The organism is Nostoc sp. (genome assembly GCF_036917465.1).
In the GTDB taxonomy this organism is placed as follows: Bacteria; Cyanobacteriota; Cyanobacteriia; order Cyanobacteriales; family Nostocaceae; genus Nostoc.
On sequence record NZ_JBALDL010000024.1, the window covers coordinates 1 to 84,583 of the forward strand.

57 protein-coding genes, 1 tRNA gene and 2 pseudogenes are annotated in these 84,583 nt (G+C 41.6%); 29 read left to right on the forward strand and 31 right to left on the reverse strand.

The window, feature by feature from the left end; translation table 11 throughout:
* Window positions 1-113: 113 nt before the first annotated feature.
* From V7K38_RS05020 to V7K38_RS05040, 5 genes are all read right to left on the reverse strand, one after another.
* Entirely contained in the window at window positions 114-1,520 is a 1,407-nt protein-coding gene (locus V7K38_RS05020) for a family 2B encapsulin nanocompartment shell protein (protein ID WP_334855941.1), read from the reverse strand.
* Window positions 1,521-1,750: 230 nt separating this feature from the next.
* Window positions 1,751-3,160, reverse strand: a complete 1,410-nt coding sequence (locus V7K38_RS05025) for a family 2B encapsulin nanocompartment shell protein (RefSeq protein ID WP_334855942.1) — start codon at window positions 3,158-3,160, stop codon at window positions 1,751-1,753.
* Window positions 3,161-3,185: 25 nt separating this feature from the next.
* Window positions 3,186-5,507, reverse strand: a complete 2,322-nt coding sequence (locus tag V7K38_RS05030; RefSeq protein WP_334855944.1) for a family 2 encapsulin nanocompartment cargo protein terpene cyclase — start codon at window positions 5,505-5,507, stop codon at window positions 3,186-3,188.
* Between the two features lie 1,059 nt (window positions 5,508-6,566).
* Complete coding sequence (locus V7K38_RS05035; RefSeq protein ID WP_334855945.1) at window positions 6,567-8,705, reverse strand: serine/threonine-protein kinase; 2,139 nt, start codon at window positions 8,703-8,705, stop codon at window positions 6,567-6,569.
* 99 nt (window positions 8,706-8,804) lie between these two features.
* Window positions 8,805-10,505: a serine/threonine-protein kinase gene (locus V7K38_RS05040; protein ID WP_334855946.1), complete on the reverse strand. Its 1,701-nt coding sequence runs from the start codon at window positions 10,503-10,505 to the stop codon at window positions 8,805-8,807.
* A gap of 162 nt (window positions 10,506-10,667) precedes the next feature.
* Here V7K38_RS05040 and V7K38_RS05045 point away from each other — a divergent pair, with 162 nt between their 5' ends.
* Together V7K38_RS05045 and V7K38_RS05050 are read left to right on the forward strand one after the other, a co-directional pair.
* On the forward strand, window positions 10,668-12,182 hold the full coding sequence (locus V7K38_RS05045) for a phenylacetate--CoA ligase family protein (RefSeq protein ID WP_334855947.1): 1,515 nt from the start codon (window positions 10,668-10,670) through the stop codon (window positions 12,180-12,182).
* A gap of 434 nt (window positions 12,183-12,616) precedes the next feature.
* Entirely contained in the window at window positions 12,617-14,824 is a 2,208-nt protein-coding gene (locus tag V7K38_RS05050) for a caspase, EACC1-associated type (protein ID WP_334855948.1), read from the forward strand.
* A 64-nt stretch (window positions 14,825-14,888) separates the two neighbouring features.
* Here the strand turns inward: V7K38_RS05050 and V7K38_RS05055 are convergent, their stop codons facing one another.
* Entirely contained in the window at window positions 14,889-15,476 is a 588-nt protein-coding gene (locus V7K38_RS05055; RefSeq protein WP_334855949.1) for a Uma2 family endonuclease, read from the reverse strand.
* A 150-nt stretch (window positions 15,477-15,626) separates the two neighbouring features.
* On the opposite strand from V7K38_RS05055, the gene fni reads away from it, so the two are divergent.
* From fni to V7K38_RS05080, 5 genes are all read left to right on the forward strand, one after another.
* Window positions 15,627-16,697 carry a type 2 isopentenyl-diphosphate Delta-isomerase gene (gene fni / locus V7K38_RS05060; RefSeq protein WP_334855950.1) on the forward strand — a complete coding sequence of 357 codons (1,071 nt, stop codon included), beginning with the start codon at window positions 15,627-15,629 and terminating at the stop codon, window positions 16,695-16,697.
* Window positions 16,698-16,787: 90 nt separating this feature from the next.
* Window positions 16,788-18,623, forward strand: a complete 1,836-nt coding sequence (sppA, locus tag V7K38_RS05065; RefSeq protein ID WP_334855951.1) for a signal peptide peptidase SppA — start codon at window positions 16,788-16,790, stop codon at window positions 18,621-18,623.
* A 470-nt stretch (window positions 18,624-19,093) separates the two neighbouring features.
* Window positions 19,094-21,541, forward strand: a complete 2,448-nt coding sequence (locus tag V7K38_RS05070; protein WP_334855952.1) for a dynamin-like GTPase family protein — start codon at window positions 19,094-19,096, stop codon at window positions 21,539-21,541.
* Between the two features lie 107 nt (window positions 21,542-21,648).
* Entirely contained in the window at window positions 21,649-22,041 is a 393-nt protein-coding gene (locus tag V7K38_RS05075) for a KGK domain-containing protein (RefSeq protein ID WP_334855953.1), read from the forward strand.
* Between the two features lie 372 nt (window positions 22,042-22,413).
* A complete protein-coding gene (locus V7K38_RS05080; protein WP_334855954.1) occupies window positions 22,414-23,439 on the forward strand; it encodes a S66 peptidase family protein in 1,026 nt (341 codons plus the stop codon).
* 88 nt (window positions 23,440-23,527) lie between these two features.
* Here V7K38_RS05080 and V7K38_RS05085 read toward each other — a convergent pair whose 3' ends face one another.
* Both V7K38_RS05085 and V7K38_RS05090 read right to left on the reverse strand, forming a co-directional pair.
* The gene (locus V7K38_RS05085; RefSeq protein ID WP_334855955.1) at window positions 23,528-23,830 is read right to left on the reverse strand and encodes a hypothetical protein; all 303 of its coding nucleotides are present in this window, start codon (window positions 23,828-23,830) and stop codon (window positions 23,528-23,530) included.
* 128 nt (window positions 23,831-23,958) lie between these two features.
* Window positions 23,959-24,822 (reverse strand): DUF2382 domain-containing protein, encoded by an 864-nt coding sequence (locus V7K38_RS05090; RefSeq protein WP_334855956.1) that lies wholly within the window; start codon window positions 24,820-24,822, stop codon window positions 23,959-23,961.
* A gap of 680 nt (window positions 24,823-25,502) precedes the next feature.
* Here V7K38_RS05090 and V7K38_RS05095 point away from each other — a divergent pair.
* The 5 genes from V7K38_RS05095 (at window position 25,503) to V7K38_RS05115 (ending at window position 31,192) form a co-directional block, all read left to right on the forward strand.
* Entirely contained in the window at window positions 25,503-25,958 is a 456-nt protein-coding gene (locus tag V7K38_RS05095) for a CAAD domain-containing protein (RefSeq protein WP_334855957.1), read from the forward strand.
* A 129-nt stretch (window positions 25,959-26,087) separates the two neighbouring features.
* Window positions 26,088-26,570: a hypothetical protein gene (locus V7K38_RS05100; protein WP_334855958.1), complete on the forward strand. Its 483-nt coding sequence runs from the start codon at window positions 26,088-26,090 to the stop codon at window positions 26,568-26,570.
* Window positions 26,571-26,837: 267 nt separating this feature from the next.
* Complete coding sequence (locus tag V7K38_RS05105; protein ID WP_334855959.1) at window positions 26,838-28,322, forward strand: helix-turn-helix domain-containing protein; 1,485 nt, start codon at window positions 26,838-26,840, stop codon at window positions 28,320-28,322.
* A gap of 133 nt (window positions 28,323-28,455) precedes the next feature.
* Complete coding sequence (locus V7K38_RS05110) at window positions 28,456-30,069, forward strand: NAD(P)/FAD-dependent oxidoreductase (RefSeq protein WP_334855960.1); 1,614 nt, start codon at window positions 28,456-28,458, stop codon at window positions 30,067-30,069.
* Window positions 30,070-30,247: 178 nt separating this feature from the next.
* The gene (locus tag V7K38_RS05115) at window positions 30,248-31,192 is read left to right on the forward strand and encodes a GUN4 domain-containing protein (protein WP_334855961.1); all 945 of its coding nucleotides are present in this window, start codon (window positions 30,248-30,250) and stop codon (window positions 31,190-31,192) included.
* A 240-nt stretch (window positions 31,193-31,432) separates the two neighbouring features.
* Here the strand turns inward: V7K38_RS05115 and V7K38_RS05120 are convergent, their stop codons facing one another.
* From V7K38_RS05120 to V7K38_RS05135, 4 genes and pseudogenes are all read right to left on the reverse strand, one after another.
* Complete coding sequence (locus V7K38_RS05120; protein ID WP_334855962.1) at window positions 31,433-33,322, reverse strand: iron uptake porin; 1,890 nt, start codon at window positions 33,320-33,322, stop codon at window positions 31,433-31,435.
* 866 nt (window positions 33,323-34,188) lie between these two features.
* Window positions 34,189-34,658: pseudogene (locus V7K38_RS05125) on the reverse strand (undecaprenyl diphosphate synthase family protein).
* 111 nt (window positions 34,659-34,769) lie between these two features.
* Window positions 34,770-35,711 carry a ferritin-like domain-containing protein gene (locus tag V7K38_RS05130; protein WP_334855963.1) on the reverse strand — a complete coding sequence of 314 codons (942 nt, stop codon included), beginning with the start codon at window positions 35,709-35,711 and terminating at the stop codon, window positions 34,770-34,772.
* 519 nt (window positions 35,712-36,230) lie between these two features.
* On the reverse strand, window positions 36,231-37,445 hold the full coding sequence (locus tag V7K38_RS05135; protein WP_334855964.1) for a pyridoxal phosphate-dependent aminotransferase: 1,215 nt from the start codon (window positions 37,443-37,445) through the stop codon (window positions 36,231-36,233).
* 163 nt (window positions 37,446-37,608) lie between these two features.
* Here V7K38_RS05135 and V7K38_RS05140 point away from each other — a divergent pair, with 163 nt between their 5' ends.
* Window positions 37,609-38,208 (forward strand): MBL fold metallo-hydrolase, encoded by a 600-nt coding sequence (locus tag V7K38_RS05140; protein WP_334855965.1) that lies wholly within the window; start codon window positions 37,609-37,611, stop codon window positions 38,206-38,208.
* A 47-nt stretch (window positions 38,209-38,255) separates the two neighbouring features.
* Here the strand turns inward: V7K38_RS05140 and V7K38_RS05145 are convergent, their stop codons facing one another.
* Together V7K38_RS05145 and V7K38_RS05150 are read right to left on the reverse strand one after the other, a co-directional pair.
* Entirely contained in the window at window positions 38,256-44,312 is a 6,057-nt protein-coding gene (locus tag V7K38_RS05145) for an nSTAND1 domain-containing NTPase (RefSeq protein WP_334855966.1), read from the reverse strand.
* Window positions 44,309-45,613 (reverse strand): ATP-binding protein, encoded by a 1,305-nt coding sequence (locus V7K38_RS05150; RefSeq protein WP_334855967.1) that lies wholly within the window; start codon window positions 45,611-45,613, stop codon window positions 44,309-44,311. The genes V7K38_RS05145 and V7K38_RS05150 overlap by 4 nt, the downstream gene beginning before the upstream one ends.
* A gap of 406 nt (window positions 45,614-46,019) precedes the next feature.
* Here V7K38_RS05150 and ribD point away from each other — a divergent pair, with 406 nt between their 5' ends.
* Window positions 46,020-47,222 (forward strand): bifunctional diaminohydroxyphosphoribosylaminopyrimidine deaminase/5-amino-6-(5-phosphoribosylamino)uracil reductase RibD, encoded by a 1,203-nt coding sequence (gene ribD, locus V7K38_RS05155; RefSeq protein ID WP_334855968.1) that lies wholly within the window; start codon window positions 46,020-46,022, stop codon window positions 47,220-47,222.
* A 29-nt stretch (window positions 47,223-47,251) separates the two neighbouring features.
* On the opposite strand, the gene V7K38_RS05160 is transcribed toward ribD, so the two are convergent.
* The gene (locus V7K38_RS05160) at window positions 47,252-47,470 is read right to left on the reverse strand and encodes a hypothetical protein (protein WP_334856005.1); all 219 of its coding nucleotides are present in this window, start codon (window positions 47,468-47,470) and stop codon (window positions 47,252-47,254) included.
* A 265-nt stretch (window positions 47,471-47,735) separates the two neighbouring features.
* Between V7K38_RS05160 and V7K38_RS05165 the strand changes: the two genes are divergently transcribed.
* The gene (locus V7K38_RS05165; protein ID WP_334855969.1) at window positions 47,736-48,479 is read left to right on the forward strand and encodes a GNAT family N-acetyltransferase; all 744 of its coding nucleotides are present in this window, start codon (window positions 47,736-47,738) and stop codon (window positions 48,477-48,479) included.
* On the opposite strand, the gene V7K38_RS05170 is transcribed toward V7K38_RS05165, so the two are convergent.
* A complete protein-coding gene (locus tag V7K38_RS05170) occupies window positions 48,372-50,207 on the reverse strand; it encodes a protein kinase domain-containing protein (RefSeq protein WP_334855970.1) in 1,836 nt (611 codons plus the stop codon). The genes V7K38_RS05165 and V7K38_RS05170 overlap by 108 nt on opposite strands.
* Before the next feature lie 218 nt (window positions 50,208-50,425).
* On the reverse strand, window positions 50,426-51,475 hold the full coding sequence (locus V7K38_RS05175) for a hypothetical protein (protein ID WP_334855971.1): 1,050 nt from the start codon (window positions 51,473-51,475) through the stop codon (window positions 50,426-50,428).
* Between the two features lie 549 nt (window positions 51,476-52,024).
* On the opposite strand from V7K38_RS05175, the gene V7K38_RS05180 reads away from it, so the two are divergent.
* Both V7K38_RS05180 and V7K38_RS05185 read left to right on the forward strand, forming a co-directional pair.
* Window positions 52,025-53,953 (forward strand): alpha-amylase family glycosyl hydrolase, encoded by a 1,929-nt coding sequence (locus V7K38_RS05180; protein WP_334855972.1) that lies wholly within the window; start codon window positions 52,025-52,027, stop codon window positions 53,951-53,953.
* Window positions 53,954-54,337: 384 nt separating this feature from the next.
* A complete protein-coding gene (locus V7K38_RS05185; RefSeq protein ID WP_334855973.1) occupies window positions 54,338-55,078 on the forward strand; it encodes a hypothetical protein in 741 nt (246 codons plus the stop codon).
* Window positions 55,079-55,345: 267 nt separating this feature from the next.
* On the opposite strand, the gene V7K38_RS05190 is transcribed toward V7K38_RS05185, so the two are convergent.
* Window positions 55,346-55,747 (reverse strand): hypothetical protein, encoded by a 402-nt coding sequence (locus V7K38_RS05190; RefSeq protein ID WP_334856007.1) that lies wholly within the window; start codon window positions 55,745-55,747, stop codon window positions 55,346-55,348.
* A 170-nt stretch (window positions 55,748-55,917) separates the two neighbouring features.
* Here V7K38_RS05190 and ppsA point away from each other — a divergent pair, with 170 nt between their 5' ends.
* The 4 genes from ppsA (at window position 55,918) to V7K38_RS05210 (ending at window position 61,016) form a co-directional block, all read left to right on the forward strand.
* Window positions 55,918-58,419: a phosphoenolpyruvate synthase gene (gene ppsA / locus V7K38_RS05195; protein WP_334855974.1), complete on the forward strand. Its 2,502-nt coding sequence runs from the start codon at window positions 55,918-55,920 to the stop codon at window positions 58,417-58,419.
* Window positions 58,420-58,438: 19 nt separating this feature from the next.
* Window positions 58,439-58,819 carry a XisH family protein gene (locus tag V7K38_RS05200; protein WP_334855976.1) on the forward strand — a complete coding sequence of 127 codons (381 nt, stop codon included), beginning with the start codon at window positions 58,439-58,441 and terminating at the stop codon, window positions 58,817-58,819.
* Between the two features lie 116 nt (window positions 58,820-58,935).
* Window positions 58,936-59,295 carry a XisI protein gene (locus V7K38_RS05205; RefSeq protein ID WP_334855977.1) on the forward strand — a complete coding sequence of 120 codons (360 nt, stop codon included), beginning with the start codon at window positions 58,936-58,938 and terminating at the stop codon, window positions 59,293-59,295.
* A gap of 140 nt (window positions 59,296-59,435) precedes the next feature.
* A complete protein-coding gene (locus V7K38_RS05210) occupies window positions 59,436-61,016 on the forward strand; it encodes a dolichyl-phosphate-mannose--protein mannosyltransferase (protein ID WP_334856009.1) in 1,581 nt (526 codons plus the stop codon).
* Between the two features lie 524 nt (window positions 61,017-61,540).
* Here the strand turns inward: V7K38_RS05210 and trmB are convergent.
* A complete protein-coding gene (gene trmB, locus V7K38_RS05215; RefSeq protein ID WP_334855979.1) occupies window positions 61,541-62,188 on the reverse strand; it encodes a tRNA (guanosine(46)-N7)-methyltransferase TrmB in 648 nt (215 codons plus the stop codon).
* A gap of 493 nt (window positions 62,189-62,681) precedes the next feature.
* Here trmB and gyrA point away from each other — a divergent pair, with 493 nt between their 5' ends.
* From gyrA to V7K38_RS05235, 4 genes are all read left to right on the forward strand, one after another.
* The gene (gene gyrA, locus V7K38_RS05220) at window positions 62,682-65,327 is read left to right on the forward strand and encodes a DNA topoisomerase (ATP-hydrolyzing) subunit A (RefSeq protein WP_334855980.1); all 2,646 of its coding nucleotides are present in this window, start codon (window positions 62,682-62,684) and stop codon (window positions 65,325-65,327) included.
* Window positions 65,308-66,975 carry an apolipoprotein N-acyltransferase gene (gene lnt / locus V7K38_RS05225; protein ID WP_334855981.1) on the forward strand — a complete coding sequence of 556 codons (1,668 nt, stop codon included), beginning with the start codon at window positions 65,308-65,310 and terminating at the stop codon, window positions 66,973-66,975. Before gyrA ends, lnt begins: the two co-directional genes overlap by 20 nt.
* A 60-nt stretch (window positions 66,976-67,035) precedes the next feature.
* Entirely contained in the window at window positions 67,036-67,371 is a 336-nt protein-coding gene (locus V7K38_RS05230) for a DUF4870 domain-containing protein (protein WP_334855982.1), read from the forward strand.
* Window positions 67,372-67,761: 390 nt separating this feature from the next.
* Complete coding sequence (locus V7K38_RS05235; protein ID WP_334855983.1) at window positions 67,762-68,139, forward strand: hypothetical protein; 378 nt, start codon at window positions 67,762-67,764, stop codon at window positions 68,137-68,139.
* A 72-nt stretch (window positions 68,140-68,211) separates the two neighbouring features.
* Here the strand turns inward: V7K38_RS05235 and V7K38_RS05240 are convergent, their stop codons facing one another.
* The 8 genes from V7K38_RS05240 to V7K38_RS05275 form a co-directional block, all read right to left on the reverse strand.
* Complete coding sequence (locus tag V7K38_RS05240) at window positions 68,212-69,216, reverse strand: transaldolase (RefSeq protein WP_334855985.1); 1,005 nt, start codon at window positions 69,214-69,216, stop codon at window positions 68,212-68,214.
* A gap of 271 nt (window positions 69,217-69,487) precedes the next feature.
* The gene (gene pyk, locus V7K38_RS05245; RefSeq protein WP_334855987.1) at window positions 69,488-70,918 is read right to left on the reverse strand and encodes a pyruvate kinase; all 1,431 of its coding nucleotides are present in this window, start codon (window positions 70,916-70,918) and stop codon (window positions 69,488-69,490) included.
* A 268-nt stretch (window positions 70,919-71,186) separates the two neighbouring features.
* A complete protein-coding gene (gene gap, locus V7K38_RS05250) occupies window positions 71,187-72,230 on the reverse strand; it encodes a type I glyceraldehyde-3-phosphate dehydrogenase (RefSeq protein ID WP_334855989.1) in 1,044 nt (347 codons plus the stop codon).
* Between the two features lie 560 nt (window positions 72,231-72,790).
* Entirely contained in the window at window positions 72,791-73,834 is a 1,044-nt protein-coding gene (locus tag V7K38_RS05255) for a DUF2891 domain-containing protein (RefSeq protein ID WP_334855991.1), read from the reverse strand.
* Window positions 73,835-73,851: 17 nt separating this feature from the next.
* On the reverse strand, window positions 73,852-74,043 hold the full coding sequence (locus V7K38_RS05260) for a hypothetical protein (protein WP_334855992.1): 192 nt from the start codon (window positions 74,041-74,043) through the stop codon (window positions 73,852-73,854).
* A 26-nt stretch (window positions 74,044-74,069) separates the two neighbouring features.
* The gene (locus V7K38_RS05265) at window positions 74,070-75,656 is read right to left on the reverse strand and encodes a B12-binding domain-containing radical SAM protein (RefSeq protein ID WP_334855994.1); all 1,587 of its coding nucleotides are present in this window, start codon (window positions 75,654-75,656) and stop codon (window positions 74,070-74,072) included.
* A 1,280-nt stretch (window positions 75,657-76,936) separates the two neighbouring features.
* On the reverse strand, window positions 76,937-77,920 hold the full coding sequence (locus V7K38_RS05270; RefSeq protein ID WP_334855995.1) for a CHAD domain-containing protein: 984 nt from the start codon (window positions 77,918-77,920) through the stop codon (window positions 76,937-76,939).
* Window positions 77,921-78,617: 697 nt separating this feature from the next.
* On the reverse strand, window positions 78,618-79,022 hold the full coding sequence (locus V7K38_RS05275) for an NIL domain-containing protein (protein ID WP_334855997.1): 405 nt from the start codon (window positions 79,020-79,022) through the stop codon (window positions 78,618-78,620).
* A 262-nt stretch (window positions 79,023-79,284) separates the two neighbouring features.
* Here V7K38_RS05275 and V7K38_RS05280 point away from each other — a divergent pair.
* The 3 genes and pseudogenes from V7K38_RS05280 to V7K38_RS05290 all read left to right on the forward strand — a co-directional run.
* A pseudogene (locus tag V7K38_RS05280) lies at window positions 79,285-79,456 on the forward strand (response regulator); the annotation flags it as partial.
* A gap of 349 nt (window positions 79,457-79,805) precedes the next feature.
* Window positions 79,806-80,021, forward strand: a complete 216-nt coding sequence (locus V7K38_RS05285; protein ID WP_334855998.1) for a hypothetical protein — start codon at window positions 79,806-79,808, stop codon at window positions 80,019-80,021.
* Window positions 80,022-80,142: 121 nt separating this feature from the next.
* Window positions 80,143-81,105 carry an extracellular catalytic domain type 1 short-chain-length polyhydroxyalkanoate depolymerase gene (locus tag V7K38_RS05290; RefSeq protein ID WP_334855999.1) on the forward strand — a complete coding sequence of 321 codons (963 nt, stop codon included), beginning with the start codon at window positions 80,143-80,145 and terminating at the stop codon, window positions 81,103-81,105.
* A 23-nt stretch (window positions 81,106-81,128) separates the two neighbouring features.
* Here V7K38_RS05290 and V7K38_RS05295 read toward each other — a convergent pair whose 3' ends face one another.
* Both V7K38_RS05295 and V7K38_RS05300 read right to left on the reverse strand, forming a co-directional pair.
* Window positions 81,129-81,866, reverse strand: a complete 738-nt coding sequence (locus V7K38_RS05295; protein WP_334856012.1) for a cobalt-precorrin-6A reductase — start codon at window positions 81,864-81,866, stop codon at window positions 81,129-81,131.
* On the reverse strand, window positions 81,866-82,285 hold the full coding sequence (locus V7K38_RS05300; protein ID WP_334856000.1) for a DUF1636 domain-containing protein: 420 nt from the start codon (window positions 82,283-82,285) through the stop codon (window positions 81,866-81,868). Before V7K38_RS05300 ends, V7K38_RS05295 begins: the two co-directional genes overlap by 1 nt.
* 383 nt (window positions 82,286-82,668) lie before the next feature.
* On the opposite strand from V7K38_RS05300, the gene V7K38_RS05305 reads away from it, so the two are divergent.
* Window positions 82,669-82,742, forward strand: a tRNA-Val gene (locus V7K38_RS05305).
* 161 nt (window positions 82,743-82,903) lie between these two features.
* On the opposite strand, the gene V7K38_RS05310 is transcribed toward V7K38_RS05305, so the two are convergent.
* Together V7K38_RS05310 and V7K38_RS05315 are read right to left on the reverse strand one after the other, a co-directional pair.
* Window positions 82,904-83,962 carry a TniQ family protein gene (locus tag V7K38_RS05310; protein ID WP_334856001.1) on the reverse strand — a complete coding sequence of 353 codons (1,059 nt, stop codon included), beginning with the start codon at window positions 83,960-83,962 and terminating at the stop codon, window positions 82,904-82,906.
* Between the two features lie 14 nt (window positions 83,963-83,976).
* Window positions 83,977-84,393 (reverse strand): AAA family ATPase, encoded by a 417-nt coding sequence (locus V7K38_RS05315; protein WP_334856003.1) that lies wholly within the window; start codon window positions 84,391-84,393, stop codon window positions 83,977-83,979.
* Between the last annotated feature and the right edge of the window lie 190 nt (window positions 84,394-84,583).

Below are 84,583 nucleotides of genomic sequence, written 5' to 3' on the forward strand. Positions count from 1 at the left end.
ATAGTGTTAAATTAGGGGGCATCGAACCCCCTAATTTAACCGTGCTTACATCCCCGCCCACGAGGGGACGGGGTTTTACACACGTTCAATAAAAAGTCAGGTTTACCCTTACCTCAGCGCCCAATTTCAACATCTTCGAGAATGCCGAGTGCGTCGGGGACGAGGACGGCTGCTGAATAGTAAGCGGTAACGAGGTAAGAGATGATGGCCTTTTCGCTGATGCCCATGAATCGGACAGACAAGCTGGGTTGATATTCGTCGGGGATACCAGTTTGATGTAAGCCGATAACGCCCTGGTCATCCTCGCCAGTGCGGAGTACAAGGATGGAGCTAGTCTGGGTATTGCTGATGGGGATTTTATTACAGGGAAGAATGGGTACGCCCCGCCAAGCGGACACCATATTGCCGTCCAAATCAATGTTTTCTGAATAGATGCCGAGGCGATTGCACTCCCGACTGAAAGCCGCAATGGTACGGGGGTGAGCCAGGAAGAATTTCGACTTCCTCCGCCGAGTCAGCAGTTCGTCGAGGTCGTCGGGGGTGGGTGGCCCGGTACGGGTGTAGATGCGCTGTTTAAGGTCGGCGTTGTGTAACAAACCGAATTGACGGTTGTTGATTAATTCGTGTTCTTGGCGTTCCCGCAATGCCTCAATAGTCAGCCGCAGTTGTTGTTCGGTCTGGTTCATCGGTTGATTATACAGATCCGCCACTCGAGTACTTACTCGCAAGACAGTTTGGGCGACGCTCAACTCATATTCGCGGGGTGAGAGTTCGTAATCTACGAAGGTTCCCGGCAACTCAGTTTCTCCGAGATGCCCCGATGTCACCTCAATGGAGGCTTCTCCATACTTGTTCTGTGGTGCTTGTGGGCGGGTTCTGAAGCGATCGACATGAGCCTGTAGCGCCTCGGACTGGTTGAGCAGATCCCGAAATGCCTGTTGTGGTAGCGCCAATACTGTGGTTCGAGTCAAAGCTTGGATTGTAAACTGCCAACTGCTCTGGGACTCTAGCAACACCTGACCACCAAAATAATCGCCATCGGCTAACACACCCAACACAGGCTGCTCACCATACTTGCCAACAGCAATCTTGTTCACCTTCCCATGTGCGATCAGAAAAAGCTGATTTGCTGCTTGACCTGACTGCACTATGATGTCACCAGGTGCAAATTCCTGCTGAACAAACCGACCCGCCAACGCATTCAACACTTCAACATTGTCAAATCCTCGCAGCAACGGCAACTCACCAAGTTCCTGGGGAATCACCTGCACCTCGGCTCCGGTGTTAGAGAAACTCAACCGCCCATCACCCACGGTATAGGTCAACCGACGGTTTACCCGATAAGTGCCACCCTTAGTCTGCACCCACGGCAACATCTTTAACAACCAGCGCGAGGTAATACCTTGCATCTGTGGTGCAGATTTAGTTGTCGTAGATAAATTACGGGCAGCAGCCGTACTCAAACTCAGCCGGGAATGCTCATTTTCAACATCTAAATTCGATTCAATAGAATCCGTCATCACCTCATCCTCTAGTTAATAACAAAAGTGTCCGACCCAATAGGTTAGAGGTTAAGGTTATAAGACTTTTGTCAAAAAGTAATCTTGCTGAAAAATATTCCCAAATTTGTAGGAAGGAGCGAATCTCCTCAGAAAAACTGAAAAGTCAGTACAAAACAGATTTTAATCCTCGTTTTTCAGCGTAATTTCTTATTGACAAAGGTCATTTTTCCTTCACCTCTGATGAATGTTTAGAGGCCGATTTGTACGTCTTCTAAGATACCGAGTGCATCAGGGACGAGGACGGCTGCTGAATAGTAAGCGGTAACGAGATAAGAGATGATCGCCTTTTCGCTGATGCCCATGAATCGGACAGACAGACTGGGTTGGTATTCGTCAGGGATACCAGTTTGATGTAAGCCAATCACTCCTTGCTTTTCTACACCAGTGCGGAGCAACAGGATGGAACTAGTGCGGGCATTGCTAATGGGGATCTTGTTGCAGGGAAAGATGGGTACGCCCCGCCAAGCAGGTATCCGGTTGCCACCCAGGTCGATGCTTTGTGGATAGAGACCGAGGCGGTTGGCCTCCCGACCGAAAGCAGCGATCGTGCGAGGGTGAGCCAGGAAGAATGCCGGCTCTTTCCATACCGTGGCCAGCAGTTCGTCAAGGTCGTCGGGGGTAGGTGGGCCACTGCGGGTGTAGATGCGTTGTTTGAGGTCGGCGTTGTGTAACAAGCCGAATTGACGGTTGTTGATCAATTCATGTTCTTGACGTTCCCGCAACGCCTCAATGGTCAGCCGTAATTGTTGTTCGGTCTGATTCATCGGTTCGTTGTAAAGATCCGCTACCCGAGTACTCACTCGTAATACGGTTTGGGCAACGCTCAATTCATATTCGCGGGGTAAAAGTTCGTAATCTACAAAGGTTCCGGGCAATTCAGTTTCCCCAAGATGTCCTGAACTCACCTCAATGGAAGCTTCACCGTACTCGTTCTGTTCTCCTTCTGGGCGAGTTCTGAAGCCATCGACGTGAGCTTGTAGGGCTTCAGACTGGTTGAGAAGTTCCCGAAATGCCTGTTGTGGCAGGACTAATACCGTGGTTCGGGTAACTGCTTTGGCTGTGAATTCCCAATTGCTCTGCGACTCTAGCAACACCTGACCACCAAAATAGTCACCGTCAGCCAACACACCCAGCACGGTCTGTTCGTCATACTTGCCAACACCAATCTTGTCCACCTTGCCATGAGCGATCAGAAAAAGCTGATTGGCTGGTTGCCCTAACTCCACGATCGTGTCACCGGGGGCAAACTCCTGCTGAACAAACCGACCCGCCAACGCATTCAACACTTCAACGTTGTCAAACCCTCGCAGCAATGGCAGTTCACCAAGTTCTTGGGGTATTACCTGTACATCGGCTCCAGTGTTGGAGAAACTCAACCGCCCATCACCTACGGTATAGGTTAGCCGACGGTTTACCCGATAAGTACCACCCTTGGTTTGTACCCAAGGTAACAGTTTCAATAACCACCGTGAGGTAATGCCCTGCATCTGCGGTGCAGATTTGGTCGTCGTCGCCAAGTTACGCGCAGCAGATGTACTCAAACTCAGCCGGGGATGCTCATTCTCAACATCCAAATTTGACTCAATAGATTCTGTCATAATCTAACCCTCTATTCTATAGTTACTAAAAAAACCGATCTGACTCGATCGAATACCGATCTTGGACTAAAGAACCCGACCCGACTTGACCGAAGACTGAACTTAAACCCCCTGCACCGATCAACGATCTGATCCGCGCAGCCGAAGTGCCCAGACCTGTGGGGCCATTGAGTAGCCGCCCTTCTGGCGAACTATTACGCAATTCAAATTCCTTATAGCGGTCTACCGTCACATGCCACTTGAGGACACCGCACATCCACTGCTGTAGTTTCTTGACGTATCCGTACAGTTTCTCGCGGGTACTTGCGTCTAAGTCGAAATCGTCGAACAGGGCTGGCAGTTCGGTGGCAACGATGTGTTCAAACTGACGAGCGCGAGAGGTCATCAGATTGTTAACCACCTCGACAGCCTGCGGCAGATCGCAGTTGAGGAATTGCTGAACGACCAGCACGCCGTTATTGAGTTCGCCCTCGAATTCTATTTCTTTCTGGTAAGAGAAGATATCGTTGGTCAAACAGGCAAAGTCGGCGGCTGAATTATCCAGTTGGCGCATCGATCGCGTCCGGTAGATTTCCTGCGGGATCTCGTCGCCCTGAGCTAGTCGAGATAAGCTCATCGTCAGATCCGAGCCAAAGGTCTTACGGCGCATCTCAACATAATCAATCGGGTCTGGAATCCGGTTTTGGATTTGGTTGGCGAGTTCCCATAACCAGCTTTCGGTCATATCCGCGATCGCACTGCGGAACTGACCCCGCGCGTTTTGGGACATGGGGCCAGCTGTGCGAGACCACAGATCGGCCAAGCCACGTTCTACTGGATTGGTCGGTAAGGGAATGGGGCTGGAATCAAGAGGCATAAACGCCAACAGTCGAGCGTTAAATACTTTTGCACCCGCCATATTGCGGCTGTGTCCGTAGAGTGCTGGAAAGTAATCGTCAGCATAAGTTCCCCAGACAAGCCAGCCCGCCGTCAGATTCAACTCAGCACCGGATGCATTGGGATGGATCAACGCACCGCATAAGGCTACGTCAGCAACATCAAACTTGTGGTCATCCCAGATGACGGCTTCAGGAATGCCAGGTAGTGAGTCCAGCATCCCCATCTGGCGGGCCCATTCTTTGGAATGCTGCCGCGCGGCATCCAAATGAGAATTCAAACTTGTAGCGAACGGCATGTAAAACTTCGGCAGCGTTACCGGCCCCACAGCTTGGTATGGAACATGAGTGAAGTTCTTGAATCTTCCCAAACCCAAGGTGCTGTATAACGATCCAATCCGTGCAGCCGATGTGCCCAGCCCAGTGGGTCCACCAAGAAGTGGGGTGGATGCCGAAGAATTGTCCCCTCCCTTGTTCATGTAGCGGCTCGATCGCATGTGCCACTCATGACCGCCTGACTGCCAATCCTGTAGTCCTTTGATGTATAACAGAACGTTCACACGAGCCACCGGGTCTAGTCCGTATTCTTCAAAGAGGGACGACAGTTCTGTAATGGCGGTGTTGTCAAACTGCTGTAACCGCGAAGTCAGCAGTTCATTTGTGAGGTTGGCTGCCTCCTGCGTACTCACATTTAGGAAGCGCTCAAAGACCAACACGCAGTTGGCATTTTCGCCTTCATCTTCGACTTCTCTCTGGTAGGAGAACAGGTCGTTACGAAGATGCACTCCATCAGCAAATGTGTCTTTCAGTACACGCATCGGTCGAGTTGTGGCGATTTCGGCTGGAATCTCAACAAACACAGCGTGTTCGACGAGATCGGCTGACCACGGAGCGCCACCAACCTTGCGGCGCATCTCGATGTATTCGATTGGGTTAGCAATCCGATCTTGGCTGATATTGGAGAGTTCCCACAAAGACTCTTCTAGGAGGTTCTTGGTACTCTGGGAAAACCTGCGCCGCCAGTCCGCAGACTTGGTGAATGCGGTACGAGACCATAGGTCGCCTAGACCACGTTCTACCGGGTTGGTGGGAACTGGGGGGGTGTCGGTGGGGTAAACTGGCATGAATGCTGGTAGTCGGTTAAGATACTCCTTCGCACCAGCCATATCTTGGGTGCGCTTATAGATTTCAAGGAAGTGATCGTCAAAGAAGAACACCCAAACATACCAATCGGTCACTAGGTTAAGCTCCGCCCCTGGTGCATCTGGATGAGTATAGGCACAAAGCAAGGCGTAGTCGTGGGCATCGAATGTCCGCTCGTCCCAAATAGGGGAGCTTTCCGCTTCCTCTTGTGAGCCAAGTATCCCCATTTGGTAGGCCCACGCTTTGGAATGCACTCGTGCCGCTTCTAGATTTGGGTTGAGCCGCGCGGGCCAAGGCATGTAAAATTCTGGCAGTTCAAAGGGTTGCATGATCTGCGTGTAACCTCCTCTGGGGTCTTTTTGCTGTCTTTATTTCGTGGACGATCTAAGCACCGTTGCAGTTTACAAGTATTCTCGACAACCGGGCTAAGTCCCCACATTTGGTTTCCTCGTAGTGGCTTGTATCCAGGCGATAAGACAAGATGTTATTAATCCGAATAACAAGCGATGTACGTTTTTTTGAAGTTGTCTATAACGAAAAATAAGGCATTTGAAAAAGCTATTTAGGTCATTACTTATTTCCGATGCTGGTAAATGAATTTTTAGTGATTTATGATGATGCCTCCATAACTTTTCATAGTTTTAGAAAAAAAGCAATCCGTAGACTAAAGCAATTAAACGATAGTTAAATCAAAAACTTAATAATTAGAAGACAGTTAAGACAGTTAAGCAGATAGTTAAATCAAAAACTTAATAATAGAAGACAGTTAAGACAGTTAAGCAGATAGCCAAAAGATTTAAGACAGTTATTAAACAATAATTACTAGTTATAAATTTTTTGTAACTAATATTGATTAACAAATAATTTCTTGTCGTTAAGAGGTATAATAAAGGGCTAGTTAAAAATTATGCCATTTGGCGTGAAATGCCTATCCTAAATAGCATTTCACTTATAAAAGGTTGCGGGTGGGGCCAAAAGCGATCGCAGCCAATAGTCTGTTTCTTTGAGAGAGTTAATAAAGTAAAAATAAAATTATCCTATGGTGGGTTCGGCGCATATTTTCAGATGATTTGTCACAAAAAATTTCATCAAAGCGCCTAACGCCTCAATACTTCTCGGATAAGGATTGAGTCGTCCTAAATTCAGATCCCCCCGCCTACGGCGACCCCCTTAAAAAGGGGGTAAAAGAGGATTAGAAGCCCCCCTTTTTAAGGGGGGTTGGGGGGATCTGCAACGACTAATTGCGCTAACCGAGAAGTATTGCCTAACGCCTAGCCGCGCAAACAAGTCGGGAAACCTGCCCAACGCGCTGGTTCACCGTAACACTCCCTAACTTTTGATTTACTTTATAAATAGTTTCTGAAGTAGATGAGTAATATTTTTAATTTTTAATTACTTTGAGGTGTCACCTCAGCACTAGGTGTCGGTGTAGGTTCAGGTGTGGGGGTTTCTGTGGGAGTTGGCGTAGAAGTTGGTGTTGGTGTTTCTGTGGAAGTTGGTGTTGGTGTTGGTGTTGGTGTTGGCGCGGGATTTTCCGCCGTGACGGTGAGTCGATAGTCTTCTGGTTTCGATGCTGTGGAAACCACGACAAACTCGTAAAAACCTTTTTCTGGTAATTTTTTTGATAAACTGCGCTGGGGAGAATCTTCTAAAAATTGGATTTTGCCAGATGGTGAATATATTGATAACAAAACTTGGGAATTTGCCTGTAGTTTCAATTCTAAATATTGATCTTTCGCCAGTCCGGCAATAAATACTTTACCATCACCAGGTTGAAGAATACCGTTGACTGTTTTGCCAGTTGCACCCGGATCAAAAACAAGCTTCTGGAAAGCGCTACCGTTGAGGATCGCACTAAGTTTATCGCTTACAAAACCGTACCAAACTTGTCCAATGGGCTGATCTCGAAAATCTTTACCACGCTGTTCAGGAAATACACTTAAAAAAGCTGCGTCTCCCAAATCATACAAAGAACGACTACCAACGTTAATTTTGTTGACTTCTACTTTCCAGCGATCGCGTTCAGCACTTGTATAAGTTCCCAATTGTCGGCGGGCATTTGAACTCAGTGGCGCTAATTTTTCCAGCAATTCTGAGGCTGTTTTATCCCATTCTGCCCGCAAACCCTCATCTTCAGGGCCATCGCTAAGAGTGCGTCCTTTTAAACTGGGGTTTTTGTCCCAAAAAACTTGATTCACCAAGTTTACGTAGAAGTTAGAGTTAATTCCCAACTGTTGACGGCGATCGCTTAATTTTTCTTTGCGTTGCCGTTCTGCTGGTGAATATTGCGCTAAAGGATCGGTTGGTTGGTTATTGGTTGGAATTGGGCTAGCTGTAGGATTAGGTTGAACTTCGCCAACATCACGACGGCTATTCACTCCCCACAAAATTAATCCAGCACTGCCAACTACGGCTGCCGCGACTAGAAAGGTTTTTGTTGGTGTCCACCAGCTTGTGGGTTGAGGCGATGGGGGAGATGAGGAAAATGAAGGGGATGGGGGAGAGATGGCGACAGTGGCGGATGTAGGTTGTGGTGGGGTGGGATATTGAGTTGGAGGAAAGTTAGCTGGGGGTGGGTTGAGGGCTTCGAGTACTTGACGAACTGATTGATAGCGATCGCTTGGCCTAGCAGATAGCATTTTATCTAATACCTGTGCCAAAATCGGACTCACGTTTACTTCCCGTCGCCACTGCCAAGTAAGATTATAGGTATCAATTAATTCTTGTGGTTGCTTCCCTGTCAGTAAAACCAACATCGATGCAGCCAAAGCGTATAAGTCGCTATGAGGAGATACTAACCCAGTTTGCATCTGTTCTGGGGGGGCAAATCCGATCTTACCTAATAGGGTTGGTGATGGGGAAGATGCAACCATGCCGGGTTGGTAATATTGAGAAGCTACAGTTGCTACTACTTGTTTGACACCGCCAAAATCAATTAAAACTGGCAGTTTGTCAACAGTGCGAAGCATTAAGTTATCTGGAGAAATATCTCGATGAATTACTCCCAATGAATGGATATATTCCAGCACTGGCAAAATTTGCTGCAACAATTGGCGTATTTCCGCTTCTGTAAAGCGCAAACCTTGCTGTAACCGATCATTTAACAAAGAATTATAAGTTTCCCCTTCTACATAATCTTGCACCAAAAACAGATATTCTTTGCCCCCTAAGTTCAACCGAAGCAGTTCCCGGAAGCGGGGAATTTGGGGATGTTGCAGTTTATAGAGAACACTGGCTTCTCTCTCAAACAGTTCTTCTGCTTTTTGGACTACGTAAGCGGTTTGAACTTGGGGAGAAAATTCTTTTAAAACACAAAGTTCGCGGAATCGGTTGACATCCTCAGCTAAATAAGTGCGTCCGAAACCACCCTGGCCAATTTGACGCACAATTAGATAGCGATCGCCTAAAGTTAGTCCTGGTTGGATACTATAACTCGTGGGCGTACCCAACAAACTTTCACCACACTGGAGACAAAAGCGACTACCTGGGGAATTTTCATGTCCTTTAGAGCAATATATTTTTGTCATTTGTCATTTGTGATTTGTCATTTGTGATTTGTCATTTGTCATTACTAACTTTTCCCCAGTCCCCAATCCCCAGTCCCCAGTCCCCAATCCCCAGTCCCCCTAATTGCCAGATTCTACTTTACTGACTCGATCGGCTGCGATCGCATACCAAATTTGACCGAAAGTTTGCTGATTCAGTTTCCCACGCTCTTGATCGGGAAACAACCGATCAAATTTTTCATTTGTGTCTTTGGTCAACTGATTAATTGTATAATCCCTAAATTGACCCGATCGCGCTTGTTGTCTCCATGTATCGTAATCTTTTTGACTATACTTACCTAATTTTCGACGAGCTTCTGTACTGAGGTTAGCCTGTTCTATTTTATTTAATAAATCGTTAGCAATACCAGACCATTCATCTCGTAAACCAGCATCTTCAGGTTTAGATGTTAGGCTACGTCCCTTTAATTCTGGTTTTTTTGTATAAAATAAATTATCGACGAAAGGAATAAAAAATCCTTCAGTAATTTCTAGCTGTTGGCGACGACTGTTAATTTCTTGGAGATTGCTATTTTTTCCTTTGTCGCTAGCTGGTTTACCACTCGGATTTGGGAAGTGGGGAATTTGCGGTAATGAAATTGATGGAATAGTGATTGAAGTTACACCCCGAATGACTGCATTTACCACCGCCAAAGTTCCTGCGCCAGTTAAGACAACTAAAGCTGTCCCGCCGAGACTGATTACAAAAGGGCGAATCCAAATAGGTAAAGTTCTCGGTTTTGCAATCGCTTGTGTTTTGTTCTGGAATCTACTCACAATCGCACTGGCGCGTTGTCTTCCCGGAGCAACTACCATCGTTTTAATCTTGCTGGTAATATAATTGCCAGGTGATTTAGTTGTAGTTGATGATGGTAAATCTCTGAGGACTTGCTCGGCTCGTTGGTAGCGATCGCTCGGTTTATAAGCTACCATCTTTTTTAGCACCGCTTCCAATTGGGGACTAACTCGGATTTGCTTTCCCCATCCCCAAATTCCCTGATAGCTATCGTATAATTTTTGCGGTTCTTCCCCTGTGAGCAACACCAGCGATGTAACTGCCAAAGAATATAAATCACTACTAAAAAATGCTTTACCCTGCCGTAGTTGTTCTTCTGGTGCGTAGCCTTTTTTACCTAGTAATGTGTTGTCTCCAACCAACTTAGTCCGCCAAAAACCTTGAGAAGCAGGTAATTGTTTGACACCACCAAAATCAATCAGCACTGGTAGATTATCAGAACGCCGCCAAATCAAATTGTCGGGAGAGATATCACGGTGAACTACATCTTGCGAGTGGATGTAAGATAATACAGGTAAAATCTGTTGCAGTAGGGTGATTACTTCCTCTTCGCTGAAAGTCTTTCCTTGGCTCTCGCGTTGTTCTAATAATTGGTAGTAATTGTCACCATCCACATAATCTTGCACTAGAAAGAAAAAATCTTTAGTGCCTATCTTCACTTGTAGCGAAGCGTGAAAACGCGGAATCTGTGGATGATAGAGTTTTTTCAGAACATTGGCTTCTCGCTCAAATAACTCTTTAGCTTTTTGTAAATCTTGTTGTTCTTGTACTTGGGGTGCAAATTCCTTCAGCACACAGGTTTGATGGGATTGACTTATATCCTCCGCCAAATAAGTGCGTCCAAAGCCGCCCTGTCCTAAATGACGGATAATTTGATAGCGATTATCCACAACCTGTCCCACAGCAAGAGGTAATGGTTCACCACAATGGGTACAAAAGCGGCTACTACCATTATTTGTGTGTTGTTTACTGCAATAGAGTTGCATGGTGCTGAAGGATAAATTAAGGTTTTATTGAATAATTACAACGCGCATACCCTCATTTTCGGATATCCTACGAATTACGTTAGCGTCTCGTAGAGAGCGTCATTACGAATTACGAATTATTTTAACGGTGTTGATTCTACTTCAGGATAAATAACAAGCGTCATGAACCCGAAATCAAGACAGCAGGAAGTAATTAAAGCATTTGAAGATTTCTTGTCTACCCCCCTAGAAACGATACTGCAACGGCATCTCAACACCCAAACTTCGGCAGCTTTAACTTTATTTCATGATGTGGCAGCTAGTGTACCTGCCTACAAGAAATTTTTAGTAGAAAGAGAAATTAATCCCGCGACTATTCAAACCTTAGAGGAGTTTCAAAAACTCCCAGCGATCGCTAAACAAAATTATATACTGCGTTATCCTTTAGCTGACTTGTGCCGCAACGGGCAATTAGAAGCGTGCGACATGATAGCTGCTTCATCAGGTTCTAGTGGTAAACCGACATTTTGGCCTCGTTTTTTCACAGATGAACTCCAAATAGCCACACGCTTTGAACAGATTTTTCACGATGGTTTCTATGCAGATACCAGACGTACCCTCGCTGTAATTTGTTTCGCTTTGGGTACTTGGGTGGGTGGAATGTTTACTACTAATTGTTGTCGTTATCTTGCTAGCAAAGGTTATCCCATCACTGTAATTACTCCTGGTAACAACAAAGAAGAAATCTTGCGAGTTGTCCAAGAATTAGGTTCAGCATTTGAGCAAGTGGTGTTGTTGGGATACCCGCCATTTTTAAAAGATGTCATTGATACTGGTATCGCTCGTGGTGTAGAGTGGCAGCAATATCAGATTAAATTAGTGATGGCGGGAGAAGTATTTAGTGAAGAATGGCGGAGTTTAGTTGCCCAAAGAGTTGGTTCACAAAATCCTTGTTATGATTTTGCATCGCTTTATGGCACTGCGGATGCGGGAGTTTTGGGGAATGAAACACCTTTGAGTATCTATATTCGTCGTTTTTTGGCAGAAAATCCCGATGCAGCTAGAGCTTTATTTGGGGAATCGCGTTTACCTACGCTGCTACAATACGATCCCTTCACTCGCTTTTTTGAAGTTCACAATGGCGGATTGCTGTTTTCGGGAGATAACGGTATTCCCTTAGTGCGTTATGACATTTTAGATACTGGCGGGATAATTAGTTATGATACGATGCTGAAATTTTTAGCAGAATGGGGATTTAATCCGCTTGAAAATCTGCGTTCTGACACTCAACAATCACCTAGAGGTATTCATCAGCTACCTTTTGTTTATGTATTCGGCCGTTCTAACTTTACAGTTTCCTACTTTGGTGCAAATATCTATCCCGAAAATGTGACGGTGGGATTAGAACAACCAGGAATTCAAGAATGGGTGACGGGTAAGTTTGTATTACAGGTGAAGGAAGATGCAGATAAGAATCGATTTTTATCTGTGGTTGTGGAGTTAGCACCAGGGGTAGAGGGTAGTGAAGATCGAAGAGAAGCGATCGCATCTTCTATTCTTTCACAACTGCTACGCCTAAATAGCGAGTTTGCTAATTATGTCCCCTCAGAATATCAAACACCACAGGTTGCATTAGCCCTAATGGGTGATTCCGAATATTTCCCGATTGGGGTGAAACATCGTTATACTCGTCAATAGTAAGTATGTTAGTAAAAATTACGTAGTATAATTCATTAATTGTGCCTAATAAGCTTGGCAGACAAAGCATAATTAATTTCTGGAGATGTCTTTAAGACAAACACGCTCCTTGTATATTTTCCTTCTATCTTATGCTTTTTGAGAGTTGAGAGAACCTAAAAATTGCTTTTGCTCTGGTTGTATTGAGGGATTTTTTAGCTGGGTGTTTACTTAACTGGTTAGAAAAACCTATACAATTTATTAAAGATAGAAAGACTGTCGAAACTACTGAGATGTAAATCGGCTTGTCAGTTGAACATCGCCTTTTTGGAAAAACCATCAAACTGGATATAAAAGCTAATGGTAAAAAACCAAAGTTAAAGCCAGGAATTAAGCAGAGTTGGTAGCAGCGATTGAGGCAGCACAGAAATTTGTAGGGGGGTAGTTAGGCAAAGATGGTGAATAAAGTAGCATTGCTGATTGGAGTCAGTGAGTATGAACCTGATTTGAACCCTTTACCTGGATCTGTTAAAGATGTGGATGCGATGCAGCGAGTATTGGTCAATCCAGAAATGGGTGGCTTTGCCGAGATTAATATCACAGTTCTAAAAAATCCTCAACGGCAAGAGATGGAAAATGCCATTTATCGGTTGTATGCCGATCGTCAGAGAGATGATCTGGTATTATTTTACTTTTCTGGTCATGGCATTAAAGATGAAAGGGGTAATCTTTACCTCTCAACCCGGATCACTCGTAAAGAGAATGGGAAACTGGTAAAGCCTTCGGCAGTAGCAGCTAGTTTTCTGCACGAATGTATTAACGATTGTCGTTCCCAAAGACAGGTGATAATTTTAGACTGTTGCTTTAGCGGAGCGATCGCTCAAGGCATGAGTGTCAGAGATGGTGGTATTGTCAATGTGCAGGAACAGTTAGGAGGCAAAGGACGGGCAATTCTGACATCTTCCACATCTACCCAATATTCTTTTGCTGAAGAAGGAGCCGAACTTTCAATATATACACGTTACCTAGTAGAGGGTATTGAAACTGGAGCTGCCGATCACGATGCAGACGGCTGGATTTCGGTAGATGGATTGCATGATTATGCTAGTACTAAGGTGCAAAAAGCATCTCCAGCGATGACACCAAAGTTCTATCCGGTTGAGGAAGGATACAAGATAAATCTGGCAAGAGCGCCTGTTGGCGATCACAAGCTAATGTATCGAAGAAAGGTTGAAGAAATGGCTCTTAATAAGCAAGGAAAAATTTCTTTGATCAACCGTACAGCTTTAGAAGTATTGCGTCACAGCTTGAACTTATCATCGGAAGAAGCGGATGCGATTGAGGCTGATGTTTTGCAGCCTTACGCGATCCGCGAACAAAAATTACAGCGTTATCAGCAGGCTTTATCAGAAGAAATTGAGCGGCAGAATCCACTTAGTGAAGATAATTGGAATGATCTAGAAGGTTTGCAACAAGCTTTGAAGCTTAGAGATGAAGATGTAGCACCGATTAAAGAGCTTTTTCAGAATAAAAATCCAGCATCAATAGAACCAGAGGTTTTTCCAGAAAACGAAAATTTCCCGATTGAGCCAACGTCTCATAGCGCAGCTACAGTCCTTCAGGGAAATCCGTCTGAAAGTCCTTATTCTCGTTGGAAATTGATGGCATTTGGCTTAGTATCTGTAGCTTTGGGGATAGCGATAAACCAAATATGGTTAAATCAATCCCAATTTCCAGAAAGTATATATACTATTAATTCGGCTCGTGACTCTAAGGATAGTTTTACTGATGAAGTACCAGAAAAAGATGTCCCTTCTGGCACATTTAAGTATGGTCTTAGTACAACTTGGGCAACAATTCGTGGCACTGTAGATACGGAAATTCAAAAAGCCTTTCCTAAATTCATACTAAAATATGTAGATTTTCCTCTTGACAAGACAGGTTCATTCACAAGTATCGAAAAGTTATCAGATAACTCAATTGCTTTTGCACAATACTCTTATCCACTCACAGAGCAACAACAAAAGAAGTTTAAAGAAATTCCGATAGCGAACGATGGTGTGGCGATCGCAGTTAACCCTGAATTAAATGTTACTAAGTTGACCTTAGAGCAGTTAAAGGGTATTTACACAGGTCAAATCATCAACTGGATTCAAGTAGGGGGCCCTGACTTGAAAATTAAGCCTTTGTCTCGCAATGAGGCTGGTGGTACTGTCAAGTTTTTTAAAGAAAAGGTTTTGGGCGATCGTGAATATTCATTTTCTCCTCAGCTGGTTAAAAAAGTCCAAACCACCACTCTGGGACTACGAGAAGTGTATAAACAAAAAGGCAGCATTTATTTTGCCTCAGCGCCAGAGATACTTGGTCAGTGTGATGTCAAGCCTTTGTGGGTAGGTAAGGACGCAAATTATCTAGTTCCTCCCTATCAAAAATCAAATGAAGAGAAAATTTCTAAATGTCCAGAAAATCCAAATAGCTTTTATAAAGCTAATGTTGACGCTTTTAGCGACCAAAGCTATCCACTAACTCGGAAGCTATATGTAGTTGTTAAGCTGGATGGTTCAAAAGACCAAAAAGCAGGTGAAGCATACGCCAAGTTACTGCTAACCCGTAAGGGTCAAAACCTAATTGAAGCAGCTGGCTTTGGTAGAATTGGCAAATAGATTTAATCTTTGAATTTTCACTAATCTCAGACGAGCATAATTATAAAGATGTTTGTCTAGTGTTCTATTCCTCAATCAACTCAAAATCAACCCGCTCATAAATATCACGCAAGGCAATTTGAAAATCGATAGAATCTAAGACTAAAACTGCCTCTTCACCTTCATATTCTTTAAATATCCATTGACCTTCTGCTTGTTTTACAAATTGTTCCACAGCAAAACTATACTGGTCAATCATTATATATTCCTGAAAACCAGGAATTGAACGATAATATTTAAATTTATCTGTTTTGTCATAATTTTTAGTTGAATTTGATAAGACTTCAACAATTAGCAAGGGATTAGTAATAATTGTTGTACCTGTTCCCTCGTAAATAGGCTTACCCTTGATTACTATGACATCAGGATAAGTATAAAGGCGATAACGGGGTATCGATACTTTAACATCGCCTATATATATGTCATAAGCTTGACCTTGCACTGTCGTGGGAAATTTTTTATAAAAATTACCTGCAATTTTATTGTGGTTGGTTGTTCCCCCTGTCATCTGTATAATTTCTCCGTCTTTATATTCATTTTTATATTCAGCTTTCTCTTCTAATTCCAAATATTCTTCTGGGGTGTAGTAGTGCTTTTCTGTTTGTAAAACCATATTAATTAACTCACAAAAAGGGAATGGTTCTGTTATCAATAGCGTAACGTACCCTCAATATAGGCACAATAAATATTTTGTTGTAAAAAGATGGTTACAGACAATGTAACAATAGCGATCGCAAGCAAGTCCTTTTAGTTATATTCACCAGTGAACGCCCCTACCAACATCTCTGCACAAACTCAGAATCGCAAAGCCGATCACATTCGGATCTGTTTAGAAGAAGATGTTCAGTCTCATCAAATCACCAATGGACTGGAACGTTATCGCTTTACCCATTCTTGCTTACCCGAACTGAACTACAACGATATTGATATCAGTACAGCTTTCCTGGGAAAACACCTTGGCGCACCCTTGTTAATTTCTTCCATGACTGGCGGAACAGAACAAGCCGCAATCATTAACCAACGTTTAGCCCAAGTCGCGCAACGCTACAAAATTGCAATGGGTGTTGGTTCTCAACGGGTAGCAGTAGAAAAACCCCAGGTGGCTGATACTTTTGCTGTCCGCAAGTATGCACCCGATGTTTTGCTATTTGCGAACTTAGGGGCTGTGCAACTTAATTATAAATACGGCTTAGATGAATGTCTGCGGGTAGTTGATATCTTAGAAGCTGATGCTCTGATTTTACACATTAACCCTCTACAAGAGTGCATTCAATCGAAAGGTGATACTAATTTTCGGGGTTTACTTGACAAAATATCTGATTTGTGCTGCAAACTGCCAGTGCCAGTGATTGCAAAGGAAGTTGGTAACGGAATTTCAGCAGCGATCGCCAGCAAACTCATTGCGGCCGGAGTAGCTGCAATTGATGTCGCTGGTGCAGGGGGAACTTCTTGGGCCAAAGTAGAAAGCGAACGGGCTGAAAATCCCTTACAACATCGCTTAGGGAGGACGTTTGCCGATTGGGGTTTACCAACGGCAGAGTGTATTACAACAATTAGAGCGATGTCTACGACGGGCTACGCCTACGCAAAAGATGTGCCTTTAATTGCTTCGGGAGGTTTGCGTCATGGATTGGATATTGCCACAGCGATCGCCTTGGGAGCAGATATAGCTGGTTTAGCAATGCCTTTTTTGCAAGCAGCAGCAACATCAGAGACAGCAGTAGCAGAACTTGCTGAAGTATTAATCGCCGAAATCACCACAGTCTTATTCTGCACTGGCAACACCAGCTTGTATCAGTTAAAGCACTCTGGCAGTTTACAGCGCATAGAATAAATTAAGTAGGTCATTTGTCATTAGTCAATGCCCAATGCCCAATGCCCCATGCCCAATTCCCAATGCCCAATTCCCAATAAATAATAAATAATGCGTAATTTTATCAAACAAACTTTTGCTAGTTTAGTTGGCACATTATTAGGACTAATTATTTTCGGTGGACTAGGAACCACTGGACTGTTCTTGCTAATATTAGCTGCTAGCTCCTCTAAAGATACTGGGCCAAACGTGAAAGATAAGTCAGTGTTGGTCTTTGACTTGTCGATGAAAATTACTGATAGCGAACCTAGTTCTGACGATCTGTTTCAAAAGACACTATCAGGTGTGGATGACGAAAGGATGGCACTCCGCAAAGTTATAGAAACTTTGGAAAAAGCCCGACGCGATCCGCGAATTGTTGGGATCTACCTCGATTCAACTAGCGCTAGTCAAGCTGGTAACGTCGGCTATGCCTCCCTTAAAGAAATTCGGAAAGCGCTGGAAGAGTTTCGCGCTTCTGGGAAAAAGATTGTGGCTTATGGCAGTGATTGGAGTGAAAAGGAATATTACCTGAGTTCAGTGGCAGATTCTATCGTACTCAATCCTTTGGGAATGATGGAAGTCAATGGTTTGAGTTCACAACCGATGTTCTTAGCGGGTGCATTACAGAAGTACGGTATTGGCGTGCAAGTCGTGCGGGTGGGTAAATTTAAAGGTGCTGTAGAACCGTTTATCCTCAAAAAATTGAGTCCAGAAAACCGCGAACAAACTCAGAAGTTGTTAGATGATGTTTGGGGAGAGTGGCGCACTACTGTGGGTGCAAGTCGGAAAATTGAACCTAACCAGTTACAAGCGATCGCAGATAATCAGGCGCTACTGGAAGCCGCACAAGCCAAAACCAACGGTTTGGTCGATCGAGTAGCATACCCCGATGAAGTAGTAACTGACCTGAAAAAGTTGACAAATAGCGATAAAAACGACAAAACATTCCGACAAATTAGCTTAAATAACTACGCGGAAGTTTCTGGCAAATCTTTGGGTGTAGAACGTAGCTCAAAAAATCAAATTGCCGTTGTTTATGCTGAGGGCGAGATTGTCGATGGCAAAGGGGGTGATGGACAAGTAGGAGGCGATCGCTTTGCCAAAATCTTTAACAAAATCCGACAAGATAAGGATGTGAAGGCTGTTGTATTACGGATTAATAGTCCTGGTGGAAGCGCTACCGCAGCCGAAGTTATGCAGCGAGAAGTGAAATTAACCCGTGAGGTCAAACCTGTTGTAGTCTCAATGGGCGATGTCGCCGCCTCTGGTGGTTATTGGATTGCTAGCGACTCAAACCGCATTTTTGCCGAACCAAATACCATTACAGGTTCAATAGGTGTGTTTGGGTTGCTATTTAATGGTGAAAAGCTGGCCAATGATAACGGTATCACTTGGGATTCGGTGAAAACCGCACGCTATGCTGATAATCAAACAGTTTCGCGCCCGAAATCGCCCCAAGAGTTAGCACTTTATCAACGCAGTGTTAACCGCATTTATAATATGTTTCTGAATAAAGTTTCTCAAGGTCGGAAACTCCCAGAACAGAAAGTTGCAGAAATTGCCCAAGGACGGGTTTGGTCAGGTGTAGCGGCTAAGGAAATTGGTTTGGTGGATGAAATTGGCGGTTTGAATAGTGCGATCGCATACACTGTCAAAGAGGCGAAACTAGGAGAAGACTGGGAAGTGCAAGAATATCCTCGCACTAACACTTTCGGAGAACGCTTTTTTGGACGTGCAACTGAAGAAGCGCGGACTGCTTTAGGAATTGAGGCGGCGCAAGTTAAACCATCTAACCCTCTCACCAATGAATTTCAGAAATTGCAACAGGAAGTAGAGATTCTGCAAAAAATGAACGATCCGCAGGGGATTTATGCCCGTTTACCTTTCAACTTGAAGATTGAGTAGATGCTTTTTTAGGCGTTGCTCAATTCAGGTGTGAAAATGATTTTGCGTGATTTCAGAACCCTTGTAGAGACGCGACATTTCGCGTCTCTTCTCTTCGCATCAGCCTAAGAGGATGTTTTAAAAGTCTTATTGTAGGTATCAAAACGTTCTAGATCCCCCTAAATCCCCCTTAAAAAGGGGGACTTTAAGAGACTTTTGCCCCCCTTAAAAAGGGGGGTTGGGGGGATCAAAAAGCTCTGGGGCAACTCTATAAGACTTGTGTGTACACCGTAGCCCTTTTGAAGGGGGGTTAGGGGGCATCAACAAGTGCCTAAAATCACAGCTAAATACTTTTAAAACATCCTCTAAACAATAAATTTTTAAGTGGACATGATGCAGCCAAATCACATCAAATATCTCAGAAATATTACTGAACCATCAGGACAATAAATGTAACTAAGATATACATAAATATTGTCAGGATGCTGAATATGTCAGATTTACCGCTTCAGTGCAAAAATTTGAAAGAGCAAGTTGAGTCTATATTACAACTTTTACAACAAGAACCAACGCTACATTCTCAAGATATTACACCTGTACAAACTTCCCTAACTAAGGCGATTTCTCCCAAGTTTGAGATTGTCTTTGCAGGTGCATTTAGTGCTGGAAAATCAATGCTAATCAATGCAATATTGGAGAGAGAATTACTGTACAGTGCAGAAGGACATGCTACAGGTACAGAATGCAAAATCGAGTATGCAGATGTAGAAAAAGAGCGTGTTGTTTTAACGTTTTTAAGTGAAGTAGAAATTCGGGAACAAGCAGTTTCTTTGTGTCAGCAACTAGGATTTAAGACAGTAACTAATATTAATCAAACTGATGTAATTGACTTGCTAAATCAAGGTTGTGAAGCGATTATTGAGCAGGAGGGTGGTGAGAGTAAATCAGAACGTGCAAAACAGGCGAAGGCGTTAATGTTATTACTAGAGGGATATATAGCAAACCGCGATCGCATCAACACGGTTAATAATGCTACATACTCAATGGAGCAATTTAACTTTTCTAACCTCAAGCAAGCTGCGGGATATGCCCGCCGTGGTAGTAATAGTGCAGTATTGAAGCGAATAGAATATTACTGCAATCATCCTCTGCTAGAAGATGGCAATGTAATTATAGACACACCTGGTATAGATGCCCCAGTAGAGAAAGACGCACAACTAACTTATGCTAAAATTCAACATCCTGATACTTCGGCGGTGGTGTGTGTGCTAAAACCTGCTTCGGCGGGTGACATGACAAAAGAAGAAACAGAACTTTTGGAATTAATGCGGCAAAATGGGGGAGTCCGCGATCGCGTTTTCTATGTTTTCAATCGCATCGATGAAACTTGGTACAATACCCAATTACGACAAAGATTAGATGATTTAATTAGTGGACAGTTTGGTAATTCAAACAAGGTTTATAAAACCAGTGGATTATTAGGATTTTACGGCAGTCAAATTAAACAGACGAGTCAACGAGATAGATTTGGTTTAGATTCTGTTTTCGCAGAAAGTATTAAAGGTTTAGATGGTAAAGAAGAAACACCACAATTTGTCTATGCCTTTAATAACTACTGCGTCAATTCAGGAAAGCTATCTACAACTAAATTTCGTGTTTCTGTTAACGGCTATGAAACCCCAAATCAAAATTATGTACGGATTTTAGGAGATTGGGGAAATGAACTGATAGAAAAGCTAATTCAAGATAGTGGTACTGATGAATTTCGCACAGCTATTACTCGCTATCTTACAGAAGAAAAGCGTCCGCAATTATTTAAAAACCTTGCTGATGATTTGGAAGATGTTTGTATTAAACTGAAAAAACATTATCAGAGTGTACAACGTAATTTAGATAGTCAACCTCAAGAAATTGAGACTATGAAGGCGCAAGAGTTGCAACGGTTAAATCAGCAACTCCAGCAAATTGGCAGAGAATTTAGTGAGCATATCACAGATGAAGTTAACCTAATAATTAATAATTCTTGTGATGCATTTGAAGCAGATTTTAAGCAATTGCAATCACGAATGATTCGCCGTCTAGATGAATTACTAGATAGTTTTTCTGTAGCTTCTGCTTATCAACGTGCAACTATCAGCCATCCTCGCAACGCTACCGCACCTTTGATTGCTATTTTAGTAGAGGCATTTTATTATTTAGCAAATCAATTAGAAGATATATTGGTTGAATCTTCCCAGCAAGTAATTGCAAATTATTTCCAGCGATTGATTGACAAGATTCGCAAGTCAGAATATTATCGCCAGTTATATCGTTTATTAGATAATGATGGCGGCATTGAACAAGAGATTAAAATTTTAGAAAAAATGGTTACTCAAGCATTAGTGAGTGCAGCTAGTGTAGAGTGCGATCGCTTCGTGCGAGAAAGTCCAAGATTTTATGATGAAGGTACTTTTTCTATCTATCAATTTCGCCAAACTTTATCACAAACTTCTCAAGGTTACGACGCTGAAAGTATTGTAGAAGCAGAACCAGCAATTAGGCAATTATTAAAGTTAGATTTTGAACCAAAAGTCTCTCACACTATTCGTAAATCTTTCCGTCAAACTATTAACCAAACGCTCAAAACTCAGTTGTTACCAATGGCAGAACAGCAAGCAGATGAGATTTTGCAGCAATATCCACAGGCGCGGGCTTATTTAGAGAAAACACTGCAACAAGAAGCTGAAGAAAAAATTGTCAATAATCGGCGATTATTGAGTGTTGTTGAGGTAAATATTGCAGCATACAATTCAGCAGCTTCTAATATCAATAATTGTTTGCAGTCGATGAAATTATATGACCATTTCTTGCCTGTAATTGGTGATTCCTTTGATACTGATGGGAAGTTTGCTAATAATGGATTTGTGAATTCAGACGTACTACAAGAGGTTGAATATTAATCTCAATATTTGAGATAATTGTAGCTTTTAGTGAGTGCTAAAGCACTCACTAACTACATACAGCTTTGCATAAGGTAGAAAGGTTTCAAAAATTGAGGTTGGTTGATATGGAAGATGGATTCAAGCCAATAGAGTGTAACGATGGTGATGTTTTGGACTTTGGAGACAATACATATAAAGTTGCTAAATTTAAACAAGCAATGGATACCTCATCTAACTCCAGGCTAAAAGATACATTGAATCAAGAATTAAATCAAGAATTAAATAGGCAACGAATCAGGATAAAACAGCCTCCAAATGTGAATTGGTTTCAGAATGGTATGGATTGCGAAATTTTAACAGTAGGTTCTCAAAGCTGGAAAAAGGGGAAAGTGAAAATTAAAATAAGCGTTGAATTTTATGTTGAAGAGGAAGATGTAGAAATAATTAACAGCAACAATTTAGAAATTACTGAACCAAAATCTCCTCTTGACGATCTTCGCCGCATGATTCATGAGTAAAATTAGTCAATCAAAATTTACATATAGCAATCTTATTTGATTTGTGAAAATTCGCGGTGTCCAGATCCCCGACTTCTTTAAGAAGTCGGGGATCTAACTTTTTATGAATGACTTAGAGGTTGAATGAACAAGTATTTCACTGTGATTTTAGGGACTTTTAGATCCCCCCTAACCCCCCTTAAAAAGGGGGGAACCGGAATCAAAGTCCCCGTTTTTAAGGGGAGCCACTGCGTTGGGCGGCTCTGCCGACTTGAAGCACGTGGCGTGGATTTAGGGGGATCTAAAACTTTTGATACCGATAAGAGGACTTGTTCATTCATCCTCTTAGGCGTTGGTATAACCTATTAAAATTCGTCACTATCCTAAATACTTATGCTTATCAAACGTCGGCAATTTCTTACAAGCTGTGGACTAGCTACCATAGCTACCCAGATACCAGCATTTACTGCTGAAGGTAAACTATCTTCAAATACCATCCGCAAGCCGTTACGTCTGCAAGCTGGCGATACTGTAGGATTAATTTCCCCTGCGGGTATTGTTGACGCTAAAGATATCGAAGCCGCACAGCAATCATTTTCACAATTAGGGTTAAAAGTCAAGCAAGGAAAGCATATTTTAGATCGTTATGGCTATTTAGCGGGTAAAGATGCCGATCGCGCCGAGGATGTAAACTTGATGTTTAGCGATCGCACCATCAAAGCAATTATTCCTATGCGTGGAGGTTGGGGTTGTAATCGCATTTTACCTTTACTCAACTACTCGCTAATCCGCTCCCATCCGAAAATTATCATCGGTTACAGCGATATTACGACGCTGTTGTTAGCAATTAATGCCCGTAGTCAAATGATTACTTATCATGGGCCAGTTGCTACGTCTACCTGGAATCAATTTACAGTCGATTACTTCAAGCGCATCCTATTTAATGCTGAAACTGTGACTATGCAAAATCTCAACCTTAGCGAAGTGCGGATGGAGATAATAGCACCGGGAAAGGCGAGGGGTAAACTTGTGGGTGGAAACTTATCAGTGCTATCAGCAATGGTAGGTTCACCTTACCTACCTTCTTGGAATAAAAGCATTCTGTTTGTGGAAGAAGTTGGCGAGGATGTTTATCGTATAGATAGGATGCTGACGCAGTTAAAAACTGCTGGAATACTTAATCAAATTGCTGGTTTTATCTTTGGGCAATGCACTAATTGTAAACTTGGAGATGAACCGTCATTCACATTAATGCAAGTATTGCAACAACACATACTTCCTTTAGGTATTCCTGCTTGGTATGGTTCAATGATTGGTCATATTAAGGATAAATTTACCTTGCCAATCGGTGTAGAAGTGGAAATAAATGCTGAACTTGGGACAATACGAATGTTAGAGGCAGCTGTTAGCCTTGTGTGAAGAATGCAGGAGGTTAGAATATAAAAATAGTGACTCACATTTTATCTAATATGTAGGGGCAATACCCTGCGGGAAGCCGATGCAGCGTCTACATGAATTGCTCCGTCGGACGAACTTGAGGCGCAATCACGACACCTAACTTATTCTTGTCACGTACATAAGCATCTTGGACAATTCCTTTAGCTGTGCTGACAACCCAGTTCCCAAAATCTTGACCCTGTACACTGTTACCGCGTGACAACAAGTCATAGTCAGCACTATGACTGATTCCAGACGGTAATTGAGTTGGTTGTTTAGCTTGAACAGTACCACTACAGGCGGCAGTGGTTGTTAATACTAATACCAAGACTAAAGCTGTTAAAACCCGACGAAACTGTTGAATTATTTTCAATTTAACCACCTCATCTAAACTAATGACTCTTTTGCAATATCAATCTACTTAAAGTAATTTTGAGTAGAAGTAGGTAGAAAACCCACTCCTACTAACTCAAATGCAATCACCTTTGTAGTTTAAGTAGGTTAACCCCGGTCAGTTTTATTCTCTATTCGAGTTCCATCAGCATCAACATTTAATTCTTCGCGTCGAATGGTTTCTTCAACTTCAACGGTTTCTTTGTCTACAACTTTCTGCACTTTGACTTCTTCTCGCAAAAAAGCTTCCTTCTGGATGTCTGCAACTTCTTCATAGAGGTTTATATGCGCTATCTCGCCCTCGGAAAAGTCAGTCGCTTCAGCAGACACAACTTTGCCTGTGTCTTGAGAAGTCACTCGCTCAATCACGACTCGCTCTTTTTCCACCGGAACAGCAACTCTTGCAGTTTCGGTTTCAACACGCTTACTAATCGCTACTTCTCCGCTTTTTCGGCGCTGTTTATTAGCAACTAGCCTTTCTTGGTAAAGTTTGAAGGTTTGATCTTCGTGAGCGCTGACATCATACAAATCCGCGTCGTTTGCGTAGGTGTAGTTGTCAGGACTTGGAGTAGTGCGGCCAACTGTCGATCCTAGCGCAGCTGAACTTTCTACAGACGGTGTACGATATCCTCCACGCACCTGTTCTTCATAGTTGTAGTCAAGCGTTGTATGCTCTTGATATTCAGGTAAATTTTCCGCTTGCTCTCTTGTTATACCAACGATATATACACGGTTTGCTGTAGAGTCAATACGCGATTTTCCTACTGGTAGTAAGACTTTCTTGCCAAAAATCCAAAAGCCGATGTCAACAATTAAATAGCGGAATGCTCCTTGATCGTCTAGTACAGCATCATTTACTGTACCAATCTTCTCATCAGTTCCTTGAACATACACACCCATTCCTTTGATGTCGTTACCTTCAATAATATTATGGTAGTCTGCATCAAATTCACTTATTTTCTGGAGTGGCATTATTTTATCCCTTAAAATCTTGCTGTGTCTTTTTTATAAATTACACAATTTAGTTTATGTAAATCTTCTCTCCGAGGATTGACTTCAATCATCTTGATATTTCATCAATCGAAGTAATTAAATATATTTTTATAACCCAAAAGTATGAGACGGAATAAGGCTTTTAGTATTGATGTATTACTCTAAATGAGATTGATTATAACTAAATTTTTATAACTTTTGTGACTAGTTTCTAGCATTTGTGTGACTACTTACTAGCAGTAGATTTCAAGTCTGAATTTAGCTAAATCGATACATACCATCAAACCTAGCTAGTTTAATATGTTTATTAATACCTTACACTTAAATCAAATATCCTCACATTCTTAAAGATTTCTTGCCTTAAGTTGTAATGCTTGCTCTATCATTCTTGTTGAAGACAGAATTTATTCCAAAAGATTGATGATAAGTAAATCTAAAAATGCCTAAATATTATTAAAGTCCTAATAAATTCGCAAACCAATATTTACCTGTGCTGCTAAGGAGCAATAAGGAGAAATAATGGACTTAAGTGTACATCACCGTGATATAGGCGTGTTTACTCATCATCGGTATGCAGAACAAGCGCTGCATAAGTTGAGAACTTGTGCCTAAGTGTAAACTTTAAAACTGCTCTCATTGCAGAAAATCAGGAGATAATTATGGATACAGAATTACAGGAACAGCAGTATGTCGATGCTGCCTCCCAAAACCAGATAGAAGCACTTAAAGGTTCAGAGTCTGGAAACCTGGCAATGTTACCATCCGCCTCGGAAAATGAAGAACAATGGCAAAAAACTGGTAGACAGATTTCTATATTTTTGGCAAAACTACCTGAGTACATAGGTAGATTCTACCAAGAATACAAACTACCGATTATCAGCTTTGCTTTGCTTGTGATAACGGTTACGGCACTAAGAATTTCTCTAGCGGTACTCAACGCAATAAATGATATTCCACTAGTTTCTCCATTTCTCCAATTAATTGGACTTGGTTACACAATTTGGTTTACTTTCCGCTATTTGCTCAAAGATTCCACTCGGCAAGAATTAACAGCAGAAACTCGCTTGCTTAAAAAACAAATTCTAGGCAGCAAAGAATCACAGACTTTAAGCTAACTAAAGTATAGTGGCGAATACAGTGTATTTGAACTTTCGGTCAAGTAAAAAGCCGAGTTTTACTTGACCATTGTATAGAACTGTAGACTCTTATACCACGTTACCTAAATTAGCAGGAAAAGAAAATGTATGTTCGAGACAAATAGATTAGCTTCGCTAACAACAACAGTATTTCTTTCAACATTGCTAACAGTCCCGTTGCTTAATAGCTGCGGCGGAGGTTCCCAACATGCTGCGCCACCTCCAATTGACGATAGTGTTGGTAGAAATTTAAATAATCGCGCCCCCGTAAATCAACCCCAAGCTAGCAGGGGATTGAGTACAGGGCAGAAAGTGGCAATCTTGGCAGGAGCCGCTGGACTTTTCTACCTCTACAATCAGCGAAAGAATGCCCAAGGAACAGGAGCGCAGGGGAAATACTACCTTTCTAAGAATGGGCGTGTTTACTATCGAGATGCTCAACGTCGCCCTATCTGGGTAACAGTGCCACAAGAGGGCATTCGGGTTCCACAGGAGGAGGCACAACAATACCGGGACTTTCAAGGATATAATAACAGTCCCACAGGGCGAGACTTGAGGGGTTTGGGTGAAGGTACTGTTCCAACAAATTAATTTTTGTACATATTATAAATAGATGGCGTTTAACCGTCATTCTATTTTTTAATAGAAACTTTTTCCGTATTTAAACTTAATAATGTTCCTAATACCAATTCTATTAAGACTTACGCAAAAAGGCAGTGAAAGCCTTGATTTTCCGTAGGGGCAATTCATGTAGACTCAAAGCGGCTGAGAATTATATTCTAGCAAGGTGAAGTAGAAGAAACTCAGCTTTATTTCATAATTGTAAATTACCTACGTGAGCAGCGCATTTGTAGAAAAATGAAACAGTTAGCAAAAACATTATATAGTAAACTTCTGCATCTATTTCACCAGGTGATGGGAATTACCATTTCCCGTAATCGAAATTCAAAGGAAACTAATGTTGTTGATGAAGAATCTCTAAAAGACCCAACTACTCAATTATCAAAGCAAATTCCTATTCAAGACAGAATTAATATAAATGAGCAAAAGTTACTATTAAATTACCAGTATTCAGCAAAACCTCGGCAATTCAAAAAAGCTTCTTTATTTCCTGATAGTAAGACTAATCTTGCTGCCTTGTCGCTAGTTTTGTCTGGAGTTGCTGAAGTCTTATCTCAAAAAATGAATCTGTCATGGAATCAAGTAAATAATACTTTTAGTTACGAAAAAGAAGCTGAAACTGGAAAAGGAAAAATTTTTTACTATGTAACAGATAATCCCGAAACTCCACAACCAGAAACTCTGGCAGAAGAGGCAGCTTTAGTTGTTATAGACCAATTTGATCCAAGGGCGTGTGCTATTCACCTGATTTACTGTGCCTTAGTAGCTAGTCTAGATAAACCTTGGTCAGGCAATTTTGTAATTGATGATAAGCAACTACTTGAATACACAGGGCTTGTTAAACGCAGGGACTTATGCAAGCATGAAAAATTGAGTATTTTGTACGACTTGTTACGCCAACCTGCTCAGGTACTAGCTTGTATTGCATCCCCTAAACAGGGGAAAGTAGGAGCTTTTACTGTTGCTGATTTAAAGATTTGGGACATCAGCATAATACGAGATTTTGAAACAGATAAAGTTGGCAATAACAAGCTAGTGGGTTTAAAAGTGATAGTTCAAGCTGGAGTATGGACAAAATACTTCCTCAACAAATCTAAATACGACTACCACACTGGAATTATTACCAAGAAAACCGTACAGAAACTATTTAGCATTGGTAAACAAAATGCTGGCGCGGCTAGAATGCTAGTTTGGCTAACCTTCCAAATCCAACCGGAATTTCAGGATTGTGTAATGGGCAAGACTCTGATGGAGATTGCCTACGGTGCAAACAAAGTGTCAACAGCAGAGCAAGACAGACAGCTTAGACGGCAAATGGCTGATGATTTGGAAACTGACTTGAAAGTTGTCAAAGAAGCTGGATGGCAAGCAGAACTGGAAACAGGCCCAGCTTGGTTAACAAGCAGCAAAAGCGCTAAAAGACCTATAGGTTACTGGAATCAAATACTCAATTCTAGATGGCGTTTTCATTTACCAGCAGAAGTACAAGAACGCTTGACCCTGGACTCGAATCAGCTAAGTGCAAACAATATCCAGCCTCTATCAGGTAATGTCATTAGAGAAGCGAGAAAAGCAAAAGGCTGGTCTAGAGCATTTTTTGCTACAACGATGCGGAAAAGCGTTTCCTGGGTTGATGCAGTCGAGACGGGTACACGTCAGGTTTCTCAAAAGGACTTGCCCAAGTTGCTCAATACACTGGAACTACACCTTAACAGGCATTGATTTGAACTAAACTTTTCTTTTTTCTCTGAGATAATTTTTGCTACTTGGTAAGGTTTCGGGAGAAGGCAGTATTCGTCCTGCCTACTGCCTCTGTTGTTAATATTTTGATAGATAGTATGAATTTCTCCTCACCATGTTACGACTAACAGAAGTAAAGCTTCCACTCGATCATCCTGAAGATGAGATCAAAACTGCCATCCTCAAAAAGCTGCAAATTACGGATGAAGAATTGATCGGTTATTCCATCTTCAAGCGTAGCTATGATGCCCGTAAGAAAGGAGAGATTAACCTTGTTTATATTCTGGATGTAGAAACAACTCAGGAGACTCATCTACTCAAGCGCCTGAAAAAAGATCCTCATTTGATGGTTACGCCAGACATGAGTTATCGCCCAGTGGCGCAAGCACCTAGTAATTTGGCGATTCGCCCCATCGTCATTGGTACTGGGCCTTGTGGCTTATTTGCGGGTTTGATGCTGGCACAAATGGGTTTTTGTCCAATCATTTTAGAGCGTGGGAAAAAAGTTCGCGATCGCACCGTTGATACTTTTGGCTTTTGGAAGAAAAAATCCGACTTCAACCCAGAATCCAATGCCCAATTTGGCGAAGGTGGGGCGGGTACATTTTCCGATGGCAAACTCTACAGTCAAGTCAAAGATCCTCAGCATTATGGGCGAAAGGTATTAATCGAACTCGTCAATGCCGGAGCCTCACCAGAAATTCTCTATATCAACAAACCGCACATCGGCACATTCAAACTGGTGGGAATCGTCCAAAGTATGCGGGCTAAAATCGAATCCCTCGGCGGTGAAATTCGCTTTGAAAGTCGGGTAGAAGATATCACCATCGAAAATGGACAGGTGCGGGGAGTCACCCTTGCCAGTGGGGAATATATCGCCAGCGATTATGTAGTTTTGGCAGTAGGACACAGCGCCCGCGATACCTTCCAAATGCTATCCGATCGCGGGGTTTACATCGAGCCTAAACCTTTTTCCATCGGCTTTCGCGTCGAACATCCCCAGACTCTCATCGATAAATGTCGTTTTGGCGCTCAGGCGGGACATAAGCTTTTAGGTGCTGCCGATTACAAACTAGTTCATCACTGCCAAAATGGTCGTTCTGTGTATAGTTTCTGTATGTGTCCAGGGGGTTTGGTGGTTGCAGCCGCATCAGAACCGGGGCGACTTGTCACCAATGGGATGAGCCAATATTCTCGCAATGAGCGCAATGCCAATAGTGCGATCGTTGTGGGCATCACACCTGAAGATTATCCAGATAATGCCTTAGCGGGAATTGACTTTCAACGACGCTTAGAAGAAAAGGCTTTTGAATTGGGCGGTGGAACTTATGAAGCTCCAGGGCAGTTAGTAGGAGACTTTCTCAACCATCGCCCATCTACAGCATTGGGAACGGTTAAACCGTCTTATACACCGGGGGTACATTTGGGTGATTTGAGTCAGAGTTTACCAGATTATGCGATCGCAGCCATCCGTGAAGCACTGACCGCTTTTGACAAACAAATCAAGGGATTTGCGATGGATGATGCCGTTTTAACTGGGGTAGAAACCCGCACCTCATCACCAATTCGGATTAAACGCAAAGAGGATTATCAGAGTTTAAATACAGTCGGTCTTTATCCGGCTGGTGAGGGTGCAGGATATGCAGGGGGAATCCTCTCGGCGGGTATCGATGGTATTAAGGTGGCGGAGGCAGTGGCTTTAAGTATTTTGAAGAATTGCGTAGTCTAGCGCTGTAGGCATTGCACTAGTTTTGCACAATAGATTTTGGGCAAAATGGTAATATTATTATTCGATAATTGTCCACCGAGTTTCTACTTTTTTTTTAGTCATTATTTTATCCTCGACACTCTTTTTCAAGAGTGTTATTTTTAGGAGGATATCTGCTTGCTAGTTATGGTGTGGATAAATGATGGGATGGCTATTTGGAGGTCTTGTTAAACAATTTGAGGGTGCAGCAAAGGAGGTTGTCAGAGAGGGTAGCAAAGAAATAGCTAACTTGTTTGATGACAAACTTTACCCTTTGGCTAACAAGCTTGATTATATTGCTCAAGAAAGTATTAATCATGCAATAGAAAAAACTGAGGAACTAAAATCTGAGATTCAGACTATGCAGGAGAGATTGGCAAATACTGAAGAAACGGCAATAGAAGCTCAGATCACTTTAGCAGAGACTCAAAAAGCCTCACTAGCTGCTCAAACTGAACTACAAGCTTTGAAAGAAATTATGAGTGAGGAACAAAAGTCAAATTATAAAATTCTCGAAGAATTAGGGGAAATAAAAAAGCAAATATCTCAATTGCCATCCCACTCTTTAGAAACAGATTCGGAAATCTCAATTCTTAAATCTTTATCAGATGTGCAGTTACATTTGTCTCAATTGGCAGCAGAATTAACTCTTGTATCTCATACTTCTGGTATAGATTATAGAAAATTACAGGAACTATTAGCACAACAAAAATGGCAGGATGCTGATAAAGAAACTTACTCTACTATGCTGAAAATATGTGAGCGTGAAGTAGAAGGTTTTTTAGATGATGGAGAAATTAAAAAATTTCCTCGTCATGACCTCTATATTATTAATAAGCTTTGGCTTCAATATAGCGAAGCCAGATTTGGTTTCAGCGTCCAACAACGTATTTGGCAAGTCAAAAAAGATTGTAAGCGCTTTGCTTATAAAGTTGGATGGCTAGCAAGTCTTACCAATAATGAATGGATTAAATATGAGGAATATACTTTCAGCTTAGATGCACCTAAAGGACACTTTCCATCTATATCTCGGTTAGTGGGTTTAGATTCTAGAAATCTTCGTGAGGTTGAGCATCGAGTAAAGATTTTTCTGTCACAATACTAACACTTTACCACTGAAGATAGTCTAAATATCAGCTTTAAAGTAGGCGTAACACCAGTTTTGCGCAAGATATTTTGAGCAAAATGATGATATTACTATTCGATAATCATCCAACGAGTTTCTACTTATTTATTAGTCATTATTTTATCCTCAACACTCCTGAGAAGGAGTGTTATTTTTAGGAGGATATTCGCTTGCTAATTATGGCATGGAAAATAATGGCATGGCTATTTAGAGGTTTGGTTAGAACGTAAAAGTAGTCCGAAGTACACCTACAGTCGTAGTTTCATTGTTGCTATTACCTTCTGGGTTAAAGAGAACAAATGCACCAGGAGTAATGCTGATATTATCGCTAACTCGAAAGCGATAATAGCCTTCTAAATGGTAAGGAGTCGCCCGATTGTCGCCTGTGGGGGAAAGTTGAGCAGAACCACCAGCATCACTACGATAAAGCGGCTGACCAAAAATAATCCCGGCATTATTCCCTGACTTGAATAAATCTTTGAAGTGAAGTCCCACCATCCAACTTGTAAAGGTGGTGGAAGCATTCACACTATTAGAAGAAGCATCAACAAATAATGCTGCACCGTAGCCAGATAAGGCTATCTTGGGAGAAAATCGCCATGTTACTGTACCCCCAAAGGAATTGAGTTTGACTGGTGTCCCAGCGTCAACACCAGCTAAAGCACCAACATCACCACTAATTAATCCAGTACCTAAAATATTGATTTCGTGATAACTATTAGCATAGTTTAGACCAATATCTAAGTCAGGACTAGGCTTGAAGGTTAACTGTGCAGCAACAATACTGCTTCCACTAAATACACCACCCCCCAAAGGTGTGGTAGAAACTCCTGGTAGTGCCTCATCAGCAGATTTTTGAGGTAAATTGGCATTGACACTACCGTATAAAGCTCGTAAATCCAAATTCGGGGAAATACTATAAATAAATCCCGCCGCCGATGCTAAACCAGTACCCGAAGTCCCACCAGAAACCCGTAACACAGGGTTTAAGCCTGCAAAACGAGAAATTGACTCTTGTCCTTCGCCATAAAAAGGTGTAATTGTTGGGAAAGCATCTGATGTTTCTGCCGCAGTTCCGGCAAACAAGGTTAATTTATTAGCGACGGGAAAGATATACAGCAATTTGTAAAGCTGAACATCGTTCGCGCCAACACTTGATAAAGTATTGACATTTAACCCTGGAAATTGCGGCTCAAAACTGGTACGAGCGCTACTAGCACTTAAAAGAGGTGCAGCTAATCCTAAACTTTGTTGGAGGCTACCTTGTCCATTGGCTCCACCCAAAAAGTTATAAGCTTGCAATCCAGTAATTAATAAATCTTTACCAGTAAAGCTAGTGGTGAGATTTAAGCGCACTCTATTGACTAGAATGATATTCGAGTCGCTGTTATTACGAGCGCCGCCGGTAGCACCAACACCAGCAATAATTACCTCTCCATTAAGTTTAGTAGTTGTAGAAAATTGATTTGCATCTAGTTTTGCGGTACGAACTTCTACAGCATCTACTCGACTTCGCAATGTTGTCAATTCCGCCGCAAATTGTTCTTGTAGTTTCTGCAACGTGGCTAAATCTTCTTTCTTAACCAAGTCAGCAGTTGCAGTGGCAATCAGTTCGTTGATTCGGTCTAAACAAGCATTTAAGCCAGCAGCAAATTCATAGCGAGTCATCGCCCGATTACCGCGATAGGTTTGATTGGGATAACCTGCAATGCAACCATATCGCTCCACCAAAGACTGGAGTGCCTGAAAAGCCCAATCGGTAGGTTGTACATCAGATAATTGGGATACGGATGTTACTTGTGCAAGTTTGTCTGAGGATGGAGATGCATTTGCAGATTGTGGTGTCAGATGCTGCTGAAACTTAACAGCAGAATCTACTCCTGAATCTTGATTTGTTTGATTCTCATTAACTATCAGCAACTCACTGGAGATATTATTTGTCAAGTGGCTTTGATGAGAATCATTTTTTTGATAGTTGCCATTATTTTGATTAACAACTACGTTTTTATCTGCAATTTCTAAATTAGGAAGGGCTTGCACAGGTGATAACCCGACAATTAAGCATAAAAATCCCATCCCACTAGCAGAAGCTAGTAGATATTTTGCCATGAGAACTCCCAACACATATAATATGGTAAAAATTAATTGCGATTTTGAAATTGATTGATAAGTAAATTTAAAGTAGATTTAGCCAGAGAATCTTGCTAACTTTAAATTTTTGATATCAGGATTTTTTCTGAGTTTGCTTACCGCAAAATCAGCTTATATCGCAAGTATTAAATTATAGTAAATACTATTTTGGGAAAGAATTAACAAATAATCATATTGAGAGTTTTGATAATTACTATTGGCAAAATAATAATTACATCCGTCTGATTTTATGATAAAGAATATAGGTATTTAGCCGAGATTAGAGGCTGAATACGTAGCAAAGAATAATTTACCCAAAAAATTAATTTTGAGTGTAGGGAAGCTCGGCATGAAAACGGCGGAAATCATTTACAGCAGATTGCAACTTGGTGAGGTACAGATCATCGTAGGGACACAACATGTTGTACCCCTACCCGTGTACTTCATTTACCCGCAATACGCTGTATCTTGGGATTGTTAACCAGTTTCATCCCAGAGAAGCTTCATAGCGATCGCATAAAGAAAATTTTTAGAGTACATTTGCTACCACACTTTAGAATAATAAGCAACATTTTACAGTAAGTAATATTTTTAACAAAACATTTGTAACTACCCTTGCAGTTTATTTACCCACCGCCTGCTATTCTTATAGTTACTTCGGTCTGTCATAGCAGATAGATTATCCTCAATAATGTTTAAATTTCTTAGCGCTCATATACCATCCGGGTAATGTGGGTGCTTTTACTTTATGCCTCATCGCAGCAAAAAACCTAACCCCTTTCCGCGTTGGGAAAAGGGGAAATTTCAAGTATCTCTCATTTTAGGAGAAAGGTTTTCCAGATAGCTTAAGCTGACAGTGAAACTTTAACTTGACCAAAACGGCGATCGCAACTTTGGTAGCTCAACAAAGCCTGATAAAATGCTTCTCGATTAAAATCTGGCCAAAGAATATCGGTGAAATACATCTCTGTATACGCCATTTGCCACAAGAGTAAATTACTCAATCGCATCTCACCGCTAGTCCGAATCAGCAAATCGGGTTCTGGAGTGTCTGCTGTGTAGAGGTGTTGTTCTACAAGACTTTCATTCACTTGTTCTGCACTGCCAATTATGTTGAGAAAGCATAAGCTGTCAACGCTTTGACTCCCCAATCCTTGCAGCAACGCAATAGTTCTTTGAGCGTTTTTGCTCCTTGGCGATGTCCAGCAATGCGCGGTAATCCTCGACTAGTTGCCCATCGGCCGTTATCATCCATGATAACGGCAATATGTTGGGGTATTTTTTGGGGGTTTAAATCGGTGGGTAATTTTGTCATTTGTCGTTTGTTATTAGGACTTACGCAAAATTGTCTCAAAAACCTGATTTGTCGTAGCGGTAATTCATGAATTACCGCTACTTCAGAACTTTTTTGCGTAAGTCCTGGTTATTACTGATGATTCATTCCAAATAAATCTTGCAAATACTCTGGTGTTAGGCTATTGTTCCAACTCCACAAACGATGCATTGTGTAGGTGAAGGTGAAGAGGAGAGTTGTTTTGTTAGTTAATGACCAAGCATTCCAGTTGAGGGTAGCCATCATGCGGCGGAGGGTACGCATGAGGTTGTTACGCTGATAGTTTTGTGATCGCGTCTTGATCAGCGTGCGTCCAATTCGCATCAACCCAGTATCCGGGAAAGTCCAGACCCCAAACCCCCAGAATTTGGTCGTATGATTGATTTCGTCTTGTGCTAGTTCCTCCAAAACATCTTGGAGTGCGCCAGTAGTATGAGCCATCAACCAAATGTAAAGACAGGTTGCACCGTATTCTGTCGCAATGCGATGTAAGCCGTGGCGATATAAGTCTTCGTAAGGATCATCTGTGGGAAGATAGCTTCTAACAGTCCGAAGTTTTGGGATAATTTTATCCCCTGTTAATTGGGTGTAAACTTTGATTAATGCGGGTGTGTGCTGACGTTCTTCCTTTTCCCATAAACCAAGTTCCAGCAGTTCGCCATTTTCACCAACTGTTCCACCAACAAACCGAGCCATCTGAGGATGCAATTTTTCTAAATACTGCCGACTTGTTTGGGTATAGCCGCGAATGGGAGCTTCTGTATCCATCGCACCTATCAATATAGATAGAAATACCTCTGCGTCTAAGCCGATAATTTGATTGCGATTAATTGTTTGCCAGTCGATGAGTTTCCAATGACGCGGTTGGGGATTGGCAAATTGTATCGGTAAATCTTGCAGGCGATCGTGTAGTTGTTCGACTGCAATATATTTGTCTATGAGTGAACGAATGCGATGTTGTGTTTGCAGGTAGTGAGGACTAGGATAGCTTTGACCCGCTAAGTCTTCTGCAACTGGGCTGAGAGCATTAAGCATTTTTTTATACTTTTACTTTTATCTCTATGCCCAATAGCCTAAGCGATCGCACTTTGTTTTGTCAGTCGGTAAAAGTAGGCAGTTTTATCTGATGGGGTTACAAAAGTCGGTTAAGTAGGTAGGCGTAATTAAATATAAGATCAAACCTCACCCTCAATCCCTCTCCAAAGTATCGGAGAGGGAAGCCGGAGGCAGGGTGAGGTTTTATATTTAATTTGACCCACTTACTTAGAGAAAATTTGGGTTTCAAACAACCTCTAAGAGGATGTTTGAAAAGTTCTCTTATCGGTATAAAAAGTTTTAGATCCCCCTAAATCCACGCCACATGCTCCACTTGGGGAGACCCCAGTGGCTCCCCTTAAAAAGGGGGACTTTGACTCCGATTCCCCCCTTTTTAAGGGGGGTTAGGGGGGATCAACAAGTTCCTAAAATCACACACAGCCCAAGACTTTTCAAACAACCTCTAAGACCACTTTACAAAGTTAGAAGAGAGAATTGCAGATAAATGTGGCGAAATTGTTAGAACAAGGGTTGTAGGGTGGCTTGGAGTTTGAGTAAGCGATCGCTCGCTGTTTTTAATGTCTCAGGTGTTTTGCTGAAGCAAAATCTGATCAATGAATGGCCTTTTTCTGGTTGGCTGAAAAAGCTGGAACCTGGAACTACAGCAACACCAATATTTTTAATTAGATGGTAAGTGAATTCAACATCTGTTTTGTAGCCAAATTTGGAAATATCTGCAAGAACATAATAGGCTCCTTTGGGAAGGAAGTAGGGAATGCCGACTCGATCGAGAATCTGTAAGATGCTGTCTCGCTTCTGGTGATAAAGTTTGGCTAGTTCTTGATAATAAGATGGTGGTAGTTGCATGGCGGCAACTCCGGCTCGTTGCAATGGTGCAGGTGCGCCAACGGTGAGAAAATCATGAACTTTGCGAATGGCTCCCGTTAATTCGGGGTTTGCTAAAATGTAGCCAACTCGCCATCCGGTGACGCTGTAAGTTTTAGATAGTCCGTTGATGGTAATGGTGCGTTCTTCCATACCAGGAAGGGTCGCTAGGGCAATATGTTGAGTGCCATCATAGAGAATATGTTCGTAAATTTCATCTGTGAAAGCTAACACATCCCACTTTTGACAAAGTTCAGCAATTAGAGTGAGTTCTTCACGGGTAAAAACTTTGCCTGTGGGGTTGTGGGGTGTGTTGATAATAATAGCTTTGGTATTGGCATTGAAAGCTTGACGCAACTGTGCTTCATCAAATGTCCAATGGGGAGGATGGAGTGTCACGTACCGAGGTATAGCACCAGCTAAAATCGCATCGGGTCCGTAATTTTCGTAATACGGCTCAAATACAATTACTTCATCTCCAGGATCGACTGTCGCCAGCATTACAGATGCCATTGCTTCTGTGGAGCCACATGTGACGGTGATTTGAGTTTCAGGATCGATATCCAAGCCAAGATACCAACGAACTTTATTAGCGATCGCCTGACGAAATGGGCGATCGCCCCAAGTAATGGCATACTGGTTGACATCTGCCTCTATTGCATCCTTTGCTGCCTGTTTCAACTCCAAGGGACAGGGAAAATCAGGGAACCCTTGAGCCAAATTTACTGCACCATGTTGCAATGCCACCCGCGTCATTTCCCGAATCACCGACTCGCTAAACTGGTCTGCCTTTGCTGATATTTTTTTACGTCCAATTTCACTCACCCCTATACCTCCGTTGATTTCCATTGCGGTTATGCAGGAATTTTTCTAACCCCGATAAACCCATAATACAGATAGACTTATCGTAGTATACTCAAATTCCAGATTCAGAGGGAATGCAACCTTATAATCTATATACTTAATTATTGATATTAATAGTCAATTACTGAAGTACCAATCCAGAATCATCATGAAATCTTTGCACCGTCCCGATCTCTATAGCTGGTCTAATTTCAATCCAGCAAGAAATATTGATTTCAATGGGATTGCCTGGATTCGCCCAGATGGAAACATCTTGATTGACCCAGTAGCCCTATCAAACCATGATTGGAATCATTTGAAATCCCTCGGTGGCGTGGTTTGGATTGTGTTGACGAATTCTGAGCATGTCAGGGCAAGTAAAGAAATTGCCGATCAAACTTATGCTAAGGTAGCTGGTCCTATGGCAGAAAAAGACACTTTTCCGATAGCTTGCGATCGCTGGCTGTCTGATGGTGAAGAGTTCGTACCTGGGTTAAAAGTAATTGAACTCCAAGGCTCGAAAACTCCCGGTGAATTAGCTCTGTTACTGGAGGAGACAACTTTGATTACAGGGGATTTAGTCAGGGCACGGAAAGCTGGTAGCTTAACTATATTGCCAGATGACAAGCTGCTGAATCGAGAGGAGGCTGTTGCCTCTGTTCGCAGATTGGCAGAACTAAGTCAAGTAGAAGCAGTGCTGGTGGGGGATGGTTGGCCCGTCTTTCGTGATGGACGCGATCGCTTACACGAACTTGTAGCGACGCTGTAAATGGGTGGGGCGATGCCTACTTTTAGGGCTAGCCCTACGATAAATTTTTACTGAGGGTTGATATCATCGCACAGGTGGCGATCGTCTTTCATATTAGGGTTATTTTTCAGATAACCAGATGCCAACTTACAGGCACGCTTGAGTAAATCATCTAAATTATCATTAAGATATATTTTTCCCTCATTGCTATTAAGCTCAATTGTCTTATTGGTATTAAGGTTAAATCGATCGCCTGAGAAAGAACTGATGGGATAGAGTAAGTAAGGATCTTTCGTAAACCAACTATTAAGAAGATACAGATTTGTATTAATATTATTATAAGAACTACCAGCCAGCATTTGATTATGCTCGTCGAAATTCAAGTTATAACTTGTATAAACGCTTTTTAATTGTTCGATTTTTTCATTATCTGAACTCCACAATTTAGCTACAGAACCACCAATAAAGGCAATTCTTTTATCATCAGATTGGAAGCGTACATTTGTAATTTTATCAGTATCAAGGATAGTTTTTAGTAGTTTACCCTGAACATTCCAGAGCCTTACAGTTCTGTCATCACTAGCAGAAGCAATAGTTTTTCCATCGTGATTGAAACTCACGCTATTGACTTTATCACCGTGTTTTAGAATGGGTTTGAGCAATTTCCCATTCCTGTCCCAAAGCTTTACAGTTTTATCGTTGCTAGCGGAGGCAATTATTTTGCTGTCAGGGCTGAATGTAATACTATTAACCCAATCGGTATGACCCAATAAGGTTACTAGCAGCTTGCCTTTTAAATCCCAGAGTTTTAAACTATTGTCTTTACTCACGAAAGCAACTGTCTTTTTATCGGAACTAAAGCGGATAAAAGAATATATATTATTTTCACATCGAATGTTAAGGTTACCTTTAATAAGTTTTAGCTCTTGAAACTTGACATTATCATTAATAGTCCACAGCTTCACAACATAGTTAGAACCAGAAGTAGAGTTCGTATAGTTGTAATAGTTTTTGCAGTTAAAGGCACTGATGATTTTTCCATCAGAACTAAAGCTGACTTTATCAATGCTAATATTATCATTTACTGCATCACCAAATCCTAGAAGTTTTTTGATAAATTTACCCTTGCCGGTATAGACGTTCACAGTGTTGTCAGCACTTGCAGAAGCAATGTATTTATTATTAGAACTAAAAGTAACATCATTAACACCTTTAGTATGTTGTAGTAAAGGCTGAGGTGGATAGTTATCTTTTTTAACCAAAAGCTGTTTTAAATCCCAAAGCTTTATAGTATTATCAGCACTGCTAGTCAAAATTTTTGTACTATCGGGGCTAAAATCTACTTTTGTAATTGTGTCGTTATGTCCTTTGAGGGTTGGGAGTAGTTTTCCTTCAACAGTCCAGAGCTTGACTGTATAATTCTGGTTAATGGAAGTAATGTACTTGCCATTAGGACTAAATTTTGCGCTTATCATGCCGTAGTTATCAATAAATTGAAGTGGTTTGCCATTGCTGGTATCCCAAATTTTTATCTCACCACTCTTAGCACTAACTGACATAAGTTTTGTGTTATCTGAACTAAACTCCACACTTTGTACTTTGGCACTATGCCCAATCAAGGGTTGTATTAGAGTACCATCACTTTTATAGAGTTTTACTAAATTGTTATCGCCGATGGCGGCAAGCATCTTGCTATCATGACTAAATACAAGACTTGTAACTTTTTCACTATCTACTTTCAAGGTTTTAATTAAGCTGCGATCGCGGATATTCCAAAGTTGCACTTTATTGTCATCACTGATAGTAGCTATTATCTGGCTATCAGCGCTAAAGCTCACATTGGTAACTTGCTTTGTTTCTCCCTTTAAGTGTCCTATAAATTTTCCGTCACTACTGCGCCAGAGTTTAACGAAATCATCTGCGTTGGCAGCAGCAACCAAATTACCATCAGGGCTGAAGTCAATGCTTGTGATCCTATTTGTGCTACCTTTTAAAGAAATTTCCTTTTTGCTGTCTAGTTTCCAGAGCTTTAAGATATCATCAGGGCTTCCAGTTGCAAGTGTTTGATTATCTGGACTAAAGCTAAGAATTGAACTATCTCCTGCGAGAGTTTTGATGTGAATGCCATTACGATTTTGAAGTTCTATACTATTGTAAATATTGCCAAAACTGCCAAAAGCGACTGTTTGACCATTAAAACTAAACCTTATCTTCTTCTTTGTATCTTCATATCCATCGGTTCTGTTGAACGAAGGTGTTTTATTGTCGTCAATATCCCAAATCTTCACAACTCTATCTTTACTAACTGATGCAAGTAGCTTACTATCAGGACTGAATCTTGTAGAAATAATGCTACTATCATGTTTAAAATTATTTAAATTATAACATGTGTCTTCAATTATTTGAGTTTCATTTAAAGTTTTTTTGTCCTCATCTTCTCGAGATATCATAATATTATTATTAGGACTATTATCTACAAAATCCCCAAATGAATTTTTACAGATATTATCAATACTTTTGATGAGGTATGGTTGATTGTAAGTAGACCAAATTTTTAAATTACCCTGCCTATTAAACAAACTAACAGCATCACCATTCTTGATAAAATTAATGATAAGCGTACCAGAATTTTCAATTTCAATATAATTTTTCTCAATTTGTTTCGCTTTGATTTTCCAAAGTTTAACAGTGTCGTACTGTCCTCCTGTCGCAACCGTTCTATTGTCAGGACTAAAAGTTACAATTATATTTTTATTATTAAATATTTGTGGTAATTTTAATAATTTATTATCTTGCCAACTCCAGATTTTAACTGTTTTATTGTTGCTAACTACTGCTAGTAGTTTATCGTTACGGTTAAATGTAATGAAGTTTAGACCATGTTTATCAATTTCTAAAGTTTTTATTGGTTTCAGTTCAGAAGTACTCCAGCTTTTCCGTTCAGGAATACTCCAGATTTTTGCAGTACCATCTACGCTGGCGGTAGCTAACATTTTTCCATCAGAACTGAAACTAATAGATGTTACACTTTTATCGTGACCTGACCAGCTGCTTTCTTGACCATCAGGAATACTCAATATTTTCACTGTGCCATCTTCACTTGCCGTAGCTAATATCTTGCTATCTTGGCTAAAGCTAAGGGCTGTAATTGCTTTATCATACCCTTCTACACGGTTGATTTCTTTAATTTGCTGAATTGTATTACTCAGATTTGAAATAACCTTTAGCCGAGTTTCAGGTATCACCCCTATTGATAAAAACTTCAGTTTTTTACCTACTTTAATAACTGATACTAGCTCTCCAAGCCCTATGTCATCTTTTGAAGAAATATCTGATGTCAGAGAAGTGTTGATGTAAGCTGCTGTAACCCCTACTGCGATTACACTTATTGCACTTATTAATCCTATTAAGGTAACAGTTTGTTTGCGTGCAGTTCTTAGCTGTTGTGTCAAAACCTGATTGAGTTTAGCTTCAGTCAGTTTTCGTTGTTCTTTTTCTTTCTCCAATTCAGCAATTAATCGGGCTGATTGTTGTTCACGAACAAATGGTACTAGATAGTCATGAACCAATTGATATCGGTCAGCCGGAAATCCTGGCACCTGAAATACTAAGCCTGATTTCACTAAGATTTTCAAAATTAAATCTAATCTTGCAGGCTCTAATGCTAAATCAGCTTCTAATTCAGCACGATTTTTCAGAGGACGAGTATTATTTTCATCAGTTAACAAATATAAGACCAGCTTGGCGAACTGTTCGTTATTGTTACCACAATCTTTAACTACTTCTTCTAAGAAGCGCCCTACCAATTTTTCTTTAGGGCCTTGTTCTTGGTACTGAGCCAGAGTTGTAATTTTCTCAGTTTGCAGTTGCGCTCCTACAACTTGTAATTCAATGGGGCGAATTTCGTTGAAATCTCTAGCTAAATCTCGTACTAGCTCATCAATTAGCGGTGGCTCTAGATAAAACTGAGAACTCTCTGTTAAGCTTTGAATTACAGAGCGAGCATCTTCTGACGAAAAGTTTCCTAAGTAATAAAGAATTTTTTTATCTAATATGTTGTTATCAATTGCATCCAAATGGGTTAAGCGATTACATTCTAGTAAATAATGGAGATAATCTTCTCTAAGAGACAGGATAATTTTTACATAAGGAATATTCAGACAATCTCTGATAAATTCAAAAAAAGGTCTCCTTTTATCTTGGTCTTTATAAGCAAAAAAGAATTCTTCAAACTGGTCAAAAATCAGAACAGTTAACAAACCTTTCTCTATATTTTTATTCAACTCTTCTACAAAACCTGCCATCGAGTCTAAAAATAGAGGAAAGCTTAAGCCCCTAACTTCTTCTAGTGATTCTACGAAGCGAGTTCCTAAAACTTTTGTCCAATCTGCATAAACTTGCAACAGAACAGGTACAACATCACGAGCATCTATCGCTTTTTGTTTTAAAGCTGGTAATAACCCTGCCTGAACAAGGGAACTTTTACCTACTCCCGATTGCCCATAAATGACCGTCAATTTGTGGTCATTGCGGCTAATTCTTTCAATCAATCGATTTACATCTTGCATTCTTCCAGAAGCAGCAATCTCTTGAGTTACTGCTGCTTTTGTATCGGCTACTGCAAGTCCAGGATTAATAACTTGTAACTTAGATTGTAAGCGTCCCGCACCTACAAAGGCTTGTAGCCCATACTGCTGTTCAATTGAGCGTTGCTCTAGCTTGACTTGGAATGCTTCTAAATAGTTACCTTGATCAAAGTAGAGCGATCGCAGTCTCGCCAAAATGCGAATATATAGGAGTGGATCGTGTTGAGGATTACTTTGGGAACGAGCGGTTTCTAAATTAGCAATTGCCTCTGCGACCTGATTGAGATTTTGTTGAGCTTCTGCTAATAACAGTAAGTATAAATTTTTATAAAATTTACGTTCCCATTCCCAATTAATTATTTCTTTTGAGTAAATCTTGGCGTTCGCTTGTAATGCTAGTTCTGCATATTCTTTAGCCTTTACCCACTGAGATTTTTTTAGCAATACCTCAGCCATCAATCCATAACTGTAGCCAAGTCTGATTGGCTCAGAGTAAGTTTTGTGTAGCTCAATAGCTACTAACGCAACTTTTTCTAGTTCATCCCACGCATCTAATCTGGTTAGAACTTCACCCCAAGCGTTAATAAATTTTGCTGCTAAATCTGGGTAGTTGTACTTTCTAAAACCCTCAACACATTTTTGAAAGTAATCTTTGGCTTTTAGGCAAGCTTCGTAATATTGAGAACGATGCAAAATTGCATCCTGTCCCCACCACAAACCAAGATGCCAAAGTAAACATCCGTAACGTTTTAAATCATCATATGAGACATTTTGTTGATTTTTGACCTTTTTCTCCCAAACAGCTAGACTTGTCTCATAATAAGCTCTAGCTTCAGATTTATGTCCATTAGCATCTGCTTCTCTACCTAGCAAAAATTGCAAACTTGCTTCTAGTTCAGGCTCTAATTTTTCTACAGATATTTGTAAATCTCTAACAGCAGATTCAATCTCTCTTAAATGCAGAATACCAAGGTCAAGATTTAGAGAAGCATTATCTAAAAACTTTCCATATCCGATATTAATAATTGCCGTAAATAGAGAATTAACAATTTGATTTAGATTATCAATTAACTGGTTGGTAGCAATTTTAAACTTAATCGAGTTACCTGTCCAACTCTTAAAATCGGGCATTAATTGAATCAATTTTTGGAATATTTCATCATTTACCCAAATAACTATGGGAAACTGGAAATTTTTCCGAAATTCTTCTCTTACCTGATTTGTAGAAATTAAAACTTGCTCAATTGCCTCTACTAATTCCAAATCAAATATCATTAAAGCTTGAGGTACTTCATCTCCCAGATTTACTTCAATTGTTGTGTAAAGTGTTTTGATAGATTTTGACAGATGTAGCTCTCGAATCTCGACTTGACATTTTTCCTTGATCTGCTGCACCATTTGGTCTCGCAAACTGCGATAGTTACAACGTACCAAAATTAATGTAAAATTTCCCTGAGAATTGGTAATTGAGCGGATCAGTTTTTTTAGCGATCGCTCATTGTAAATAACTATATCTTCAGGTTGATAAGAGTCAGTCATAGCTTAAATTTCTTCGATTCTGCGATCGCAGGGTTAATATCAAACCAGCGTCCGTCAACATCTCGGTATTCAAATAAAAACATACTCCGCAAAAGAGTTTGGTATTCGTCCTCTCCTTTGACATTATCTCGCTTTTGCAAAACTTGTAGCAGCAGCGCCCACTCGTTATCACTAATTGCTGATACCAAGTCATCCCGATACTCGCGGATCACCATTTCCAGACAGTCTCCCCCAATGGGTGGGTCATTTTCTTGCAAACAACTATAAAGCAAAACTAACAGATTTCGCACATGTCCACCACTAACTCGGCAAAGACGATCTAAAGTTTCGTCTGAGTCAAAAACTTCATTAATACGACTCAAACGTTGTGTTTCTCCCAGCCAGGGAAACGCCCTTGCTAAAACCATTTGTCGCAGCAGCTTCATCCCTTCTAAGTTATAGGTTCCTTCACGATTCTTGACTGTTACCATTGGTAATACTACAGGTTTAATCCCGAAACGATTCGTCAGAGTGCTTAATTCATTGGAGAAAATTAGCACTAGGGGAATGGTATAAACCAAATGGCAATTCAGCTTCTTTAACTGCTCACCCCGATCGATAAATAGATATTCCGGCTGAGAACGGCCAGAGGCTTTGGGAGAGATATCTACGCGATCGAGATTGTCAATAATTACCACTAATCCCTGATAACCTTGTAGCTTCAGCTGCTCCTTGGCACGCTCTAATACCTGTTGATTGATAGCTTCTAATATGCCGCTAGTCCTGGGTTCTAGGTATTGTCGCAACTGGCTGCGGAGTCTGGGACTATCTTTAGTCTTGGCAGTGACTTTACCAATTCCCAAAGGTAATGAAAATTCAAATTCTGGAACTACTGGTGTTTGTAAAAAATCAGCAATTTCATTAAATAAATCGATAAAATAGCTTGGTCTGAGTTTGATTTTAACCTTTTCCAAACTGGCGCTAACTTGACGAGTTATTGCTAACAAAATATCACTGACATCCACATCTGCCATATCTAAATCAGCACTGGACTCAAAGTAAACTACATGAAAGCCTTGCTTTTCTAATTCATCTTTGAGTCGAAATAGTTCTGTAGATTTACCACAGCCAATATGTCCAGTGAATAATTGGCAGGTTGACTCATCTGGTTGATTAGCGATCGTGCGCCGTAAACGTTGAATTACATTGCCTCCACGCACTGGTGAGAAGTCAATATAGTATTGTTGGTCTTCTTTATTCTCAATTTTTAGAGTTTTACTGGGATTACAGGCATTAAAAAACTTAATAGGGTCTAAAGCCATTACGCTTTCCTCTTACTATTTATTAGTTATATAAGTATAAAATTTTATATACGTATGCGTACTAATTGCGATTTTAGTATATATAAGTACATACAGATAAAAAATATTCCTAAAGTGGAATGTCACTTACTTAAGCAAAAGTTGCTAACCTTGTAGCAACGCTGTAAATCGGCGGTTAGAACAGCTAGTTGTGCTAACCTACAGTACAGGAAATTGTGGTTCATATAGATAAAAAAGGCTGTAAGAAGAATTGTAATATGAATATTACAGGCTGATGCAAGTTAAGACAGCTAATAATAGCGTCTTAATTTAACTCTGTTTAATTAATTATCAGGAGCAAAGCGCGATTCTCCTGTGTAAAGGCTGCGCGATCGCGTGCAGAATATTGACAGTGTTGCCTAAAATTATGGATAATTCCCCACTGGTCTCTCAAGCAGATGCATCCTTACCAAATTACACTCAGGAAAATATACATCTAGTGGAGTCAAACGAAAAGATTGGAACTGATTTTGACTCTCGTATGATGCTGCGGTGTTTGGAACTTGCTCGCCGCGCTTTAGGACGGACTTCGCCAAATCCGTTAGTGGGAGCCGTGATTGTTAAGGATGGCGAAATTGTCGGCGAAGGGTTTCATCCTCGTGCAGGTGAGCCTCATGCAGAAGTGTTTGCCTTAAAAGCAGCAGGCGAGCGTTCTCGTGGTGCAACAATCTATGTCAGCCTCGAACCTTGCAATCACTACGGACGGACTCCCCCTTGTTCGGAAGGCTTGATCAAAGCTGGAGTAGCAAAAGTGGTAGTGGGTATGGTTGATCCTAATCCATTGGTAGCTGGAGGTGGTATCGCCCGTTTACGGGCGGCGGGGATCGAAGTGTTGGTAGGAGTAGAAGAATCAGCTTGTCGTCAGCTAAATGAAGCTTTTGTCCATCGCATTCTCTACAAGCGACCTTTAGGAATTTTAAAATATGCCATGACTTTAGATGGCAAAATTGCCACTACCTCTGGTCATAGCGCCTGGGTAACAAGTCAAGAGTCCCGCAGTGAAGTACATCAATTGCGGGCGGCTTGCGATGCAATAATTGTCGGTGGTAATACAGTGCGACAGGATAATCCTTATTTAACCAGCCATCATCTGGAAGCACATAATCCCCTGCGGGTGGTAATGAGTCGCAATCTCAACTTACCGGAAAGCGCCCATCTGTGGCGAACTGCGGATGCTCCAACTTTGGTGTTGACAGAGAAGGGTGCTAACCCCGATTTCCAAGAACTGTTGCGAAAACTTGGGGTGGAAGTCGTGGAATTAACATTGCTTACACCAGATTGGGCAATGGCGTACTTGTATGAGCGGGGTTTTTGTAGCGTATTGTGGGAATGTGGCGGTACTTTAGCTGCTAGTGCGATCGCTCAAGGAGCAGTGCAAAAAGTTCTGGCATTTATTGCCCCGAAAATCATTGGTGGTAGCATTGCTCCCACACCTGTGGGCGATTTAGGTTTTACTACCATGACTGAGGCGTTGTCTCTAGAACGGGTTCGTTGGCGTGTAGTCGGCTCTGACTGTTTAGTGGAAGGTTATTTTCCCCAAAAGCCAATAGTCAATAGTAATAACACTTGACTATCAATCAATTTATAGTGATTTTGCTATCATGAACACTGACGTTCATGGGCAATATCACGTATAAGAGCTAGCCGAGATTGAATGTAGTGGCACAGAAAGTCAGTTTGGTTAGAATCTAACAAGACTTGCGTTTGGGTTTGTTTCACTAACCACTGGACTAAGCTAGCATCATCCAGTTGCAAGAGGAGCTTGGCTTGAGCAGTTTCAACCACTGACCAAAGCTGACGCATGATTATAGGAGTCATCAGACCTCGATTGAATAATGAGCTATTAGCTGTCTTTAGATTACACAATTGCGATCGCAATTGGCGACATAAATGTAGAAGCTGAGACAAGTATTATTAAAAACTTAATAATAGGATTTATAACTTAATGAAGATTAAGAATTTGAAATTTAGGTTGAAAGTGGGCATAGGGTTATTATACTCACCAACTTATACTGACCGTAGTCGAAGTTAAAAGACAAGTATGCTGTTGTGAAATTTGTTTTGGCATAAGGTAAATCAAAGCATGGAGCCTGTAGTAACAAAACGATTGATTATACGCCGGATGGCCGAGACAGATTTGCTTGATTTCTTAGCATATCAAACTCACCCAGAAGTTTTGCGGTATATGCCTATAGAACCACTAACCCAGGAAAAGGCAATACACTTTCTCCGACGACAAGCAGTAACGGAGATCGGGAATGAAGGCGGCTATATCGTGTTTGCCATTTACCATATAAGTGATGCCAAAATGATTGGTGAGGTTGGTATCAACCTGTTGCCAAAAGCGCAAAGTAAAGGCGAAATCGGATGGTCACTTCACCCGAACTATCAAGGGCGTGGTTATGCAGCAGAAGCGGCACAAATATTACTTACTTATGGTTTTGCACACCGTAAGTTACACCGAATCACTTCAATCTGCGACACACGTAATACCGCATCCTTTATACTTATGGAACGTCTCGGTATGCGGCGTGAAGGACATCTAAAACAAAGCCAATTCATAAAAGGCATCTGGCAGGACGAGTATATCTATGCTTTGCTTCTCGACGAATGGCTTTTCCAACAGAGCATTTACCACACACAGACAGATGAAATCTGCTTCTCTTATCTAAATCGCTCCGGTCGCACATTTGACAAAACCAACAATATTACCAGAAAATTAACACTGTTTAGCTGTAGATGGACTTACAAAATCATGCAAATTTTCATCCCAAATGCTAATGTAAATAAAATTACATTCTTGGCGGATAATTTGACCCTTGACTGAGCCATTCTTAAAACTAAAATTATCAGACTGACCCTGTTGTACTTGTTTAAGTCCCTGCTTAATTTCTTCAGTAGCTTGCCCATCTAACAATCCATTCAAGGTAGTCTCCATTACCTGCGGATCTACTGATTGGGCAAAAGATACCTCAGTTTGACGCAGCATTTTAGAATTACGATCGAATAAGTAGCCAAGATCAATTTTGTTTGGCACTAGTTTGTAAACAACAGCACGAGTCTTACCCCATGAGCCTTTTAAATCTTGATTTGGTTTGCCGAGTGTAGCTTCTACGGCGCTTCTTGATGTACCTGTAGGAAATGCGGGAACGCTTTGGCCTATGGTAGTTACAGCTACTTTACTAGGCGGCTGCTCGTTCTTTTGCGGTGTAGAAGGTGCTTTTAATGTGGGAATTGCAATCCTCTCTGGTTCTGGCTGTGGTGTAGAACGCACTTTTGACGCTGGGGTATCTAAAGTTATAGGTTCCTTTTCTAGCTGTGGTGTGGATACAACTGGGGGATTAAAGGTTGGTAAAGGATTGGGAATTACTCGCCGTCGTCGTGGTGAAACCGGTATAACTGGGACTGGAGAAGTTTGGGAAGAAAGGGGTGATTCGGGAGATGCGGGAGTAGGTAAAGATTCTAGCGATGGGGTAGGACTTGTGGTGATGGTTGTTTCTGGTTGTTGCTGACGAATGATGTTAGGAATTACTACTGCACCAATCAAGCCGCCTACCAGCAAACTGCCAATAATCACAGTTGGTTTTTGCCAGTTTCCAGGAGTTGAAGATCCTGGAATTACAGAATTTTTTTGCGGAGAATATAATGGCTGGGTTTGCCGAGTTGATGTAGCAGGGGGATAAAAATTAACTGTGGGAGTATTTGCAGCTAACTCAGGAGTTATATTACTAGGAGACTGCAAAGCGTGTAACATTTTACTAGCAGTGCTGTAGCGATCGCCAGCATGAGGCTTAATTGCCTGATTGAGTACCCCCGCTAAGTGGGAAGAAACCTTAGGGGCGTACTGCTGCCAAATTATCTCCCCAGTTTTCAGATCGGTTTGTAGTTCTTGCGGGTGTTTGCCAGTCAGCAAATAAATTGCCGTTAAACCTAAGCTGTAGATATCAGTGCTGTAAACTGGACGGCCAACGGCTTGTTCGCTAGGCATATATCCGGGCGTACCAATAACGAGCGATCGCGTGGGGTATCCTGGAGAGTTCGCCACGGAACGGATTGTTTCTTTAACTGCACCAAAATCAATCAAAACTGGCTTGTTATCAACAGAACGAAGAATAATGTTATCTGGCTTGATATCTCGGTGAATAATGCCCTTACTGTGGACATAATTTAACACTGAAAGCAGACTCAAGAGAATTTCCCGAACAGCAGTTTCACTCTCAAATCCTTTAGCTTTGACAATTTTTGTCAGAGTTTGGCCATGAATCCATTCTTGGACAAGGTAAAATTGCCCATTTTCAGAAAAGTAAGCGTAGAGTTTAGGAATTTGGTTACTACTTTCACCTAAATATTCTAATGTTGCGGCTTCCCGTTCAAACCTTTGTTGGATAAGTTGGTAGTTTTGCGGATCATTATTGGTTATCGGTTTGAGTTGCTTGATTACACAACGACGGCGAGAAGGTAGATGGGCATCTTCTGCCAGAAAGGTTTCGCCAAAACCACCAGCGCCGATTACCTGGATAACTTGATAGCGATTGTTTAGCAGGGTTATTGTCATGAAAAATCACAAGCGTAGACATCGGAGACACTCCGCCTCTGGGCTTGTCGTCAGACATCGCCCTTTCCAAATGTACATCACATAGGCAAAGCTAGGGCGAAGGGAATTAGCGTCTACACAGGCAAAGGCAACTTCCTCGGATTAACCACGAAGGTGAGTTTTGGTTGTGTAGACGCGGATTCTAACCGCCGATTTCGCTTGAAACTCACGGAGATATCTTAGGTAAACTCTATAGTCTCAACAAACTCTAAAATACTTTCCTTAATATCTTCAGCTTCTTCTTCAAGGGAATCGGGACTTTCGCCGTCCAGAAAGCTGTGCTGACTACTAACTATATACAAAAATTCACCACTAATAAACGTGAGCAGTCCCCGGTACGCATCTAATCTGATGGCAGTTCCATTATTTTCTTGCTTAGAAATCGTTGAACCTTTAGGCATATCAATTAACACATAGTAAGCGCCTCGCAAAGTATTTTCTAGATATTCGGTATACTCCACAGAAGCATCTGGTACATTTGCAAAAATCGCCTGGGGTATATACTTGTCTACTAAAATTGTTTGTAAATATTCTTCTTGTCCCAGAGACTCCAGTTCCTCTAACTGTTCTAGAGGGAAAGGATAATAATCGATTCTCAACAAAGTACCGATGTCATCAGAAAAGCCAACTACTCCTTCCTGGCTTTGAATTCTACCGCCCTGCTGGGGATCAACCGGAATTGGCACGGTAAAATTACCTAAAGGGGATTGATATGTCTGTTCGCTAAAATCTTCTATGACTACTGTCTCATCTTCGTCATCGTCTGCATATTCTTCTTCTGCTTCTTTAAAGGCTGCAATTACCTCCTTAATGATTTCCTCTGCTTCTTCATCTTCCAGTTCTAAGGCTGCTTGTAGCTTTTTGAGGTAGGCTTGTTTCGGTTTGGCGATCGCTAGTTCATCGTCTAAAAGCACTATTACCCCAGCTGCAAAACCATCCAAAACTAATTCATCTGAGAGAGATACTTTGGCGGTATTAAACAGGGGGCCAATTCCCTCTGCTTCTGCAATGGCTAAGAGTCTATCAACTATTTCGGCGATTTCATCTTCTGAGTATTCCTCGAAAACCTCGAATTCCCAGAGGATACCCGCTAAACTTTCTGCATCTACATCTTCAATCACTGAATCAGCGATCGCAGTGACAGTTGCGATCGCCGCCACCGCCTCCTCTGGACTTAGTGATTCCTCTGATGTCTTTGGTGAGTTAAAAACCTTGTCATATTTGGTCATAATTGCTACCTAAATTAATCCTTGATAGTAATAACAGATTTAAAGCGACAATGGTCAGTTTACCAATGGAGCGAATCTTCTAGAGAAAAAGTTAGCGAATACCTGGTTGAATCAATAATTGGTGAAAGATAACGAAACCTTGTTGAGAGCTAATCTCCAGTGCTAATTAATCCGATTCTACAAACTACTGACTAGCCAACATCATGATTTGAGACATATTCCGAAGCGATCGGCGATATTTTTGTAAAAATAAATAAATGAGTGTGATTAATCAAAGGTTTGTAATCAGCACTGAAGCCGCTTCACAAGAGCCAAAATATTGTAAATTTTTGTGATGAAGCTATTGTCGTGAATAACTGCTGTATTCCTTTGTTTTTATCCTCTAGCAGATGAATTATATCTATCGATAGAATTATAAACTAGCTAGCGATAGATACCTACACCGCAAGCCGGATGTCACAATACCGATGTTTGTAGTAACACACAATACTAGAAATATTTGTACTGTTAGTTCTACAACTGTGAATTACATAAATTTTGAGTCTTTTTATGGTAAAAACCCCTCCATCTCAGTTTTCCCCAGATCAATACAAAGTTGATTCTCCACAAGAAAAAGTAGACGCTATTATAGAAACGCCACCATCAGAGACTGAGATTGACCTAGAGTTTCTTTACACCAGAGATATTGAATTTCGTCAAGAAACTATTTACTTTCTTGTGGTCGATCGCTTTTATGATGGCGATCCAGATAACAGCGAAGGTGAAAACTCAGAACTGTACGATCCCAATAGACAAGAATGGGGTAAGTACTGGGGTGGTGACTTGCAAGGTGTCATCGATAAATTAGATTATCTCAAAAATATGGGAGTTACTGCCCTTTGGCTAACTCCATTATTCGAGCAAGTAGAAGAATTATTTATTAGCAATGCAGCGATGCATGGCTATTGGACAAAAGATTTTAAGCGGATTAATCCTCGCTACATTGCTGATGGAGAGAATCCTTCTTTAAATGCTACTCAAGAAGAACAAAATACGACCTTCGATCGGTTAATTGCAGAACTGCACAAGCGGAATATGAAGCTGGTGCTGGATATTGTCTGCAACCATAGCAGCCCTGATACCAGTGGGAGCAAAGGTGAATTGTATGATGATGGTGTTAAAATTGCTGACTTCAATGATGATGTCAATAATTGGTATCACCACTATGGTGAAGTGCAAAACTGGGAAGACGACTGGCAAGTACAGAATTGTGAACTATCTGGTTTAGCAACCTTCAATGAAAACAATACAGAATATCGGCAGTATATCAAGTCAGCAATTAAACAATGGCTAGATAGGGGTGTGGATGCACTGCGAGTTGATACTGTCAAGCACATGCCCATCTGGTTTTGGCAAGAATTTACTGGCGAGATGAGCAATCACAAACCAGATGTATTTATTTTTGGTGAATGGATTTATAGTAATCCTAGTGACGATCGCTCGGTAGAATTTGTTAACCACTCAGGCATGACACTTCTAGACTTTGGCCTATGTGTAGCAATTCGAGCCGCACTAGGGCAAGGTTCAGAAATGGGGTTCCAAACAATTCAATACATTTTTGACCAGGATTATCGCTATAAGGGAGCAACAGAGTTAATTACCTTCATCGATAACCATGATATGTGCCGCTTCCAATCGCTGAACCCCGATCCGGCGATGCTGAAGGTTGCGATCGCCTTAATCATGACATCTCGCGGTATTCCTTGCATTTATTACGGCACAGAACAGTATCTGCATGACGATACTGATGGCGGTAACGATCCATACAATCGCCCAATGATGGAAAATTGGGATACCGATAGTGAGGTTTATCGTTCCATCAGACTGCTGTCTGGTTTACGGCGACTGAATCCAGCTGTGTCAATGGGTAGCCATTGGCAGAAATATTTGACCGCAGACGTTTACTGTTATGTGCGCCGCTATCGTGATTCTCTGTGTTTCGTAGCTTTAAATCGGGGAGGAGAAGTTACCTTACCAGAAGTAGAAACGGAATTGCCTGATGGTGAGCATACTTGTGTGGTGACTCGCAATAAGTATGAAGTCAAAGACGGCAAGATTTATGACCTAGTGCTAGAAGAACGGGGAGTGCTTGTTTTCAGCCACGTTGGGGAACGCATCAAAGCACAAACAATTGTGCGTATCCAACTCAATGGCGTGGATACCCAACCCGGTGAAATCATTGTGGTGACAGGAGATTGCCCAGAGTTGGGTAATTGGGATATCAGCAAAGCATATCCTTTAGAGTACATCAACTCAAATACTTGGTCTGCCGAGATTCCCTTTGATGAAAGTGCTGGTAAGCTGATTGCTTATAAATATGCCATGTGGCGGGAAGGGCGATCGCCTCTGCGCGAAAATTTGGTAAATCGTCGCTGGGTGATTGCCAAAGAAGGTACTGTTAAATGGCGTGATACCTGGGCATCGGGAAGAGAATCATAGAAATTTCATTCAGATAAACAATGAAGTGCGAAGGAGCAAAATTTTCATCCTTCGCACTTTATTTTTTGTGAATTAATAACGCTTCTTGATCCTCTGTTGGAGAACTAGAAGAGTAGCCGCTACATATCTATGTATCCAATACCTGATTTCTGAATGCTTTTTCAATAAATATATATTTTAGCTTATAGTGATCTAGATCACACCATTTTGTCAGTAAAAATAGATAGTATCAAGCACATAAACATATAAGAACTGTCAAAAAAGGAGCTAAAGGCTCTATATTTTACAGTATAAAAGAACAGATAATACCTTTATGAGTATTAAACTCACCAGTTTTTAATTCTTACCAAGTCATCTAAAAAAAAGAGAAAAAGGTAAATGGTGATGTTCGACCTCTTGCTGGAAAATAAATTAAGCGCTTCAAAAAAACGAAAATTTAAAAAGGAAATTTTGGCACGAGTTCAAGGTCGAAATCCAGACTATTTAGATGATGAAATAAATTTTTACAAAACTGAATTACTTCCCTATTTTATAAAATTGAGCGAACATAACCCTGTTGCGAGTGTTACAGAACAATTACGGCTTTTAGTGGGTGTTTGGACACCAATTTGGTCTACCATATCGTTGCATGAAAGTTTACCAAAAAGAATACAAGAGCAGTCCTTCCAAATTTTCCAGCGTGATGGTTACTGTGCCAGTGTAGCCCGCTACATCATGGGAAAAGAGTCTTCTTTATCCTATAACTATCAATCAAATTTACCAGCTTATGATTTCATGGTAATCCAAAAATATGGAGTTCAAAATGGTAAATGGTATCTTCAAAATATTGATAGATTTCAGGCTTTTCAAAATCGAGAAATTCCTCTAACTTTAAAATCAGTCTGCAACTGGTTTACTAATGTAGTAAACACTAAAGTCAAAATAAACACGCAAAAATTTGATTTACCTAAAGCTCTAAATTTAGACAACATAAAGATAAATCATCCTAATGAATTTCAAAAAAAATCCTTAGCAAATTCTCAAATTTTTGAGAATTTATATATAGATAATGACTGGCGACTTGTGAAAACTCAAACAGATGCCTCACATCTACCTAGTTACACAATTGCTGTGAAGAGGCAATAATATTGTGTCCACTAAGGTGAGTTCCATTAATCAATTTACCGCAGCCGTTGGTTTTTACTCGTCTGCAAGACGCTCCTGGGTTATGTAGCATTTATTGCACGTAAACCAGGAGCGTAAACATCTGAATCAAATTCAATATCTAATTTTTTTGTTATGGTAATCCCAAAGGAATTATTAAGTACTTAGGAAGTGCCAATGGAGTGACTATTTAATTAATTTGTATATTCAGATACAGCCAGCCGTAGACTAGTTATCTATGAACTGTATCTATTTAGGTTGGGCAATACGCGCTTCAATACCTTCTAATGTTTGTAACAATAGACTCCTTGCCTGCAATTGCCAACCCCATTTTTGAATTCTATAAGCTGATACAGTCCCAACTATAGCTGCTAACAAACAAATGGGTTGATTTAAAGAAACTCCGAATAACAAACCCAATCCAGCAATTCCCCAAAATGGTAAGGCTACAGTTTGTCTTTGTTCTTCCACAATTTGAGTAATTATATTAGATTGTTTATTAGCTAATAATGCTTCTTTTACTTGTCGCTGTTCAGCCACCGATACTGTTAAACCTATTTTTCGCCGTAGTTTTTCCATTTTACGGGCATCAGTGCTGTACTCAGTTAACTCATCTTCTGCCATTTTTAGCAGTCGTTCTAGTTGTGCCATTTTAGATTGCATCCAGTATTTTGATACAACTATTAACTTGAATAATTGTTAATTTTTATTGACTATAGCCTTGTATTTAATCGCCAAATTTAAAGTTACACGAAAGAATGAAAAATCTAAAATTGAATATGGGAAAGATATGCAACAAATTATAAATTTAAAAGGTAATTATGACTACAGTATCTGAAAGTACTTTATCTCCATCTGCCCAAGAGCGATCGCTCATCTTGTGGTTTGATGAAGTTGGCATTGCTGATATCCCCTTAGTTGGTGGTAAAAATGCCTCTCTGGGGGAAATGATTCAACAGCTAACGCCCAAAGGGATTAACGTTCCTAACGGGTTTGCTACTACTGCTTACGCCTATCGTCATTTCATCAAATCAGCAGGTTTAGAAGCAAAGTTACGCAAACTCTTTGCCGACTTGGATGTTGAGGATGTCAAAAATTTACGCGAACGGGGGAAAAAAGCGCGATCGCTATTAATGCACACCCCATTTTCTGTAGAATTGCGAGAGGCGATCACCACAGCCTACCATAGTCTTTGCGAACAATACCATGTAGAGACAGATGTGGCAGTCCGTTCTAGCGCCACCGCCGAAGACTTACCGGATGCTAGTTTTGCTGGACAGCAAGAAACTTATCTTAACGTTGTGGGTGTTGAGGGAGTTTTAGCAGCTTGTCATAAATGCTTTGCTTCCATATTTACCGATCGCGCTATTTCTTATCGCCACACCAAGGGATTTGACCACTTTAGCATTGCTCTGGCTGTGGGCGTACAAAAAATGGTGCGCTCTGACTTAGCAACCTCTGGGGTGATGTTTTCCATTGACACAGAAACAGGTTTCAAGGATGCAGCACTGATTACAGCCGCTTACGGTTTAGGTGAAAACGTTGTTCAAGGTTCTGTAAATCCCGATGAATATTATGTTTTTAAACCGACTTTAAAAGCTGGTTTCCGCCCAATTATCGATAAAAAATTGGGCAGCAAAGAACTGAAAATGATTTATGATGACGGTTCTAAATTTACGAAAAATGTGTCTGTTTCGCCCAGTGAAAGAAGTAAATTTGCCCTAAGTGATGAAGAGATTTTACAACTAGGAACTTGGGCGTGTTTAATTGAAGATCATTATTCTCAAGTCCACGGTATTTTTACTCCAATGGATATTGAGTGGGCAAAAGATGGAATTACTAACCAACTTTTTATTGTGCAAGCGCGTCCTGAAACCGTCCAGTCGCAGAAAACAGGAAATGTATTGCGGAGTTATCGGTTGTTATTAGGGAATCGGGAATGGGGAATCGGGAATGGGGAAAAATCTTCCCACTCTTCACTCGCTGATTCTCAATCACCCATTCCTCTGGTTATGGGTAGTGCAATTGGAGAAGCTATTAGTCAAGGGAAAGCCCGCCTAATTTTAGATGTTCAGAAACTCGAACAGTTTCAACCTGGGGAAGTTTTGGTGACAGAAAGAACCGATCCCGACTGGGAACCAATTATGAAACGCGCCAGTGCAATTGTCACCAACTCTGGTGGAAGAACGTGTCACGCGGCAATTATTGCGCGAGAATTGGGCGTACCTGCGATCGTCGGATGTGGCAATGCTACAGAAATATTGAAACCTGGTCAAGAGGTAACAATTTCTTGCGCTGAAGGAGAAGAGGGAAAAGTTTATGCAGGTTTATTACCTTTTGAAGTTGAAGAAGTTCCTTTAGAAAACTTACCGCGTACTCATACTCAGATTTTAATGAATGTGGGTAATCCTCAAGAAGCATTAAGTTTATCGGCAATTCCTAACGATGGCGTAGGTTTAGCACGGACAGAATTTATTATCGCTAACCAAATTCAAATTCATCCAATGGCGTTGATTCATTATGAATTATTAAAAGATGAATTTGTCAAAGCTAAAATTGCTGAAATAACCTCACTTTATGATGATAAATCTCAATACTTTGTAGATAAATTAGCTCAAGGCATTGGTAGAATTGCCGCAGCCTTTTATCCCAAACCAGTAATTGTCAGAATGTCAGATTTCAAAAGTAATGAATATGCAAATTTGTTAGGTGGGCGACAGTTTGAACCCCATGAAGAAAACCCAATGCTGGGTTGGCGAGGAGCAGCACGTTACTATGATGAAGGCTACAGAGAAGCTTTTGCCCTAGAATGTCATGCCCTCAAACGGGTACGGGAAGAGATGGGTTTAACGAATGTTATTCCGATGATTCCTTTTTGCCGTACTCCTGATGAAGGGCGGTTGGTTTTGGCAGAAATGGCAAAAAATGGTTTAAAGCAGGGTGTTAACGACTTGCAGGTTTATGTAATGTGTGAGTTGCCCAGTAATGTGATTCTGGCTGAGGAATTTGCTGAGGTATTTGATGGCTTCTCCATTGGTTCAAATGATTTAACTCAGCTAACACTAGGGATAGATAGGGATTCGGCATTAGTAGCGCGATTGTTTGATGAACGCAGTCCGGCTGTCAAACGAATGGTAAAAATGGCCATAGAAGCGGCGAAAAAATGCGATCGCAAAATCGGTATTTGTGGGCAAGCACCAAGCGATTACCCAGAATTTGCTCAGTTTTTGGTTGAACAAGGAATTGATTCCATCAGTCTCAATCCAGATTCGGTTTTAAAGACAATGCTAGAAGTGGCAAAAGTTGAAGGTAATAATTCATAATTCGTAATTCGAGTCATTTATGCCAGCTAAAGACCGCTACCATCAGAACGTCAAAAATGCCCTAATCAAAGATGGCTGGACGATTACCGACGATCCATTTCATTTGAAGTGGGGAAAAAGGGATATGTATGTTGACCTGGGTGCAGAGAAATTGATTGCTGCTGAAAAGGAAGGACAGCAGATAGCCGTTGAGATTAAAACGTTTCGCAGCGTATCGGACATGACCGCTCTTGAACACGCATTGGGACAGTACCTTGCATACCGCTCTGTGATGAGTAGAACCAATCCCGAACGCGTCCTCTATCTTGCTGTTCGTGACGAAGTATATGCCGATATCTTTGATGAGCCAATTGCTAAACTTTTAGTAGAAGATTACAAAGTTACAGCCATTTTCACGTAAATAGACCATGCGGTAGGGGCACAGCATTGCTATGCCCTTACGATAGATGTGGTTCAAATACATGAAAACTGCTTTAATATTGTTCTATTTCAGCTAGAGCAAGAGGTTATTTTTAGATGGATACCTTGGAGCAATACAGGCAGTTGATTCGGAATATTCTGATTGAACATACAAAAATTCCTTTCAGTGCTGGCAATATTCAATTTGAGACAATTTTCGACAACGAACAAGACCGCTATCTCTTGATGATTTTGGGAAGAGAACCAGCCTATGATTTGTCTCCTACTGTGACTCGACGCGTTCATGGCTGTCTGATTCACATTGATATTATTGATGGCAAAATTTGGATTCAACGTGATGGTACTGAAGATGGGGTAGCAACGGAACTGGTGAGCGCTGGTGTACCAAAGCATCGGATTGTGTTGGGATTCCGGTCTGAAGAACTACGAAAAGATTCAGAATTCGCCATCGCATAACCTGCAATAGTTGAACTTCTGGATCGCTGCCTGTAATATAGCGATCGCTAGATTTTGCTAATTATTAAGCCATGCCCCATGCCCCATCCCTCATGCCCCATCCCCAATACCCAATAACCAAAAAATGGTTCCGAATTGGGATGTTGGGTATATTTATCCTCTCACTTGCCTTACGGTTTTGGGGACTGGAGCGATTCAACACTCTGGTATTTGATGAAGTTTACTTTGCCAAATTTGGTAATAACTATCTCACGCATACGCCATTTTTTAATGCCCATCCGCCGCTAAGTCAATATATGATCGGCATCGGCATTTGGATTGGCAGTCACATTCCTTTTTGGCACGATACCGTAAATGGGTTGACGGGTTCAATACGATCGCCCTGGACTTATCGTTGGTTAAATGCTCTTACAGGCTCATTTGTTCCTTTAGTTGTGGCTGCGATCGCTTATCAGTTGAGTTATCGCCGCAGCTTTGCAATCATAGCAGGTTTGTTTACAGCTTGTGATGGCATCTTTCTCGTTGAATCTCGCTATGCTTTAAGTAATATTTATATCGTCATCTTTGGTTTATTAGGGCATTGGTTTTTATTATTGGCATTAGAGAACCACAATCGGCGACGTTCATTTTGGTTAGTTTTTGCTGGCATTGCTTTTGGTGCTTCAGTTGGTACTAAGTGGAACGGTTTATGGTTCCTATCAGGTGCTTATCTTATTTGGATAGTAGCTTGGGTAATTCAGGGAATACATTCTTTTCCTAACCCCAAACTCTTTTTTACATCCCCTTTATTTAAGGAGGCAGGAGGCAGGGGGCAGGATAGCGCAGCGTTAGCGACTCTGGGAACGTCAACAAAGGACGGGGGACAAGAGGTAGAAGGCAGGATGCAGGAGACAGGAATTAGTACTTGTTCTTCTCATTCTCCACCATCTCTCTCATCTCAGACACCACTACAAAATTTGACTCAGCTAAATATTTTCCAGATGTTATTTTATCTAGGAATAATTCCAGCTTTTATCTACAGCATTATCTGGATTCCTCATCTTCAGCTAGATAAAACTTATGGATTTATTGCAGTACATGAGCAAATTTTGAAATTTCATTTACATTTAGGTGGTAATAGTTCGGATGTGCATCCTTATTGTGCTGCCTGGTATAAATGGCCTTTGATGACTCGGCCTATGGCATATTATTATCAAACGGCAGAAAGTATCACCGAACCATTACCTGTAATGGGGCCACCTTTGCCTGCTGGTGCTGGAAAAGTTATTTATGATGTCCATGCAATGGGTAATCCATTTTTATGGTGGTTTGGTGTTGCTGCCATGTTGTTTTTAGTAGGAATGTTAGTAGCACAAATCATCATTCCTTTGGTGAGAGAAAAACGTTTTTTAGTATCTGCAACTCCTACAACTCTTAGTGTTGATACTTGGATTGCCTTGTATTTAGTTATAAACTATACTGCTAACTTAGCACCTTGGGTAAAAGTTACGAGGTGCGTTTTCATATATCATTATATGTGTGCAGTAGTATTTATATTTTTAGCGATCGCTTGGTTTGTCGATCAGTGTCTTCGCAGTTATTATCAACAACTCCGGGTGCTAGGTGTCACCATTACTTTTATGATTCTCGCTGCTTTTATTTTTTGGATGCCTATTTATTTGGGTTTACCCCTTTCCCCTAATGGTTATAAAATGCGAATGTGGTTTAACTCTTGGATTTAAAGGGGCATGAGGAAGAATTTTTATAAGTCCTATTTAGTATTCGGTTATTGATAGTAATAATATCTCTAAGTAAGTGGATCAAATTAAATATAAAACCTCACCCTGCCTCTGGCTTCCCTCTCTTTAGTAAGGCTACGGTGTACACACAAGTCTTTAAGAGTGGACTCACAAGCTTTTGATCCCCCCAACCCCCCGATAAATTGGGGGGCAAAAGTCTCTTAAAGTCCCCCTTTTTAAGGGGGATTTAGGGGGATCTCCAACGATTTTGGGTTTGTACAGAGATGTGTGTACACCGTAGCTTTAGTAAGGAGAGCGATTGAGGGTGAGGTTTGATCTTATATTTAATTACGCCTACCTACTTAATCTCCAATACAGTTCAGTTAAGGCTAAAACTTTTTCCGAAGTCATTTTTTTTAACGTTCGCGGAGTGTGCCGGAGGCATTACCGTAAAGGACGCAAAGGACGCAGAGAGAAGAAAGAAAGAAAGAAAGAAAGAAAGAAAGGCTTAACTGAAACGTATTGACTTAATCTCTAGTTATCACCCTTTCAAACAAAACCCGATAAACAGGTTCACCTTTTTTTTGCGTGCCTATTTCCCTTTCTGTGGGGACTGGTAGCGGATTTTCTGCTAACCATTCTCCTGCACCAACTTTCTGATAAGCTGGGTGGGCGGCGAAGCGATCGCGCATTTCCACCGCGATAAATTCCATATCTGATTGCACAAACACAATCCCACCAACCGCCAGATAAGTGGCTAATTCTGCCACTAGTTCTGGTTGCACTACACGGCGTTTAGCATGGCGGGTTTTAAACCAAGGATCGGGGAATTGAATTGTAACGCGCTGTAAACTTCCTGAAGGGAGGGAAGATAACAGCGAACGCAATGAATTATTCACATTGCCAAATAAATAGTGCAGGTTTGTGAAACCTAACTCAGAACGTAATTTATTTGCCCCCACCACCAGAGGTTCCCGAATTTCTAAACCGAGAAAATTCCAGTTGGATTGTATTTCGGCCATATTTAACAAAAATTGCCCCTTCGCGCAGCCAATATCTAAATGTAGTGGTTGATTTGGCTTTGCATAAACTTTTCCCCAGTCAAGGGGACTTGCTGGTGTTTGATACTTTTTAGCAAGTGGATTAACATGCTGGCGGACTCGGACTGCTGCCAAATTTTCCTCTCCTTTACTTCAAAATATCTTCTTGATTCTGAATATTAATTTATGCAACTTTTCCTTTAATTCCATCTTTGAAGGCTTTCTTCAATTCTGTTATTTTTTTAATTAGAAATTATCAACTACGCTTTTATTTTTTCGACCTGATTGAACAAGAATTCTAGGAAACAATCGTTATCAAAGTAAGAGCATTATAAAGCCAATTTTAGATTGTTTTCTTAAATTTACCCTGTCATATTTCAAGTTAAGTAAATTTGCACTGAGCAACCTTTTAGTTCACTGCTCTTGTTAAATAGCTAAAAGCTTCTCAAATGTAAGTTGTTATATCTTTTTTGACTAGACATTTGGATTAGCTACTCAGGCTAAAGAAGGCAATAATATGCTAGAATTATACCTAAATAATGGCAATTATTCAAGAGCAATTTAGCATAATTTTGCGCTTTGCCGAGTAAAAAAGCTAAAATCTACGATTTTTGGAGATTTTTAGGTTATGACAACCTCACAGGAGAGGATTATCCCGATAGACTTGCGAACCGAAATGTCGCAGTCTTATCTGGAATACGCCATGAGCGTGATAGTGGGTCGGGCGTTGCCAGATGCCAGGGATGGTCTAAAACCTGTGCATCGTCGCATTCTCTACGCAATGCACGAGCTAGGTCTGCTCCACGATCGCCCTTTTAAGAAATGCGCCCGTGTGGTGGGGGAAGTGTTGGGTAAATATCACCCCCACGGTGACACGGCAGTATATGATGCCTTGGTGCGGATGGCGCAGGATTTTTCCATGCGATCGCCCCTAGTTAACGGACATGGTAACTTTGGTTCGGTAGACAACGATCCGCCAGCCGCCATGCGATACACAGAATGTCGCTTGCAAGCTTTAACTAGTGCTGGGCTACTGCACGACATCGAATTAGAAACCGTAGACTTTGCCGATAACTTCGACGGTTCCCAGCAAGAACCGACAGTTTTACCGGCGCGGATTCCCCAGTTGTTGCTCAACGGTTCCTCTGGGATTGCCGTGGGCATGGCAACTAACATTCCGCCGCACAATTTGGGCGAATTGATTGATGCTTTGGTGGCTGTAATCCACAATCCCGAAATCACCGATCTCGAATTAATGCAGTATGTCCACGGCCCAGATTTTCCGACTGGGGCGCAAATTTTGGGAACATCTGCCATTCGAGAAGCTTACACCACCGGGCGCGGTTCCATTACCATGCGTGGTGTTGCCAACATTGAAACCGTTGAACAACGGGGACGGCCAGATAGAGAAGCAATTATCATCACCGAATTGCCCTATCAAACCAATAAAGCGGCGCTGATTGAAAAAATCGCCGAAATGGTGAACGAAAAGCGGCTAGAGGGCATCGCAGACATCCGGGATGAAAGCGATCGCGACGGGATGCGAGTTGTGATCGAACTCAAGCGTGATGCTTATCCCCGCGTCGTTCTCAACAATCTCTACAAGCAAACGCCACTGCAAGCCAACTTTGGCGCAAATATGCTGGCGTTGGTAAATAGCGAACCCCAAGTACTCACCCTCAAACAGTTTTTAAGCGTCTTCTTAGATTTCCGCATCGAATCTATTGCTAGACGCACCCGCTACGAACTGCGAAAAGCTGAAGAACGCGACCATCTCCTGCAAGGGTTATTAATTGCCCTAGCTCAGTTAGATCCAATTATCGTCTTGATTCGCCATGCACCCGATGCACCCACAGCCAAAGGCGAGTTGATTACAACTTATGGACTCTCAGAAGTGCAAGCAGATGCGATTTTGCAAATGCAATTGCGGCGGTTGACTGCCTTAGAAGCAGATAAAATTCGTTTGGAACACGAGGAATTACAAGTAAAAATTACCGACTTGCAAGATATTTTGGCACGCCGGGAAAGAGTACTAGAAATCATCGAAACTGAAGTCGCGCAACTAAAAACTAGCTTCGCCACACCCCGCCGCACGGTGATTTTGCCAGGGGAAGGAGAATTAGACGATCGCGACCTCATTGCCAATGAAAAAGCGATAATTTTGGTGACAGAACAAGGGTACATCAAACGGATGCCAGTCAACACCTTTGAAGCCCAAAGCCGTGCTACTAGAGGCAAAGCCGCAGCCAAAGTGAAAGATGATGATACCATTGAGCATTTCTTAACTTGCTGCGATCACGATAGTATTTTATTCTTTAGTGAGCGTGGTGTTGTTTATTGCCTGAGAGCTTATCAAATTCCAGCGAGTTCGCGTACTAGCAGAGGGACACCAATTGTCCAGATGCTACCGATTCCCAAAGAGGAAAAAATCACCTCTATTGTACCAGTTGACGAGTTTAGCAGTGAAGAATATCTAGTCATGCTCACCAAGGGCGGCAATATCAAGAAAACCGAATTGGCAGCCTTTAGTCACATCCGCGCCAATGGTTTGATTGCCATTTCCTTAGAAGAAGGCGACCAACTGCGGTGGGTAAGACGCGCCAAAGTGGAGGACAGTGTAATCATTGGTTCTCGTAACGGGATGGCGATTAACTTCCGGTGCAACCACGAACAACTGCGTCCTTTAAGTAGAGCAACTCGTGGGGTGAAAGCCATGAAACTCAAAAATAAAGATGAACTCGTGGGTATGGATATTCTACCCGCAGCAATTCTTGAAACTTTGGATATAGTTACAGAAGCTGAAGATATCGAAGCAATCGAAGCAATCGAAACAATCGAAGCAATCGAAACAATCGAAACAATCGAAACAGAAGATATCGAAATTACCGAAACTAATGAAGAGACCGCAGAAGTGCCTAGCAGTGGCATTGTTGGCCCTTGGGTGTTGGTAATTACGATGGGAGGATATGGTAAGCGCGTACCAGTTGCTCAGTTCCGTTTGCAAAATCGTGCTGGTCAGGGTTTAATGGCAACGAAGTTCAAAAACCGCAAAACCAAAGACAAGTTGGCAACCTTACGCATTGTCAACAATGATGATGATGAAATCATGATGGTAACAAATCGTGGTATTATCATCCGTCAAGCCGTAAATGCAATTTCTATCCAATCGCGATCGGCAACTGGAGTCAGAGTGCAGCGTTTAGATGAAGATGATGCTATTACCGGAGTAGCAATAGTTCCACCTGATGCTGTCGATGCAGAAGAAACAGAGTAAAAAACAGGGGAGGCAGGGGGAGAGATTTATCTCTTTGCTCCCTTGGTTAATTGCCTTAGCTAGCGGCGTTTTGATGGGGCTAACTGTAGCCCCAGTAGGTGCATGGTTCTTAGCTTGGATTGCCATAGTTCCTTTATGGGTGCTAGTTGTCACTTCAGCCAAAGGTAAAAACCAATACCCCCCGGCTTTCCTCTGGGGTATTGGTTTTCACGGTGTCGCCCTATTCTGGATTACCGGAATTCATCCAATGACATGGTTGGGCGTTCCTTGGTTGCCAAGCTTGGCAATCACCCTTTTTTGTTGGGGATTTATCAGTGTCTTGGGTGGGATATTCCTTACGATTTGGGCGGCTGTAATGGTTCGCCTGGGCGGACAAAAAGCGTGGTTGCGTGTACTTATCGGTACAGCCGTCTGGTGTGGATTAGAGAGTCTGTGGAGTGCGGGGCCTCTGTGGTGGAGTTCTCTTGCTTACACACAAAGTCCGCACAATCTCGTAATTGTCCATTTGGGTCAACTCTCTGGCCCTAATACTGTGACAGCAGCGATCGTTGCTGTGAATGGCTTAATTGCGGAAGGATGGACGAACCACAGAGACACAGAGGGCGCAGATAAAATTTCCTCTGTGTCGCGCCAGTTGCTTCTCCTGTCGGAGACGCTGCGCGAACAAGTCGGGGAACCCGCCCAACGCACTGGCTTCTTTGCGCCTCTGCGGTTCGTTAATAAATATTTAGCGATCGCCACGGGACTATTGATTACCCTACACCTGATTGGTTTTATCTTATACAGCCGTCCCATCGCCCAAGTACCAGAGGCAGCCTTGAAAGTGGGGATTATTCAGGGTAATATCCCAAACCGACTTTTACGAAGTTCCGAAGGGTTTCGTCGCGCCCAAGAAAATTATACCAGTGGGTATTTAACTTTAGCAGACCAAGGTGTAGATGCAGTCCTCACCCCAGAAGGAGCTTTACCTATTTTTCAGCGCAACTTGATGGAAACTGCCTTAGTCGCAGCAGTAAAGAAAAAAGGCGTAGTTGCTTGGATTGGGGCTTTTGGAGAACGGGGAGACAGTTATACAATTAGCTTGTTTACTTTTAATAGTAAAGGGGAAATTGTCAGCCGCTACGATAAATCTAAATTAGTGCCTTTGGGAGAATATATTCCCTTTGAAGGAATTTTAGGCGGGATAGTTCAACGCTTGTCGCCTTTGGAGGCGCACCAAGTACCGGGTTCAGCAAATCAGATATTTGACACTCCTTTTGGTCGGGCGATCGCTAGTATATGTTACGAATCTGCTTTTCCTGAACAATTTCGTCGTCAAGCTGCGGCGGGTGGGCAATTTATCCTCAGTTCTTCTAATGATGCCCATTACACTGCATCGATGCCATTCCAGCACCATGCACAGGATATCATGCGGGCAATTGAAACCGATCGGTGGTCAGCACGGGCAACGAATACCGGATATTCAGCCTTTGTAGATCCTCACGGTAGAACCTTGTGGATGTCTGGATATAATACTTATGAAACTCATGCTGAAACAATTTATCGGCGACAGACACAAACTTTATATGTGCGTTGGGGTGATTGGTTAACACCTTTGTTGCTAGCATTGAGTATCTTAGGGTGGTTTGTACAGAGAGTAATTAATTAACGCTAATATCAGATCGTACTAACTAGTCACCACTTGAGTCTCTAAAAGAGGAATTGTGGCATGGAAGACATTCAGCAACGCAAACTTTTATCTGCCCTAAGCCACGGAGCAATATTTTTTAGCTCTACGATTATCTCCATTGGCATACCTATTGCAATTTTATCAATTAGCAATGACCCGATTATCAAAAATAATGCCAAAGAATCACTAAATTTTCACATAAATCTTTATATTTATGTAATTATCTTTGCATTGTTGATTGTTGTGGGAATTGGTATTTTGTTGTTGATTGTGTTGGGTGCAGTCAGTTTTATTATGCCAATTATTGCCATTATTCATGTTCTGAACCAGCCGAATGTGTCTTACCGCTATCCGTTTATTTTCCGATTTGTTTAGTTAAAAAAGTTGTCCATTTGTAGATTGAGTTGAGCAATAGCGAAAGCTAATAAGTCTTATAATAAATTTTAGGTGTACGCATCAATTCAACCTACAGGAGTTAGTGCTTTGTTATCTAACTGAACTTTATTGTAATGTAGCAAAACTTTCTCAAAGTGGGACTAAGTATTAAGTAATTTCCTAGTTTATCTATTGTAAAAAATTGTATTTTACTAGACGATATTTTTTTAATCTACACAGTTTGAGCCAATTTACAATTAGCCATAAGGATTAATTTTAAATCCAATATTTCATACCAAATTAAGTTTAAAAAAAGTGTATAAGCGATAATTTGTGGACTTTCAAGTGTTTTAATAAAGTTATTACCGAAAGTCTAGTGGAAGCAAAAACATGAAAGGTTTTAGGAAGTTATCCTCAATAGCACTATTGCTATGTGCCTTTGTGTATCCGCCCTCATTAGCTGAAGCAAAAGATATTTCTTTAAGTAATGTTCGCAATGAACAGAGCGCTGCACCAGAAGCTAACTTAATTGGAGATAAAACTGGAGAGCTTTTAATTGCTCAACGAGGGCCAGAACGACACCGAGAGATTAGAAGACGGGAGTTCATCCGACGACGGCAGCCTTTCGGACGATCCGAAAATTTTCGACGACAGCAGCCTTTTGGACGATCCGAAAATTTCCGACGACGGGAGAGGTTCAGAGAACGACAAATTATCCAAAGACGGCAGCCCTACGGACGGTACGAAAATTTCCGACGAGGATATTGATGACGGTTGATACAGCTAACTAATGGTTAGTGGTTGAATCATCAACCACTAACCACTAATTATTGTTATCTTCTAATGACTTGCTACTACCTCTCCTTCAAGGCGAACTAGTCGGTCTGCCAAAAGTTTTTCAAGGTCTTCTAGTGCCTTAGTGAAACCTTTGATGCCTTCGTCTAGTTTATCAGTTGCCATGCGATCGCCAGCGTGCATTTTGTCATAGCTGGCTTTGTCGATGGATATCTTTTCAATTTCCAAGTTTGCTACCTTGGCGGGATCGAGTTTACGTGGTAGTTCTCCCACAGTTGACTGCAATTCAGCCAAAAGTGATGGAGAAATCGTCAACAAATCACTACCTGCAAGTTCAGTAATTTCACCAAGATTACGGAAGCTAGCTCCCATAACTTCGGTTTTATAGCCGAATTTCTTGTAGTAGTTGTAGATTTGGGTTACAGACAAAACTCCTGGATCTTCGGTTGCTGGGTAGCTATCGCGTCCGGTATCCTTTTTGTACCAGTCGAGAATCCGACCGACGAAGGGAGAAATTAGGGTAACGCCGGCTTCTGCACAGGCGATCGCTTGGTGAAGACCAAACAACAAGGTAAGGTTACAGTGAATACCTTCTTTTTCGAGAATTTCCGCAGCGCGAATGCCTTCCCAGGTGGTGGCAATTTTAATTAAGACGCGATCGCGGCCAATTCCAGCAGCTTTATACTGAGCAATTAATTCCCGTGCCTTAGTCAGAGTAGCTTCGGTATCGTAAGACAAGCGAGCATCTACTTCCGTAGACACCCGACCGGGAATAATTTGTAAAATCTTTAATCCAAAAGCAACTGCCAAACGGTCAAAAGCTAGAGAAACTATGTGTGCTTGGGTGGCTCCGGCTCCAGCATCTTTCTTCGCTTGCAGTAAAGTTTGATCGACAATTCCCTGATATTCTGGCATTTGTGCCGCAGCAGTAATCAGAGAAGGATTGGTGGTGGCATCTTGGGGTTTAAACTTTTCAATTGCCTGGATATCCCCCGTATCCGCCACTACAACAGTCACTGCTCGCAATTGTTCTAGTAAATTCTTAGACATAAAAGACTCCGTGATGAATGTTACAGGATTTACTTATTCCCTAGCGAGTGCTGAGTGCTGGGTTAGAGTTAGGAATTAAAAGTTAAGAATTAGGAGTTAAGAGTTATTATTCTGCTCCTTGTCTCCCCATCCCCAGTCCCTAGTCCCCAGTCCCTAGTCCCCAATCACCAGTCCCCAGTCTCCAGTTCCTTCAATTCTGATTCTGGCAATTTTTCGGAATCATTGCCTAATTTTGCTTACTATCTAGAGCCACAGCCCTATTCTAGATGCCTTATGCCGATATTGGCTGTCCAATGGAATGCACTTTGATTAAACTAGTTGTGCCCGATTTACCAATTGGAACGCCAGAGGTAATCACTACTTTATCGCCCTTATTGGCTAGACCCATATCCACAACTGTGTTCACCACATTGGTAAACATCTCTTCAGCATTGTGGACTGGTGGGATTAGCAAAGCTTCCACACCCCAAGAAAGGGCTAGTTGGCGATAAGTGGTGATGTCAGATGTGAGGGCAATAATGGGAGAAGTTGGCCGATATTTAGACACCATTCTCGCTGTACTTCCTGATGAAGTGTTACAGAGAATTGCCCGTGAACCTGTTTCATAAGCGATGCGACATACTGATTCTGCGACAGATTCTGTAACGCTGAGACTGCCTGCTTCATGACACCAGGCATGTCTGCTACCCTCATCTAGAGCCTGTTCTGTTCGCACGGCGATGTTGTGCATCATCTGAACGGCGGCTACGGGATATTGTCCGACAGCAGTTTCACCAGAAAGCATTACTGCATCCGTACCATCTAAAATTGAGTTGGCAACATCCGTTGCTTCGGCGCGGGTGGGATCGGGGGCGCTAATCATCGACTCTAGCATTTGGGTGGCTGTAATCACAGGTTTGCCAGCCCGATTGCAACGGCGAATAATATCTTTTTGAATCAGGGGTACTTCGTGAATTGGGACTTCCACCCCTAAATCGCCACGAGCAATCATAATCGCGTCGGCAACTTTCAGAATGGAATCAAAGCTCTCTACTGCTTCTGCTCTTTCGATTTTGGCAATTAAGCGGATGGAAGCGCCAGCAGCTTCAATCATCCGCTTGGCGGGTTCTAAGTCTTGTGGCGATCGCACGAAGGACACCGCTACCCAGTCTACACCCAACTGAATCCCAAAGCGTAGATCCAGCAAGTCTTTTTCGGTGATCGAACTGACAGGTAAAGGAGTTTGTGGCAGGTTTACTCCTTTATGTGTGGAAATTAACCCGCCAGTTTTCACTTGGGCGCGAATGCGATCGGCATCGCGATCAGTAACAATTAACTTGACGCGACCATCATTAATTAAAATCGGTTCACCTGGTCGCACCATTGCGAACAAAGTCGGTAAAGGTAGAGGTATTTCGTCAATACTCTCACCCTTTTCTTGCAAAACAAAGGTAACTTCAGTACCAGCTTCTAAATTTAACCCTTCCGGTGGTAAAGTTCCCAAACGAATCTTGGGGCCACACAGGTCTTGCATAATTGCGATCGGTTTTTGCTGCTCAGTGCTAATTTGTCTAAGATAGTGAGCAGTTTGGGCGTGGAATTCATAAGCCCCGTGGGAAAAATTCAACCGTGCTACATTCATTCCAGCTTCTACCAAGCCTCGCAGATTTTCGGGTGCAGATGTAGCCGGCCCAACAGTACAAATGATTTTGGTTCGACGCATAGGGATTAGGGGTTGAGGAGTAACCTGCAAATTTGGATAGTTTGTGCGACACCGAATAGCCCGTCGTAGACATCGCCCAGCCATCCAAAATCACACGTGCTTCATATCACTGGCTTGCTAAGTAAAGATACTAAATTACTTTTTATTTTTGGAGTATTTACCATTTGCCCAAATCCCAAATGGGGACTGGGGATTGGGGACTAGGGACTGGGAAAAAACTTAATTACTAATACCCCATGACCCATTCCCAATGCCCAATGCCCAATAATCAAACCACAGCAGCTGTCGGGGCGAGTTTTTCCTTTTGTGACATAGACAACATCAAGTCAATCACGCGATTCGAGTAACCCCACTCGTTGTCATACCAGGCGATCACTTTAAAGAAGTTGGAATTCAACTCAATCCCAGCACCTGCGTCGAAGATACTAGAATGGGTATCGCCTTGAAAATCTGTGGAAACTACTTCTTCATCTGTGTAGCCCAAAATACCCGCTAGTGAACCTGCGGCAGCCTCCTTCATGGCAGCACAGATTTCTTTATAACTAGTGGCTTTGGCAGTTTTGAAAGTTAAATCAACTACAGAGACATCAGGAGTTGGAACTCGTAATGCCATACCAGTTAATCTACCCTTCAATTCTGGTAAAACCAATGCTACGGCTTTAGCTGCGCCTGTGGAGGAGGGAATAATATTCTGGCTTGCACCTCGACCACCCCGCCAATCTTTCTTGCTGGGGCCATCTACAGTTGGCTGAGTGGCAGTCATGGCATGAACTGTGGTCATCAACCCTTCAGTCAACCCAAAGTTGTCATTGATGACCTTAGCTATGGGAGCTAGACAGTTTGTAGTGCAGCTAGCATTGGAGACAATGATATCCTTGCTGGGGTCAAATAGGTGATGATTGACACCCATTAACAGGGTAGTAACTCTCTCTGGGTCTTTGGTGGGAGCGGAAATTATTACACGCTTTGCACCTGCCTTCAGGTGGTTTGCAGCTCCTTCGTGGTCAGTGAAGAGTCCGGTGGCTTCCACGACATAATCTGCACCTAATTTTCCCCAAGGTAACTCTGCTGGATTCCTCACCGACACGCAAGGGATGAAATGTCCGTCAATGAGGATGCCGTCTTCCTTGGCTTCAACCTTATGCTTTAATCTACCGTGGGTTGAGTCGTACTTTAACAGGTAAGCGAGGTTATCTGGTGGTACTAGGTCGTTAATGCCCACAAACTCGATATTGGGATTATCGATGCCAGCGCGAAGCACGAGTCGCCCGATTCTACCGAAGCCATTGATACCAACTTTCAATTTAGTCAAGATTAAGCCTCCCGTTGTGGTGGAAGTTGAACAAAAGGAGAAAGTTAAAAGTCAAAATAGATTGCCTTTTACTCTTTACTCTTTGATCCTGACAGTATCAGCAAGTTAAGGCATATTTAGTTGGCATCTTTTAAGGATTGGGGATTGGGGACTGGGGATTGGGGATTGGGGACTGGGGATTGGGGATTGGGAAAACCTCATTGAAAAAGTCTCGATAGGTTGTTATACCAATTCTCTGTAAACTACTTGCACTTAATGATTAATTCCTTAATCGATCTATTTATTTACGTACTTTGCGTACTTTGCGGTTCGTTTAATAAATATTATGTGCATCTTCATAGAGAATTTGTATTAGATCGCCCAGACTGTTTAAATAATTTGTTAAGAAGATGTTTTAAAAGTATTTAGCTGTGATTTTAGGCACTTGTCGATCCCCCCTAACCCCCCTTCAAAAGGGGGGAACCAGAATCAAAGTCCCCCTTTTGAAGTGAAGCAAGTGGCGTGGATTTAGGGGGATCTAGAACGTTTTGATACCTACAATAAGACTTTTAAAACATCCTCTAAATAATTTGCCCTTGCAACCCACGATTCGTTAGGAGGTAAACAGCAAAAGTTCCTAGCCAGTGACTAGCTGCATAATGTTCGATTACAACATTTGTTAGTCCATGATGACGATGGTGAAGGGCAGCATAGCGGAGTGTTTCGATGCGGCGATCGCTATTTGCCAATCCAGATATGATCCCCTCAAGCATCCAAGCCCGACTGAGGTTAAGTCCGTAAAAGTGGGCTTGCATATAATCTTGGGGATTATCGACTCTGGCAGGTTGTAACCAATTTACTGAATTATCAATGGGTATTTGTGGCAGAAAATCAGTCAGCCAGTTAGTGAAATCTGTTGTTGGAAGGACTCGCCGCATTAAGTCTGCTTCAGCAAATCCAGGGGAGAGAAAATCGTAGCCAAGCGGCTCAAATTGTAAGGAGTAGTTGCGATCGCTAAGATAAAATTGCCGTACTTTATTCTCTACTAACTGAATAAAATCAGCATTTTCGGTAATCCTTGCCCAATCTAGCATCAAACCAAGTGCAAAAGCTGTTTGGCTATGCATTCCTGTACGATTTGGAAGTTTCAGTCTTTCAATCCAGCGCTGTAAGTTATCTGCAATCAACTTTTCTAGCGGTTCCAATACAACCCGCCATTCTCTCCCTTGAGGATGATTCCACTCGTGAAGTTCCGCAGTCAGTTGCAGAAACCATGCCACACCATAAGGAAATTCATAGAATGGTAGCCGTTGGAAATGGGCAATTTCTCCTTGAATTTTCTCCGGTGTTAGGCTCTGCCCAAGCGCTTGCTTTGATGCTGCATTGAATGAGGCTTCGGGGAAATGACGCAACAGACGTACCAGCAACCAGTGACCATGTACGGCTGAATGCCAATCTAAGCAGCCATAGAAAGCAGGAGTCAATTTACGCGGTGGTTTGATATCCTCGTCGCTATCAGCCCAATACAGATTACTGTTAGGATACTCCCGCTCGATACAATCCAGCACTAATTGAGCAAACTGTGCTGCGATCGCTTCATTAATCCCCAAATTATCCGATGGCATGGTCACTCAATACAATTTTACGTAAAAGCGTAGCGTTTTAATGCAGAGGGACGCATTAACATTGCATCTCGATGCATTGGCATTGCAGAGGGACGCATTAACATTGCATCTTGATGCATTGGCATTGCAGAGGGACGTATTAACATTGCATCTTGATGCATTGGCATTGCAGAGGGACGTATTAACATTGCATCTTGATGCATTGGCATTGCGAGGCATTGCCAAATCTAATTCGCTAGGAATTAACCATCACTTGCGCTTCAAGTTTTACCCTCGCTTCTGCTTCCAAAAATTCAGCCACTTGAGCCTCAATTTCATCCCGGACAATTTGGCGATACTCCAAGAAATGCTCAATTTGCGCACAAACGGCTAAATAGCTACTCACTCCGCCCGGATTATGCTGATACATACTCCACAAGTAACGCCAGAATTGCCAGCGCGTTTGACGACGTACACCTTGCCGCCAGCAAATCACTAGCAATGCTCGGAGGACTTTCCAGTTCAATGGTTTCTTGGCAGCTTTGCCCTTTTTCGGATAGGTTGCTTCACCCAAAAGACGGAAGTGTTTGTATGTACGCTCCAAAAACCGCTCTGGCTCATACAAATCACAGAACGCCTGCACATATTCACGAGCAATATCTTCTAAAGGTCGAGTTGGGACAAAATTCATCAACGTGGTTTGGTTGATATTGGCCGATTTATTGCGGAGTCGTCCTTCCTTTTCTAATCTATGCCAGAGGGCTGTATCTGGAAGTGCTTGCAACATACTAAATAAGGCGGTGGGAATTGCTGTTTGCTCAACAAACTTGACAATTCGCGCGCCGGCTCCTACTTTCTCACCATCAAACCCAATAATAAAGCCTGCCATGACTCGTAACCCTGAGCGGGTAATCTTATTCACCGCATCACTGAGTGAATCTCGCGTATTCTGGTATTTTTGAGTGAAAGTGAGACTTTCTTCGTCGGGGGTTTCAATTCCCAGAAAAACGGCTCCAAAATTACACACTACCATCAAGTCCATCAGTTCTTGATCTTGGGCTAAATCAACTGAAGCCTCTGTAGCAAAAGAAAAAGGATAATTATGTTCTACCATCCAGGGCAGAAGAGACTTCAGAAATAATTTCACATTCCGCTTATTACCAATGAAGTTGTCATCCACCATAAAAATACTGCGCCGCCAACCCAGTTTGTAGAGATAATCAAGTTCTGCTAATATTTGTTCTGGGTTTTTGGTGCGGGGTTTGCGACCGTATAGCACAATAATGTCGCAAAATTCACACTGAAAGGGACATCCACGAGAAAATTGCACCGACATCTCCGCATAAGCTTCAAACTCTAACAAGTCGAAGCGAGGCGTGGGAGTGTTGGTAACATCTGGTTTTTCACCGCCAGAGCGAAAAATACCTGTGCGATCGCCCCGTGCGATCGCTGCTACAAATAAAGGTAGGGTAATTTCCCCTTCGTCCAATATCAAATAATCTACTCCGGCGGATGTCATTTCATCTGGTAGCGCTGTCGGGAAAGGCCCACCCACAGCTACCCGTTTACCTCTTCGTTTTGCTTCTAATATCTGACAGAGCAAATCCTCTTTTTGCACAATCATCGCCGACATAATAACCAAATCTGCCCAAGCCCACTCTGCCTCTGTACACAGGCGAACATTTCGATCTACTAATTTATACTCCCATTCTTGAGGTAATATCGCGGCTACAGTTACCAAGCCTAAAGGCGGTAGCATTGCTTTACGGTCTAATAAAGCCAGTGTTTTTTCAAAAGACCAAAAACTTTTTGGAAAACGGGGGTATAGAAGTAAAACGTTCATATTTGATTCTTATAAACCTTGATCTTAACTGCTATTTGAGTGTACATACAACTGAGCTACTCTTGTAACACACTTCAAGAAGCCATTGTATGCAGTAGTTGTAAACTTCTACTATGACTGATTTAAACACAGCATTATTTTTTAAAGGCAATTATTAGAAAAAAAGGCAGGGGGCGGGGAGAAAGAAATATTTAGAATTTACCCAAAACGAAATGGTGTAAGGACAATTCATGAATTGTCCCTACCTAAGAATAAGGGTTTTGGCTATTTGTTGCGTAAGTCTTAAAGCCAAGGCACTACGGTTAAGGGTTTATCCAGCAAGAACTGTCTTTGTCTTGCTGACTCCTGAATGCTTTTAGCTGAGAGGATAATTAAAATTGCTCAATCAGTAGGAGGAGTGCGATACCAACTCTTGGAGAGGCTACGCCAACGGTGGGCTTTGCCTACGCAATTTCTGATATCCTCAAACATATATTAGTCAAGGATTTAGCCAAATAAACTAGAACTTGTGAAACGGATCTAAGTAAGTGGGTCAAATTAAATATAAAACCTCACCCTGCCTCCGGCTTCCCTCTCCTTAGTAAGGCTACGGTGTACACACATCTTTGTACAAACCCAAAATCGTTGGAGATCCCTCTAAATCCACGCCACATGCTCCCCTTAAGAAGGGGGACTTTAAGAGACTTTTGCCCCCCTTTTTAAGGGGGGTTGGGGGGATCAAAAGCCTATGAGGACACTCTCAAAGGCTTGTGTGTACACCGTAGCCTTAGTAAGGAGAGGGATTGAGGGTGAGGTTTGATCTTATATTTAATTACGCCTACTTACTTAACATCTGTTCTGTTCTGTTTTTGGTTTGGCAAATTGGCAGCTTTGAGAAAATTAACTGTGTTATTTTTAATCTTATACAAGGTGTATTTGCACTTTCAAGCTATTCTGACGGGTTAAAACCCGTCTTATTTATCCCTAAATTCATTTCTTATCCGATATTTGAATTTTAGATTTTTGATTGAAAATTCTTTCTCTTAAAGGGTTCTATAAGGGACTTCCAACAAAAAAATTATCCAATATTGTGGGGCGGGCAAGATACCCACCCCACAAGAAGTAGTTGAGTATTTTTTTATTTGGAAGTCCCTAATTCCATTTGTCGTAATAATCTTTCAAATTGGTATTGAGTAGGATGTGTTATGGCTTTAGCCTAACGCACCGCTACATAATACAGTGCGTTAGGCGCGAAAACTATCTGTTTCTTATTCCAGTCTTTGCCCAATCAATAGGAAGCTTTAATTTATGACTCCTGAAAGGGGATGCAATATTGTTAAATGAAGGCTGTGTCTAGTTTCAGCTTTTAGATACCGTTCTTGCAAAGGTTGCCACTGCTGCCACGACTGGTAACGATTTTCTGTTAACAAAGTAGCAAGAGTAGGCAATTCAGTCTTCATTTCTGATTTGAATACATTTGTCAGCCAATCAGTTAATACTGCACTATCTTGCATAGTACCCAAAATTTCTTGGATATTTTTTACTTCTGTCATATAAGCCGCGTAAGACTCCCCATATAAGTCAGTAAATAATTCCATCTGGTAGCGTATACGTTTAGCTTCTTTTCGCAAACTATGAAGAATTTCCCCTTCTTTTGTCAATTGCTGTTCGATTTTTTCTGGTTCCCAATTGTTCTGAACTTTTATCTCTGATTCCACAAGTTGAGTGCCAATTAACCAACCTGGATGTAGTAAAAAATTACTTACTTCTGGTAACAGTAAATCTGGTAGTACTCGCTGAATAGTAATAGATGCCAAAGGCTGATAACTTGGTTTATCTAACCACTTCTCTAATGCATCTTTGAGAGACTTGTAAGATTCATCTTTCAACGTTTTCTGCACACTCGATAGTACATCTTCACGTTGTTTAGCTAAAGCTGTGAAAGCTGTTCGGAGAGATTCCTGTTCTTTGCGGGGTAAGTTTGGTTGATAATTGTTTTCCAAGCTTTCTTTGAGTACATCTAAATCTCGCAGATTACCAAGACGACGGGCTATTTTACCAATATTTTTATCGCTGATTGGTTTCGGCACATCTAATGCTAGCTCAAATCTAGCTACAGCCGTCCGTAAGCGACGCATTCCAACTCGCATTTGATGCAGTGCTTCTGGATCTTCATCTTTCTTTACTGGTTTTTCCCACTTCCAGGTTTTCTTAACGTGTTTTTGAATCGCTTGGTAGGCGTAGTCCCCTAGAGTTTTTACCGTGGGTTGTGTAGCTAATTTCATAATCAATCTTAATGATATACCTCATGAGGTTATTGCATAATAACATTAGTTAAAAGTTTGCATCTCATCTAATTGTTATATTTTTAGCTCATGTAAGTTGTAAATTTTTATTATAAATATTGATATATTCTGCACTTATGAAAGGTTTAATAACTATATTTACTCTGCTAGTTTAAAAATATTTTTCCTAGTCACTTAGAATAGCATGATTAATCTTTTTAGAATCATAAAGATGATTTAACTAAATTTAGGGATTTAAGTCCCCTGCCTCTATAGTCAGCAGATAATGCGCGTGGGGTTTAAATCTCCGTCACAAAACATAATTACGAATTACGTAAAGCCTGCGGCAAACGCTCCGCTTAGAGGTTGAATGAACAAGTATTTCACTGTTATTTTAGGCACTTTTAGATCCCCCCTAACCCCCCTTAAAAAAGGGGGAACCGGAATTGAAGTCCCCCTTTCTAAGGGGGATTTAGGGGGTCTATAATTTTTTATACCGACAATACGACTTTTCAAACATCCTCTTAGAGCGCAGCGTTCGCGGAGCATCTCGTAGAGAAGCGATAGCGAGTCATCCGTCTTGGCGCTAGCCTCTACCTTTGGGAGAAGGGGAGACACCAAAGGTAGAGGCTAGCGTCAGTAGGAGCGTCATTACGAATTATGAATTATTTTAATTGATGGTATCAAATTTGGATACTTAAATGTTAGTGGAGATTGCTTGTACAGGGCAAGTGGGGATACACTGTTCGCAGACAATACAATGCGATCGCGTGAATGTCAGTTTGTACGTCTCAGGATGGAGAGTCAGGGCTTCGGTAGGACAAACCCCAGTACACAAACCACAATGGACACACACATCTTCATCGATCGCAATTTCGCCTAAAGTATAAGAAACATTAACATGGCGCGATCGCATCCATTCTATGGCGGCATCTAATTGATCGATATCTCCCGCTAGTTCTACTACCAGCTTGCCAATTTGATTTGGAGCAACTTGGGCGCGGATAATATTTGCCGCGACGTTAAACTCTTTAGCCAGTACGTAAGTGACTGGCATTTGCACAGCGCGTTTCGGGAAGGTGAGCGTTACTCGTTTTTTCACAGGTTTAGCAGAGGGTTTTTTCTGTTGTAGCGTATTGAAAGTTTTTTGACTCGAAATAGTTAGAGAATCTAAATAGTAATGTCATCTGTGATACTCACTCAGACTACCATCAGTTAAACTGATGGTACGCAGCAATTCGCGCTGGAGTGATATTACCCATCTTATTCCTTACCGTCCATAGCGATGCTGAGATGGTAAATCAGGTGTTTAGCCTTGGTGCTGATGACTTTGTAAGCAAGTCGATTGTCGGGCGAGAACTAGTATGCCAGAGATGGATGGTATCGCTACCTTTGAAAAATTACAAGCCAATCCGGTAACTAAACCCATTCCGGTAATTTTGTTAACTGCCAAAATCCAGGGTAATGATTAGTGCGATCGCTAAACCATTTAATCCCCTGGAATTAGCTGCTGACGTAGCAGTAGCGTTGGGCTAGAGTCTAGAAAAATAAGCTAAATGCTCAGGCATTGATTTTTTACCCCACATTTTTCAGGAATTGCCCATACATAACGTAAGTATGACTTTAGTCATGCCTAAATTAGGACTTTCTTACCATCTGTGTTTCTATTTAGTGTTTTAAACTCAAAGTTATACATCAATCTTAATTATGTCGTGAGACAAAAAAGACTTCCTCTAATTTTAGGGTCACTTTCCTTAATTGAAAAAACCCTTATAACAAAGGTATTTTCAAATATTATCTGTGTAGGCAAGGGGAAGAACCTAAATTATTTAGGAATGTTGTATGTAGTCAAGTAAACCAAAAGTAATCCATAGGAGATTAAATCATGAAGCGTATCTTGATTGGCACTTTGCTTGCTTTACCACTTATAATTGGTTCCTTGCCATCACAGGCATCAGCAGCAGAGATCATTGTCAGACCTGGTGTTCAAAGACATAATGTGTTTGCCCGTCATGTTGTCCACAAAAAGTTAATTCCCGGACATTGGGAAAGAACGAGACACGGCCGCCGTTGGGTTCCTGCTCACTACGTAAGAGTTTAACTTTATAGCTTATTCAGCATAATTAAAACTAACACTCTTGTAAGAGTGTTAGTTTTAATTGTATACTTGTTTAGTATATTAATTAGAGGATAAAGTATCTTAAGTTAATTCTTAATTAAACATGAGTATATACCAAAGTACTAAATTTTTTAAGAAAATTATTACTTGCTTACTGACAATTAGTTTAGTAACAGCCTGCAATGCAATCAGAGCCGATGAAAAAAATCGGTCTCAACAAAAAATATTGCATGGTGATAATTATGGACAGATAAAAAACCAAAAACGATTACGCACTTATTATCTTTACACTCCCAAATCTTATCATCCAAACCAACGAATGCCATTAGTATTAGTATTTCATGGAGATGCTGGTACTGGTCGTTCAATTAGTGATGTTACGCGCTTTAATAATTTAGCAGAGAAAAAAGGATTTATTGTTGTTTATCCAGATGGAATTGATAAAAAATGGAGCCTTAGAGGTAATTCTCAAGGAAAGGTAGATGATGTTTTATTTGTCAGTGCTTTAATCGATCATCTTAAGCAACAAATAAATATTGATAGTCATAAAGTCTATGCCACCGGTTTCTCTAGGGGCGGAATCCTTACCCAAGCTTTAGCATGTAAGCTATCTGATAAAATTGCCGCTTTTGCATCAGTAGCTGGCTCTCTTCCAGTTCGTCTCAAACCTAATTGTCAACCTCAGACTCCGATCTCAATGATGATCGTTAACGGTACAAACGATCGGGATGTCCGTTATGAAGGTGATGACCACAGTCAACGAGGAGCGCTTGTTTCTATTTCAGATATGGTAAGCTTTTGGCGATCGCACGATCAATGTATTTCATCTAGCGCATCTTTACTGCTTCCTGGTATGAACTCCAGCAAAAGATCCAAAGTCAAAGCCACTCAGTACTCAAATTGTAGTGGCAACTCAGAAGTTTTACAGGTAGCTGTAGTAAATGGAGGACATTTTTGGCCTGGTGGTGCTTCAACCGATCCCAACCTCAATAAATTCAATGCCCAACTTGGCTTAAACGCCAGTCAAACCATTTGGGGATTTTTTCAACGCCACAGTTTATCTTAAGCAACTAAATTTATTTATCGAGATTATCTTTCTACTTTTAGCCATTCTAAAACACCATCAAGATCAGTAACCTGTTCTCCTGGCGGTATGGCTGGACGGTTGATCATGACAATCTTCACGCCCAGTTCTCGCGCTGCAATAATTTTGGGTTTTGTAGCATCGCCACCACTATTTTTGCTCACGATAGTATCAATATTATGATGAATCAGGATTTGCCTTTCATTATTGAGGGTAAAGGGCCCGCGATCGCACAAAATCCTTCCTGCTGGTACTAAAGCATCATCAGTAGGAGGGTCAATCATCCGCATCAGAAACCAAATTTTTTCTAGGTGAGCAAAAGCGGCGAGTTCTTGCCTCCCAACTGTCAAAAATACTCGCTGTGCCTGATTTGCTACAGACACGGCGGCGGTTGCAACGCTATCAACTTCAATCCAGCGATCGCCACTTTCTTTTTCCCAAGGCGGGCGAATTAGCATTAAACGCGGTACTCCAACTTCAGTTGCAGCATCTGCCGCATTAAAGGAAATCTGACTCGCAAAAGGATGGGTTGCATCAATTAATAAATCGATTTGCATTTCACGCAGATAGCTAGCCAATCCAGCCACACCACCGAAGCCTCCAACCCGAAAATCGCCCAAGGGAATTGAGGGTTCACGGGTGCGACCAGCTAGAGACGTGATTGCTTCTAACCCTTGAATAGTCGCCACTTTAGCAGCTAATTCTGCGGCATCTCCTGTCCCACCTAGAATCAAAACGCGCATCATTGAGATAAAGGTGGAATCTTTGCCAAAATGCCTTTTTTCAGGGCTTCTGGGCGCTCTGACCAAGGCAGTAAACCATCTGCTTTGACATAGTATTGACTAGCGCATTCTAGTACCGCAGATGCACTACCATCAACAGCTAAATCACCAAATAAATATGTTAATTTACCTTTGGCGGTAAAGGCAACTACACAAGAACGATTGCAAGCACTCATGCATTCAACTTCTTGAATTGGAAATTCATCTCGTAAGTCCCAATCGTGTGCAAGCTGCTGAAGTTGGTTTACAAGTTTTTGACCACCACTTTCGCCTAAGCGTTTTCCCTCTTGCCAAACGCTAGCACAAGTTTTGCAAACAAATAAAGTATGGTCGGCAACACCCAAGGGACTAGTTGGGGAAATATTTACAGTCGTAGTCATCTGTACCTCGCAGATATGGAACTGGTAAATTTACTTCGGCGGGCATCCTAACTTACTCAATTTGGGATTTTAAATTACATCTCAAATTGGTTTACAGTTGCTCCCAAGCGCCGGATTTGCACCGAACTTTAAGAGTTATCTATGGTAGCTGCTCCCCACCAGAACCGAATAACCTTATCAATCATACACTAGGGTCATCTAATAAAAAGGTGGAGATGGAAACGCACCCGCCATAGTCATAAAGGAAAACAAGATCCAGAAAAACGACGGATCTTGCAGGCAGACCTAGATCCGAGATGTCAAATAGTAAAGTTCGCCAGCTTTAGGTCTTTTTCTTGCTCGATCAAAGAATTATATGCTATTGTTTATATTTGTGTGGTTAAGGACGTATAGCTCAGTTGGTTAGAGCGCTACGTTGACATCGTAGAGGTCACTGGTTCGAATCCAGTTACGTCCATTTGTGTTTTACATTCATAAATTGAATATGTGTGACTTTACCCATAACTTTGCCGCAACGGCAAGCTTATGGTTCCGATAGGGGGCGGCAAAGTTATGCTTCCAATTTTCCAGGTGTAGAGAAAGAAGCCAACTTACTCTGCCCTTTTAAGTTTAATAGCTTTACACTCCAATTTCACGTCGTGTTTCATTTAAAGCAGCACGAACCTGTTTGTAACGGAGATATCCAGGATGAGTCATTATTTCAGACACACGAGCTTCTGAGGGGTATTCTCCTTGATTATGCAACTTAAGTACAATCTGCTTAACTTCTCTGCAAGACTGCTGTATCTTTTCTGTGTGACATGCTTTACCATAACCACGGTATTTGGCAGAAATGGCACGGCATAAATCTGGAAAGTGGCTGAAAATTGTCCGCCTATTATATCCTAAACCTGTAGCTACTTCTTCCATTGTCAGTGGTGGCTGGTTGTTGCTTGCAAGGATTGCTAGCAAGGTATCTTGTATTTGATTAGCGTCGAAAAGTTTTGGAGATGCTCTTAGTGTGGGCGATCGCCGAATGGTTTTGTGTGAGATTTTCGTAAAAGATTTAGCAGCAAGTTGTTCTGGTTTTAGTAAATCTAGCAGAGATATTTCTAAGCGATAACAAATTTTGAGAAGTATATCAAGTACTGGTAAAGCTTTACCCGTCTGCCACATCCATAAAGTATTCTTCGGTATTCCCATCAAACGGGCAAACTCAGCTATATTGCCATTAGTCACTGCATTTATGACTAGACTCAAAGATTTGGCAATTTCTTCTTTTGCTGGTGGGGAGTTAAAAGATAGGATGGAAGAAATTAATTCTCCAATAACCTCTACTATCCAAGTTTGCGAATGTAATTCTTCTTTAGATAAAGTTGAGCAATCCGTAAGTTCTGAGGAGGACTTGACAGGAAGATTCATACCTAGCCAACCACCACACTTGGAACAGTAATCAGGTGGCGATCGCCAACTTAGTAGTGGCAACTCCTGCTGACAGTGAGGACATTGCAAACATAGATATATTTTGTGTAAAGGACATACTTTTACTGAATTTATAGTCCAAAGTAGTGGTTTATAAATTACTTGTTTAGCTAAACGCCATTCTTCGTAACATCCAGTACACCAAGCGCTTTGGGTACGAAACAAATTGCGCGTGGGAATAATTTCAGACCAAAATAGCAAGGTCAGCAAATGCAAATCTTCTATAAGCGTTAGCTTCTGAAGTGCTTGTACCCACGCACGCCATAATCAAACTTGTGATCGATTAAGGGTTCCTCTAAGGCAATTAAGGCGCGTGTGTAGTAATCTTTCCAGTTGAAGTTTCTCGATTCTGGGGCTACAGCTTCAACACCAACAACAGGAACACGACTGCGATCGCTTTCCAGTTTAGGTAATGCTAGTTCTGTTAATTTCTGCTCAACGCGGAGTCGCAAAGTTGTTTTACCAACACCACTGGCACCGTAAACAAAGATAAATGAAGCTCCTGCGGGTTCGGCAATCGTTCGCATGAGAATTTCATAGACTTCTTTAAGTCGAGGATGCGCTACGGTGTAATTTTCAAAGTAAGCAAGCCTTTCTGTAGCAGGCCGTGTGAGGAGTTCAAGAGGAAATCCAGTAGATTTTGTCATAGTTAAAACTCCTGATACACTACAAGTGTTTCTGGGACGATCGCTTCATCTTCATCCGCTTGAGAATCGGTATTGGCAAAAGTAACTTGAATAAGTTTTGTATCCCCTCAATAATTCGGGGTAGGCGGTTATTCAGGTATCAAAGACCAAGCAAAAGGATGGGAAGAAGACTTTAGCCGAATAACGCTTC

What these genes read in the sequence shown, in the direction of transcription:
- V7K38_RS05020 (WP_334855941.1), bottom strand. Translation starts at nt 1,520, where the DNA reads ATGACGGATTCTATTGAATCGAATTTAGATGTTGAAAATGAGCATTCC.
- V7K38_RS05025 (WP_334855942.1), bottom strand. Translation starts at nt 3,160, where the DNA reads ATGACAGAATCTATTGAGTCAAATTTGGATGTTGAGAATGAGCATCCC.
- V7K38_RS05030 (WP_334855944.1), bottom strand. Translation starts at nt 5,507, where the DNA reads ATGCAACCCTTTGAACTGCCAGAATTTTACATGCCTTGGCCCGCGCGG.
- V7K38_RS05035 (WP_334855945.1), bottom strand. Translation starts at nt 8,705, where the DNA reads ATGACAAAAATATATTGCTCTAAAGGACATGAAAATTCCCCAGGTAGT.
- V7K38_RS05040 (WP_334855946.1), bottom strand. Translation starts at nt 10,505, where the DNA reads ATGCAACTCTATTGCAGTAAACAACACACAAATAATGGTAGTAGCCGC.
- V7K38_RS05045 (WP_334855947.1), top strand. Translation starts at nt 10,668, where the DNA reads ATGAACCCGAAATCAAGACAGCAGGAAGTAATTAAAGCATTTGAAGAT.
- V7K38_RS05050 (WP_334855948.1), top strand. Translation starts at nt 12,617, where the DNA reads ATGGTGAATAAAGTAGCATTGCTGATTGGAGTCAGTGAGTATGAACCT.
- V7K38_RS05055 (WP_334855949.1), bottom strand. Translation starts at nt 15,476, where the DNA reads ATGGTTTTACAAACAGAAAAGCACTACTACACCCCAGAAGAATATTTG.
- sppA (WP_334855951.1), top strand. Translation starts at nt 16,788, where the DNA reads ATGCGTAATTTTATCAAACAAACTTTTGCTAGTTTAGTTGGCACATTA.
- V7K38_RS05070 (WP_334855952.1), top strand. Translation starts at nt 19,094, where the DNA reads ATGTCAGATTTACCGCTTCAGTGCAAAAATTTGAAAGAGCAAGTTGAG.
- V7K38_RS05075 (WP_334855953.1), top strand. Translation starts at nt 21,649, where the DNA reads ATGGAAGATGGATTCAAGCCAATAGAGTGTAACGATGGTGATGTTTTG.
- V7K38_RS05080 (WP_334855954.1), top strand. Translation starts at nt 22,414, where the DNA reads ATGCTTATCAAACGTCGGCAATTTCTTACAAGCTGTGGACTAGCTACC.
- V7K38_RS05090 (WP_334855956.1), bottom strand. Translation starts at nt 24,822, where the DNA reads ATGCCACTCCAGAAAATAAGTGAATTTGATGCAGACTACCATAATATT.
- V7K38_RS05095 (WP_334855957.1), top strand. Translation starts at nt 25,503, where the DNA reads ATGGATACAGAATTACAGGAACAGCAGTATGTCGATGCTGCCTCCCAA.
- V7K38_RS05100 (WP_334855958.1), top strand. Translation starts at nt 26,088, where the DNA reads ATGTTCGAGACAAATAGATTAGCTTCGCTAACAACAACAGTATTTCTT.
- V7K38_RS05105 (WP_334855959.1), top strand. Translation starts at nt 26,838, where the DNA reads ATGAAACAGTTAGCAAAAACATTATATAGTAAACTTCTGCATCTATTT.
- V7K38_RS05110 (WP_334855960.1), top strand. Translation starts at nt 28,456, where the DNA reads ATGTTACGACTAACAGAAGTAAAGCTTCCACTCGATCATCCTGAAGAT.
- V7K38_RS05115 (WP_334855961.1), top strand. Translation starts at nt 30,248, where the DNA reads ATGATGGGATGGCTATTTGGAGGTCTTGTTAAACAATTTGAGGGTGCA.
- V7K38_RS05120 (WP_334855962.1), bottom strand. Translation starts at nt 33,322, where the DNA reads ATGGCAAAATATCTACTAGCTTCTGCTAGTGGGATGGGATTTTTATGC.
- V7K38_RS05130 (WP_334855963.1), bottom strand. Translation starts at nt 35,711, where the DNA reads ATGCTTAATGCTCTCAGCCCAGTTGCAGAAGACTTAGCGGGTCAAAGC.
- V7K38_RS05135 (WP_334855964.1), bottom strand. Translation starts at nt 37,445, where the DNA reads ATGGAAATCAACGGAGGTATAGGGGTGAGTGAAATTGGACGTAAAAAA.
- V7K38_RS05140 (WP_334855965.1), top strand. Translation starts at nt 37,609, where the DNA reads ATGAAATCTTTGCACCGTCCCGATCTCTATAGCTGGTCTAATTTCAAT.
- V7K38_RS05145 (WP_334855966.1), bottom strand. Translation starts at nt 44,312, where the DNA reads ATGACTGACTCTTATCAACCTGAAGATATAGTTATTTACAATGAGCGA.
- V7K38_RS05150 (WP_334855967.1), bottom strand. Translation starts at nt 45,613, where the DNA reads ATGGCTTTAGACCCTATTAAGTTTTTTAATGCCTGTAATCCCAGTAAA.
- ribD (WP_334855968.1), top strand. Translation starts at nt 46,020, where the DNA reads ATGGATAATTCCCCACTGGTCTCTCAAGCAGATGCATCCTTACCAAAT.
- V7K38_RS05160 (WP_334856005.1), bottom strand. Translation starts at nt 47,470, where the DNA reads ATGACTCCTATAATCATGCGTCAGCTTTGGTCAGTGGTTGAAACTGCT.
- V7K38_RS05165 (WP_334855969.1), top strand. Translation starts at nt 47,736, where the DNA reads ATGGAGCCTGTAGTAACAAAACGATTGATTATACGCCGGATGGCCGAG.
- V7K38_RS05170 (WP_334855970.1), bottom strand. Translation starts at nt 50,207, where the DNA reads ATGACAATAACCCTGCTAAACAATCGCTATCAAGTTATCCAGGTAATC.
- V7K38_RS05175 (WP_334855971.1), bottom strand. Translation starts at nt 51,475, where the DNA reads ATGACCAAATATGACAAGGTTTTTAACTCACCAAAGACATCAGAGGAA.
- V7K38_RS05180 (WP_334855972.1), top strand. Translation starts at nt 52,025, where the DNA reads ATGGTAAAAACCCCTCCATCTCAGTTTTCCCCAGATCAATACAAAGTT.
- V7K38_RS05185 (WP_334855973.1), top strand. Translation starts at nt 54,338, where the DNA reads ATGTTCGACCTCTTGCTGGAAAATAAATTAAGCGCTTCAAAAAAACGA.
- V7K38_RS05190 (WP_334856007.1), bottom strand. Translation starts at nt 55,747, where the DNA reads ATGGCACAACTAGAACGACTGCTAAAAATGGCAGAAGATGAGTTAACT.
- ppsA (WP_334855974.1), top strand. Translation starts at nt 55,918, where the DNA reads ATGACTACAGTATCTGAAAGTACTTTATCTCCATCTGCCCAAGAGCGA.
- V7K38_RS05200 (WP_334855976.1), top strand. Translation starts at nt 58,439, where the DNA reads ATGCCAGCTAAAGACCGCTACCATCAGAACGTCAAAAATGCCCTAATC.
- V7K38_RS05205 (WP_334855977.1), top strand. Translation starts at nt 58,936, where the DNA reads ATGGATACCTTGGAGCAATACAGGCAGTTGATTCGGAATATTCTGATT.
- V7K38_RS05210 (WP_334856009.1), top strand. Translation starts at nt 59,436, where the DNA reads ATGTTGGGTATATTTATCCTCTCACTTGCCTTACGGTTTTGGGGACTG.
- gyrA (WP_334855980.1), top strand. Translation starts at nt 62,682, where the DNA reads ATGACAACCTCACAGGAGAGGATTATCCCGATAGACTTGCGAACCGAA.
- lnt (WP_334855981.1), top strand. Translation starts at nt 65,308, where the DNA reads ATGCAGAAGAAACAGAGTAAAAAACAGGGGAGGCAGGGGGAGAGATTT.
- V7K38_RS05230 (WP_334855982.1), top strand. Translation starts at nt 67,036, where the DNA reads ATGGAAGACATTCAGCAACGCAAACTTTTATCTGCCCTAAGCCACGGA.
- V7K38_RS05235 (WP_334855983.1), top strand. Translation starts at nt 67,762, where the DNA reads ATGAAAGGTTTTAGGAAGTTATCCTCAATAGCACTATTGCTATGTGCC.
- V7K38_RS05240 (WP_334855985.1), bottom strand. Translation starts at nt 69,216, where the DNA reads ATGTCTAAGAATTTACTAGAACAATTGCGAGCAGTGACTGTTGTAGTG.
- pyk (WP_334855987.1), bottom strand. Translation starts at nt 70,918, where the DNA reads ATGCGTCGAACCAAAATCATTTGTACTGTTGGGCCGGCTACATCTGCA.
- V7K38_RS05255 (WP_334855991.1), bottom strand. Translation starts at nt 73,834, where the DNA reads ATGCCATCGGATAATTTGGGGATTAATGAAGCGATCGCAGCACAGTTT.
- V7K38_RS05260 (WP_334855992.1), bottom strand. Translation starts at nt 74,043, where the DNA reads ATGCCAATGCATCAAGATGCAATGTTAATACGTCCCTCTGCAATGCCA.
- V7K38_RS05265 (WP_334855994.1), bottom strand. Translation starts at nt 75,656, where the DNA reads ATGAACGTTTTACTTCTATACCCCCGTTTTCCAAAAAGTTTTTGGTCT.
- V7K38_RS05270 (WP_334855995.1), bottom strand. Translation starts at nt 77,920, where the DNA reads ATGAAATTAGCTACACAACCCACGGTAAAAACTCTAGGGGACTACGCC.
- V7K38_RS05285 (WP_334855998.1), top strand. Translation starts at nt 79,806, where the DNA reads ATGAAGCGTATCTTGATTGGCACTTTGCTTGCTTTACCACTTATAATT.
- V7K38_RS05290 (WP_334855999.1), top strand. Translation starts at nt 80,143, where the DNA reads ATGAGTATATACCAAAGTACTAAATTTTTTAAGAAAATTATTACTTGC.
- V7K38_RS05295 (WP_334856012.1), bottom strand. Translation starts at nt 81,866, where the DNA reads ATGCGCGTTTTGATTCTAGGTGGGACAGGAGATGCCGCAGAATTAGCT.
- V7K38_RS05300 (WP_334856000.1), bottom strand. Translation starts at nt 82,285, where the DNA reads ATGACTACGACTGTAAATATTTCCCCAACTAGTCCCTTGGGTGTTGCC.
- V7K38_RS05315 (WP_334856003.1), bottom strand. Translation starts at nt 84,393, where the DNA reads ATGACAAAATCTACTGGATTTCCTCTTGAACTCCTCACACGGCCTGCT.